General features: G+C 56.0%; 105 protein-coding genes, 8 tRNA genes and 10 pseudogenes (2 of these 123 running past the window's edge). 82 read left to right on the top strand and 41 right to left on the bottom strand.

What is annotated here, in order from left to right; genetic code table 11:
• Positions 1-2363 carry the 3' portion of a pyruvate:ferredoxin (flavodoxin) oxidoreductase gene (nifJ, locus tag NKJ21_RS13030; RefSeq protein ID WP_254732935.1) on the top strand. Its footprint begins 1153 nt before the window's first position, so only the last 2363 of its 3516 coding nucleotides appear in the window; its start codon lies beyond the left edge, outside the window; it ends in the stop codon at positions 2361-2363.
• A gap of 16 nt (positions 2364-2379) precedes the next feature.
• Here the strand turns inward: nifJ and NKJ21_RS13025 are convergent, their stop codons facing one another.
• The gene (locus tag NKJ21_RS13025; RefSeq protein WP_254732933.1) at positions 2380-2688 is read right to left on the bottom strand and encodes a helix-turn-helix transcriptional regulator; all 309 of its coding nucleotides are present in this window, start codon (positions 2686-2688) and stop codon (positions 2380-2382) included.
• A 240-nt stretch (positions 2689-2928) separates the two neighbouring features.
• Here NKJ21_RS13025 and fusA point away from each other — a divergent pair, with 240 nt between their 5' ends.
• Positions 2929-5031 (top strand): elongation factor G, encoded by a 2103-nt coding sequence (gene fusA, locus NKJ21_RS13020; protein ID WP_023297933.1) that lies wholly within the window; start codon positions 2929-2931, stop codon positions 5029-5031.
• A 105-nt stretch (positions 5032-5136) separates the two neighbouring features.
• Here the strand turns inward: fusA and sbcB are convergent, their stop codons facing one another.
• Entirely contained in the window at positions 5137-6561 is a 1425-nt protein-coding gene (sbcB, locus tag NKJ21_RS13015) for an exodeoxyribonuclease I (RefSeq protein WP_131033168.1), read from the bottom strand.
• Between the two features lie 180 nt (positions 6562-6741).
• On the opposite strand from sbcB, the gene dacD reads away from it, so the two are divergent.
• The 6 genes from dacD (at position 6742) to cobT (ending at position 12352) form a co-directional block, all read left to right on the top strand.
• Positions 6742-7905, top strand: a complete 1164-nt coding sequence (gene dacD, locus NKJ21_RS13010; RefSeq protein WP_016161444.1) for a serine-type D-Ala-D-Ala carboxypeptidase DacD — start codon at positions 6742-6744, stop codon at positions 7903-7905.
• A gap of 176 nt (positions 7906-8081) precedes the next feature.
• Positions 8082-8555: a DNA gyrase inhibitor SbmC gene (gene sbmC, locus NKJ21_RS13005; protein WP_016161443.1), complete on the top strand. Its 474-nt coding sequence runs from the start codon at positions 8082-8084 to the stop codon at positions 8553-8555.
• 98 nt (positions 8556-8653) lie between these two features.
• Complete coding sequence (locus NKJ21_RS13000; RefSeq protein ID WP_004203544.1) at positions 8654-9712, top strand: FUSC family protein; 1059 nt, start codon at positions 8654-8656, stop codon at positions 9710-9712.
• Between the two features lie 168 nt (positions 9713-9880).
• The gene (locus NKJ21_RS12995; protein ID WP_002911883.1) at positions 9881-10204 is read left to right on the top strand and encodes a DUF496 family protein; all 324 of its coding nucleotides are present in this window, start codon (positions 9881-9883) and stop codon (positions 10202-10204) included.
• A 312-nt stretch (positions 10205-10516) separates the two neighbouring features.
• Complete coding sequence (gene cobS / locus NKJ21_RS12990) at positions 10517-11257, top strand: adenosylcobinamide-GDP ribazoletransferase (RefSeq protein ID WP_008804142.1); 741 nt, start codon at positions 10517-10519, stop codon at positions 11255-11257.
• A 27-nt stretch (positions 11258-11284) separates the two neighbouring features.
• Positions 11285-12352 (top strand): nicotinate-nucleotide--dimethylbenzimidazole phosphoribosyltransferase, encoded by a 1068-nt coding sequence (cobT, locus tag NKJ21_RS12985; RefSeq protein WP_016161442.1) that lies wholly within the window; start codon positions 11285-11287, stop codon positions 12350-12352.
• Between the two features lie 45 nt (positions 12353-12397).
• Here the strand turns inward: cobT and NKJ21_RS12980 are convergent, their stop codons facing one another.
• Positions 12398-13507: an adenosylhomocysteinase gene (locus NKJ21_RS12980; protein ID WP_023340482.1), complete on the bottom strand. Its 1110-nt coding sequence runs from the start codon at positions 13505-13507 to the stop codon at positions 12398-12400.
• A 200-nt stretch (positions 13508-13707) separates the two neighbouring features.
• Here NKJ21_RS12980 and NKJ21_RS12975 point away from each other — a divergent pair, with 200 nt between their 5' ends.
• On the top strand, positions 13708-14439 hold the full coding sequence (locus tag NKJ21_RS12975; RefSeq protein ID WP_038421492.1) for an HPP family protein: 732 nt from the start codon (positions 13708-13710) through the stop codon (positions 14437-14439).
• Between the two features lie 21 nt (positions 14440-14460).
• Here the strand turns inward: NKJ21_RS12975 and NKJ21_RS12970 are convergent, their stop codons facing one another.
• The gene (locus NKJ21_RS12970; protein ID WP_032730768.1) at positions 14461-14850 is read right to left on the bottom strand and encodes a tautomerase family protein; all 390 of its coding nucleotides are present in this window, start codon (positions 14848-14850) and stop codon (positions 14461-14463) included.
• 115 nt (positions 14851-14965) lie between these two features.
• On the opposite strand from NKJ21_RS12970, the gene NKJ21_RS12965 reads away from it, so the two are divergent.
• On the top strand, positions 14966-15922 hold the full coding sequence (locus NKJ21_RS12965) for a LysR family transcriptional regulator (protein ID WP_239270531.1): 957 nt from the start codon (positions 14966-14968) through the stop codon (positions 15920-15922).
• Here NKJ21_RS12965 and NKJ21_RS12960 read toward each other — a convergent pair.
• The gene (locus tag NKJ21_RS12960; RefSeq protein WP_023340479.1) at positions 15882-16622 is read right to left on the bottom strand and encodes a lipoate--protein ligase A; all 741 of its coding nucleotides are present in this window, start codon (positions 16620-16622) and stop codon (positions 15882-15884) included. The two genes, NKJ21_RS12965 and NKJ21_RS12960, sit on opposite strands and share 41 nt — an antisense overlap.
• Before the next feature lie 46 nt (positions 16623-16668).
• A complete protein-coding gene (shiA, locus tag NKJ21_RS12955; RefSeq protein ID WP_012967624.1) occupies positions 16669-17988 on the bottom strand; it encodes a shikimate transporter in 1320 nt (439 codons plus the stop codon).
• Positions 17989-18294: 306 nt separating this feature from the next.
• On the opposite strand from shiA, the gene NKJ21_RS12950 reads away from it, so the two are divergent.
• Both NKJ21_RS12950 and NKJ21_RS12945 read left to right on the top strand, forming a co-directional pair.
• Positions 18295-18792, top strand: coding sequence for a molybdopterin-dependent oxidoreductase (locus NKJ21_RS12950; RefSeq protein WP_012541125.1), 498 nt, complete (start codon positions 18295-18297; stop codon positions 18790-18792).
• 10 nt (positions 18793-18802) lie between these two features.
• Entirely contained in the window at positions 18803-20713 is a 1911-nt protein-coding gene (locus NKJ21_RS12945) for a bifunctional diguanylate cyclase/phosphodiesterase (protein WP_012541126.1), read from the top strand.
• Here NKJ21_RS12945 and NKJ21_RS12940 read toward each other — a convergent pair.
• A pseudogene (locus NKJ21_RS12940) lies at positions 20710-20837 on the bottom strand (hypothetical protein). The gene NKJ21_RS12945 and the pseudogene NKJ21_RS12940 overlap by 4 nt on opposite strands.
• A 97-nt stretch (positions 20838-20934) precedes the next feature.
• Between NKJ21_RS12940 and NKJ21_RS12935 the strand changes: the two are divergent.
• Positions 20935-21267: a DUF1971 domain-containing protein gene (locus NKJ21_RS12935; RefSeq protein ID WP_008804152.1), complete on the top strand. Its 333-nt coding sequence runs from the start codon at positions 20935-20937 to the stop codon at positions 21265-21267.
• A 6-nt stretch (positions 21268-21273) separates the two neighbouring features.
• Positions 21274-21609 carry a DUF1869 domain-containing protein gene (locus NKJ21_RS12930; RefSeq protein ID WP_016161436.1) on the top strand — a complete coding sequence of 112 codons (336 nt, stop codon included), beginning with the start codon at positions 21274-21276 and terminating at the stop codon, positions 21607-21609.
• A 5-nt stretch (positions 21610-21614) separates the two neighbouring features.
• Here the strand turns inward: NKJ21_RS12930 and NKJ21_RS12925 are convergent, their stop codons facing one another.
• Positions 21615-22529: a LysR substrate-binding domain-containing protein gene (locus tag NKJ21_RS12925; protein ID WP_044614633.1), complete on the bottom strand. Its 915-nt coding sequence runs from the start codon at positions 22527-22529 to the stop codon at positions 21615-21617.
• 131 nt (positions 22530-22660) lie between these two features.
• Between NKJ21_RS12925 and NKJ21_RS12920 the strand changes: the two genes are divergently transcribed.
• The 3 genes from NKJ21_RS12920 (at position 22661) to NKJ21_RS12910 (ending at position 25426) form a co-directional block, all read left to right on the top strand.
• Positions 22661-23236, top strand: a complete 576-nt coding sequence (locus NKJ21_RS12920; RefSeq protein WP_239270530.1) for a hypothetical protein — start codon at positions 22661-22663, stop codon at positions 23234-23236.
• A 176-nt stretch (positions 23237-23412) separates the two neighbouring features.
• Entirely contained in the window at positions 23413-24249 is an 837-nt protein-coding gene (locus NKJ21_RS12915; RefSeq protein WP_008804155.1) for an alpha/beta fold hydrolase, read from the top strand.
• Between the two features lie 205 nt (positions 24250-24454).
• Entirely contained in the window at positions 24455-25426 is a 972-nt protein-coding gene (locus NKJ21_RS12910) for a sensor domain-containing diguanylate cyclase (protein ID WP_016161433.1), read from the top strand.
• On the opposite strand, the gene NKJ21_RS12905 is transcribed toward NKJ21_RS12910, so the two are convergent.
• Positions 25423-26523 carry an AarF/UbiB family protein gene (locus tag NKJ21_RS12905; protein WP_022065756.1) on the bottom strand — a complete coding sequence of 367 codons (1101 nt, stop codon included), beginning with the start codon at positions 26521-26523 and terminating at the stop codon, positions 25423-25425. The two genes, NKJ21_RS12910 and NKJ21_RS12905, sit on opposite strands and share 4 nt — an antisense overlap.
• 235 nt (positions 26524-26758) lie before the next feature.
• On the opposite strand from NKJ21_RS12905, the pseudogene NKJ21_RS12900 reads away from it, so the two are divergent.
• The 7 genes and pseudogenes from NKJ21_RS12900 to NKJ21_RS12870 form a co-directional block, all read left to right on the top strand.
• Positions 26759-26857, top strand: a pseudogene (locus NKJ21_RS12900) (transcriptional regulator); the annotation flags it as partial.
• A 494-nt stretch (positions 26858-27351) separates the two neighbouring features.
• A complete protein-coding gene (locus NKJ21_RS12895) occupies positions 27352-32928 on the top strand; it encodes a DUF3320 domain-containing protein (protein ID WP_232684471.1) in 5577 nt (1858 codons plus the stop codon).
• Between the two features lie 172 nt (positions 32929-33100).
• A pseudogene (locus NKJ21_RS12890) lies at positions 33101-33294 on the top strand (hypothetical protein); the annotation flags it as partial.
• Positions 33291-33497, top strand: a complete 207-nt coding sequence (locus NKJ21_RS12885) for a helix-turn-helix transcriptional regulator (RefSeq protein ID WP_049010775.1) — start codon at positions 33291-33293, stop codon at positions 33495-33497. The pseudogene NKJ21_RS12890 and the gene NKJ21_RS12885, both read left to right, overlap by 4 nt.
• A 332-nt stretch (positions 33498-33829) precedes the next feature.
• Positions 33830-34087, top strand: coding sequence for an AbrB/MazE/SpoVT family DNA-binding domain-containing protein (locus NKJ21_RS12880; RefSeq protein WP_012541132.1), 258 nt, complete (start codon positions 33830-33832; stop codon positions 34085-34087).
• The gene (locus NKJ21_RS12875) at positions 34088-34420 is read left to right on the top strand and encodes a type II toxin-antitoxin system PemK/MazF family toxin (RefSeq protein WP_008804165.1); all 333 of its coding nucleotides are present in this window, start codon (positions 34088-34090) and stop codon (positions 34418-34420) included. It begins immediately after the preceding gene.
• A 54-nt stretch (positions 34421-34474) separates the two neighbouring features.
• Positions 34475-34586: pseudogene (locus NKJ21_RS12870) on the top strand (DNA primase); the annotation flags it as partial.
• Between the two features lie 237 nt (positions 34587-34823).
• Here NKJ21_RS12870 and NKJ21_RS12865 read toward each other — a convergent pair.
• From NKJ21_RS12865 to NKJ21_RS12830, 8 genes are all read right to left on the bottom strand, one after another.
• Positions 34824-35396, bottom strand: a complete 573-nt coding sequence (locus tag NKJ21_RS12865; RefSeq protein WP_032738874.1) for a TetR/AcrR family transcriptional regulator — start codon at positions 35394-35396, stop codon at positions 34824-34826.
• Between the two features lie 194 nt (positions 35397-35590).
• Positions 35591-36301, bottom strand: coding sequence for an SDR family oxidoreductase (locus tag NKJ21_RS12860; protein WP_254732931.1), 711 nt, complete (start codon positions 36299-36301; stop codon positions 35591-35593).
• Complete coding sequence (locus NKJ21_RS12855) at positions 36288-36608, bottom strand: Dabb family protein (protein ID WP_023322931.1); 321 nt, start codon at positions 36606-36608, stop codon at positions 36288-36290. Before NKJ21_RS12855 ends, NKJ21_RS12860 begins: the two co-directional genes overlap by 14 nt.
• Positions 36601-37473, bottom strand: coding sequence for a hypothetical protein (locus NKJ21_RS12850; protein WP_023322930.1), 873 nt, complete (start codon positions 37471-37473; stop codon positions 36601-36603). Before NKJ21_RS12850 ends, NKJ21_RS12855 begins: the two co-directional genes overlap by 8 nt.
• 10 nt (positions 37474-37483) lie before the next feature.
• Positions 37484-39205 carry a thiamine pyrophosphate-binding protein gene (locus tag NKJ21_RS12845; protein WP_023322929.1) on the bottom strand — a complete coding sequence of 574 codons (1722 nt, stop codon included), beginning with the start codon at positions 39203-39205 and terminating at the stop codon, positions 37484-37486.
• A complete protein-coding gene (locus NKJ21_RS12840) occupies positions 39202-40401 on the bottom strand; it encodes a mandelate racemase/muconate lactonizing enzyme family protein (protein ID WP_254732929.1) in 1200 nt (399 codons plus the stop codon). Before NKJ21_RS12840 ends, NKJ21_RS12845 begins: the two co-directional genes overlap by 4 nt.
• Entirely contained in the window at positions 40382-41248 is an 867-nt protein-coding gene (locus NKJ21_RS12835; RefSeq protein ID WP_227538960.1) for an alpha/beta hydrolase, read from the bottom strand. Before NKJ21_RS12835 ends, NKJ21_RS12840 begins: the two co-directional genes overlap by 20 nt.
• A gap of 27 nt (positions 41249-41275) precedes the next feature.
• Complete coding sequence (locus NKJ21_RS12830; protein WP_254732927.1) at positions 41276-42931, bottom strand: GH3 auxin-responsive promoter family protein; 1656 nt, start codon at positions 42929-42931, stop codon at positions 41276-41278.
• A gap of 319 nt (positions 42932-43250) precedes the next feature.
• Between NKJ21_RS12830 and NKJ21_RS12825 the strand changes: the two genes are divergently transcribed.
• From NKJ21_RS12825 to NKJ21_RS12795, 7 genes and pseudogenes are all read left to right on the top strand, one after another.
• Positions 43251-44237, top strand: a complete 987-nt coding sequence (locus NKJ21_RS12825) for an aldo/keto reductase (protein WP_023322925.1) — start codon at positions 43251-43253, stop codon at positions 44235-44237.
• A 20-nt stretch (positions 44238-44257) separates the two neighbouring features.
• Positions 44258-45433, top strand: a complete 1176-nt coding sequence (locus NKJ21_RS12820; protein WP_023322924.1) for a hypothetical protein — start codon at positions 44258-44260, stop codon at positions 45431-45433.
• Between the two features lie 10 nt (positions 45434-45443).
• Positions 45444-46823 carry an MFS transporter gene (locus NKJ21_RS12815; protein WP_023322923.1) on the top strand — a complete coding sequence of 460 codons (1380 nt, stop codon included), beginning with the start codon at positions 45444-45446 and terminating at the stop codon, positions 46821-46823.
• A gap of 39 nt (positions 46824-46862) precedes the next feature.
• Positions 46863-47693: a phytanoyl-CoA dioxygenase family protein gene (locus NKJ21_RS12810; RefSeq protein ID WP_023322922.1), complete on the top strand. Its 831-nt coding sequence runs from the start codon at positions 46863-46865 to the stop codon at positions 47691-47693.
• Between the two features lie 61 nt (positions 47694-47754).
• Complete coding sequence (locus tag NKJ21_RS12805) at positions 47755-48138, top strand: 5-carboxymethyl-2-hydroxymuconate Delta-isomerase (protein ID WP_032738873.1); 384 nt, start codon at positions 47755-47757, stop codon at positions 48136-48138.
• A 143-nt stretch (positions 48139-48281) separates the two neighbouring features.
• A pseudogene (locus tag NKJ21_RS12800) lies at positions 48282-48532 on the top strand (ATP-dependent helicase); the annotation flags it as partial.
• Positions 48533-48574: 42 nt separating this feature from the next.
• A pseudogene (locus NKJ21_RS12795) lies at positions 48575-49037 on the top strand (phage baseplate assembly protein V); the annotation flags it as partial.
• A gap of 120 nt (positions 49038-49157) precedes the next feature.
• Here NKJ21_RS12795 and NKJ21_RS12790 read toward each other — a convergent pair.
• Positions 49158-49361, bottom strand: a pseudogene (locus tag NKJ21_RS12790) (Arm DNA-binding domain-containing protein); the annotation flags it as partial.
• A gap of 161 nt (positions 49362-49522) precedes the next feature.
• Positions 49523-49598, bottom strand: a tRNA-Asn gene (locus NKJ21_RS12785).
• A gap of 5 nt (positions 49599-49603) precedes the next feature.
• Here NKJ21_RS12785 and NKJ21_RS27840 point away from each other — a divergent pair.
• The 3 genes from NKJ21_RS27840 to NKJ21_RS12775 all read left to right on the top strand — a co-directional run bounded on the left by NKJ21_RS27840 (position 49604) and on the right by NKJ21_RS12775 (position 51432).
• Complete coding sequence (locus NKJ21_RS27840; RefSeq protein ID WP_219163281.1) at positions 49604-49783, top strand: DUF5951 family protein; 180 nt, start codon at positions 49604-49606, stop codon at positions 49781-49783.
• 8 nt (positions 49784-49791) lie between these two features.
• A complete protein-coding gene (locus NKJ21_RS12780) occupies positions 49792-51228 on the top strand; it encodes an EmmdR/YeeO family multidrug/toxin efflux MATE transporter (RefSeq protein ID WP_254732925.1) in 1437 nt (478 codons plus the stop codon).
• 128 nt (positions 51229-51356) lie between these two features.
• Positions 51357-51432 (top strand) — tRNA-Asn (locus tag NKJ21_RS12775).
• A 168-nt stretch (positions 51433-51600) separates the two neighbouring features.
• On the opposite strand, the gene NKJ21_RS12770 is transcribed toward NKJ21_RS12775, so the two are convergent.
• Together NKJ21_RS12770 and pmrD are read right to left on the bottom strand one after the other, a co-directional pair.
• A complete protein-coding gene (locus NKJ21_RS12770) occupies positions 51601-53055 on the bottom strand; it encodes an AMP nucleosidase (RefSeq protein ID WP_008804170.1) in 1455 nt (484 codons plus the stop codon).
• 130 nt (positions 53056-53185) lie between these two features.
• Positions 53186-53431 carry a signal transduction protein PmrD gene (gene pmrD, locus NKJ21_RS12765; protein WP_008804171.1) on the bottom strand — a complete coding sequence of 82 codons (246 nt, stop codon included), beginning with the start codon at positions 53429-53431 and terminating at the stop codon, positions 53186-53188.
• A gap of 270 nt (positions 53432-53701) precedes the next feature.
• Here pmrD and NKJ21_RS12760 point away from each other — a divergent pair, with 270 nt between their 5' ends.
• On the top strand, positions 53702-55324 hold the full coding sequence (locus NKJ21_RS12760) for a carboxylesterase (RefSeq protein ID WP_070612286.1): 1623 nt from the start codon (positions 53702-53704) through the stop codon (positions 55322-55324).
• On the opposite strand, the gene NKJ21_RS12755 is transcribed toward NKJ21_RS12760, so the two are convergent.
• From NKJ21_RS12755 to NKJ21_RS12745, 3 genes and pseudogenes are all read right to left on the bottom strand, one after another.
• The gene (locus NKJ21_RS12755) at positions 55235-56167 is read right to left on the bottom strand and encodes a nucleoside recognition domain-containing protein (RefSeq protein WP_060619950.1); all 933 of its coding nucleotides are present in this window, start codon (positions 56165-56167) and stop codon (positions 55235-55237) included. The two genes, NKJ21_RS12760 and NKJ21_RS12755, sit on opposite strands and share 90 nt — an antisense overlap.
• Positions 56168-56285: 118 nt before the next feature.
• On the bottom strand, positions 56286-57206 hold the full coding sequence (locus tag NKJ21_RS12750) for an MDR family oxidoreductase (protein WP_231669024.1): 921 nt from the start codon (positions 57204-57206) through the stop codon (positions 56286-56288).
• Positions 57139-57964, bottom strand: a pseudogene (locus NKJ21_RS12745) (TetR family transcriptional regulator C-terminal domain-containing protein). The gene NKJ21_RS12750 and the pseudogene NKJ21_RS12745 overlap by 68 nt, the downstream one beginning before the upstream one ends.
• A 558-nt stretch (positions 57965-58522) precedes the next feature.
• On the opposite strand from NKJ21_RS12745, the gene NKJ21_RS12740 reads away from it, so the two are divergent.
• The 8 genes from NKJ21_RS12740 (at position 58523) to NKJ21_RS12705 (ending at position 66913) form a co-directional block, all read left to right on the top strand.
• Positions 58523-60157 carry a Na+/H+ antiporter gene (locus tag NKJ21_RS12740; protein WP_032740043.1) on the top strand — a complete coding sequence of 545 codons (1635 nt, stop codon included), beginning with the start codon at positions 58523-58525 and terminating at the stop codon, positions 60155-60157.
• A 455-nt stretch (positions 60158-60612) separates the two neighbouring features.
• Positions 60613-61542: a serine O-acetyltransferase EpsC gene (epsC, locus tag NKJ21_RS12735; protein WP_008804177.1), complete on the top strand. Its 930-nt coding sequence runs from the start codon at positions 60613-60615 to the stop codon at positions 61540-61542.
• A 63-nt stretch (positions 61543-61605) separates the two neighbouring features.
• Positions 61606-62511, top strand: a complete 906-nt coding sequence (locus NKJ21_RS12730; RefSeq protein ID WP_012967642.1) for a PLP-dependent cysteine synthase family protein — start codon at positions 61606-61608, stop codon at positions 62509-62511.
• Positions 62504-62932 (top strand): Mov34/MPN/PAD-1 family protein, encoded by a 429-nt coding sequence (locus NKJ21_RS12725; RefSeq protein ID WP_060619949.1) that lies wholly within the window; start codon positions 62504-62506, stop codon positions 62930-62932. Before NKJ21_RS12730 ends, NKJ21_RS12725 begins: the two co-directional genes overlap by 8 nt.
• A 59-nt stretch (positions 62933-62991) precedes the next feature.
• Positions 62992-63282 carry a MoaD/ThiS family protein gene (locus NKJ21_RS12720; protein WP_008804180.1) on the top strand — a complete coding sequence of 97 codons (291 nt, stop codon included), beginning with the start codon at positions 62992-62994 and terminating at the stop codon, positions 63280-63282.
• Positions 63279-64454, top strand: a complete 1176-nt coding sequence (gene moeB, locus NKJ21_RS12715) for a molybdopterin-synthase adenylyltransferase MoeB (protein WP_012541141.1) — start codon at positions 63279-63281, stop codon at positions 64452-64454. Before NKJ21_RS12720 ends, moeB begins: the two co-directional genes overlap by 4 nt.
• 37 nt (positions 64455-64491) lie before the next feature.
• Positions 64492-65436: a family 2A encapsulin nanocompartment shell protein gene (locus NKJ21_RS12710; RefSeq protein WP_008804182.1), complete on the top strand. Its 945-nt coding sequence runs from the start codon at positions 64492-64494 to the stop codon at positions 65434-65436.
• Entirely contained in the window at positions 65423-66913 is a 1491-nt protein-coding gene (locus NKJ21_RS12705) for a cysteine desulfurase (RefSeq protein ID WP_080783256.1), read from the top strand. The genes NKJ21_RS12710 and NKJ21_RS12705 overlap by 14 nt, the downstream gene beginning before the upstream one ends.
• Positions 66914-66986: 73 nt before the next feature.
• Here NKJ21_RS12705 and NKJ21_RS12700 read toward each other — a convergent pair.
• A tRNA-Asn gene (locus NKJ21_RS12700) sits at positions 66987-67062 on the bottom strand.
• Between the two features lie 330 nt (positions 67063-67392).
• Between NKJ21_RS12700 and nac the strand changes: the two genes are divergently transcribed.
• The 3 genes from nac to ldtA all read left to right on the top strand — a co-directional run bounded on the left by nac (position 67393) and on the right by ldtA (position 70386).
• Positions 67393-68310, top strand: a complete 918-nt coding sequence (gene nac / locus NKJ21_RS12695) for a nitrogen assimilation transcriptional regulator NAC (RefSeq protein WP_002911729.1) — start codon at positions 67393-67395, stop codon at positions 68308-68310.
• Between the two features lie 106 nt (positions 68311-68416).
• Positions 68417-69367 carry an HTH-type transcriptional regulator Cbl gene (gene cbl, locus NKJ21_RS12690; protein WP_004180456.1) on the top strand — a complete coding sequence of 317 codons (951 nt, stop codon included), beginning with the start codon at positions 68417-68419 and terminating at the stop codon, positions 69365-69367.
• Positions 69368-69444: 77 nt separating this feature from the next.
• Positions 69445-70386 (top strand): L,D-transpeptidase, encoded by a 942-nt coding sequence (gene ldtA, locus NKJ21_RS12685; protein WP_012967646.1) that lies wholly within the window; start codon positions 69445-69447, stop codon positions 70384-70386.
• 44 nt (positions 70387-70430) lie between these two features.
• Here ldtA and NKJ21_RS12680 read toward each other — a convergent pair whose 3' ends face one another.
• Positions 70431-71441, bottom strand: a complete 1011-nt coding sequence (locus NKJ21_RS12680; protein ID WP_016161421.1) for a GntR family transcriptional regulator — start codon at positions 71439-71441, stop codon at positions 70431-70433.
• A 319-nt stretch (positions 71442-71760) separates the two neighbouring features.
• Between NKJ21_RS12680 and NKJ21_RS12675 the strand changes: the two genes are divergently transcribed.
• From NKJ21_RS12675 to NKJ21_RS12640, 8 genes are read left to right on the top strand one after another with little or no spacing between them, the layout of a single operon-like run.
• Entirely contained in the window at positions 71761-73167 is a 1407-nt protein-coding gene (locus NKJ21_RS12675) for an amidase family protein (protein WP_064144070.1), read from the top strand.
• Between the two features lie 2 nt (positions 73168-73169).
• Positions 73170-74051 carry a polysaccharide deacetylase gene (locus NKJ21_RS12670; RefSeq protein ID WP_016161418.1) on the top strand — a complete coding sequence of 294 codons (882 nt, stop codon included), beginning with the start codon at positions 73170-73172 and terminating at the stop codon, positions 74049-74051.
• A gap of 32 nt (positions 74052-74083) precedes the next feature.
• Positions 74084-75457: an MFS transporter gene (locus tag NKJ21_RS12665; RefSeq protein WP_022065160.1), complete on the top strand. Its 1374-nt coding sequence runs from the start codon at positions 74084-74086 to the stop codon at positions 75455-75457.
• 9 nt (positions 75458-75466) lie between these two features.
• On the top strand, positions 75467-76243 hold the full coding sequence (locus tag NKJ21_RS12660; protein ID WP_016161416.1) for an SDR family NAD(P)-dependent oxidoreductase: 777 nt from the start codon (positions 75467-75469) through the stop codon (positions 76241-76243).
• A gap of 9 nt (positions 76244-76252) precedes the next feature.
• Complete coding sequence (locus NKJ21_RS12655) at positions 76253-76999, top strand: SDR family NAD(P)-dependent oxidoreductase (protein WP_016161415.1); 747 nt, start codon at positions 76253-76255, stop codon at positions 76997-76999.
• 10 nt (positions 77000-77009) lie between these two features.
• Entirely contained in the window at positions 77010-77321 is a 312-nt protein-coding gene (locus tag NKJ21_RS12650) for a hypothetical protein (protein WP_016161414.1), read from the top strand.
• On the top strand, positions 77311-78333 hold the full coding sequence (locus NKJ21_RS12645) for a GTP-binding protein (protein ID WP_254732923.1): 1023 nt from the start codon (positions 77311-77313) through the stop codon (positions 78331-78333). Before NKJ21_RS12650 ends, NKJ21_RS12645 begins: the two co-directional genes overlap by 11 nt.
• Before the next feature lie 4 nt (positions 78334-78337).
• Entirely contained in the window at positions 78338-79528 is a 1191-nt protein-coding gene (locus tag NKJ21_RS12640; protein ID WP_016161412.1) for a PotD/PotF family extracellular solute-binding protein, read from the top strand.
• Positions 79529-79618: 90 nt separating this feature from the next.
• On the opposite strand, the gene NKJ21_RS12635 is transcribed toward NKJ21_RS12640, so the two are convergent.
• Positions 79619-79694 (bottom strand) — tRNA-Asn (locus NKJ21_RS12635).
• 100 nt (positions 79695-79794) lie between these two features.
• On the bottom strand, positions 79795-80595 hold the full coding sequence (gene mtfA / locus NKJ21_RS12630) for a DgsA anti-repressor MtfA (RefSeq protein WP_008804199.1): 801 nt from the start codon (positions 80593-80595) through the stop codon (positions 79795-79797).
• A gap of 90 nt (positions 80596-80685) precedes the next feature.
• On the opposite strand from mtfA, the gene NKJ21_RS12625 reads away from it, so the two are divergent.
• Positions 80686-80775: transfer RNA gene (locus tag NKJ21_RS12625), tRNA-Ser, on the top strand.
• A gap of 274 nt (positions 80776-81049) precedes the next feature.
• Here NKJ21_RS12625 and ompC read toward each other — a convergent pair.
• Positions 81050-82195: a porin OmpC gene (ompC, locus tag NKJ21_RS12620; RefSeq protein WP_008804200.1), complete on the bottom strand. Its 1146-nt coding sequence runs from the start codon at positions 82193-82195 to the stop codon at positions 81050-81052.
• 538 nt (positions 82196-82733) lie between these two features.
• Between ompC and drpB the strand changes: the two genes are divergently transcribed.
• The 4 genes from drpB to NKJ21_RS12600 all read left to right on the top strand — a co-directional run bounded on the left by drpB (position 82734) and on the right by NKJ21_RS12600 (position 85717).
• Positions 82734-83015 (top strand): cell division protein DrpB, encoded by a 282-nt coding sequence (gene drpB, locus NKJ21_RS12615; protein WP_008804201.1) that lies wholly within the window; start codon positions 82734-82736, stop codon positions 83013-83015.
• Positions 83016-83057: 42 nt separating this feature from the next.
• Positions 83058-83765, top strand: a complete 708-nt coding sequence (locus NKJ21_RS12610) for a phosphohydrolase (RefSeq protein WP_022065155.1) — start codon at positions 83058-83060, stop codon at positions 83763-83765.
• Positions 83766-83841: 76 nt separating this feature from the next.
• Entirely contained in the window at positions 83842-85242 is a 1401-nt protein-coding gene (locus NKJ21_RS12605) for a DNA cytosine methyltransferase (protein ID WP_012967658.1), read from the top strand.
• Positions 85223-85717, top strand: a complete 495-nt coding sequence (locus NKJ21_RS12600) for a very short patch repair endonuclease (protein WP_008804204.1) — start codon at positions 85223-85225, stop codon at positions 85715-85717. The genes NKJ21_RS12605 and NKJ21_RS12600 overlap by 20 nt, the downstream gene beginning before the upstream one ends.
• Here NKJ21_RS12600 and yedA read toward each other — a convergent pair.
• Positions 85692-86603: a drug/metabolite exporter YedA gene (gene yedA / locus NKJ21_RS12595; RefSeq protein WP_050887348.1), complete on the bottom strand. Its 912-nt coding sequence runs from the start codon at positions 86601-86603 to the stop codon at positions 85692-85694. The two genes, NKJ21_RS12600 and yedA, sit on opposite strands and share 26 nt — an antisense overlap.
• Positions 86604-86785: 182 nt before the next feature.
• On the opposite strand from yedA, the gene NKJ21_RS12590 reads away from it, so the two are divergent.
• Complete coding sequence (locus NKJ21_RS12590) at positions 86786-87697, top strand: DUF808 domain-containing protein (RefSeq protein ID WP_022065152.1); 912 nt, start codon at positions 86786-86788, stop codon at positions 87695-87697.
• A 115-nt stretch (positions 87698-87812) separates the two neighbouring features.
• On the top strand, positions 87813-89492 hold the full coding sequence (gene dgcQ / locus NKJ21_RS12585; protein ID WP_200617601.1) for a cellulose biosynthesis regulator diguanylate cyclase DgcQ: 1680 nt from the start codon (positions 87813-87815) through the stop codon (positions 89490-89492).
• Between the two features lie 299 nt (positions 89493-89791).
• Here dgcQ and NKJ21_RS12580 read toward each other — a convergent pair whose 3' ends face one another.
• Complete coding sequence (locus tag NKJ21_RS12580) at positions 89792-90013, bottom strand: YodD family protein (RefSeq protein WP_032691215.1); 222 nt, start codon at positions 90011-90013, stop codon at positions 89792-89794.
• A 133-nt stretch (positions 90014-90146) separates the two neighbouring features.
• On the opposite strand from NKJ21_RS12580, the gene dsrB reads away from it, so the two are divergent.
• The gene (gene dsrB, locus NKJ21_RS12575) at positions 90147-90338 is read left to right on the top strand and encodes a protein DsrB (protein ID WP_012541227.1); all 192 of its coding nucleotides are present in this window, start codon (positions 90147-90149) and stop codon (positions 90336-90338) included.
• Positions 90339-90370: 32 nt separating this feature from the next.
• Here the strand turns inward: dsrB and rcsA are convergent, their stop codons facing one another.
• The gene (gene rcsA, locus NKJ21_RS12570; RefSeq protein ID WP_008804210.1) at positions 90371-90994 is read right to left on the bottom strand and encodes a transcriptional regulator RcsA; all 624 of its coding nucleotides are present in this window, start codon (positions 90992-90994) and stop codon (positions 90371-90373) included.
• A 371-nt stretch (positions 90995-91365) separates the two neighbouring features.
• On the opposite strand from rcsA, the gene yedD reads away from it, so the two are divergent.
• Complete coding sequence (gene yedD / locus NKJ21_RS12565; protein ID WP_162493239.1) at positions 91366-91800, top strand: lipoprotein YedD; 435 nt, start codon at positions 91366-91368, stop codon at positions 91798-91800.
• Between the two features lie 46 nt (positions 91801-91846).
• On the opposite strand, the gene amyA is transcribed toward yedD, so the two are convergent.
• A complete protein-coding gene (amyA, locus tag NKJ21_RS12560; RefSeq protein WP_008804212.1) occupies positions 91847-93334 on the bottom strand; it encodes an alpha-amylase in 1488 nt (495 codons plus the stop codon).
• A gap of 200 nt (positions 93335-93534) precedes the next feature.
• Here amyA and tcyJ point away from each other — a divergent pair, with 200 nt between their 5' ends.
• From tcyJ to sdiA, 5 genes are all read left to right on the top strand, one after another.
• Entirely contained in the window at positions 93535-94335 is an 801-nt protein-coding gene (gene tcyJ, locus NKJ21_RS12555) for a cystine ABC transporter substrate-binding protein (protein WP_008804213.1), read from the top strand.
• 95 nt (positions 94336-94430) lie between these two features.
• Complete coding sequence (gene dcyD, locus NKJ21_RS12550; protein WP_155010859.1) at positions 94431-95417, top strand: D-cysteine desulfhydrase; 987 nt, start codon at positions 94431-94433, stop codon at positions 95415-95417.
• 15 nt (positions 95418-95432) lie between these two features.
• Positions 95433-96101, top strand: coding sequence for a cystine ABC transporter permease (tcyL, locus tag NKJ21_RS12545; RefSeq protein ID WP_008804215.1), 669 nt, complete (start codon positions 95433-95435; stop codon positions 96099-96101).
• The gene (gene tcyN, locus NKJ21_RS12540) at positions 96098-96850 is read left to right on the top strand and encodes an L-cystine ABC transporter ATP-binding protein TcyN (protein ID WP_008804216.1); all 753 of its coding nucleotides are present in this window, start codon (positions 96098-96100) and stop codon (positions 96848-96850) included. Before tcyL ends, tcyN begins: the two co-directional genes overlap by 4 nt.
• 318 nt (positions 96851-97168) lie before the next feature.
• Positions 97169-97891 (top strand): transcriptional regulator SdiA, encoded by a 723-nt coding sequence (gene sdiA, locus NKJ21_RS12535; RefSeq protein WP_008804217.1) that lies wholly within the window; start codon positions 97169-97171, stop codon positions 97889-97891.
• Between the two features lie 67 nt (positions 97892-97958).
• Here the strand turns inward: sdiA and NKJ21_RS12530 are convergent, their stop codons facing one another.
• Positions 97959-98183, bottom strand: coding sequence for a DUF2594 family protein (locus NKJ21_RS12530; RefSeq protein ID WP_064142116.1), 225 nt, complete (start codon positions 98181-98183; stop codon positions 97959-97961).
• Positions 98184-98644: 461 nt separating this feature from the next.
• Here NKJ21_RS12530 and uvrY point away from each other — a divergent pair, with 461 nt between their 5' ends.
• The 6 genes from uvrY to NKJ21_RS12500 all read left to right on the top strand — a co-directional run bounded on the left by uvrY (position 98645) and on the right by NKJ21_RS12500 (position 102176).
• Complete coding sequence (uvrY, locus tag NKJ21_RS12525) at positions 98645-99301, top strand: UvrY/SirA/GacA family response regulator transcription factor (protein ID WP_002911539.1); 657 nt, start codon at positions 98645-98647, stop codon at positions 99299-99301.
• Entirely contained in the window at positions 99298-101130 is a 1833-nt protein-coding gene (gene uvrC / locus NKJ21_RS12520; protein ID WP_008804218.1) for an excinuclease ABC subunit UvrC, read from the top strand. Before uvrY ends, uvrC begins: the two co-directional genes overlap by 4 nt.
• A 57-nt stretch (positions 101131-101187) precedes the next feature.
• The gene (gene pgsA / locus NKJ21_RS12515; protein WP_008804219.1) at positions 101188-101736 is read left to right on the top strand and encodes a CDP-diacylglycerol--glycerol-3-phosphate 3-phosphatidyltransferase; all 549 of its coding nucleotides are present in this window, start codon (positions 101188-101190) and stop codon (positions 101734-101736) included.
• 150 nt (positions 101737-101886) lie between these two features.
• Positions 101887-101962, top strand: a tRNA-Gly gene (locus NKJ21_RS12510).
• A gap of 40 nt (positions 101963-102002) precedes the next feature.
• Positions 102003-102076, top strand: a tRNA-Cys gene (locus NKJ21_RS12505).
• A 13-nt stretch (positions 102077-102089) separates the two neighbouring features.
• Positions 102090-102176: transfer RNA gene (locus tag NKJ21_RS12500), tRNA-Leu, on the top strand.
• 264 nt (positions 102177-102440) lie between these two features.
• Here NKJ21_RS12500 and NKJ21_RS12495 read toward each other — a convergent pair.
• Complete coding sequence (locus NKJ21_RS12495) at positions 102441-103331, bottom strand: DUF1796 family putative cysteine peptidase (RefSeq protein WP_254732921.1); 891 nt, start codon at positions 103329-103331, stop codon at positions 102441-102443.
• Positions 103332-103660: 329 nt separating this feature from the next.
• Here NKJ21_RS12495 and NKJ21_RS12490 point away from each other — a divergent pair, with 329 nt between their 5' ends.
• Together NKJ21_RS12490 and NKJ21_RS12485 are read left to right on the top strand one after the other, a co-directional pair.
• Positions 103661-104542, top strand: a complete 882-nt coding sequence (locus NKJ21_RS12490; RefSeq protein WP_032735969.1) for a dihydrodipicolinate synthase family protein — start codon at positions 103661-103663, stop codon at positions 104540-104542.
• Positions 104543-104632: 90 nt separating this feature from the next.
• Entirely contained in the window at positions 104633-105301 is a 669-nt protein-coding gene (locus NKJ21_RS12485; RefSeq protein ID WP_080783061.1) for a YecA family protein, read from the top strand.
• A gap of 25 nt (positions 105302-105326) precedes the next feature.
• Here the strand turns inward: NKJ21_RS12485 and tyrP are convergent, their stop codons facing one another.
• A complete protein-coding gene (tyrP, locus tag NKJ21_RS12480) occupies positions 105327-106538 on the bottom strand; it encodes a tyrosine transporter TyrP (protein ID WP_012541234.1) in 1212 nt (403 codons plus the stop codon).
• A 190-nt stretch (positions 106539-106728) separates the two neighbouring features.
• Between tyrP and NKJ21_RS12475 the strand changes: the two genes are divergently transcribed.
• A complete protein-coding gene (locus tag NKJ21_RS12475) occupies positions 106729-106968 on the top strand; it encodes a YecH family metal-binding protein (RefSeq protein ID WP_004200338.1) in 240 nt (79 codons plus the stop codon).
• Positions 106969-107004: 36 nt separating this feature from the next.
• Here the strand turns inward: NKJ21_RS12475 and ftnA are convergent, their stop codons facing one another.
• Together ftnA and NKJ21_RS12465 are read right to left on the bottom strand one after the other, a co-directional pair.
• Complete coding sequence (gene ftnA / locus NKJ21_RS12470) at positions 107005-107502, bottom strand: non-heme ferritin (protein ID WP_008804225.1); 498 nt, start codon at positions 107500-107502, stop codon at positions 107005-107007.
• 57 nt (positions 107503-107559) lie between these two features.
• Positions 107560-107670 (bottom strand): annotated as a pseudogene (locus tag NKJ21_RS12465) (hypothetical protein); the annotation flags it as partial.
• A 243-nt stretch (positions 107671-107913) separates the two neighbouring features.
• On the opposite strand from NKJ21_RS12465, the gene NKJ21_RS12460 reads away from it, so the two are divergent.
• Positions 107914-108552 carry an RpiB/LacA/LacB family sugar-phosphate isomerase gene (locus NKJ21_RS12460; protein ID WP_023340412.1) on the top strand — a complete coding sequence of 213 codons (639 nt, stop codon included), beginning with the start codon at positions 107914-107916 and terminating at the stop codon, positions 108550-108552.
• 36 nt (positions 108553-108588) lie between these two features.
• Here the strand turns inward: NKJ21_RS12460 and NKJ21_RS12455 are convergent, their stop codons facing one another.
• Positions 108589-110010: an MFS transporter gene (locus NKJ21_RS12455; RefSeq protein WP_254732919.1), complete on the bottom strand. Its 1422-nt coding sequence runs from the start codon at positions 110008-110010 to the stop codon at positions 108589-108591.
• 150 nt (positions 110011-110160) lie between these two features.
• On the opposite strand from NKJ21_RS12455, the gene NKJ21_RS12450 reads away from it, so the two are divergent.
• Complete coding sequence (locus tag NKJ21_RS12450; protein ID WP_080783060.1) at positions 110161-110412, top strand: DUF2766 family protein; 252 nt, start codon at positions 110161-110163, stop codon at positions 110410-110412.
• Positions 110413-110449: 37 nt separating this feature from the next.
• On the opposite strand, the gene NKJ21_RS12445 is transcribed toward NKJ21_RS12450, so the two are convergent.
• The gene (locus tag NKJ21_RS12445) at positions 110450-111961 is read right to left on the bottom strand and encodes an MFS transporter (protein ID WP_012541237.1); all 1512 of its coding nucleotides are present in this window, start codon (positions 111959-111961) and stop codon (positions 110450-110452) included.
• 66 nt (positions 111962-112027) lie between these two features.
• Here NKJ21_RS12445 and NKJ21_RS27835 point away from each other — a divergent pair.
• A pseudogene (locus NKJ21_RS27835) lies at positions 112028-112192 on the top strand (succinate dehydrogenase).
• A gap of 64 nt (positions 112193-112256) precedes the next feature.
• Here the strand turns inward: NKJ21_RS27835 and NKJ21_RS12440 are convergent.
• Positions 112257-112766, bottom strand: a complete 510-nt coding sequence (locus tag NKJ21_RS12440; protein WP_012541238.1) for a non-heme ferritin-like protein — start codon at positions 112764-112766, stop codon at positions 112257-112259.
• Between the two features lie 889 nt (positions 112767-113655).
• Here NKJ21_RS12440 and NKJ21_RS12430 point away from each other — a divergent pair.
• Entirely contained in the window at positions 113656-114636 is a 981-nt protein-coding gene (locus NKJ21_RS12430) for an arabinose ABC transporter substrate-binding protein (RefSeq protein WP_002911518.1), read from the top strand.
• Positions 114637-114696: 60 nt separating this feature from the next.
• On the top strand, positions 114697-115343 hold the 5' end (the start) of the coding sequence (araG, locus tag NKJ21_RS12425; RefSeq protein ID WP_049138232.1) for an L-arabinose ABC transporter ATP-binding protein AraG. It continues 868 nt past the right edge of the window; the window shows 647 of its 1515 coding nt (coding positions 1-647); the start codon lies at positions 114697-114699; its stop codon lies beyond the right edge, outside the window.

The raw sequence follows: 115343 nt of genomic DNA, 5'->3' as shown, positions 1-115343 counted from the left end.
AGCCGAAGGACGGCTTTACCCTGGGTATTGTCGATGATGTCACTTTTACCTCGCTGCCCGCCCGGCAGGAACCGCTGGCGGTCTCCCATGCCGGGATCACCGCCTGTAAATTCTGGGGGATGGGCTCGGACGGCACCGTCGGGGCGAACAAAAGCGCCATCAAGATCATCGGCGATAACACGCCACTCTACGCCCAGGCCTACTTTTCCTACGACTCGAAAAAGTCCGGGGGGATCACCGTTTCGCACCTGCGCTTTGGCGACCGGCCGATCACCTCGCCCTACCTGATCCACCGGGCCGATTTTATCGCCTGCTCTCAGCAATCCTATGTCGACCGCTACGACCTGCTGGAGGGGCTGAAGCCGGGAGGCACCTTTCTGCTCAACTGCAGCTGGTCCGAGGCAGAGCTGGAGCAGCACCTGCCGGTCAGCGTCCGGCGCTATCTGGCGCAGGAAAAGATCGACTTTTATACCCTTAATGCGGTGGACATTGCCCGCGAGCTGGGCCTCGGCGGGCGCTTTAACATGCTGATGCAGGCGGCGTTCTTTAAGCTGACGGCGATTATCGATCCGCAAACGGCGGCAGACTATCTCAAGCAGGCGGTGGAGAAAAGCTATGGCAGCAAAGGGGCGAGCGTCATAGAGATGAACCAGCGGGCTATCGAGCTGGGGATGGCGGCGCTGCACCGGGTGACGGTACCCGCCCACTGGGCGACCCTCGAGGCGCCGGCACCGCAGGCGAGCACCCTGATGCCGGACTTCATCCGCGATATCCTGCAGCCCATGAACCGCCAGCGTGGCGACCTGTTGCCGGTGAGCGCCTTCGCCGGGATGGAAGACGGCACCTTTCCCTCCGGCACCGCCGCCTGGGAGAAGCGCGGCATCGCGCTGGAGGTGCCGGTCTGGCAGCCTGACGGCTGTACCCAGTGTAACCAGTGCGCCTTTGTCTGCCCGCATGCGGCGATCCGCCCGGCGTTACTGAGCCCTGAAGAGCAGGACACGGCTCCCGCCGGGCTGCTGAGTAAACCCGCCCAGGGGGCCAAAGACTATCACTATCATCTGGCCATCTCGCCGCTGGACTGCTCCGGCTGCGGCAACTGCGTGGAGAGCTGCCCGTCGCGCGGCAAGGCGCTGCAGATGGTCTCCCTCGACAGCCAGCGTGCGATGGCTCCGGTCTGGGATTACGCCCTGGGACTGGCGCCAAAAGATAACCCGTTTCGCAAAACGACGGTCAAAGGCAGCCAGTTCGAAACGCCGCTGCTGGAGTTTTCCGGCGCCTGCGCGGGTTGCGGAGAAACGCCCTATGCCCGGCTTATCACCCAGCTGTTTGGCGACCGGATGCTGATCGCCAACGCCACCGGCTGCTCTTCGATCTGGGGCGCCAGCGCGCCTTCGATGCCCTATACCACCAACCATCGCGGCCACGGACCGGCGTGGGCAAACTCGCTGTTTGAGGATAACGCCGAGTTCGGTCTCGGCATGATGCTTGGCGGCCAGGCGATCCGCCAACAGATCGCCGAGGAGCTGACCGCCGCGCTGGCGCTGCCGGTCAGCGACGCGCTTCACGCCGCGATGCGGCAGTGGCTGGCGCAGCAGGATGAGGGGGAGGGGACCCGTGAGCGCGCGGACCGCCTCAGTGCGTTGCTGGCGGAGGAAAAAGAGGGCGTCCCGCTGCTGGAGCAGCTCTGGCAGAACCGCGACTATTTCGTCCGGCGTTCGCAGTGGATCTTCGGCGGCGACGGCTGGGCCTACGATATCGGCTTCGGCGGCCTCGATCATGTGCTGGCCAGTGGGGAAGACGTCAATATTCTGGTGTTTGATACCGAGGTCTACTCCAACACCGGCGGCCAGTCGTCCAAATCGACCCCGGTGGCGGCGATCGCCAAATTTGCCGCTCAGGGAAAACGCACGCGCAAAAAAGATCTCGGCATGATGGCGATGAGCTACGGCAATGTTTACGTCGCCCAGATCGCCATGGGCGCCGATAAAGATCAGACCCTGCGGGCCATCGCTGAGGCCGAGGCCTGGCCGGGACCGTCGCTGGTGATCGCCTATGCCGCCTGTATCAACCACGGCCTGAAAGCCGGGATGCGCTGCAGTCAGCGCGAGGCGAAGCGGGCGGTGGAGGCGGGATACTGGCACCTGTGGCGCTATCATCCGCAGCGGGAAGCCGAAGGCAAAACGCCGTTTATACTGGACTCCGAAGAGCCGGAAGAGAGTTTCCGCGACTTTTTGCTCGGCGAGGTGCGCTATGCCGCGCTGCATAAAACCACGCCGGATCTGGCGGACGCGCTGTTCCGGCAAACGGAGGACGATGCCCGGGCCCGTTTCAGGCAGTATCAGCGGCTGGCGGGAGAGGAGTAGGCTGTGGGTTAGCGATTCACGGCTGCTGCATGACGTTCAGCAGCGTATCCAGCAGGCCGGGAAAACGGGCGTCCAGATCTTCCCGGCGCAGCGAAATCATGTTCTCCCGTCCCTGAGGCCGTTGCCAGATCACACCGCTGTCGCGCAGGACGCGCCAGTGGTGGGTCATGGTGGACTTGGCCACCTCTTCCTGGCGCAGAGCGTTGCAGCTCATCTCGCTGCCGTCGGCCAGCGTGCGGATGATCTCCAGTCGCAGTGGGTTACCGAGCGCGGAAAGGACATTTTCCAGGCGAATTTGTTCTCGTTCGGGGTGATTGGCGATCATAATAATCCTGTGTCGGCGGTGGCGCGGCGCATGGCAGCCGCAGCCCATATCGGCGGCTGGCGGCTACTATACCCAAACTCCGGTTCTGATGCCACGCGCGCCGCCGCAACCTGACCAATCATAATAATAGCAAAAATAGTTCGAATATACTCGTACAGTTGTACTATGATAGGCGGCAGTTAAATGAACTGCGGATCATTCCGACCGCAGACTGACAGTCAAAACGACTAAGGACGCATCATGCCCCGACCCATCCCCCTCGAACGTTATCGCAACATCGGTATCTCCGCGCATATCGATGCCGGTAAAACCACCACCACCGAGCGCATCCTGTTTTACACCGGGATGAGCCATAAGCTGGGTGAAGTACACGATGGCGCGGCAACCACCGACTGGATGGCCCAGGAGCAGGAGCGCGGGATCACCATTACCTCGGCGGCGGTGAGCTGCTTCTGGCCGGGTATGGACCGCAGCTTCGAGCCGCACCGGATCAATATCATCGACACCCCGGGGCACGTGGATTTCACCATTGAGGTGGAACGTTCCATGCGCGTGCTCGACGGCGCGGTGATGGTGTATGACTCCGTCGGTGGGGTGCAGCCCCAGTCGGAAACCGTCTGGCGCCAGGCAAATAAATACCACGTTCCGCGGCTGGCCTTCGTCAACAAGATGGACCGCCCCGGCGCGGACTTCTTCCGCGTGGTGCAGATGATGATCGACCGCCTGAAGGCCAACCCGGTGCCGATTGTGATCCCCATTGGCGCCGAAGAGCATTTCACCGGCGTTGTCGATCTGGTGAAAATGCGCGCCATCCTGTGGGATGACGCCACCCAGGGCATGACCTTCAGCTATGGGCCTGTCCCTGACGATCTGCTGGCGACGGCACAGCAGTGGCGGGAGAAAATGGTCTCGGCGGCGGCGGAAGCCAGCGACGCGCTGATGGATAAATACCTGGAAACCGGCGAGCTGGACGAGGCGGAGATCGTTGCCGGTCTGCGCCAGCGCACGGTGAAGGGGGAAATCCAGGCGGTGCTCTGCGGGAGCGCCTTTAAAAACAAAGGCGTGCAGCGCATGCTCGATGCGGTGGTGGAGCTGATGCCGTCGCCGCTGGATATTCCGGCGATACAGGGCGTTGATGAGAAAGGCCAGCCGGCGGAACGCCATCCGAGCGACGATGAGCCGCTGTCGGCGCTGGCGTTCAAACTGATGACCGACCCCTACGTCGGCCAGCTGACCTTTATCCGCGTCTACTCCGGGACGCTGAAAAAAGGCGATGCGGTGTGGAACCCGGTGAAGGGCAAGAAAGAGCGCATCGGGCGTATCGTGCTGATGCAGGCCAACGACCGCCACGAAGTTGACGAACTGCACGCCGGGGATATCGCGGCCTGCGTCGGTCTGAAGGATGTGACCACCGGTGATACGCTGTGCGATCCGGATGCGATCATTACCCTCGAACGGATGGAGTTTCCGGAGCCGGTGATTTCGCTGGCCATCGAGCCGAAGACCAAAGCGGATCAGGAGAAAATGGGCATCGCGCTGCAGCGGCTGGCGGCGGAAGATCCGTCGTTCCGTCTACATACCGATGAAGAGTCCGGCCAGACGATTATCTCCGGTATGGGCGAGCTGCATCTGGAGATCATTGTCGACCGGATGAAGCGCGAGTTTGGCGTCGAGGCCAACATTGGTCGTCCGCAGGTCACCTACCGCGAAACCCTGCGCAAGAAAGTGACGGACGTGGAAGGCAAATTTGTGCGCCAGTCCGGCGGCAAAGGGCAGTACGGGCACGTCGTGCTGACCCTGGAGCCGCTGGAGCCGGGCAGCGGTTTCGTCTTCGAGGACGCCACCAAAGGCGGCGTGGTGCCACGCGAGTACATCCCTTCCGTGGAGAAAGGACTGCGCGAAGCGATGGGCACCGGCGTGCTGGCGGGCTATCCGGTGGTTGACGTGAAAGCGACCCTGACCTTCGGGTCGTACCACGACGTGGACTCCTCGGAGATGGCGTTCCGCATGGCGGCGATCTTTGGCTTCCGGGAAGGCGCGCGCAAAGCGGATCCGGTGATCCTTGAGCCGGTGATGCACGTCGAGGTGGAGACGCCGGAAGAGTACGCCGGGAATATTATGGGCGATCTCTCTTCCCGTCGCGGGATGGTGCAGGGGATGGAAGAGCGCTTCGGCAGCCAGATCATCCGCGCCGACGTGCCGCTGGCGGAGATGTTTGGTTATTCCACCACGCTGCGCTCGATGTCTCAGGGACGGGCAACCTACAGCATGGAGTTCCACCATTACGCGGAAGCGCCGCGTAATGTGGCGGATGAAATCATCGCCAGCCGCGCGAAAAGCTAAGCAACGTTCCCGGGTGCGACGCGAGGCGTCTTACCCGGGCTACGAGTCCAGCCATCGTTTGTAGCCCGGGTAAGGCGTTAGCCGCAACCCGGGAATTTCAGCCAATCAGACAATATCCTGTGCGTATTGCCACAGCGCCTTCAACTGCGCCAGCTTCTCTTTATCATCCGCATACTGTTGATACAGCATCTGCAGCTCATCGGCATAGGCCTGCAAAAACTCTGGCGTAAACACCTGACGACGGTGCTCTAACCAGCGCTGCTGCTCATGTTCATCGAGCGTGCCGGGGAAGTTGCGCGCCCGATAGTTAAACAGCAGGCGTTCGATACGCTTATCGGCGAAGGTAATATCCAGCGCCGGCAGATTGCGCGGTTCGGTTTCCAGCACGATTTTCATCGCCGCGCGGTCGGCATCGCTAAAGAACCCATTGTAAAGCTGGGCGTCGACGTTTTCGGACGGCACGAACGGCTCGGCTTCGGCATAGACCGCCACCACTTTCTCGCGCACCTGCGGATTCGCCCGCAGCAGCTGGGCATTCTCCAGACAGCGCTGAATGGAGATCCCCAGCCGGTCGGCATCCAGCGGGCGCAGGGTATTGGCCTGAGCCAGCACCGGACATTTATTGAGATGCACCAGCTTGATCGGCGCCGCCGGCAGATCGCCAAGCTCGGCGCGCGGGGTGTAAAGCCGCTCGCGCAAGGCATCGGCATCGAGCTCCAGCAGCGGCGCCATATCGCCCGCCAGATCGACCATAATCACCGCATTGCGGTTTTCCGGATGCCAGGCCAGGGGCGCCACCAGGCTGGTGTTGCCGCGCGCGGCGCCAAACATGCCGGAGACGTGCACCAGCGGTTTCATCTGCGGCACGTCGATGAGCGTCGCCAGCTTGCGCTTATTGCGGTGGCTGTGGAGATAATCAAATAGCCGCGGCTGCCGGGTTTTCACCAGCTTCGCCATGGCGATGGTGGCGTACACATCGGCCATCGCGTCATGGGCGTTCTGGTGTTCAATACCGTTGGCGACGGTCAGATGTTCAAGCCGGAAGCTGGGTAAACCCTCGTCATTCTCCGGCCAGGTGATCCCTTCCGGACGCAGGGCATAGCAGGCGCGCATCACGTCGAGCAGATCCCAGCGCGAGTTATCGTGCTGCCAGCTCCAGGCATAAGGGTCATAGAAGTTGCGATAGAAGATATTCCGCGTCACTTCGTCATCAAAGCGCACGTTGTTATAGCCGACGATGCAGGTTTGCGGCACCGTGAACAGATCGTGGATGCGGCGGGCAAACGCGGCCTCATTATCCCCTTTGGCCAGCGCTTCCTGCGGGGTGATCCCGGTGATCATCACCGCCTGCGGCTGCGGCAGATAATCGTCAGCGGGCTTGCAGTAAAACACCTCGGGCTCGCCGATCACGTTCAGCTCCGCGTCGGTGCGGATGGCGGCGAACTGCGCCGGCCGGTCGAGGGAAGGGCTGGTGCCGAAGGTTTCATAATCGTGGAATAAAAATCCGGGCTGGTTGACGCTATCTTGCATAGTCTGTTCATTATCCGTGGTGGCGTGCGACCGGTATGGTAAACGATTTGCCCGGTCATCAGAAGGGTAACGGCAAGCAACTTCCTCTGCTGTGTCATATTTTCTTGCAATTAAACCCTGATATGAAACGCGAAGTTCCGTAAAAAGGACGGCGGATCTGTAAATCTAGAGGATATGCCGTTGAAAGGCCGTTTGTTTATTGCTGTATCTTTGCTCGCTTCGAGCGTTTCCTGCGCATTTGCCGTCGACTTCCCTGCTACGGTCGCGCCACCGGCTATTCAGGCTGGCTCCTGGGTGCTGATGGATTACACCACCGGTCAGGTCCTGACCGCGGGTAACGAACATCAGCAGCGCAATCCTGCCAGTCTGACCAAACTGATGACCGGCTACGTGGTCGATCGCGCCATCGACAGCCATCGTATCACCTTTGACGACATCGTCACCGTGGGTAAAGACGCCTGGGCGAAGGGCAACCCGGTGTTCGACGGGTCATCCCTGATGTTCTTAAAACCAGGGGATCGGGTCAGCGTCCGCGACCTCAGCCGTGGGCTGATTGTCGACTCCGGTAACGACGCCTGCGTCGCGCTGGCCGACTATGTCGCCGGCGGCCAGCCGCAGTTTGTCGCCCTGATGAATCAGTATGTCGAAAAACTGCACCTGCGGGACACCCATTTCGAAACCGTCCACGGCCTCGACGCCCCGGGCCAGCACAGTTCGGCCTATGACCTCGCGGTGCTGTCGCGGGCGATTATTCATGGCGAACCTGACGTCTACCACATGTACAGCCAGAAAAGCCTGACGTGGAACGGGATCACCCAGCAAAACCGTAACGGTCTGCTGTGGGATAAAACCATGAACGTCGATGGCCTGAAAACGGGCCACACCTCGGGCGCCGGGTTCAACCTGATCGCCTCGGCGGTGGATGGCCAGCGCCGGCTGATCGCCGTGGTGATGGGGGCGGACAGTCCGAAAGGCCGCGAGCAGCAGGCCGCGAAACTACTGCACTGGGGGCAGCAGAACTTCGACACCGTGCAGGTGCTGCAGAAGGGCCAGAAGGTCGGCACCGAACGCATCTGGTACGGCGATAAAGAGCAGATTAAGCTCGGCACCGATCAGGATTTCTGGTTAGCGTTGCCGAAGGCGGAAGTGTCGCGGATTAAAGCGAAATATGTGCTGGATAAGAAGGATCTGGAGGCGCCGATCGCCGCCAACCAGCGGGTCGGCGAGATTTCGCTGTATGACGGCGACAAGGTGGTGGGGCACTATCCGCTGGTCACCCTCGAAAGCATCAATAAAGGCGGGGTGTTCTCGCGAATGAGCGATTACCTGCACCACGAGCTGTAACCATGATAACCGCCTCTTTGCAGGCGGTTTTTTTTCGTCTGTCGCTCCTGCTGGCGGGGCGCCTGTTTTTTCAGCAGTGTGATGGCGACTCTGTGAATTCGCGCACATACTGAGGGGGGATCTCCTGTTAAATTAACTGTATATTCATACAGTCATTTATCCCCAAAGGAGGCAAGATGAACTACAGTATCACCACCCTCGGCAAGAAAACCATTGCCGGTTTCCATCTGGTCGGGCCCTGGGATCAAACGGTCAAGCAGGGGTTTGAGCAACTGATGATGTGGGTTGAGAACCATCAGGTGCCCGCCCGTGAATGGCTTGCCGTCTACTACGATAACCCGGAGGAAGTGCCGGCGGAAAAACTGCGCTGCGCCACCGTGGTCGCCGTTGACGAGGATTACGTCATTCCCGCCAACAGCGAAGGGGTGATACTGGCGGCGATTGCCGGCGGGGATTACGCCTGCGCCCGCGCGCGGGTGGTGGATTACGATTTTGCCACCCCGTGGATGCAGTTTTTCGACAGCCTGCTGCAGAGCACAACGTATCGCGTGGCCCCCAGGCCCTGTTTTGAGATCTATCTCAACGACGGCAACCACGACGGCTACTGGGATATCGACATGTATGTCCCCGTTGAGCGCGTAGCGTCGTAGCGGTTTACCCCTGTTCCGGACAAGGATTTTTACATTCCCGGCACGCTCCGGGCGAAAAAGCAGTTACAATTGGCCTTTTCGTTTTGCCGGAGAGGGTTGTGCGCGCTGATAAATCACTCAAGCCATTTGAGATCCGCTTGTATCGCCATTATCGGGTGGTGCATGGCGTGCGGATTGCGCTGGCCTTTGTGCTCACTTTTTTGCTGGTGCGGCTGCTGAACGTGCCTGAGGGGACCTGGCCTCTCATCACCCTGGTGGTGGTGATGGGTCCGATCTCCTTCTGGGGCAACGTCGTGCCGCGGGCGTTTCAGCGCATCGGCGGCACGATCCTCGGCTCGGCGCTGGGGCTGGTGGCGCTGAAGCTTGAGCTCATCTCCCTGCCGCTGATGGTCCTCTGGTGCGCGGCGGCGATGTTCCTCTGCGGCTGGCTGGCGCTGGGCAAGAAACCCTATCAGGCACTGCTGATCGGCATTACCCTGTCGGTGGTGGTCGGGGCGCCGCCCGGCGATATGCATACCGCGCTGTGGCGAAGCGGCGACGTGATCTTCGGCTCGCTGCTGGCGATGCTGTTTACCGGTATCTGGCCGCAGCGGGCGTTCATCCACTGGCGCATCCAGATGGCCAGCTATGTCACCAACTTTAACCGCCTCTACCAGGCCGGCTTCTCGCCAAATCTGGTGGATCGGCCGCGGCTGGAAAAGCATCTCCAACAGGCGCTGAACGACGTCGTCAAAATGCGCGGGCTGATCACCCCCGCCAGCAAAGAGACGCACATCCAGAAGGCGATCTTCGAGGCTATCCAGACCGTCAGCCGCAACCTCGTCTGCATGCTGGAGCTGCAGATCAACGCCTGGTGGGCCACCCGTCCGGGTCATTTTGTGATGCTCAATGCGCACACCCTGCGGGAGACGCAGCAGATGACCCAGCAGACGCTGTTGGCCATCGCCCACGCCTTGTATGAAGGGAACCCTCAGCCTGTGCGCGCCAACAATGAAAAGCTGAATGAGATCGTTCTCGAACTGCGCCAGCTGATGAAAGAGCAGGGTGACGACAGCCTGGCGGAAACCCCAATTCATGGCTATGTTTGGCTCTCGATTGAACTGGCGCGCCAGCTGGAGCTGCTGTCGCATCTGATCTGCCGCGCGTTGCGCAAATAAGCACCAGATGCACCGGGTAACTGCATGGGTTGTTTCGATTCAGCAGCGTTTAGGGTTATGATAAACGCAAAGGAAAAAACATTGTCATCAGCGACTGCTAGCAGTTATGTTAGCCCTATAACGCAGTCGCTTTACGAATCCGAATCTCAATTATTAGGGGTGTAAAAAATGGAAACAACTAAGCCTTCTTTCCAGGACGTACTGGAGTTTGTTCGTCTGTACCGTCGTAAGAACAAACTGCAGCGTGAAATTCAGGACGTTGAGAAAAAGATCCGTGATAACCAGAAGCGCGTTCTGCTGCTGGACAACCTCAGCGACTACATCAAACCGGGCATGAGCGTGGAAGCTATCCAGGGCATCATCGCCAGCATGAAGAGCGATTACGAAGATCGCGTTGATGATTACATCATCAAAAATGCCGAGCTGTCCAAAGAGCGCCGCGACATCTCCAAAAAACTGAAAGTGATGGGCGAAGCCAAAGTCGAAGGCTAATCCCTGCCGGTCCGGCGGCGATCGACGTCGCCGGGCTGTTCTGCTCTACCTCCCCATTCGTCTCTTTTTCTGCAAAACTTTGTCCCGGCAACTGACTCTCCTCACCGACTCTTTGCTATACTGCCCCGCGAAAACGTATTGATATCGGAAAGGTTTCTCTCATCCTGGCCGGGCATCTGACGCAGCGGCGTCAGAGCGATATCTCAACACCTCTCACCTCTCCGACGATCGATTCGCCAGAAGACAAACTCAGGTGCTGACCGGGCGCGACCGAACTCTTCCGCTGCTTTCGCCGACAGGAGTCAACCTCACGTGATTAAGTCATTCTTTGCTGCACTCTCGTTTATCAGCCGCCTGCCGGTCCCGGCGCGGTTATCTCAGGGCCTGGAGATCGAACAGTACCAGCGCAGTATCGTCACCTTTCCGCTGGTCGGTTTACTGCTCGGCGCCATCGCCGGCGCGGTGGCGCTCCTCCTCCAGCCGTGGTGCGGCGTCCCGCTGGCGGCGCTGTTCGGCGTGCTGGCGCTGGCGCTGCTCACCGGCGGATTTCACCTTGACGGGCTGGCTGATACCTGCGACGGCATCTTCTCCGCCCGCACCCGCGATCGGATGCTGGAGATCATGCGCGACAGCCGGCTGGGCACCCACGGCGGGCTGGCGCTGATCTTCGTGCTGGTGGCGAAAGTGCTGGTGGTCGGCGAGCTGCTGCTGCGCGATACCCACCCCATCGCCGCGCTGGCGGCGGCCTGCGCCGTCGGTCGCGGAATGGCGGTGCTGCTGATGTATCGTCATCGCTACGCGCGGGAAAAGGGGCTGGGCAATCTGTTTATTGGCAAAGTTAGCCTGCAGCAGACGCTGGTGACGATGGCGATGGGGGTAGCGCTGGCCACCGTCCTGCTGGGGCTGCAGGGTCTGCGCGCCGCGCTGATCACCCTGGTGCTGATCTGGGGTCTGGGATGGGCGCTGAAGCGAACCCTCGGCGGGCAGACCGGGGATACTCTCGGGGCGGCGATTGAGCTGGGTGAATTACTCTTTTTACTGGCGCTGCTGTAAGGCCTGGCGCCAACGATGAGGAACAGAATGGAAACACTTTCTGCGTTACTGGCTGCCATTCCGCAGCCCGATGTGGCGGGCATGGCGCGCGCTCAGCAGCATATTGATGGCCTGTTAAAGCCGCCCGGTAGCCTTGGACGTCTGGAGACGCTGGCCGTGCAACTGGCTGGTCTGCCGGGGCTGCAGGGGCAGCTGGCGCTGGCGGAGAAGGCGATAGTGGTCATGTGCGCCGACCATGGCGTCTGGCATGAAGGCGTGACGCCTTCGCCGCAGGTGGTGACGGCCATTCATGCCGGCAATATGGTGCGGGGCAACACCGGCGTCTGCGTGCTGGCGGCGCAGGCCGGGGCCAGGGTGCAGGTGGTGGATGTCGGCATCGATGCCGACCCGCTGCCGGGCCTGATTAACCTCAAGGTGGCCCGCGGTAGCGGGAATATCGCCCGGACGGCGGCGATGAGTCGCCAGCAGGCGGAGACGGTGCTGCTGGCCAGCATGCATCTCACCCGCCAGCTCGCCGCCGACGGGGTGAAAGTTTTTGGCGTCGGCGAACTGGGAATGGCCAATACCACCCCGGCCGCAGCCGTGATCAGTGTCCTGACGGGCAGCGATCCTGACGCCGTGGTGGGCTGTGGGGCCAATCTGCCGCTGGCGCAGCGGGGCCATAAGGTGGCGGTGGTGCGCCAGGCGATAGCCCTTAACCAGCCGAACCCGGAAGAGGGGCTGGATGTCCTTGCGAAGGTGGGCGGTTACGATCTGGTGGGCATGACCGGGGTGATCCTCGGGGCGGCCTCCTGTGGCCTGCCGGTGGTGCTGGATGGCTTCCTCTCCTATGCCTCTGCCCTGGCGGCGTGTCGCATGGCCCCGGCGGCGCATCCTTATCTTGTCCCTTCGCACTTGTCGGCGGAGAAAGGGGCGCAGATCGCCCTGGACGCGCTGGGTCTGCGGCCGTATTTCGATATGGACATGCGCCTGGGAGAGGGCAGCGGCGCCGCGCTGGCCATGCACCTGCTGGATGCCGCCAGCGTGATGTACAACCAGATGGGAACGCTGGCGCAGAGCAACATTGTACTGCCCGATACCGCGCCGTCGTCCTGATGGTAGAGCGCATCGTCTCCACGATGGGGGGACGATGCGCTGCGTTTACAGCGCCTGCTGCCAGATCGCCTGGGGCAGGAGGTAAACCTGCGCCGGGGCGCGCATGCCGTCGGTGACAATATGGCGGATGCCGCTGGCCATCACCGCCAGGGTGACGTCAAAAGCGTTCAGGCTGTCGCCGAAGCCCGCGGTCAGGTTGAGCATCGAACCATTGGCCAGCAGATAGATGGTTTTGTCGGCCATGCGGTAGGCGTTGATATACGGCATCACCTCTTCCTGAGGATACTGGCGCAGGTACTCGCCGTCGATCTCTTCCGCCACGTGGCCGACGTTAAGGATAAAGACTCCCGCTTTCGCGCGCTCCAGCGCCTGGCGATTAACCACGTTTTTCCCGCCTGTCGCCGTGGCCACCACGTCCGCCGAGGCGATAGCCTCCTGCAGATCCACCACGTGCCAGCCGTCGTAGGCCGCCTGCAGACGACGGGCAGGATCGATCTCCGCCACCATCACCTGACCGCCAAAGGCTTTTGCCGCCGCCGCGACGCCCTGGCCGACCAGGCCGTAGCCGATCACCAGCACTTTTTTCTCATGCAGGGTGAGATGAGTGGTCTGGAAGAAGGTGTGCCAGGCGGTGAGACCGACCATATGGCGGTTGTGCAGCCCCTCTTTGACCGGCAGATCGTCCCAGTTAAAGATCGGATAGCCTGGCTGAATATCGCCCAGCCGATTGACGCCCGAGCCAGTGGCTTCCAGACCCGCCACGATGTTACCGAACTCGCCGCGCTGGTGGAGCAGGGTGGTGATATCGGCGCCCATCTCGCACAGGTGAGTGGGCTGCCAGGCAATCGCTTTTTCCCATGATTGTTGCCAGTCGGCGTCGCTCATATTGCGCCACGCGCAGGCCTCGGCGCCGCGCTCCACCAGCCAGGCCACCACGTCGTCCTGCACGGTGGTGGGGTTACAGGTGGTTAAAAAGACCTGAGCGCCCTTGTCGAGGATCCCCTGCACCAGCGGGATCATTTTCATGTCGAGGTGCATACAGCAGGCCAGGCGCACGCCGCTGAGGTCGGGCAGGGCGGCGACCTGACGCAGGGTACGCGGCATATTCTGACTGGCCCATGCCACTTCTTTCGCTAAAGAGATTTTATTATTCACTGGGTTATGACCTTCAGTTCGCAAAAGGGGTATCCCCCTGACAGAAAAGGGATTCTATCAGCCCACGCGAGAATTCACAGCCCTGTGCCCTCTGGACGATATTGCCTACGCTATCCCCCTGTGAAATACATGGTTGTTAATGTAAGGTTAAAAAAAGAAAATAAAATATAAGTAATTCCTATGACCTAAGCGATAAAGCGATGTTGAGTGTCATTTCTGCGGGGCTGTTTTCACGGCTGCGGATTTTCCTTGGGCGCCTGAAGCCGCACGCGCTACCGGTGGCCCGCCGGCATATCGTGCTGGGATCCATTGGCGCCGGCACCGGGCTGGCGGTGACCAGCATGTTCAGCCACTGGCTGCTCGGCGAAGTCAATTTGTGGTTTATTGCCCCCATGGGCGCGTCGGCGGTGCTGTTATTTGGCGTGCCGAGCAGCCCGCTGGCGCAGCCGTGGTCGATTGTCGGCGGTAATGTGCTGTCGGCGCTGATCGGCGTCACGGTGGGCATGCTGGTTCCCGACCCGGCGCTGGCCTGCGGGCTGGCGGCCGCGCTGGCGATCGCCGGGATGTATTTTCTGCGCTGTCTGCATCCCCCCGGCGGCGCGGTGGCCCTGACGGCGATCCTCGGCGGCGCCGGGGTGCACAGCGAAGGCTATCACTTTGTACTGACGCCGGTGCTGCTCAACTCGCTGATGCTGGCGCTGCTGGCCATCGTATTTAATAACCTGGTTGGCCGCCGCTATCCGCATCCGCTGGCGGCGGAGGAGGTCAAGCCCCGGGCGGTGCCAATGGGCATCTCGGTCACCCGGGAGGATATTCACGCCGCGCTGCTGGAAGGCCAGTTCCTCGACATTGATGAAGACGATGTCCAGGAACTGCTGGAGAATATCGAGCAGCAGGCGCGCCAGCGCATCGCGACGGCTGCCCGCCGCTAAGGGCGCGCTTCGGGCTGCGGGTTACAGATCGCCGGTAAGATACTGCGCGACCCCGCGGCCAAAGCTCCAGTCACCTTTCTGATTACTGATAATCGACACCATCACATCATCGCCGCTCAGGCCGCAGTGCTCCGCCAGCTCCTCCTGCAACAGGGCGAAGAAGCGTTGCTTCTGCGCCTCGCTGCGCGGGCTGGTATAGACCCGCACCACCACCAGATCCCGCGAGCGGGTCAGTCCGAGGCCGGTATCGTCAATCACCATATGGTGGGCTTTGTTTTCGTGAACAATCTGGTAGCGGTCGCGTTCCGGTACCTCGAAGGCACGCAGCACGGCGCGATGGGCGGCATCCAGCAGGGTTCTGATCTCCTGTTCCGTACGGCCTTCAATCAGGTCAAATGTCAGTAATGGCATGCAGGTGTTCCTTATCGTTAGGGAATAATGACGGGCTGAACAGGATGCTAGCCGATGCCGTCGCGGGCAAAAACCGCTATAGTTGAATACATTGTTTTTACTGGTGAACAATCACATGAGCGAGAGTCGTCCGGAGAGTTACTGGGCCCATCTGTACTGGCTGACGGTGCTGGAAGAGCAAAAAAGCTATACCCGGGCCGCGGAAAAGCTGGGGATCAGCAAGTCGGCTATCAGCCAGAAAATCAGCGAGCTGGAGCGGGTGACTGGCAAAACCCTGGTCCATCGCACTACCCGCAGCGTGAGCCTCAGCGAAGACGGACTGCGGCTGGTGGCGGAGCTCAACGAGCCGTTTGGTCAGTTGCGGGATATTTTCACCGGTGCCTGCGATGAGGGCGGGCCGCTGCGGGGAACGCTGCGCCTGACCGCGCCGGTGGCCTTTTCCCGCCAGCAGCTGGTCCCGGCGATCGCGCCGTTTTTGCATCAGCATCCCCAGCTGCATTTGCAGCTTGAGGTGACCGACCGGCTGGTCTCTCTGGCCAGCGAAGGGTTCGATCTTGCCATTCGCCACTGTCGGCGCGAGGCGCTCCCGGACACCCACGTCGCCTGGCCGCTGTGTCACACCGCGACGCTGATCGTCGCGTCCGCCGACTATATTCGCCGCTATGGCCGCCCGGAGACCCCCGACGATCTGCGCCACCACCAGTGCCTGACCTATCCCCGTGGGCCACAGCGCCCGCAGTGGACGTTCGCCTCCCGCCAGGCGCCCGATGAACGGGTGACCATCAATGTGCAGGGGCCCTTCGCCACGAATAACAGCGAGTCGCTACGCGATGCCGTGCTGGCGGGGCTTGGGGTGGCGCTGCTGCCGGATTTCAGCGCCCTGGAGGCCATCGGTCGCGGGCTGGTGCAGGAGCTGCTCCCGGCGTGGCAGCCGGTGGAGGTGTTTGCCGATAAGCTGTACGTCATCCGGCCCTATACCCCGCGCGTGTCGCGCGCGGTGGAAACCTTCAGCCGCTACCTGAAAGCGACCTTTAGCGAGCCGCGTCCAGCTCCCGCGCCAGCGCCTCGCTAAAGCGGGGAAGCAGATGGCGCTCGCCGGGAAGCCGCTGCGCGAGGGTGACGGTTTTGTCGGCGCAATAGACCCGCTCGCTGCCGAGCTGCGCTTCAAAGGCGTTCGCCGCCTGATGCGCCGCGCTCAGATCGGCGTCAATAAGGATCACCGCATGGGCCAGCACCACATGGCCGCGGCCTGCCGTCAGCGGCCGCCAGTACTGGGCGGTACCGACAATCTTGCGCGCCGCCTCGCCCTCCCCGCAGGCGAGGTTATACCGGCCATCGCAAAAGGAACCGTTTACCGCCCGGGCGTGGCTGGCAACGCCGAAGCGCGCGAGGGTACGCTGCAGCACCGCGCACAGCGAGTGATAGATGGGTTCGGCGGCCTCGCCGAGCGACTGCTGCACCGGCCAGGCGAGGCTAAGGTTGATAATGCCCGGCCCCTGAGGCACCAGACCGCCCCCGGAGCGGCGAAGCCATACCGGCCAGCCGCGCGCGGCAAAATGCGCACTGACTGCCGGCAGATCCGCAAACTGACGATAGCTCCCGGGCACCACAAATCCCTGCGGCGCCTGCCAGAGTTGGGCGACGGCCTCCCCGGCGCTGGCTTTGGCAAACAGCGGCTGTTCCGCCTGGGTGGGGTCCTCGCAAAACTGCAGCGCCAGCGAGGAGGGGGTAAAACGGCGAGGCCAGCAGTCGGCCAGCGATAACAGAGACATGCATTCTCCTTACCGGAGGGCGCGGGTCACGCCCTCCGCTGGTGGGTCAGTGGACGGTCTGTTTTTTCATCAGCATGGCGGTGAGCGCCGACAGCAGGCATCCCGCGGTCAGATAGAGGGCCACGCTGTGCCATGAACCGCCGGAGAAGGTGACCAGCGCCGCGGCGATAAACGGCGTAAAACCGCCGCCGACCACGCTCGCCACCTGGTAGCCGACGCCGGCGCCGCTGTAGCGATAGCTGGCGCCGAACAGCTCGGTAAACATCGGCTGCTGGACGCAGACCACCATATCATGGGCGATATTGGCCAGCATCAGGGCGAAGAACAGGATCCAGAAAACAGACTGACTCTCCAGCGCCATAAAGAACGGAAAACCGCTCAGCGTGCCGATCAGCGCGCCGGTGATATAGATCCGTCGGCGACCAAAGCGGTCTGCCAGCCAGGCGAAGCAGGGGATAGTCAGGCAACTGAGTCCGCCCACCAGCAGGCCGATGTTGAGAAACAGCTCGCGCGGCAGGCCGAGGTTTTGCGTGGAATAGTTGAGGGCGAAGGCGGTGACGATATACATCGTCAGCAGTTCGCACAGCCGCAGGGCGATAATCAGTAAAAACGCTCCCGGATGGCGAAGCAGGGCTTCCACCACCGGTAGTCGCTTTTTCTCCGGCTGAAGGTTGGCCTGGCTCTGCTGCGCTTCAAATTCCTGCGATTCCGCCATGCCGTTACGGATCCACAGCGCAATAAGGACCAGCACCACGCTGAACAGGAACGGTAAGCGCCAGCCCCAGCTGAGGAACTGCTCGTCGGTGGTCAGGCTGCTGATCAGCGATACCAGCCCGGTGGAGAGCAGCAGGCCGACGCCGTAGCCTACCTGCACCCCGCTGCTGTAAAAGGCTTTTTTCCCCTGCGGGGCGTTCTCCACCGAGAGCAGCGCCGCGCCGCCCCATTCCCCGCCGACGGCAAACCCCTGAACGGCCCGCAGGAACACCAGCAGCGCCGGCGCCCACCAGCCGATCTGGCTGAACGAGGGGAGCAGGCCGATGCAGGCGGTGGCGATACCCATCATCCAGACGGTCATCATCAGCATCCGTTTACGCCCGAGGCGGTCGCCGAAGTGGCCAAAGATAATCCCGCCGAGCGGGCGAAAGAGAAACCCGACGCCGAAGGTGGCAAAGGCGGCAAGCGTCCCCATCGCCGGGCCGATCTGCGGGAAAAACTCGCGGTTAAACACCAGCGCGGCGGTAATGCCATAGAGAAGAAAATCGTACCAGTCGACCACCGCGCCGGCAAAACTGCCCCATGCCGCCCGCCGGGCGCGAAGCAGTGAATCTGGCGCCTCGGCGGGCTGCACGCTTATTGTTGAATCCATACCCTGTCCTGTCTGTCACATAATTTGTCGTTATTGGAATGAGACGCTTTTACTGTTGCGTCAGCGTTGAGACTACCGCGCAGCGGCCGTGGAGGAAAGTAGTTTGCCTGCTAAGCGGGGAGATGGCGCAAAAAAGAAGCGACGGGAAAGGCGGGCTAAATCACACCCTGTACTAAACAATCTGGCAATTTGCCAGCCAGCTTATACTTTTAATTAAATCAACGGATAACAAAGAGGGACACCTTTTAAGAATTGACGTAAATGGTTTACACTTAACATGTCTCCTTCTCTGGAATGGTGAGTTAAATGCGTCTACTTCTTGCAGTGTTATTTTGTTCTGTCATGTTGCCTTCCGCTTACGCTGAAAAACTGCCTGCGCCGACAGGAAAACCTGTACTGACCATTTCCGGAAAAATCGGGAATACGAACGTCGGTGACAAAGCCGTTTTTGACCTCGCGGCGCTGGAAAAACTGGGGATGAAAACGGTGGAAACCACCACCCCCTGGTACACCGGTAAGGTTCGTTTCGATGGCATTCCCCTTAATAAACTCATGGATTTAGTCGGCGCTAAGGGCAAATCCGCGCGCGTGCTGGCGCTTAACGACTACACCACCATTATCCCGATTGATGATTTTTATAAATTCCCGGTCATTATGGCCTTAAAAATGAACGGCGAATATATGCGCGTTCGTGATAAAGGTCCATTATTTATCGTCTACCCTTACGACAGCAGCACTGAATTACAAAACCAGATCTATTATTCCCGATCGGCCTGGCAAGTTTCTAAGATTATTATAGAGTAAGGGTTGGATCTTGAATCGAATACTCACGGCTATTATTTTGTCGTTATTTATTGTTACCGGATATATTACCTATCTGGTGCATGAGCGACAAAGTGAGTTGCAAAAATTTACCCGCTATACAGACTCCTGGTCAATGTCGCAGATGGTGTCGGAATATATGCGACTGGAGTCTCGTCTGGCGGGAATGGCGATCGGGGCCGAAGGGGCGGACCACGATGAGGTGCGCCTGCGCCTGGAGATCATGATGAGCCAGATCGAACTCCTGCAGCAGGGCGATCTGGGTAAATTTATTAATAAAAGCGAACAGCGGAAGGCGGTGGTCGCGACGCTGATTCGTAATCTTCATCTGCTTGATAAACAAGTTGATACCATGACGCCGGAGCAGGTCAAACAGATCCTGCCGGTGTTGAGTGAACTGGATGGCCCCCTGACCTCAATGGCCGCCGCCACCCTGACGCAAGATATTAATATCGTTAATATCACGCATGATAAAATCCAGCATCTTTATTATATCTACTCGGTGATCTCCATTCTGCTGATCGCCATGTGTATTACCCTCGGCCTGTTGATGCTCCGGCAGAATAATAACCTGCGTCGCGCCCATGTGCGCATGAAGACGCTGGCCAACGATCTGCAGGCCTCGAAAGAGAAGTTGCAGGTACAGAACCGCCGACTGCAGTACGATGCCTACCATGATTCGCTGACCGGTATGCCGAATCGTCTCTCTTTCTGGCAGCGGTTGCAGGAGATTGTCAACCAGGTGCGCCCCTATCAGGGGTGCGCGGTGGTGATGCTGTTCGACCTCGACAGCTTTAAGGATGTGAACGATACCCTCGGCCATGATGCTGGCGATAAGCTGCTGCAGGATCTGGCCAGTCGTCTCTCTTTTTTCCGTAAAACCTCCGAGACGCTGTATCGCCTTGGCGGCGATGAGTTCGCGATGCTCTCTTACGATCTGACTGAAGAGATGGCCCTTGAGCGCGCCAATGTTATCCGGGAGAAGATCAGCCAGCCCTATCAGATCTACGATGCGCAGATTAATATCGACGCCTGCATCGGGATCGTTATCTCTGACGGCGAAAGCCGGACCGATTATCTGTACAAGTGTGCTGACCTTGCGCTGTACGAGGCGAAAAAAGAGGGCAGCGGTCATGTGCAAATTTTCCGGCCGGGCATGCTGCAGCGCCTGCAGGAGAATAAATCGTTCGAAGATGACCTGCTGCAGGCGCTGGCCCATGACGAATTTAAAGTCTACTACCAGCCGATCGCCGATACCGTCACGCGTGAAATCTACGGCTATGAAGCGCTGGTTCGCTGGTTCCATCCCGTGCGCGGCGCTGTGCCGCCGACGGTGTTTATTCCCGTCGCGGAGAAAATCGGCCTGATCAATACCCTCGGCGAGTGGGTGCTGAAAACCGCCTGCGCCGAAGCGGCCAGTTGGGCGACGCCGCTAAAAGTCTCGGTCAACGTTTCGCCGATTCAACTGATGAACACGTCGTTGACCGATACCATTATCGGCGTGCTGCAGCAGACCGGCCTCGATCCGCGACGCCTGGATCTGGAGATCACCGAGTCGGACGTGTTCAATGAGAATACCCGTTCGCTGGAAATTCTCAGCCAGCTGCGCGAGCAGGGCATTCAGATTTCCATTGATGACTTTGGTACCGGCTATTCTTCTCTGTCGCGTTTAAGCTACTTCCCGTTCGATAAAATCAAAATTGACCGCTCGTTTGTTATCAATATTCCGGAGCAAAAAGACGATTTGGATATCGTTCGCCTGATTATCAGTATGGGGAAGAGTCTGCATATGCGTATTGTGGCGGAAGGCGTGGAAACCGAAGAGCAGTTGACCTCGCTGCAGGCGCTGGGGTGCGACCTGGTCCAGGGGTATTTAATCGGCAAGCCGAGTCCGCTGCGCTAACAAATTTTTAACGCGTTTACTTTTATTCTCCGGGCGATTTCAGGATCCTGAAATCGCCTTTTTTATTTTACCGCGTCGCTAATCCCTGAGAGGTATAAAAAGGAGTAGACGGTAAAAGCAGCAACAAAATAATATCCTTAGCGTTTAAAAGTGGTATATGATATGCATCATATAGGCTATTTCTGAACGTCGCATTTGAGACGGTAAAGTGAGGCACCATCATGCAGCGAATCATTATTCCCACCCATTACGTTCACACCCGCAGCACGCCGCTGTGGACCAGGGAGACCGCCCCGGCCTCTATCTGGCGTCGCCATCTGGATGCCGGCACCCGGCAGGGCGTCTATCCTCGTCTCTCGGTGATGCAGGGGGCGATCCGCTATCTCGGCTATGCCGATGAAACCAGCCCCGAGCCTGTTGAAACGCTGACCATTGAAGCCGGGCAGTTTGGCGTTTTTCCGCCGGAGAAATGGCACTGTATTGAGGCGCTCAGCGAGGACACGGTTTTTAATGTCGACTTTTACGTCGATCCGAAAATTCTCATCGAGGGATAACAAGAGATGAACAGCGAAAATAAAGGCTATGCCTTGGCAGTTGAGAATGGCCAGCGTCAGGAAAAACGCGAAAAAATATATCTCAAACCGATGGCGCTTTATATTCCGCAGCACGCGGTGGAGGCGGTAAATAGTCTGCTGGATGACCTGCCAGCTGGCAATGAAGAAGAGGAGTGGGTGTTAACCGTCACCAATAATAATAACGGCGTCTCGGTTGATAAAACCTTTTCCTCGCTGGCGGCGCTGCGCGACCCGCTCACCGCCGCTGATACGGTGAAGGATCTGATCAATATCGTTCGCGGCTACGAGTCCGATGAAGAGACCAACGTTTGCGGCTGGTAAGCCCGCTACTCTTCCGCCGGATGGCGACCGTCACCTAACGCCATCTGGCCGACCAGCCACGCCCGCAGATCGATGATATCCGCGCGCTGCGCCGCAGCCTCGGTGGTGACCAGGTAGTAGCAGGCGCCCGGTAATGCACAGCTAAACGGCGCGGACAACACCCCGCGCTGCAGCAGATCCCGCGCCAGCAGTTCGCTGGCGATCACCACCCCCTGGCCGGCCACCGCCGCCTGCAGGGCATGGGTCTCATCGCTAAAGGTTAACCCCGCATCAATATTCAGCGTCGACGGCCCATAGCGGCGGCGCCAGTTCTCCCAGTTTGGCGAGTCGGCCGGCACGCGGCGGTTGGCGACGTGAAACAGCGTCACCCGCTGCAGATCTTCAGGCCGGGCGAGGCCCAGGGACGGGCTGGCGACCACGATAAAACGATCTTCATACAGCAGCGTGCAGCACAGGTCCGGCTCCGGCGTTTCACGATAGCGAATCGCGGCGTCCACGGTACCCAGTTGCAGATCCACCCGTTCGACGCTGGTGTGCAGACGCAGGTCGATAGCCGGAAAGCGGGCGGTAAAGTCCGCCAGCCGTGGCACCAGCCAGTGGGTGAGAAAATTGGAGGTGGTGGTGACAGTTAAGGATGGTGGCTGACGGGCATGAGCGATCTGGACGACGGCCTGTTCCAGGGCGCTAAAAGCGCGCTGCGTGGCGGCGTAGAGGATCTCGCCATCCGCAGTCAGACTAACGCCCTGTGCGCTGCGTTCGCACACCCGGCACTCCAGCACCGACTCCAGCAGTTTAATCTGATGGCTGACCGCCGTCGCGCTGACGCCGAGCGCCCCGGCGGCCTGTTTAAAACTGCGGTGGCGGGCGACGGCATGAAAGGCGCGCAGCGCCCCCAGCGGCGGTAGACGGGGTGTTTTCATGGCTGAGTTTTTCTCATCTATGGCTGAAAACTATGCGTTTGTGTAAGGCAATATAGTGGCGCTAGGCTACGGGCATGTAAAGACAGTGGCATGAATTAAATTCATGCTGCTTCGCCTGTCAGGAGTCAATTATGCACGTTGTAAGCCGCTACACCGCCGCGGACGCGGCGGGGATTATCGAGCCGCGTGGCCGCGCCATCGCCCTGAGCGTGGCTTTTGCCGCCGGAGTCTTGCTGTTAAACATGGTTCCCGTTATCGGCGTGACCGGCATGCTGAGTCTGCTGACGGCGCTAATCGCCGCCTGCGGCGCCGGGTGGGGATCCACACGTGGGCATTCCTGGCTTTATCGCTCGCCCCTGGCGGCGACGCGCTGGGCCTTTCTGCTGTCGGCGGCCGGCTGGCTGCTGGCGCTGGTGGCCTGGTATGGCGGGCAGGACTGGCCCGCCATGCTGCCGGGCGTGGCGTGCGGCGGGGCGGGGGCGGCTGTCGCCTGGCGGATTGCGGCGGGACGGTCGGCGCAGTGTGGGCCCAGAATCGATGGCGCAACGCTGCTGAGCGTGGTCGTTGTCATCGCGGCGACGCTGTTGGCCCAACACACCGCCGGGGCCGGGCGCAGCGGCGTGTGCTTCGCCTTCGCCGTGCTGCTGGACCTGTCGCTGCTCGGCGCGCTGATCGTGCGTATCAGGCAGCAGGAGAGCGCGGCGTAACGGAGTCCGGCGGCAAATGAAGCGAGCGGGGTAAGTCACCCGGCGTGGTGACAAATTTCTTCTACACTGTTACAGGCATCACATTCCTGTGCGGTCGGCACTCCTGCCGGCCGCCGTCGGCGTTCAGCCCAGGCACGGGCCTGCAGGCTGGTTATCCTGAAAGAGGAGTCTGTAACATGGCATTTGTCACCACCCAAGACGGCGTCAACATTTACTTCAAAGACTGGGGTCCAAAGGAAGCTCAGCCGATAGTCTTTCATCACGGCTGGCCCCTGAGCGCCGACGACTGGGATAACCAGATGTTGTTTTTCCTTGCCGAAGGTTTTCGGGTCATCGCTATCGACCGTCGGGGTCATGGCCGCTCCGATCAGGTTAGCGAGGGGCACGATATGGACCATTACGCGGCGGACGTTTCGGCGGTGGTGGAACATCTGGATCTGCACAATGCGGTCCACGTCGGGCACTCCACTGGCGGCGGCCAGGTTGCCCGCTACGTCGCCCGCTACGGCCAGCCGCAGGGGCGGGTGGCGAAAGCGGTGTTAATTAGCGCCGTCCCGCCGCTGATGGTGAAAACCGAGCAGAATCCGGGCGGTACGCCGATCGAGGTGTTTGATGGTTTCCGCAAAGCGCTGGCGGCGAACCGCGCCCAGTTCTATCTCGACGTCGCCTCTGGCCCGTTCTATGGCTTCAATCGTGACGGGGCAGAAGTGTCGCAGGGGACGATCCAGAACTGGTGGCGACAGGGAATGATCGGCAGCGCCAAGGCCCATTATGAAGGTATCAAGGCGTTTTCAGAGACTGACCAGACGGAAGACCTTAAGTCGATCACCTTGCCGGTGCTGGTGATGCAGGGGGATGACGACCAGGTGGTTCCCTATAAAAATGCAGCCATTCTGCAGGACAAACTGCTGCCGAACAGCCAGCTAATCATTTATCCTGGCTTCCCGCACGGGATGCACACCTCTCACGCCGATACCATCAACGCCGATCTGCTGGCGTTTATCCGCGCCTGATCTTCCCCTTTTGCCGGGCAGAGTGCCGTTAATGGCATTCCGCCAGCGCCCTGGTCGCCAGTCGCCGGGGCGCGCTGGTTGACGAGCAGGGGAAATCTGCTTAACTCATGGGATACCTGACGACAATTTCCCCCTGGCAGGATAAAACGCCGGGTTTCTCTGTGGAAACCCGGCAGAATTCTGCGCAAGAGACAAGAGAGAGACAATGAAATTAGCCGGACTTCATCCCGACGAGCAGCGTCGCCTGCAATCGCTACGCTCTTCCGGGCTGTTGAATAGCGGAAAAGAAGAACGCTTCGATCGCCTGACCAGGCTTGCCCGTTCGCTGTATAACCTGCCGGTGGCGTCCATCAGTCTGGTGGGGGAAGATCTCCTGCATATCAAGTCCTGTGCCGGCCTCGATGTGGACACGGTGCCGAGAGATATTTCATTTTGCGCCCATACCATCCTGCAAACCGACCCGCTTATCGTCAACGACATGCAGCAGGACGAGCGCTTTCACGATAACCCGCTGGTGATTGCGGCGCCGTTTATCCGTTTTTACGCCGGGTATCCGGTGCAACTGCCGGATGGCGCGACCGTCGGGTCTTTTTGTCTGATGGACCACCAGCCGCGTTCATTTTCCGCCCATGAAATGCAGATCTTAAGCGATCTGGCGGCGATCGTGGAGGATGAGTTCAAGGTGCTGGATGCAGCAACCTCTGATGAGCTGACGGGACTGTTTAATCGCCGGGGATTCCTTACCCTGGCGGAGTATGCCCTGCTGACGGCCCAGCGCCGCCAGGAGCCGGTAAGCCTCGCCTTTGTCGACCTCGACCGCTTCAAGCACATCAATGATACCTGGGGGCATGAAGAGGGTGACCGCGCGCTGATCGCCATCGCCGATTTGATGAAAGCGGCCTTCCGTGAGTCCGATATCCTCGCCAGGCAGGGTGGGGACGAATTTATCATTCTGTTCGCCAATACCAGCCGCCACGATGCCGCGACAGCGATGGAGACGCTCAGTCACAACGTGGCCCGTTTCAACCAGCAGGCGGCTCACCCCTGGCAGCTGGCGTTCTCCTGGGGCTGCGTCGAGTACGATCCCGCCAGCCATCCCAGTCTCAACGCGCTGGTGGCCACCGCTGACCGGCTGATGTACCAGGCGAAGCAGAAGCAGGGTCGCGAGCGTCGCTAACCTGGCGTGGAGGCGTTCTGCAGGTACCGCTGCGCCTGCTGCCGCTTCTGCGCATAGCTGCTGAGCAGCGCCTGCTGTGATTTGCCTTCGTTATCGTAAAACAGACCGCCTTCGTCGGCGATAAAGCGATAATGCTGTTCCAGCTGGCCTATCACCCAGTCGATACGTTGCAGAGTGAGTAAGGTACACGACTGACCATGCAGATCGTCTTCGATATCCAGCACGTGGGAGCGGAAAGCCTCCACAGCAAATAACCGGCTCAGCGCGGCTGGGTCCGCCAGCGCCGACGCCCAGCGCGCCGTTATCTGCTGAAAATGGGCCTGCACCTGCGGGGCGGCCTGTCGGGCGCGTAGCCAGGCGAGCTTGCGCCGGTAGCTTTCGAGCGCCAGCCGCTTCAGATCGCGATAGTGCGCCAGCTGCTGCTCCGCGCCGGGAACCTGGGTCATCAGCCAGCTAAAAAAGAAGCGGGTCTCAAAGCGCTCGACAAAGTGGAACAGCGGATCGGCCAGACCGTTGCTGTTGAATTCCCTGAGCGGATCGAAGGGATACATGTAGCCAAAATCGAACAGCCACAGCTGCTCCTGATGGTCCACCAGCAGATTTCCACGACAGAGATCCCACTCCATCAGCCCCTGTTCCTCACAGGCTTCCAGGGTCGTAAATAGCTGGGCGATCAGCGGCGGGGTCAACTGGTGAATCAGCTCGCCATCGATCCACGGCGAGAGCAGGATGCCGAGGCGATAATCGGCATACAGCGTTGGGACGATGTGGGTGAAGCGCGGGGCGGTGACCGGGTTATCCTTCAGCCGCTGCAACGCTTGCCGGCGCTGCACTTCATTTAAAAACGACAGCTGGCCGTTGAGGTTGGCGACGCCGGCGATGGCGCGTCGTTTTTTTAAATTGTACTCCTTGCCAGCGATGCGCAACCGGTAAACCTCCCCGGTCAGGCCTGAGCCGTATACCTGCACCACATAAGGGGAATCGGGGCCCAGTGCGGCGAGGGTTTCGGGTGGCAGCGGGCAGTGGCTGACGTCGCCGACGATAAGGGGTTCTCCGCTGCGATCGAACGCCTGCTGTTGCTGTTGTCTGAGGTTCATGGTGCCTCCGGATATAACGTTAGATAGCGTGGATAATCCACGCTATCTCACCCGCAAGCGGTAGTGAATTCATCCTACTGGCGGGGGCTTTTTCAGGCTGAGCTGGGGGGCGTTCACGGAGGATACTCGGGGCGTAGGGAGGCGGCAGGGAAAGGCGCAGTAAGTCTCGGCGGGTTCTGGCGGCTTGTTTATTCGCCTCATCGCGCTTCACGACTCTTGAACCGTTTCGCTATCCCGACTCTCCATGCTCACACGCGACGTTGAAGCAACAGGTGGCAAACTGCTCCAGAAGGTTGAACTGCCGGATGGTTCTCACTACGGATGCGCGCGGTAAAACGTCAACGGGCTTCTCTAATGTGGCTCCTCTGAGTGGGTTCGCCTTTGCCATTAACTGGCTGATAAAAAAGCTAAACGCGCACCATTCCTTTCAATAGCACAAAAATAATCGATAATAGATATAGATAGATAAAGTATCATATTTCATATGAATAGATCCTTTTTTGGAAAAATCTAAAGAATTTTATTCTTTTCTTTTGATTTTACGTGGAGTTAATTACCTATATATAAGGGATTAATGTTTTTTCTGTCTATGATAAAGGTATTTAAACAGTAAGGAGACCCGTCCAGAGGAACAGGTCAAAAGCCTGTAACTCATTCATCAGAATGAAGCTAGTACGGGTATCACTGTGGATACCTTTTTTTAAAGATTTCGATTAGAACTGTCTTAAAAAAATGGCTAAGATGGTAGCATTCTGACATTGAATACCTTCGTTACACTATAAAGTGGGTATGCAATGATGATGTTATAGAAACTACGGACTCCCAGCCATGAATGATAACGAAGATTCACTGTTTAAGAATAATAATCTTTCTCTTCAGCAAAAATTAGAGCGAGCTCGTACAGAGCTTCTGGATTTATCTGCACGCAATAAACTCCTCAATATCCCTCGTTCAAGAACAGCCAAGCTCTTAGAAATTATCGATGAGAGATCTACGGAGATTTATCGTTTACTGGTTAAAGAAGGAAAGGCATTTACTTTTCTCCCGGGAAGGGAAGGGAAGAAGGGAGAGTTAGTGGATGATGAGGGTATTGTATCGGATTCGGATGATGCTCTTGTTGATGATCGACTGTTTGTTTTTGATGAGGATGTTGATCCAAAAGCGATCAGTGCTGAGCATCTGGATACGAAACTACAAACAAGGCTAACTCCGCAAGGTTTGCAAAAGAGATTGTTGGATCTTTACCATGATTCTAAAACGTTAGAAGAAGAACAAGGTGTAAACATACTCTATCTGACGCTTGGAACCTTAAAATGGATTGACCCAAATAATAAAGAAAATGTTAGATATGCCCCTTTAATCTTGATTCCAGCATCTCTTGAGCGTGGAACTGCTGGTGAGAGATTTAAACTACGGGCAAGGCAGGATGAGATTATTGAAAACCTTTCTCTGGAAGCATACCTACAGCGGACACATGAGATTTTATTGCCTAAGATCAACACCGATGAGGAGTTAGATCTTTCAGGGTATATGGATGAGGTCTCTCAGGCTGTACAGACCAAACCTGACTGGAGTGTTCAAGAAAACGATATTACTTTAGGGTTCTTCTCCTTCGCTAAATTCCTCATGTACCGGGATTTAGATCCAGAAAACTGGCCAGAGAATGACAATATCACTGAACAACCTCTTATACAGTCACTTATGGTTGATGGGTTTGATGAGAAGGATGAAAGGATTTCAGATGATGCCCCTATAGATCATTTTATTTCACCGAGAGATATGCTCCATATTATGGATAGCGATACCTCTCAAACTCTTGCTATTCATGATGTACGGAAAGGGAAAAACCTTATTATTCAAGGCCCTCCTGGGACAGGGAAATCTCAGACGATTGCGAATGTCATTGCTTCTGCTGTGGCAGATGGCAAGACTGTCTTATTTGTCGCAGAAAAAATGGCAGCTCTTGAAGTGGTGAAACGTCGCCTTGACCAAGCGGGTGTGGGCGATGCCTGTTTAGAATTGCATAGTAATAAGACGAATAAAAGGGTCTTTCTGGAAGAATTGAAAAGGGTCTGGGAGCTCGGATCTCCAAGAGGTGAGTTTCCTGACACCCTGGTAGGGAACCTAACGGAGGCGAGGGATAAACTTAACGAGCATCCGGCAAGGCTGCACAAGATATATCATCCTTCAACTTTCTCTCCCTATCAGGTCATGGGGCACCTTGTTCGATTACGTCAGTTAGGCCAGGCTCCGACCGATTTTCATCTCGAAAAATTTGAGGATTGGAATGCCAACGATCTTGAGAAACGTCTTGAGCTTGTGAGGGAGATTGTTGAACGCATCAGAGATATTGGTTTACCCGCCCAGCATCCGTGGAGTGGCGTTGGTCTTGAGCAGATATTACCTGTAGATGTAGAAAAATTGCTTCCACGTCTTCAAGAACTTGAAAGAGATGTGGTAAATCTTACAAACGATGTTGCAAATCTGTCTGCCGAGCTTTCTGTTACACCCGTACCTGAAACATTCTCTTCAATTGATAAATTAGTTGAGGTCGCAGAGTGCATCAATAAAGCACCTGACCTATCAGTGAAGGCCTTTACTTCTACTGTTTGGCATGATGGTACACCTGCAGTTAAACGACTTATTGCGGTGGGTAAGCAATACCAGCAAGCGCGTTTAGATCTTGAGGAAGATATAGTAACTGAAGAAATTGAAACTCCAGTTACCGAACTGGAAGATTCGCTGGCAAAGCTCCCTCGTGATTTTCAGGTTAATGGTTTTTCCGCTGCTCGTACTCTAGTAATACCTTTATCTAAGTTACGTCTTGATGCTGCTCGTTTTCATGAAGAGCTCGGTTCTCAGGAAGGGTATTACACAGTTCAGGAAATAGAACGTCTCATCACGTTGGGTGAAAGAATTGCTGCGGCCCCTAATGCCAGTCCAGATGCCTTTATCGCATCAGTCTGGGATCATGGTATTGAGAAAGCTGCTGAGCTGGTTGAGTCGATTGCTTCCTTCAGAACTGTTAGCGATTCTCTTGATTCCCAAATCAACGAAGTAGCCTGGAATACGGATGTTCAGGAGGCCAGGAATCTCCTGGCTAGCCACACTGGAATTTTCCGATACCTCAATGGGAACTGGAGAAAAGCGAGGGGACTTGTTGGTTCTCTACTGCGAGATCGTTCGCTACCTGTTGAGCAGCAGATCTTATTGTTGGATAAGTTGATTAAGGCGCAGGCAGAGAAGAAAAAAATTCAGGAAGGTAATGATTTTGGTCATTCTGCCTTCGGTAGTGATTGGCGTGGTGAAAGAAGTGACAGCTCTTCTTTAATGGCATTAGTTGAATGGATGAGAACACTAAGGGGGGTAGGGGCTGAGGCTCGCTTATTGGCCAGCCGACTTATTGACCGCGAAAGTGTGAAACTCCGTGCGCAACAACTAAGCCAGTTACTGCAGCAGGTTCGGACCCCGTTGGATATCCTATGGGGCGCATTCGGTTTTTCACCTGAGGAATATTTTTCCAACCAGGTATCTATCACCCGCGTCTCATTAGGTTACATTGAAGAGAAAGTCCAAAATCTCATAGCGATCGATGAACAATGCTTTCGTGTAATGGTTAACCCTCCTGCGCGTATTGATGAGCGCTATCAGCTAATCACCCGAATGATTGAGTTGCAGAAACTAATTGCAGAAATACGTGCAGAAGACCTGCTTGTAAAAAATGCTTTTGACGAACAGTGGAAAGAACTGTCATCTGATTGGGATTATCTGAGTCAGGCTTGTTCTTGGTTAGAGGAGAACAGTGCATTACGTTTCGTCGCGGCAAAACTGGCTGACAAAGCTGAAACTGTCCATTTCGCGCGAGAAACTCACCTGTTCAGCCAAAAGATAGTCAATGAACTGGAACAAATCGCGACGGAATTAAAAGGAACTATCGAAACCCTTATGGGGTCATCCTCGGATAAATTAAAAATAGCGCTTGCGTGCGAAAAACTCCAAACATGGGTTGAGAACTCAGAACAACTCTCTAAATGGGTTGCGTATCAGCATCGTGTTACGCAGGCTAGAAAATATGGATTAGCTGAGGTAATAGAAAAACTCGCAAGTGGAGATCTTTCGCTAGATTCTTCTATTTCTGCCGTAGAGCGGACCTATTTCGAGTCGTTACTTAAAATTATGGCTCATGACGAACCTGATTTAGTGCGTTTTGATGGTGAGCTTCATTCTCGTCAGGTTGCAGGATTTGCAGAGCTTGACCTTAAACGTATCAAAGCTGCCAGTCTTGAGGTTGTGCGTGCCCATCATAGGCAAATCCCTTCCAGGAGCGGTGGTATCGGCCCTGTGGGGGTTCTGCGTTCGGAAATGGTGAAAAAGAGGGGGCATTTACCAATTCGTCAGCTAATGCTAAAGGCTGGAGTGGCTATACAAGCGCTCAAGCCGGTCATGATGATGAGCCCGTTATCTGTTGCTCAATTCCTCATTCCGGGAAAACAGAAGTTCGATCTTTTGGTCATGGACGAGGCAAGTCAGATACAACCGGTTGATGCGATTGGTGCAATTGCTCGCTGTAAGCAGGTGGTCGTCGTCGGGGATGAACGCCAACTTCCACCTACGCGATTCTTCGCTAAGATGACAGAATCTGCTGCTAATGATGATGATGATGAAGTATCTCAGGTTGCTGATATAGAGAGTGTATTGGGCCTGTTTGTTGCAAGGGGATTACCTCAACGTATGTTGCGGTGGCACTACCGCAGCCGTCATCAATCCTTGATTGCTGTATCCAATAGTCAGTTCTATGAGAATAAACTTTTTATCGTGCCGAGCCCATACACCCAGGAAGCAGGTATGGGTCTGCAGTTCCACCATATCCCGGATGGTGTATTTGAGTCTGGCGGTAAGGGAACCAATACGATAGAAGCTAAAGCTGTCGCAAAAGCAATCATGGAGCATGCCCATAAATATCCCGAACAGTCACTCGGCGTTGCAACATTTTCTGTTTCCCAACGTAAAGCTATTCAGGACGAGCTCGAGTTACTTCGCCGTCTAAATCCCATTTTAGAAGAGTTCTTCAATGCGCATCCGAGCGAGCCTTTCTTCGTTAAAAACCTTGAGAACGTGCAAGGTGATGAGCGTGATGTAATTATGATTTCTGTCGGCTATGCAAGAAATACACAAGGATACATGGCGATGCGTTTTGGTCCCTTGGGGTCAGAGGGGGGTGAAAGAAGGTTGAACGTATTAATCAGCCGCGCCAAACGTCGATGTGAGGTTTTTGCTTCGATTACAGACGAAGATATTGATTTGGAAAGGGCAAAGGGAAAAGGTGTAATTGCTTTTAAACTCTTCCTGCAATATGCCCGTACCGGTCGGATATCTTTGGCTCAGCGGTCGGAAAGGGAAATGGATAGCGTATTTGAAGTACAGGTTGCTGATGCGCTTCAGAAAGCTGGTTATCAAGTCCATCCTCAGGTAGGTATTGCTGGATTCTTTATAGATTTAGCTGTTGCTGATCCAGATATGCCAGGGCGATACTTGATTGGTATTGAGTGCGATGGTCGTGCTTATCATTCCTCACGTTCTGCTCGCGAACGTGATCGCTTGCGTCAGGCTGTACTAGAAGATCATGGGTGGATTATTCATCGTATCTGGAGTACGGATTGGTTCCACCGCCCTGATGAACAACTGAAACGTACACTTCAAGCTATAGAGTCTGCCAAAAAAGAACTTTCAGAACGGACAGAACAATTGAGGCAAAGGACCCGTGCGGTACCTGTTGAAATTGTTACTGTTGATAGAGGACCTGTCGTAGAGATTGGTCTTGTCGATTCGGATATTACTAAAGAATCTGAGATGGACTATGTGGAGGCTACTCCATCCGTTAATATGGGGTATGAATTGCATGAAACCCCATTAGGTATTCTCAGCGAAATAATTGAGCAGATAGTTGAGGTTGAATCTCCTGTTCATGTGGGTGAAGTTATCACCAGGTTACGAACTGCCTGGGGATTACAACGTGCAGGTGCAAGAATTGAGGCCGTTGTCAACAGGGCTGTTAGTCTGGTTTGCAACAAAGGTGATATTCTTCAGGATGGGCAAATTTTAATACATAAAAAATCAAAAATTATCTTACGGAATCGACAGCATGTTCAGTCGTCGGGACTGCGTAAGTCGGAAATGCTGCCACCTCAGGAAATTGCTGTGGGAATTACTCAGGTCGTAAAACATAACCTCGGTGCGACAGAAGAAGAGATAGTTATGTCTATTTCTAGATCCCTTGGATTTAAAGCAACAAGTGGCACCTTACGTAAAGTAATTTCAGGGGTGATTGAGGAGCTTCTCTTTAATGGCACTCTTGTAAAAGAAGATTCTCTTATTATTGAGGGTAAAGAAATAGTCGCCGAGTGATTTTAAATATTAAGATAAACTTAAGGTGTAATCTTTAAGTTTATCTTTTTTAAAATTGTGATTATTTTTGGTTTCAACTCAGAAGTGGTTTGATTGTATTTTATGACGGTTAGCTGTTCTTCTATAATTAGACCCTTTTTCAGAACAACAGTAAGTATCCCGTATAATCTTGCCTGAATACACAGAGCTTTGCCCCCATTGTCTCTTTCTTACCCTGAGGCAGGGCAAGGCTTTTACTCTGAAATGGAGAAACACCTTAGCTGCCTGCTGTATGAACTGATTAAGTATTTCGCCGCGGAAATGATAGCCTCGCGCTGGCTACGTACCGCTGATGGCGTGAAATTTATTGACGAGGTGACGGCATGATGCAACAGGACTGGCATCCCGCCGACATTATTGCGGCGCTGAAAAAGCGGGGAACGTCGCTGGCGGCGGTTTCCCGTAACGCCGGGCTGGCGTCCTCCACGCTGACCAATGCCCTTAACCGCCGCTGGCCCAAAGGCGAAAGATTGATAGCGGAAGCGTTAGGCATCGCGCCTGAGCAAATCTGGCCTTCGCGCTATCGCTGATGTTCCTCCAGCGCAACCCGGATACGGAAGCAGCGCCGCATTTTGTTTATCTGATTCGCCATAATCCTTTGAACCCCAGAATCAGTTTTCTATTATCGCCTTCTTACAACGAAATCAGTTCTCGCCTGCACACAATGCTTCCTGACCTGCAAGAAGTGCCCGATGTATCAGGATGGTCGCCGTTTTACAGGTCATCACACCGCTGAAAACTGGGATCTGTCCTTCGATGGATTGCGGTTTATTACGCTAAGGAAATCACCATGAATCTGATGAGTAATAGTGCACAATCCACCCTGGATGTTATATTAAAATATAATATTCGGAGGTCCTTTATGTACAAAACTCGCCTGAAAAAGGTTGGCGGATCCATCATGCTGGCGGTTCCTCCCGCCGTGCTGAAAGCGCTGGAGCTGTCGACAGACAGCGAAGTGGGTATGACTATAGATAATGGCTGCCTGATTATTGAACCGCAGAAACGGCCCCATTATTCGCTTGAGGAACTGTTGGCGCAGTGCGATCCGCACGCCGAAATGAGCGAAGAGGATCGGGAATGGATTGATGCGCCTGCGGTGGGCAAGGAGATTCTGTAAATGGACAGAGGGGAAATCTGGCTTGTTTCACTGGATCCGATTGCTGGCCACGAGCAAAGTGGAAAACGTCCGGTCCTCATTGTATCGAAGGCATCGTTTAACAAGCTGACCCGGCTACCGGTCGTGGTTCCCGTCACCAGCGGTGGAAACTTTGCACGTACAGCAGGCTTCACGGTTTCACTGGAAGAGGCGGGGACCAAAACAACAGGCGTTATTCGCTGCGACCAGCCCAGAACTATCGATATGGCGGCCCGGAACGGCAAGCGTCTGGAACGCATACCAGACGCCGTTGTCAATGAAGTGCTTGCCAGGCTGGATGCGATTCTCAGTTAACGTCAGCGACGCAAAAAAGCAAAAAGCCTGCTCGAAAGCAGGCTTTTTAAATGTGGCTCCTTTGCTTCCTGGCTGAAAGCGCTGAAAAACGACAAGCGCTATATTTTCAAAGCGGCCGGCCAGCGCCGCCTCTAAAGCGCATTCTTATCTGATAGGCAAACTCTGAGAGCGGAACCATATAACCGCAAGGGAATGGGGTTATATGGTTTTTAACCTGCAACGTAGCACAGTGAGTATCCATGGCATAGACGTAGCCTTCTGTAGCTCGGCAAATATCGTGTTCAATAATTTGCAGTGCAGCAGGTGCAATTTGATCCACAAGGTGATCGATAACTGAAATCCACTCGAATTGGTGTCTTTTCTGGCGATACGGAATGACAGGCTACGGGAGTAGAAACCTCTCTCAGCGAATCTGCTTGCCTGCATTGAATCGAAGCAGCATTAACGCCGCATCACACGCCTCACCGGCAAAGTAACTTTCGCCAAATGCCTGGGCATTCACAGTCGCCCCGTCAAGCAGCATCATGATGTAGTTCGCGAGGGTCGCAGCAGTCTCGGGGAGATGGTATTGGGCGATTTCGTCCTGTATCAGGCCGTGCAGCTTGCGCTTGTAATCGAGGGCAATCTCACGGATGTCTGAGTGGTCCGGAAACTCAGCCACTGCTCGACCAAACAGGCAACCAGCGAAGGTAGTCGAACAAAACCATTGGCCGCGCCAATCGAATATTGCAATGATTTTCTCGTCCAGGCTGGGCTTGTCCTTAAGTCGTGTCTTTAATTGCTCAGTCAGGTAGTCAGAGCGCTGCCTCAGTACGGCTTTTACTAAGTCTTCCTTACCACGGAAATTACGGTACATCGTCATCCTGGCAACACCAGACGCTTCGATGATCCAATCAACACCCACGGGGTGAAAACCATATTGGGAAAATAAGGCAGTCGCAGTGTCCAGAACATGTTGTTTCTTCGATACGGACAACTTAAGAACTCCAAAGTTAGAGGTTGGGATGGGCTAAAAACCGTAACCTTTTAATATAAATCTTACATATCAGTGTAAGGTAGGTGTTTCGCTTTATACAAAAACTATGCCAAAGGTACCTATCAATAATAGCACACTGATACAGATCAGTCTATATCAGTGTGAGGTCGGAGTTACATTCGAACTTTACAAGACTACGTGAAAGTAACCGAATCTCCGCCGTCTACGGCCAATACTGTCCCGCTGATCATTGGGTTGATGGCGAGCAAAAGCGCAGCCGAAGCAATGTCCTCAGGCTGGGCGATGCGCTTGACGGGGAGTAAAAGGCTTCGCTGGCTCATTTTTTGTACCAGTGGTTCGGGATGCATGCCCGTGTCAACAAAACCTGGGGACAGTACGTTGACCCGTACCGGCGACAGCTCGCTGGCCAGTCCGCGGGCTAAACCCTCTATACCTGAGTTGACCGCGCTGATTAAGGCGGTTTGAGGTCCAGCGCGCTGGGCAAACCGCCCAGAGACCAGTGTCAGAGAGCCGCGTTCGTCAAACTGTGCGAGACGGGCAATGTGATAAGCCGCCCAGAACTTGCTGTCGAAGATGCGCCGGGCGTCTTCCAGGGAGACGGTTTTCAGTGGTCCAAACGTCAGCGAGGCTGCCGTGACAATGATGTGGTGCCAGCGCGTCGGCCGGGCGAAAAAGCGCTCCAGCTCTGCCGGTTGCATGACATCGAGTGGCTCGATGGTAATGTCAGCGCCGATATCCTGTGCGGCTTGGCGCAAGCGTGCTGCACTGCGGCCTGCCAGGGTGACAGTGGCACCCTGTTGATGGAACAGTTTGGCGATGGCAAAACCGATGCCAGAGGAGCCGCCGATTACCAGCACCTGGATGGTGTGCTCAAACGTTAGCATGGCGACCTTCCTCCTGCAGCAACGTCGTGGTGTGCGGGTAATCGAAAATCAGCATTTGAGACAACGCACGTAACCTTGGGCGAAACGCGGCGTGTAAGGGGTGTTCTCGCCAGTCGGGGAGTACTGATTCATCGATAAAGGTCAGAATGAAACCCTGGTCAAAGCCAAGGGAACGGTGGCCACTGTCGGCAATGACTTCCACCGACACAAGGCCGGGAACATGCCCGGGGAAACCGTGCAGTTCCTGAAGCAATACCGACAAGGCTGCGGTGTCTGGGCTTTTCAGCAACACGATACGTTTATACATGGACGTTCTCCCATTCTATAAGGTTGCTCAGCCGGGGGCCGCTCTCGAAATCGCATACCACAGTGTCACCGTGGGACAGCTGGATGCCGGCGTCGGCGCTGTTGCGATCTGCCCCCAGGTAGAGGTAGATCAGCGTACCTGGTAGGCGCAGCGCCGGGTGTTGCCACAAGGTGTTGAACAAGTCGTCGACGTCATAGCAAAGACACGAAAGTCCTGTGCGAAACTCCTGTTCCCAGTGCAAGTTTCCCGCCCGATAAATGGACGTTCTGCCTTGCACCAGTTCGGGCAGGGGTTGCCGATAAAGCAAGTGGGAAATGGCACTGGGCTGTAGCTTGGCGTACGCCAGGTAGTTGCGTTTGGATTTGGCCAGGGCGATATCGGTCAGGTCGTTGCCGAAGGTGTAGCCGAGGTAATCCGGCTGGCCGTTCTCAGACACCAGAAAAAGAGCCACCACTTCAGCCTCTTCACATGCCGACAGCGCGCCGCGGCTCATGCATAGCACGTCACCGCTGCGTTTAAGGGTGTCGGCAAAGCCCTTGATAAAGAACGCGGGCCGCTCGTCGTGTTCCGGCGGTACCGCGACTTTGCTTTGATGGGTCAGGCCAAAGCCGCACACCACCCCGTGCCTTGGATCTGGGGGCTGCAGGCAAGGCAGCATGTCAAAGCCGGACAGGTCCGCCACCCTCTGCGGTGTCACGCCTTGTTCACGCAGGTATGCCAGTGGACCATCGGGGTATTGGCCCGCCGGTGTTTCCCGAAGCAGTTGGTACATGCTGTTGACTGGATAGAGGGCGTACTGCTCGTTAGTGCAAGGACAGGTGATATAGTGCTGGCCGTCCCGTTCGCATTCGAAAATGATCGACATGGGGAAGCTCCTAGAGCGTCTTAATTTCAAGCAAGGCAGGCTTGCCGTGGGTTTCCATGTAAGTCAGGCAGTCCATGATTTTTTCCTGAATGGCCGCTGGCGTGTCGGCACTGCCGGGGCTATAGAGGTCAAAGGTTTTCGCCAGCGCAACAAAGTCTACTTCGTTGTCATGGAAGCCGGTGGCCAGGTTGGACAGATCTGTTGACCGCTGGCGCAGGTCGGCAATGCGTTCGGCATGCTGCTTGGAGTTGAGATACAGCCGATTGTTGATGACCAGAACCAGTAGAGGGATGTCGTAGGCCGACAGCGTCCAGAGCGCGCTCGGGGTATAGAGTAAGTCACCATCCGATTGCAGGTTAATGCACAGCTTGCCGGTGCCCTTGTGTGCAAGGGCGCCTCCGATGGCTGCACCCAGACCATAACCAAGCCCGGCACCGCCACTCATGCCGATGTAGGCTTCACTGCGGTCAATCGGCCAGAGTTGGCGAACCAGGGTGTCGATTGTCACGCTACCGGTATTGGTTAGTACCCAGCGGAGGTGCCCGATGGCTTCGTGAATGGCGATCAGTGCCTGAGCAATGGTCAGGCCGTCGGCGGGTTGTGTAACGTGCGCCAGTAACGCCTGACGCTGCTTCTGTTTATGCGCTGCGATGCGTTCGATGCGTTCCCTTGCTTGTGCCTGTGCTGTAGCGGTACGCATCTCCGCGACTGCGTGCACGGCCTGTGCGATGCGGGGGATGGAGGCCACTACGTTGGCATGCAGCGACAAGTCAGCGCACACCAGTTTCTGGCTATCAGCCACCCAACTGCTGATCAGCAGGGAATGGGTATCCAGGGTCGCAATATATAGTCCGGCATGGGGCGTCTGCCCGGAATGGGCAAGCAGACCATAGAGGTCCTGGACTTCCAGTGCTAACAGAAAGTCGCACTCGCCCATGAGGTGCGCGTCATGGTCCTGGAACACCAGTGGATGGGTGTTGGGCACGTTGAAACGTCCGTTACGGGAGATAACTGCAGCACTTGCGGTTGTGGCCACTTCCAGTAACAGGTCTGCCTGTTTGTCATTCAGCGCAGCGTAGTCTACGGCGATGACCGGATGTCGCGCTGCCATCAGGTGCTCGACCAGCTCGGACAGTTGCTGGTCGTCCAGGGCCGGCAGGCGTTCTGGGCGCACCGGGCCGGCTGGTAGTAAAAGCCCGTCAGCCAGCGACTCCTCCTGAACCGCGCTGTCGATGGCGACGTAGCAGGGCGCGTGGGGCTCGGCGGCGCAAAGTTTAAGCGCGCGTTGTACCGACTCCAACGTGGCGGCCTGGGAAATGGGCATGTCCGTCCATTTAGTATAGCCGGAGAGCAATTTGTCAATGCCCTGTGATGTATGGATCCAGTCGATCCAGGGGCGGCGCAGCGCAGCGTCAATGGGGCCGTTGCCACCCAGTACCAGCAGCGGAACCCGATCGCACCAGGCGTTGAAGATGGCCATGCTTGCGTGCTGCAAGCCGATGTTGGCGTGCACCAGCACCGCCATATGCTTGCCGCTGGCCTTGTAATACCCGTGTGCTATGGCCACGGAGATTTCTTCGTGGCAGCACATCAGGATAGTCGGAACTTCGGGGGCCGGATGATGTACCAGCGAGTCATGAATGCCGCGGAATGAGGCGCCCGGGTTGAAGCAAACATACTCAATGCCTTGGTTGATCAGCAGGTCGACAAGCAAATCGGAAAAATACTTCATTGTGCACGCTCCGAGTTGAGTGGCTCTTTGAGGTGTTTGACTGCCTCGGTGGCCTGTTGGAAGGGCAATATGTGTGGCGTCAGCTGGCAGCCAAGGCCTGGTCGCGCGGGAACAGGCAGGGGAATAGCATTGTGCTGTCGATCAATAGCGGGCATTGGCTCCATCAGGTCGCTATCAAAAAAACGGTCGTGCTGGCCGGCTTCCACCGCCAGAAAACCGTCGTAGGCCGTCAGTAATGCGCGGTGCGCGGCAATCAGCGGGCCCACTTCGGCCACCTGCACGCCCAGATAAACCGGCAGCCCCCAGTGATGGCATTGCTCAATCATCTTTGTCGTAGCAAGTAACCCACCACATTTGGCGATGCGCAGGTTCACCGCATCCAGCGCCTGGTGTTTCCAGGCCAGCGCCAGGCTGGAAGGTGAGATGACAGATTCATCGAGCATGATCGCAATACCTAGTTTGCGGCGGGCCTGGCGGTAATCCTCCAGGCTTCCCTGAGGTAAAGGTTCCTCGAACAGCGCTACGTCTAAATCCCGTAACTGCCGGGCGCTGTTGTGAAGTTGATCGGCTGACCAGCTCATGTTCGGGTCGACATACAGCTCCAGGGTTGGCGCCAATGCCCTGAGGCTTTCCAGACGCTGGCGATTGGCATGGAGGTCGGCCTCCAGCTTGAGCTTCAGCGAACGTAAGGGTTTGCGTTGCTGAAAGAAGACCTGCACCGATTGAGACAGGTCGAGTACTTGGGTGATGTTAGCCTGGGCAGGCAGTACACGGCGTGTTGCCGTGGCTGGCGCTGTGATATGCAGCAGGTAAGAGGACAGAGGCAGTTCAGCTTGCTGGGCCAGAGTATCCAGCACTGCCATCTCAACCAGGCAACGTGTATTGTTACCCACGGCTTTGTCGGGAAAGAATGGCAGGCCTTGTTCATAGAGCGCACGACCACGATCGATCGGGTCAACGCTGGTCAGGGCTTGCGCCAGTCGCGCGAAATCAATACTGCGCAGTTCTGCCAGCACGGATTCACAATCTTCTGCGGTCACATAGCGACGCGGAGCGCACTCACCGATTCCGGTGAAAGCGCCACGTGTCCAGCGCAGCACAACACTTTCCGAGGTTTGTCGTCGGTGGGCGCCATGGGTGAACGGGGTGGTCATAGGTTGGCGGACGAGATAGATCTCAGGCAGCGTCATAAGCATAGTGTCCGTTGGCTTTGACAAAATCTGCGGTGAACTGCACGACCAGGCCCATCGCCGGAGTGAAGAACAGGTAATGCTTGTCCTGGTTGACCAGCAGGGTTGAGCCGTTGATGCACAGGCGCTGAAAATGACGCACTGTGGAACTCACGTCCACAAGCGGATCTTTGTCGGCGCAGATGAACAGGCTGGGGGCGTCTATCGGTTGGGCATCGGCCGCCAGATACACCTTCTCCAGTGCCAGCAGTTTTTTGCGTTCGCGATTCTGAAGGTGAGTGGTGGCCAGCGCATCATTGCGTATGAACTCAGCCAGGTGCGGATTGGCTGTGAAATCCTCGGCCTTCAGTCCGGCGTCCCACAGACTTTGCCTGTCGTCCAGGTCAATGCTCGCGCGCTCATGTTCGCTGAGCCGGTCATGCATTTTGCCCAGCCAGGTTGAGCAGATGACGAGATTGTCGTAGGGCAACTGACCGTGGGAGCAACTGGCAATGGCAGCAAGTACCGATCCACCGAGGCAATGCCCGAACAGGCAGAGCGGAACATCGTCAGGCACTTCGCGGCGAATATGGTCAATGGCAGCCCGTGCATCCTCGTGAAGCGTACGAACATCCGGGAACCCGTGTTTCTCGCCGCTGCTGATGCCGCAACCTTCACGATCCAGCGCATAGAAGGCGATCCCCAGGTTGGCGAATGCATTACCTACTGACCATAGCCAACCCGCGTGGCTTTGCAGCCCATGGAAATACAGAATGGCGCCTTGTACCCGCATGGGCCGCCAGGCATGCAAAGCCATACGGCGGTTTGCCTGAGCCAGATAGTGGACCTCGCGAGTAATGTTGTGCTGAAACATATGCATATTCATGAGTACCTCTCAAAGTCAGAAATGTTGGATGCCCAGCAGGGACAGGTCGGGTTGGAACGGCTTGTACTTGATCTGAAGTGTTTTCCTGGCGGCTTTCTCCTTCTCGATGGCAAGGGAGATAGCGTTACCAGGGATAGTGATGACTCTTATTTGCCCCAGCCGCTTGCTGGTGCGTTTGGATTCATACTCGATATTGAGTGCCTGGAGATGACTATCCAGCAGCTGGCTGAGCATCTCCGATTCACCGCAGGGCAGTCCTCCGGCCTCGATGGCGACAGCATAGTAAGGTGTCTCTTTCCAGATCGGGGCGCATAGATACAGCCCGGCATTAGGGATGCCGCACATCTGTATTGCTTCGTGCAATTGGGTCTCGGTAATTTTTTCGCCGGTGAATGAGTGCATCACGCCGTTACGCCGACTGAAGCTGAGACGCGGTACGCCACGGTAGTAACCATGCACGCGATAGATGTCACCGGTGTACATCCGGACCATGCCATTGCCCTGCCACATAACCAGATGGTATTCGTCCCCTTCCTTCAGTTGGTCCAGTGCAAGGGTTTCCGGCTGCAGCTGGTCGCGGACCACAGCATCTATGTCGACGGACACGGGAATGAACTCGAAGAAAGCCTGGTTCACTGCCAATGGTTGGCTGTCTTGATCATCATCCACCGGCAGGGTCACTACCCCTTCGGTACCGCAGGACATGAACGGCAGCACTTTCGCCTGCCCCATAATTCGCTGCAACTGGGGTTTGTAGAGCTTAGCCGATGCAGTTGTCCAGCAACTGTAGCGCTCCAGTCCGGGCCACACATTCGTCAGCACAACGTTGTCCGCAGCCAGTATGGGCTCAAGTCGGCGAGCGGCAGCAGGGTTAGCTGCGCGTATGCTACCGCTGGCAAGCGTACCGTTATGCAAGTCGCGTAGCAGTTGTTCACGGTTTTCCAGCAGGCAATGGTGTAGTGAGAGCAGAGTGCTGGGGTTGATGGCAGTGATCAACCTTACATCCTCGCCCAGTGTCCATAACAGTCGTGCATACATCTTCTGTTCATGGCTGGCATCCAGGAATGGTGTGAACCAGGGAGCCTCATACCAGGGCGGATTCCAGTCGCCACTGCCTACCAAGGGGTTCCGGTTGCTGATCGCCTGATACGGCAGTCCTTCAACGTACTCGGTGCTCGGGTCACGTACCGTCTGGGTATCCAGCGTGGCCCATGGGTTGGCGAGGAGGGCAGGGTAGTCATGGGCAAAGAATCCCCACATCGCCTGGATGGCGGGGACCCGATACTGACGGATCCAGTGCAGCGTATAGGGGATCCGCTTTGACTGCCCGGTAGTACCGCTGGTCTTGAGCCAGCGCACTACCGGGCTGCAACTGAGTATTCCCCCTTTTTGCTGGCCTTCCCGTATCAGGGTTTCCCTGAAGCTGTCATAGGTCATGACCGGAATGTTAGTGCGGGTGATTCTGCCGTTGCAGTGGTGGACATAATAGCCATTTTCTTTCCATAACAGTGACTTATTGCATACATGAATGATGTCCTCCAGCACGTTCTCCTGTGTCCTGAGGGGGTTGTCCAGCCTCTCCAGATAACTCGCCAGCGCCTGGGCGCATTCCGCTTTGAAGGTCGGCGCCCGGTGCTGCCAATGACCGACCCAAGAGTCCAACTTTCCCATACTTTTCGTCCTCGATCTCGTGGAAGGGAATGGTGAGGGAGACTGATATGTCTCTTTTATGGCTTATATAGGATCGAAATTTAAGCGTCAATAGTTATTTGAAGTGACTGAATCCAAGGGTGAGGTTTTATCCAACGTCAGAAAATGATTTTTAATTTGCGTTTAAAACATTGATTTATTTGGTTAAATCAAATTTTTTTTACGATTGAGTTATGTGAAGAATCGAAAAATAACGTAAATTTTTTTATGAAAGATATTGACGTGGCGTCGATAGTTTGGAAAACATGTAGAACGATCTGTATCACAAGAGGGCGATTCGATGGTTTCCAAGATCACGCTGGGCACGCAGGGGTTGCAAGTTGGCCGTATAGGCCTGGGCTGTATGGGGATGAGTCAGTGGTATGGCGCTACGGATGACACCGAATCAGTGCGTACCCTGCATCGGGCAATAGAACTGGGAGTGGACTTCTTCGATTCGGCCGAGGCGTATGGACCGTTCACCAATGAACGGCTTTTACAGCGCGCTTTTGCCGGGCGGCGTGAGGAGGTAGTGATCGCTACCAAGTTCGGTTTCCGCATCGTTGACGACCAGATCGTTGGCGTGGATAGCTCCGTCAGCAATCTTCAGAAAGTCGTCGATGAATCGTTGAAGCGGCTGGGGACGGACTACATTGATGTGCTTTACCAGCATCGGCTTGACCCCTCTATACCCATTGAGGAGGTGGTGGGCGCGATGGCGCGTTTTGTCGAGCAAGGCAAGGTGAAATACCTGGGACTTTGCGAAGTGGGAGCACGCACCATTGAGCGAGCCCATACCACTCATCCAATTTCAGTGATCCAGGGTGAATACTCGTTGTGGGAGCGCAATGTTGAGCAAGAGATCTTGCCGCTTCTGGAAAGGCTGGGCATTGGCTATGTGGCGTTCTGTCCCTTGGGGCGGGGCTTTCTGACTGGCAAAGCCGCCAGCGCAAGCCACTACGATGCCAACGATTTCCGTCAGCAGGATCCACGTTTTCGCGAAGAAAATTTTGCCGCCAATACGTTTCTGACCGAGTCGATCATAGCGCTCGCGGCCTCCTGGGGGATGACGCCCGCGCAACTCGCGCTGGCCTGGCTGCTGACGCGCAGCCCGCATTTAGCGGTGATCCCCGGCACCAAGCGGGTAGCGTACCTGGAAGAAAACGTTGCCTCCGATGGCTGCGAGCTCACCGGCGAGCAATTGCATGCGATCGAGGCGCTGCTTGGTCAGTGGACCGTTGCCGGCGCGCGGTATGAGCAGCGAATGATGCAGTTCATTGACCGATAGACACTGCCAGGAGGCTGGACATGCAATCGTATCGTTTGCTGGATGAAACTGAACAACGTTTTCATCAGAACTTTTTGCACCGCAACGGTAACACCCAGGTGACTTCGTTGCTGACTGTGCCAGGCTGTGTCAGTGCCCTTCGGGCGAGGAAGGCGTTTAGCCAGTTGGTCGCTGACTATCCTTTTCTTCGACAGAAGATCGTTCCTGTGGGGGGTGAACAATACGGGTTTGTACAGATTGAAGAGCAAGTCCATTCTTCGCCCTGCGCGGCTCAACCGCCGCTGCAACCCGACATATTGCTCAGGCTTGAATTGAATCGGGTGTTGGGCGATCAAGAGTGCTGGCGCGCACTGGTCGTTCCTGATCCTGAGCTGAACCAGACGCACATTGTCCTGACGCGTAACCACGCGATCTCAGACGGCTACAGCACTGCCCGGCTGGTTAACAGCCTGGCCGGTTATCTCGGCGTGAGCCCGTCGAACTCAGATAAGCAGAAGCCGGGCGCCTTTCACCTGCGTCTGCGGTATTGGCGTGAGTATCCGATAGAGACGGGAAAAGCCAGCCATGCCGACTTTGTGAGGTTGCAGGTCAGTGCACATGTCGCGTACCGCATCGATCACTTACGCGCGACATCGGGTTTCACCGCCAACACTATCTGGGGGGGGGTTCTGGTTTACAGCTATCTGCGGCATGCCAGTGTACCGGCAGTGGATTTGTTCACTGCTTATTCGCTGCGTGATCCAGGCAGCCACGGTCAGCCACTGAGCAAGGCCTGCATGATTGATGTGCGTGAAGCTACATTTGGCGACGAGCCGCTAGACCTGCCCGGATGTATTAAGCGCTACGCGCGAGTGGTATCCCAGGACAAGGCACTGCTTGGCACAAAACCCGGCAAGCCCGCGAACCAAAGGCCGGTAGCAGAAGATACGGTGCGACCGACACTGGCCTTCACTAACACGGGGTTGCTGGATCGCTTTTTGACTCATCCCAGGGGGCGCGTTCTTGAGTTCTCCACGCTGGTCAACCGCTCCGGCGGCAACTACGAATTCGTCCTGCACTTGGGCAAGTTCAACGGCACGTGGCATGCCGCGCTGGCCTTCAGCTCACTGAAAGTCGATCGAGCGACGGCGCTTGCCTTCAAGTCACAAGTTGAGTCGGCACTTGACGCATTGCCCACTGCGCTCAACATCCAATAAGGAATTGAAAATGAATACTTCCGACAACAAGACATTGACGCTTCTTGCCACCTGTCTGGGCTTCGTGGTGGTGTTGCTCGATGTGAGCGTAGTCAATGTGGCTCTGGAGAGATTCAAAGCCGAGTTCGCCACGGACGTGCTGCAATTGCAATGGATAGTTAACGCTTATACCTTGTTTTTCGCCTCGCTCCTGCTCACCGGTGGGGCATTAGGCGATCGTTTTGGGCACAAAACGGTGTTTTTGTGGGGATATGCAGTGTTCACCCTGGCCTCGCTAGGCTGTGGCCTGGCTCATACATTACCCATTCTGATCGGCTTTCGGTCACTGCAAGGCATTGGCGCTGCGCTGTTGGTACCGACGTCTCTGGCCCTGGTGCGTATTGCCTATGAAGTACCCGCCGAACGCAGCAAGGCTATTGCTCTCTGGGCTGGGGTTGCCGGGATCGCGCTAGCTGCCGGGCCGGTTGTTGGTGGGCTGCTGATCGGCGTGTTCGGCTGGCGCAGCATTTTTTTCATCAACCTGCCCATCGGCCTGATTGGGATCGTGCTATGCATGGTCAATACACCCCGTATTGCACCCAATCATAAAGGAGGGTTCGATCTCTGGGGGCAGATCCTGGCGTTGTTCACCCTGGCCAACCTGACCTACACGGTCATTGAATTGGGCCGGGAGGGGGGCGTTGACCTGCGAGTGATTATCCACTCACTGTGTTTTGTGCTCGGACTGATTGGTTTTATCTGGGTCGAGTCGCGCACCGCGCGTCCTATGGTTCCTCTCTCGGTCTTCAACAATGCGGCGTTCAGCCTGGCCTCGATCTTGGGGGTCATCGTGAATTTTGTGTTTTACGGACTGATATTCGTCTTCAGTATCTTTTTACAGCAGGTCAATCATTACTCGGTGATCAGCACCGGTCTGGCATTCCTACCGATGACGGGTGTCCTGTTCTTCGGTAATCAGTTGGCGGCCAGGTGGTTACCCAAGCTGCGCGAGCGACGGCTGCTGGCGTTGGGACTGGCCATTGCATTGCTGGGCGTGGTTTCGTTGTGGCCATTTGTAGACGGTGCACCCTACGCAGACATTGCCGTACAGATGTTTGTTATCGGCTTCGGTATATCTCTGACCGTTCCCACGCTGACTGCGACAGCGGTCAACCACGTCAGCAGTGACAAGTCCGGGGTTGCTTCGGCAATAGTTAACGCCTCGCGCCAGGTCGGCGGCCTGATCGGGGTGGCAATTTTCAGCTTGTTGATCAGCGTGGCCGATGCCTCCCAGTTTGGCCGCGGATTCGCCCAGGTTATCGTCCTGTCCTCGTTGCTGTTGGCGGTGGGCTGGGCTTTGACGCTCGTGTTGCTGCGCAAGCAACCATTGGCCGTGAAATCGGCTACGTGAAGCAATGCTCAAAAAAACCGAAAACGATGGAGGTTGTACATGCAAACCGTCATGAAAAATGAGTCAAATCCAGGCTATACACCTTTCCAACTGAACTCCCAGCAAATTCTGGATTTTAGGGCTAACGGATGGATGAAGCTGGAAAACGTTATTTCGGCTGAAACAGTGCAGATGTTGCTGAATGAGGCCAGAACAAGGATGGGTGAAGTCGCACGCACAGTAGACCGTAACGACCCGGGCAAACAGATTGAGAATGCCTACCGCTGGTATGCGCGCTGGGATGAAGTCTCCAGCACTTGTCCGCAGATAAAGGCGCTCAGCCACTCTCCCCGGCTGGCCAGTATTGCCTCACAACTGGTGGGGGAAGATGTGCGTTTTTATTCCGACCATGTGTTCGCCAAGAACCCGGAATCCGAGGCGGGTGGAGATACGCCCTGGCACCAGGACTTTCCCCATCACCCTCTGGATCGGCAAGGTGCCTTGAACATCTGGATTGCGTTGGTGGATCTCACGCCTGAGATGGGCACCATGCAGTTTCTCAGTCGTAGTCATCGGGCGGGCATGCTGGGAAGATATTTCAACCGTCGTGATGACGTGACCTTGATCGACGAGCACCCGTGGGTACTGGATGAGTTCGAAATGTCGCCACCTATTTCACTCAAGGCCGGTGATGCAACTGTGCACGACATGAACGTCATCCACGCAGCACCGGCCAACAGTTCCAACACGCCGCGCTGGGTGTATTCGACGCTCTGGCTGCCGGTTTCTGCACGCTATACGGGAGCGTCCAACCACCGTACTGACCCGCTCGGATTGACACTCGACATGCCCATGGAACATCCCAAGTTCCCCATTATTCCAACCCGCTGACAGGCACATTCTCCGGCTGGCGATTGCCGGCCGGTGTTCGATTGAGCCAGAGGATCTGCACATGCCACATGTTTATCTTGAATATTCCGCAGGAGTAGATGACAACGTTAATGCCAGGGAAGCGATCCAGCGGCTTCATCAGGCGCTCGTCGAGGTATCCGGATTGCGACTGGACTTGGTCAAGACACGACTTATTCGGTACGACGACTACTTCATTGGTGACTGCAATGAACCTCAGGAATTCATCCACCTGAATGTTTCGACCGTGTCCGGAAAGGCCGGAGATGATGAGCAGCGGCGGGCGATCAGCGGTACGCTGCTGGATGTGCTTGCTGATATTTTCGAGCCTGTTTTGCAGCAACAAAAGGTGGATATTTCTGTACAGATCACTGAGGTACCGGCAAGTGGGTACGTACGCAGGCGGTCGACGACCTTGGTTCCATGATGCTTTGGTATGGTTGAGGGCTTGAAGGGATGTAGGTGAGGGCTCTACACCGGGACCACCGGAATTTCCGTTACCGAGGCTATTGATGCATATCAGCGGGGCTGGAGATCTTGCCAGAGAATTGGCTTTGCGTTGCTTTGTGGTATCTGGCATTTCATCGGACAAGGCCGGATGATGTATGCGCCGGACGTGAGGGACAGAAGTTAACTCGGCTGCTTTGGGCACTTCGCGCCGACCAGCAGCCTGCGTGCGATTTTGTCGTGTCGTTGCGCAACGGTCTCGTTGTTTCCCTACTGGCAACTGAACCGGCGCTTTCTGATCAGGGTGAGTAACTGGATCGCAAACTGCTGTACTTGCCGAAGGCGGCGCGTTAGCGACGTTGGATATTACGAGCTAATAATAAACACGTGACCGAATCTGTGGGCCGCCAGTATATGAAACTAACTGGATTAACTGGCTGACGCTGCGCGGCAATGGTGCCCGCACATAGTGTTCCGTCGCCGGATGAGCAGGTGGTGGTTCTGAGTATGGACGGCAGTCTCGAAACTGCGTTTGTACTGCCCTCCATTTACTCCAGACAGTTTGCACCGCCTTCGGATTCCGTGGACGGCTGCGTGACGCAGAACCCGGGCGGCGGCTGGTTAGAACACGAGCCTGCCACTGGGTGCTGGCATGTCCGGAGCATCAAATCCATAGTGATTCAGGTGGCAGACAATATTAGCCTCAAAATCACTCAGTTTGTCGTGGAGGTCGACACCATTCACATCAACAGCGAGGTGGTGATAAACGGCGCAGTCACCCAGGGGGGCGGTCCAATGAATTCCAACGGGATCGTAGTGGATGACCATACTTATATCAAAATCATGAAAGGTGGTGGCACGTCGGGAGGTCCGGTATGACGCTATATCTCGGCATGAGTCAGAACAACGGCAAGGGCATAACGGACTGTCATTTTCGGAGCAGTGGCTGATTTGACGTACCATCTCCGCAAAAAAGCTATCAGTCCTTATCCACTCAACGCGCCTCTGACGAGCGTAAGCCAGAGAAACATCGGGATAGGCACCTAAGCCGAGGCGAGATTCTTTACCATTAATATGATATTTGAGATACCAAAGACGTGAACCGCCTGGATTGACTAAAAGGTACAGTCCATGAGAATCGGAAACTTTGAAGGGTTTAGCGGATGGTTTTAAGCTACGGATTTTAGCGTGGTTCAGAGACATATGGTGGTCACTCCATAATCGAACTGAAATGACCCCAAATCAGACCACCAATCTTGCCCGATGCGGAGGGGGAAATGAAAATGCATCGGGAAGATTTTTCACGCTAACTCATTGAATATAAATCACATAAGGATTCGCAAAGAGGCATGAAAACAAGAATTTGGCTCCTCTGACTGGACTCGAACCAGTGACATACGGATTAACAGTCCGCCGTTCTACCGACTGAACTACAGAGGAATCGTGTGGAGTCGTATCTTAGCGGCGAAAAATCTTTTGTCAAACATCAATTCGCCTGTTCAGGTGCAACTGCCGCTTCCATCAACAATTTGTTGTCATTTCCGACAATTATTCAGGAAAAATACTTTGCAGGATATCCATTTCTCAATCATCATTTGAAATGTTGTTTCAACATCTCTCACTAAGGTCTCTCTTGAACGTCACCTCCGCCGTACTCCAGGCCGTCGAACGGACATCCTGGTTTAAAAAACGTCAGCGTTATCGTGTGCTGTACTGGCGCGAAATCAGCCCTCTCGCTGTCCCCATTCTGCTGGAAAATGCCTGTGTGCTGTTGATGGGGGTGTTGAGCACCTTCCTTGTCAGCTGGCTGGGAAAAGAGGCCATGGCCGGGGTGGGGCTGGCCGATAGCTTTAACATGGTGATCATGTCGTTCTTTGCTGCCATCGATCTTGGCACCACGGTGGTGGTGGCTTTTAGCCTTGGCAAGCGCGATCGGCGGCGGGCGAGAGCGGCCGCGCGTCAGTCGCTAGCTATTATGACGCTGTTTTCCATTTTGCTGGCGGGGGTGATCCATGCCTTTGGTCAGCAGATTATTGATTTTGTCGCCGGTGACGCCACTGCGCAGGTTAAGGCCCTGGCCCTGACCTACCTGGAGCTGACGGCGCTGAGCTATCCAGCGGCGGCGATTGCGCTGATCGGTAGCGGTGCACTGCGCGGCGCCGGAACCACCAAAATCCCGCTGCTGATCAACGGCGGGATGAACATCCTCAACATTTTAATCAGCAGCGTGCTCATCTACGGCATCTTCTCCTGGCCGGGGCTGGGGTTTGTCGGCGCCGGTCTTGGGCTGACCATTGCTCGCTATATTGGCGCGATAGCCACGATCTGGGTGCTGATGGTGGGTCTCAATCCGGCGCTGAGGCTGTCGCTGAAGGGCTACTTCAAACCCTTTAACTTCGCCATTATCTGGGAGGTGATGGGGATCGGCATCCCGGCCAGTATCGAATCGGTCCTGTTCAATGGCGGCAAGCTGCTGACCCAAATGTTTGTCGCCGGGATGGGTACCAACGTTATCGCCGGCAACTTTATCGCTTTTTCAGTGGCCTCGCTGATTAACCTGCCGGGCAACGCCCTCGGCTCCGCCTCGACGATCATCACCGGTAAGCGACTGGGAAAAGGGCAGATTGGTCAGGCTGAATTCCAGGCCTGGCACGTATTTTGGCTGTCGACGATCATTCTGACGCTGATCGCCTGGGGCAGCGCCCCGTTCGCCGGCTTCATTGCCTCGTTCTATACCCATGAAGACGACGTGAAAGAGGTGGTGAAGCAGCTCCTGTGGCTCAACGCCCTGTTTATGCCAATCTGGTCGCTGTCGTGGACCTTACCCTGCGCGTTTAAGGGGGCCCGCGACGTTCGCTATACCATGTGGGTGTCGATGCTGGGCATGTGGGGCTGCCGGGTGGTGGCGGGCTATACGCTGGGTATCGTGCTGGGGATGGGCGTGATAGGCGTGTGGTTGGGGATGGTGCTCGACTGGGCGGTGCGCGGCGTGCTGTTTTACTTCCGCATGGTGAGCGGTCGCTGGCTGTGGAAGTACCCGCGCGTGAAGGCCACGTCGGAGGAAACCTGAGCCGTTTGCGGGGATGAACGCCATTTTTTGCGCAAAGTGAAGAATAATTCGGCAAACGATTCATTTTATTGAAAACAGGCTTTGACAGCGCCGGGCGTCATCGATAATATGCGCCCCGTTCACACGATTCCTCTGTAGTTCAGTCGGTAGAACGGCGGACTGTTAATCCGTATGTCACTGGTTCGAGTCCAGTCAGAGGAGCCAAATTTAAGAAGCCTGCTTTCGAGCAGGCTTTTTGCTTTTCTGCGCGCCACGCTTCCCTGTGGACGCACATCCAAAGTTCTCGCCGGGCCGTTCGTTTCGCTCATCCCGGCACTGACGATCCCCTGCGGGGAACGCCAGCGTGTTTCCTTTCTAGCTCTGCGTCACCGGTTAGCGGAACGGCGGTTCGTTGAAGGTACGCAGCTTACGTGAGTGCATGTGATCTCCCTCGGCGCGCAGCAGGTCGATCGCCCGGATGCCTATCTGCAGATGCTCGGAGATAGCCCCCTCGTAGAAGCGGTTGGCCTGGCCCGGTAGCTTGATTTCACCGTGCAGCGGCTTGTCCGAGACGCAGAGCAGCGTGCCGTAAGGCACGCGGAAGCGATAGCCCTGGGCGGCGATGGTCGCGCTCTCCATATCGATAGCCACCGCGCGGCTGAGATTAAAGCGCAGCGCCGAAGCAGAATAGCGCAGCTCCCAGTTACGGTCGTCGGTGGTGACCACCGTTCCGGTACGCAGCCGCTGCTTCACCTCCTCGCCGGGCATCCCGCTCACCTGCTTGGTGGCGTCGTACAGCGCACGCTGCACTTCGGCAATGCTGGGGATCGGAATATCTGGCGGCAGTACCGCATCCAGCACATGGTCGTCGCGCAGATAGGCGTGGGCCAGCACATAGTCGCCGATAGCCTGGCTTTCACGCAGGCCGCCGCAGTGGCCAATCATCAGCCAGACATCGGGGCGCAGTACCGCCAGATGGTCACAAATGGTTTTGGCGTTAGCCGGGCCGACGCCAATGTTAATCAGGGTGATCCCTTTGCCGTCGTGGGTGATCAGATGCCAGGCTGGCATCTGGTGCTTCTTCCACGCCAGATCGGAAATGGCCTGTTCCGGCGCTTCCGTTTCCGCGGTGATCCAGATCCCGCCGGCGCAGGAGAGGGCGATATAGGGGCTGTCGGGATCGAGGATCTGGCTGCAGCCCCAGCTGACGAACTCATCCACATAGCGGGTATAGTTGGTGAACAGCACGTAGGGCTGGAAGTGTTCCGCCGGCGTGCCGGTGTAGTGACGCAGACGCGCCAGCGAAAAATCGACGCGGCGGGCGTCAAAGTGCGACAGCGGATAGAACTCGGTAGGGTGGAACAGGCCATCCGCGGTCTCATCGCCAATCTGTGACAGCTCGGTGGTGGGAAAATAGCGCGTCAGACCAGCGCTCATCGAGCGGTCGAGGGTCAGGGTGGAGCCATCTATCACATAAGGATAGGGGATCTCATGCTGCGACAGCTCGACGCTGATATGCGCGCCATAGTCCTGATACAGCAGGGTCAGCTGTTCCAGCAAATAGTGGCGGAACAGTTTCGGATTCGTAATGGTGGTGGTATAGCAACCGGCATGGGTGAAACGTCCCCAGGCGCGCGTTTTGAGGGCTTTATGATCGGCGCCGTCCCAGGAGACCGACAGCTGCGGGTAGACAAAAAGGCCTTCCGCACGGGCTTCGGTATCAGGGAGCGTATTATGGTCGATATAGTCGCCGATGGCCTTGCGTAACGCCGTGACCGAGGCTTCATAGCGCGCTTCCAGCTCGGCAAGCGCTTGTTCCGGGGTCAGACTGGCGGCCTTGTGATTCATTATTCGCTCCTTGTTTCAGGTCTGCTGACATTCCCGATAGTATGTCACAGCGTGAAAAGGACGAAGGGGAATTTATATATTGGATGCGAAGATACTGAGACTATAACTGGCTAAGGGCCGGACGTGCTCTTTATCCGCCGAGTTTGGCCCAGCGCTCACTGCTATAATGAGTGGCTTTGAGGATCTTCAACGTCTGCGCCGGGTTATTATTCAGACAATAACGAGCATTGGCCAGCGGAGTGAGTTTATCGCCTTCCTGCAGGTGGAGGCGACAGGCTTCAATTTCCGCAATCATCTCCAGCGCACCGCTCTGCAGCACGACGCAGCAGGAGCTGGTCATTGAATTTTTTCGTACTTTTTTTACCCACCACTCCATCTATATCTTCCTGTCCTGATCGCGTCCCTGCCGATAATTCATGTTTCCTCAAGGTCTGACAATAAGATTATCCCCTTGGTTTATACAGTGTTTAAAAATACGCGACCGAACGTTGATCTCATCGGTAGGCTTTTTTTCACCGAACATGAATGATCTGCCGGGTTTAATTTGCCGGAACCGATGACTATGCTGAGAAGCAGACAGTGAAAATAGCCTGTCAGGAATAGGGCAGATGAGTTCGGCTACGCGAAAAATATAAGAGGGAGCGTCATGAAGCATGTTTTACGCCACTGGCGAACGTCGGGCGCCGTGATTGGCTCACTGCTAAAAAAAGGGATCATTGCGGTACTGGTGCTGCTGGTGGTCTTTCTCGCCGGGCGGATCTATGAGTCCCAGCGTGGCCCGGCCCTGCATCGCTGGCATACCTGGAGCGCCAACGAGATGTCGGCCGAAGAGATCGACCAGGCGACCTTTGCCCAGTATCTGGCGCGGGAGAAGACGATTTTCGCCGATCTCCAGCGCGAGGTGACAGAGGCTTTGCCGGAGGAAGATAAAACCCCGGTCAACCGCTTTTATCGTCACAGCCGGGTCTGGCCGGGGCAGTTTAAGCAGGACTGGAATCGTTCTTTTGTGCTGTTGCCGCAGGGCAAGCCGCGCGGCAGCGTGGTGCTGCTCCATGGCCTGACTGATTCGCCCTACAGCGTGCGCTATCTGGCGCAACTCTGGCAGCAGCGGGGTTATGTGGCGGTGGTGCCGCGTTTGCCGGGACACGGCACCGCGCCGGGGGCGTTAACGGCGGTGGACTGGGAGACCTGGCTGGCGGCGACGCGTCTGGCAGTGCGCGAAGCGACGCGCCTGGCCGGGGCGGACGTGCCGCTGCATCTGGTCGGTTACTCTAACGGCGGCGCACTGGCGCTCAAGTATGCTCTTGATAGCCTGGAAGACAATCACTTGCGCCAGCCGCAGCAGATTATCCTGCTGTCGCCGATGATCGGTGTGACCGCGTTTGCCCGTTTCGCTGGCCTCGCCGGGCTGCCGTCCATCTTCCCGGCGTTCGCCCGCGCGGCCTGGCTGAACGTGGCGCCTGAGTTTAATCCCTTCAAGTACAACTCCTTTCCGGTCAAGGCGGCAAGACAGTCCTGGTTATTGAGCCAGGCGTTGCAGCAGCAGATTATCCGCGCGTCCCGTCAGGGCGAGCTGAAAGCGCTGCCGCCGGTCCTGACCTTTCAGTCGGTGATGGATTCCACGGTCAGCACCCGCGCGGTGGTGGAGTCCCTGTATCGTTACCTGCCGGATAACGGCAGCGAGCTGGTGGTGTTCGACATTAACCAGGCGGCGGATCTCCGGGTCCTGTTCCGTCCCGCGCTCTATGCGGCAGTCAATACGCTGCTGCCCCCGGCGCCGCGGGCCTATACCACTACGGTGGTGACCAACGCGACGGCGCACACGCTGCAGACCATCGCCCGTACCACGCTGGCGCAGGAGCGGGATGAGCATCGTTATCCGTTGCATCTCGCCTGGCCGGCGGATATGTACTCTCTGTCGCATGTGGCGGTGCCGTTTCCCCTGAGCGACTCGCTGTACGGTCGCGAGCCGGACGAGAAGAACCGCTACGGCATCAGCCTGGGCACCATTTCACTGCGAGGGGAAACCGGAACGCTGAGCGTGGGGCTGGAGACGTTAATGCGCGTCACCTCCAATCCTTTCTTTCCGTGGATGCTGGCGCGCGTCGATGAGCATATCACCTGCGGCGAACAGGCGGCGGTGGCGGCCTGCCTGAAAGCGCAGGCCAGAGCAGAGGCGTTAAAACAGGAGCAGGTGCAGAACGGTACGCAGCAGGATGCCGACGATCGCCGCGGGAACGACAAAGCGAAACAGGCGGACAAACCGTGAGCTGATGCCGAGAAAAATACCGATACCGGGGAGGTCAAAGGTCTGGATCAGCAGGCCGGCCGAGGCGTTGACCTGGCTGACGGTCACTTTGCCCTGCTGGATCAGCTCAGAAATGACGCCAAAGTAGGCGGTGCCCCCGGCGACGCACTTCACCAGCGCCGGCAGCACAAAGTTCTGCGGGATATGCAGCCAGCCAAGTACCGGCTTCAGCGCCTGCTGTAGCAGGTCAATGGCCCCGGCGCCCTGCAGCAGTCCGACGATGGTTAACGACAGGATCAGCATCGGGACTGCGCCGAGCGCCAGGCGGATGGCGTCGGAGCCGGCGCTGTTGATCACCGCCAGTATGCCCTGGCTGTTTTGCTCGGCGTTGGGCAGCGCTTCCGCGCGGGGATTCTCGGCGACCGATAAGCGCCGTCCGGTGACGTGCCAGGCGACGGCGGCCGCGCACAGCCCGCCGACCACCGAGATAACGATCGAGGCCAGCCAGTGCAGACCAAAAGGGGTGAGGGGATAAAAGACGTTGCCTTGCCCCATGGCGAACACCATGGCCAGCGTGGCGGCCATTTGCCGGTCCGAGACGCCGCGTTTGTCCATAATCGACAGCGTCGCAAGCGGGGCGGCAAAGCTGACAAAGTTAATCTGGATCAGGGCGAAGGCGCTCATCCCGGTTAAGCCGAAGGGCTTCAGCAGCGGGGCAACCCAGCGAACAATCACATCGAGGATGCCGCGGACCTCCAGATATTTCATGATGATCAGCATGATCACCATAATCGGCAACAGCGTATACAGCGCAACGTCAACGGATGATTTACCCGCCGCCATAATGATGCTTATGACATCCATTTACTTTTTTACCACTCGCAAAGGCATCGGTTCGCGTCATCATAATCCCGTGGGGAAGGAAATGATATGCCTTGATCCTCTCGAAGTCCGGCGCCCCACGGGCGCCGGGAGAAGAGGATTACTGGCCGATATTGACCAGCGTCCGGCCGTGAATCGTGTTGCTGAGAAAATCTGCGGCATACGCTGGCGCCTGCTCCAGCGTGATTTCGGTGGCCGCCTGCTGGTAGTAGCTTTCCGGCAGGAGCTGGGCCAGACGCTGCCAGACGGCGTCGCGTTCAGCGGTCGGCACCATCACCGAGTCCACCCCCTGCAGGCGCACGTTGCGCAGAATAAACGGCATCACGGTGGTCGGCAGATCGAAGCCCCCGGCCAGACCGCAGGCGGCGACGCAGCCGCGGTATTGCGTCTGCGCCAGCACTTTGGCCAGCATCGTGCCGCCAACGGTATCCACCGCGCCCGCCCACAGCTGTTTCTCCAGCGGACGGGTCTCCGCGAAGTCGCTGCGCGGCAGGATCGCATCGGCGCCCAGCTGACGCAGGTAATCGTGCGTCGATTCCCGGCCCGATACCGCCGTCACCCGGTAGCCCAGCGCTTTCAGCAACACCACGGCGGTGCTGCCGACCCCGCCGCTGGCGCCGGTAACCAGGATATCCCCGCTTTCCGGAGTGACGCCCGCATTGACGAGGGCATCAACGCACAGCATTGCGGTAAAGCCGGCGGTGCCGATGATCATCGCCTGGCGCGCGCTGAGCGCCGCCGGCTGGGCAACCAGCCAGTCGCCTTTGACGCAGGCTTCGGTGGCCAGGCCACCCCAGTGGTTTTCGCCTACGCCCCAGCCGGTGAGGATCACGTCCTGACCGGGAACAAAGCGCGGATCGCGGCTTTCACTCACCCGTCCCGCAAAATCGATGCCAGGCACCATCGGGAACTGACGGATGATTTTGCCTTTGCCGGTGATCGCCAGGGCATCTTTATAGTTGAGACTCGACCAGTCGATAGCGACCCGAACGTCGCCTTCGGCAAGGGCGGGCAGGTCGATCGCTTTGACGGCGGCGACGGTGCGGTTGTCGATCTGGTCCAGAACTAATGCTTTCATGACAGAGTATTCCTCGTCGGAAGGGGGTTATCGGCGCTAACGCCGTCCTGTGCAGGTGTTTTTGTTGTCATACTGTGCGCAAAAAATTCCCAGTACTGGTGAAGCGGTGCGGCGGACTGGCACAGCCTGGCGCGCATCACCGCGCCTTCCCAGCCGATCCAGAAGACCTGGGCCAGCGCGTCCGGTGAGGCGTCGCGGGCGATCGCTCCGGCAGCCTGCGCCTCGTGCAGGCAGCGGGCCACGCGCGACTCCCATGCCGCCAGAATCGCTTTTAATCGCCCGGGAAAGGTGTCGGGTAACAGCGGGGCTTCCTGCAGGAGGTTGCCCACCAGGCAGCCGCGGCGAAACTGGTATTTCTCCATCCCCTGGCCGGCATGACGCACAAAAGCCGCCATCCGTTCCAGCGGCGGCACGGCGTCGTCCAGCAGGAATTTATCTAATTTATGCGCAAAAAAGTCGCCATAGGCGCTAAGCACGGCCAGGCCAAAAGCCTCTTTGCTTTTAAAGCAGTGATAAAACGATCCCTTGGGCACATCGATATTCCTGATAACGGCCTCGATACCCGCCGCGAGATAGCCCGTTTCGGTCAGCACTTCAAGGCCTGAGCGAATCAGCGCCTGGCGCGTATCGTCAAACTGGCGATCGACCTTGGGTGGACGACCGCGGCGGGGCTTCAGGACGGCGGAGGTATCGGGATTCATCATTTAGACCGTGTGGTTTAATTGTTGGTCAGGGTACGCCCAAACCCGGGATGGGGCAAGCGCAGCGTGGCGGAGGAGAGGGATGTCGAAACCAGGGTCAGGAAGGCGGCCTGGCATGAGCATGTTCTGGCACTGTACGGCGATAACCGTTGTTTTCGGCAGTGAAATATTACTCTGCGAATTCTATTAGGTTGCCTGGTAATATCCGTATTCGAAATACGATAAGAAGAACTAATAATATAAAAATATATTGATCCGTGATTACCATCAGGTGGGATAGACGAGCGCCAGAGATACCTGCATTGCGCTGTCGCAGACGCGGATTGTCAATTATTTGCAGACGATGGCGGATTGACAAAGGCGGTACGATAAAACACATTGTCACCCCTGGTTCGGCATGAGGCGCACCGTAGTTTAAATAACATCGCCATCATACAGAGATTGCTGACCTCTATTATCGGCGTCTGAAGCAATAAACCGGCGATGAAACAACACCTGCAAGGAAAGGAATAAAAGCGTGATGTACAGAATGAGTATTGCCGTCAGAGGAGGGGGCGAATGTCGCTAATTACTATTGTGTTGGTCTTTATGATGGCCATCGTCGTGACCGTGTTCGTGTCTCATCTTCTGCCCGTTAAGGTGCCGCTGCCGCTGATCCAGATCGCCGCAGGCGCTGCGCTGGCCGCCGGCGGATTTCAGGTCGATTTCGATCCGCATATCTTTTTGCTGCTGTTTATTCCGCCGCTGCTTTTCCTCGATGGCTGGCGGATCCCCAAAGACGCCTTTTTCAGGGATATGAAGCCGATTCTGTCGCTGGCGATAGGCCTGGTGATGGTGACGATCCTCGGCATTGGTCTGTTTATACACTGGCTGATCCCGGCTATCACCGTGGCCGCGGGGTTCGCCCTCGCGGCTATTCTGTCACCCACCGATCCGGTGGCGGTATCGGCAATGACCGCCAGCTCGCCGCTTCCCTCAAGGATGGCGCATATTCTCGAAGGGGAGTCGCTGTTAAACGATGCTTCAGGCCTTGTCGCCTTTAACTTCGCCATCGCCGCGGTGCTGACCGGCAGCTTCTCCCCGGGAGACGCGGTAGTGAAGTTTTTCCTGATGGCGTTTGGGGGCATCCTCAGTGGCCTCGTGGTGGTGTGGGTCACCGGCAAATGCAATAACTTTCTCGTGCGGCGCACCCGCGAGGAGCCGGCAATCCAGATCCTGATAAGCCTGCTTATCCCCTTCGCTGCCTATCTGCTGGCCGAGGCGTTCCATGTCTCAGGCATTCTTGCCGCGGTGGCCGCCGGCATTGCGATGCACTATGAGCAGCTGTCGGGTCCCCGACTGCCGGCGACGCGCATGAAAAGCAGCGCGGTGTGGACCATGCTGCAGACCACCCTCAACGGCATGATTTTTCTCATGCTGGGCGAGCAGCTGCCGCGCATGCTGAATACGCTTCCTGCGGTGGCCAGTCAGGCCGGCGTCTCGTCTCCCTGGTATCTGCTGCTGTACGCGGTGGCCATCACCCTGGCGCTTGGCCTGATGCGCTTTGCCTGGGTATGGCTGTCGATGACCCTGACGATTTTCCGCCGTAAGCGCCGGGGCAAGGCTATCACTATCCGTCCGCGATTCAGCATTATGGCCGTCATGGCGCTGGCGGGGGTAAAAGGTTCCGTGACCCTTGCCGGTATCCTGACACTACCGGTATTGCTGGCGGATGGCTCGCCGTTTCCGGGGCGGGAACTGCTGATCTTTCTCTCAATGGCGGTGATCCTGATGTCGCTCATCGTGGCGGCTGTTGGCCTGCCGTACATGACCCAGTATCTTGCCGATGATTTACCCCATGACACCGGAAAGGACAATATCGGTGCGGTGATGACCGAAGTGGCGATTAACCGCCTGAATGCGCTGCTGGACGAGTCGGTGGACGATCCGAATGAGCAGGCTTTGCGGGTCGATGCGGGCAATATGCTGCTGGAAACGTACCAGCGGCGGCTGCACTATAACGACAGTGACGAGGGGCAGGACGTCGGGCTGGAGCTGGCGAAGCGCGCCAGGCTGGAGAAGTATATGCAAAGGGAGGTCATTATCGCTCAGCGCCAGGAGCTGTTCCGGCTGCGGCGCGCCCATAACATCAGTGATACGACCTTTTATGAAGTGCTGCGGGAGATAGACCTCAAGGAAGAAAGCTTGCGCTAACAAACATGGCCGGTGGGCCGGGGCGTAAGCGCTGAAAGGGGCTGGTTCGCCTTCCGGAAGAGGTGTTCTGCCGCGGTATAAAACAAAGCCTGCTGGAAAAGCAGGCTTTTTTTATGTTGGCGGCCTGGACTGGCGAACAGTGGCAGATGGGGCGAGTTGCTCTGAAAGCAAACCTCTGGCTCTACTTATTGCAAGGAACCTGCTTTTCCCCATCTCACTGGGGTTTGACGCCTGCAATGCTTGACCAGGCGGGATGCAATGTCGCGACTGAGCGAGGTGAGGGGGGAAGAATACCTTGATTTTTAACTATTTATTCTTTTCAGCTATTTAAAGTCAATAAGGTTATTTGTTTTTAATGTGGGTAATGCATAAAAGTGAGGTAACGCCAAAAAGAATTTTATCGATGTGCTTTTATGAAGGATATTATTATGCCGGAAGCGGGTGAATTGTATCTCTTGCCGAAAAGAGAAAATAACTGGCATTTAAATAATGTCGTCAATGAATTGCGTCGCGTTCGCCAGGCGTGGCGCGATGAGCACGCGAAGAATAATTATCGTAATAAACGGAGTTTACCTTCCCGGGAAAGCGTTAATTCCGTCGCGGATACATTGATAAAAGTGCTTTATCCGATGCGCTTAGGCGACGTGGACTTACGCAAAGAGGGGGAAGATTATTACGTCGGCCATTTGCTGGGCACAGCGCTGGACAGGCTCACCGAAGAAGCACTTCTGGAACTCTATTATCAGTCGGATGAGCAGGCGGAAAATGAGGTCCTGTTGCAGGAGGCGGTCAGACGCGTTCAGCAGTTTGCCAACCGTTTACCGGTGATTCGTCAGCGTCTTGACGGTGATATCCTCGCCGCTTATCAGGGTGACCCCTCCGCGCGCAGCATGGATGATGTGCTGCTCTGCTACCCGGGAATTCATGCGGTGATGCACTATCGGCTGGCCCATGAGCTGCATCAGCTCGACCTTCCGCTGCTGGCGCGCATCATCACGGAAAAGGCGCATAGCCAGACCGGAATCGATATTCATCCCGGTGCGCAGATTGATGACGGATTCTTTATCGATCACGGAACCGGCGTGGTCATTGGTGAAACCGCCATCGTCGGTAAACGAGTACGTATTTATCAAGCCGTCACCCTGGGGGCCAAACGTTTCCTCGTCGGTGAGGACGGACAATTGCAAAAAAATTATCCTCGCCACCCTATTATTGAAGATGACGTTGTGATTTATGCCGGCGCGACAATCCTCGGGAGAATTACCATTGGGGCGCGCTCCAGCATCGGAGGAAATATCTGGCTAACCCGTGATGTGCCACCGGACAGTAATGTTCAACAGGCGCGAATACAGCAGAGACATTTCAGCGACGGCGACGGCATTTAATCATTACAAGAATAAATAAACCTATCGTTCCCGTACCATTAAAATAGCAGCGTGATCATTATTATGAATTTACTTGAAACGATTGGCGAGACGCCTTTAATAGCCTTGCCCTCTTTTTCTGCAGAATTATCGGGTGTCACGCTGCTGGCAAAAGCTGAATTTATGAATCCCAGCGGCTCGGTGAAAGACCGCGCGGCAAAAGCGATGGTACTGGACGGAATTGCGCGGGGGTTATTGACGCCGGATAAAACTATTATTGATGCGACCAGCGGTAATACCGGAATTGCTTACGCGATGATCGGCGCCGCGCTGGGGTATCACGTTCGGCTGTATCTCCCGCAGAATACCAGCCCGGAGCGTAAAAAAATAATTCGTCAGTATGGCGCCACGATTGTGGAGACTGATCCGCTTGAAGGTTCCGATGGCGCTTATCTTGAAGTCCAGGCCCAGGTCGCCGCACACCCGGAGCGCTATTTTTATCCCGACCAGTATAACAACCCCGTTAATCCGCAAACGCATTTCGCGACCACCGGGAAAGAGATCTGGGAGCAAAGCGGAAAGCAAGTCACCCATTTTGTCGCCGGGATGGGCACGTCAGGCAGTTTTGTCGGCACCGCCCGGCGGCTGAAGTTTGAGGATCCGCGGGTGAAAACCCTCGCCGTTCAGCCCGCTTCGCCATTCCATGGCATTGAAGGGACTAAGCATATGGGCAGCAGTATTAAACCCGGCATTCTCGACGAAACCCTGTTTGATGATGTGATTTCCGTCACCACCGAGGAGGCCTATGCGAGTGCGCGACGCCTCGCCCGGCGGGACGGCATTTTTGTCGGTATTTCATCTGGCGCCAATGTTGCCGCCGCCGCACGGCTGGCCCGCACGCTGCCGGCTGGTTCGGTGGTGGTCACGCTGCTGTGCGATGTGGGCTCCCGCTATTTGACCGACCCTTTCTGGAATGAAACCCATGATTGAATTGACTCGTGAAATCGCCAGACAGATTGGCGCTGAAGGGGAAAAGACCTATCCCAATGAATGCTGTGGTGCGCTTTTTGGTCATTTATCTGCGCAGGGCGATGGCCGCGTGACGGCGATTTTCCCCATCGTCAACGCGCGGGAATCGGAAGAGCAGTACCACCGCTTTGTTATCACCGCCGACGACGCCTTGCGGGCGGAGCGTGCTGCGCTGGCGGAAGGTGTGGATGTCATCGGCTATTACCATTCGCACCCCGATCATCCGGCCATTCCATCGGAATTTGACCGTGAACATGCCCTGCCGTTTTACGCCTACATCATCGTGGCGGTCGCGCAGCGGCAGGCGGGGGCGCTGACCAGCTGGCGGCTCGCGCAGGACCGCCTGCGCTTTTTGCAGGAGGAAGTGCACATCGTTTCATGACGTGAATAACAGGCACAACGTTGCCGGAAACCAGAGCAAAACACGGAGAGATTATCACTATGGCATCGACATTACTGATCCCCACTGCGCTACGCGCGTTCACCGACGGTCAGGGGAAGGTGACCCTCGAAGGTCACACCGTTGGGCAACTGGTCGCGGCGCTGGCGGCGCGATATCCGGACATTCAGCCGCATCTGTATGACGACGCAGGCGCGTTGCGCAGCTTTATCAATCTGTATGTGGGTGAGCACAATATTAAAACTACCGGTGGGCTGGAGACGCCGGTTAGCGATGGGGCGGAAGTGTTGCTGGTTCCCGCCATTGCCGGTGGCGTCGGGAAGGCGATATGAGCAGACCGAGCATTATCCCGGACGACCGTCTGTCGGCGCTGACGCATGCTGAGATTGCCCGCTACAGCCGCCACTTGCTGCTGCCGGAAGTCGGGCTTGAGGGGCAAAAGCGTCTGAAGGCCGCCCGCGTGTTACTTATTGGCACCGGCGGGTTGGGGGCGCCAGTGGCGCTTTATCTGGCCGCGGCGGGGGTTGGTAAGCTGGGGATTGTCGACTTTGATTTTGTCGATATCTCCAACCTGCAAAGGCAGATTATTCACAGCACCAAAGATATTAACCGCCCCAAAGTCGCTTCGGCGAAAGACAAGATTAAAGCAATTAACCCCGAGATTCAGGTGGAAACCTATAACACCACCCTGAGTAGTAAAAACGCGCTCGAGATCATCCGCGAATACGACCTGGTGGTCGACGGCACGGACAATTATCCCACCCGGTATCTGATCAACGATGCCTGCGTGTTACTGGGTAAGCCGCTGGTCTACGGCTCCATCTTCCAGTTTGAAGGGCAGGCCAGCGTTTTTTATGCCGGGCAAGGGCCCTGCTACCGCTGCCTTTATCCCGAGCCACCGCCGCCGGGGCTGGTGCCCTCCTGCGCGGAAGGCGGCGTGGTCGGTGTGTTGCCGGGCATTATTGGCACTATTCAGGCCGCGGAAGCCATCAAGCTTATCGTCGGCGGCAGCGAGAGCCTGATCGGCCGTCTGCTGCTCTTTGATGTGTGGCAGATGAAGCAACGTGAACTGCGGCTGGAGAGGGACCCCGGCTGTCCGGTCTGCGGTGAGCATCCGTCGATCCATGCGCTCATCGACTATGAGGAGTTTTGCGGGCTGAAACCTGATGAGTCAGAAGCACCCATTGAAAGCGTCACGGCGCTTGAGCTTCATGCGTGGATAGAGGAGGGAAAACCCCTGCAACTGATCGACATTCGTGAGCCCCACGAAAGAGCGATCGCAAAATTTCCGCAGGCCAAAGTGATGCCGCTGGGCCAGATAGTCAGACGTATCGATGAATTCGATCCGACGGTCGATGCGGTGTTTCTGTGCAAGATAGGGCAGCGCAGTATTTTCGCCATTCGGGCACTCCAGCGCGCAGGTTATCAGGGGCGCGTGATGAATTTAAAAGATGGCCTAAACGCCTGGGCGCGGGATGTCGATACCCGTTTACCGCAGTACTAACTTTCAGCTCCACTCTTTCAAACACTAAGGACTTATCATGGCAGAACAAAAAAGCATTAATGCACTGGGGCGTGAAGCCGCGTATCAGTTAGCGAATGTGACCAAAACGGCGCCGCAATTTGCGGCAATTACTCCGCGCTGGGTCAGTCGTTTTCTCGATTATAAAGGTCTGGAGTCGGGCATTTATCGCGTCAACAAGGTCGTGGAGGGGGAGACGCCGCTGGACGTATTATGCAGCCAGGACCCTTCACGCGTAGAGATACCACAGGGCTATATTGAGTATCAGACCACACCGCGTGAATATCAGCTGGATTCGATCTCGACCATTATTAACGTTGATACCAAAATTGCCGATCTCTACAGTTCGCCCTATGACCAGGCGTCAGAGCAAATTGCGCTGGCGATCGAAAGCCTGCGTGAACGCCAGGAAAGCCAGCTTATTAATAATGATGAATATGGACTGCTGAAAAATATTGATGACTCGCAGCGCATTCAGACCCGCAACGGCCGCCCGACGCCGGATGATCTGGATGAGTTGTTGTCAAAAGTGTGGAAAGAGCCTTCCTTCTTCCTCGCCCATCCGCGGGCCATTGCCGCCTTTCAGCGTGAAGCCACGCGACGCGGTGTGCCGCCGGTCACGGTGAACCTGCATGGCGGGACTTTTATTCTGTGGCGCGGTATTCCGCTGATCCCTTCCGATAAACTGTTTGTCGACGGACTGAAGAACCCAAAAAGCCAGGGCGGGAAAACCAATATTCTGCTGATTCGCTCCGGGGAAAGTAAACGCGGCGTGCTGGGGCTTTATCAGGAAGGGCTGCCAAACGAGCAGTCTCGCGGGCTGTCGGTGCGCTTCCGCGGGATCGATGATAACGGTGTGGCCTCTTATTTACTCTCACTTTATTGCTCCGCCGCGATCCTGGCCGATGATGCCATTGCTGTGCTGGAAGATGTTGAAGTGGGTGAATATTATGACTACGAGTAATTTATTCACGCTTCCCTATGCGCCGGGCGGATGGCCCGGCGAGGCGGGTGACGCCCCCTCTGCACGCGATTATGGTCTGCCCGACGCGTGGGATCTGCAAGGGTTGCTGAGCGATACGCCCGCCCGTCCGCGCGGAGTGGAGGCGGCCTACGCGCCGCGGGTGGTGCCACTGGGCCAGGAGAGCAGGGCGGATATCGCCCCTCGCGGGTTTGCAACATTGCCTGCTTTCGGCTCCCGGCCTGCGCCAGCGGCGCGGGTTGGGCAGATCCCCGTTGAGCGGATCCGTGCAGATTTTCCGATCCTTGCCGAACAGGTGGAGGGGCATCCGCTGGTGTGGCTGGATAATGCCGCGACGACCCAGCGCCCGAAGCAGGTTATCGAGCGCATCAGCCATTATTATTTGCACGAAAACTCGAACGTTCATCGGGCGGCGCATACGCTTGCCGCTCGTTCCACCGATGCTTATGAAGCCGCGCGGGAGAAAGTATCGCGTTTTATTGGCGCCCGCGGCCCGGAGAATATTATCTTCGTGCGCGGCACCACGGAGGGACTCAATCTTATCGCTCACAGCTACGTGAAGCCGCTGCTACGCCCTGGGGATGAAATTATCCTCACGCAGCTTGAGCATCACGCCAACATTGTGCCGTGGCAACTTATTGCGCAGGAGACGGGCGCGACGATCCGCGTTGCGCCGGTTGATGAGCACGGACAGCTGATTGTCGAGGAGTATATTCGGTTATTCAACGATAAAACCCGTTTTGTGTCCGCTACTCACGTTTCCAACGCCCTGGGGACCGTGACGCCGGTTCAGGAACTGGTGCAGATCGCCCATCGTTTTGGCGTGCGTATCGCCATCGACGGCGCGCAGTCTATCTCACATATCCCGACCAACGTCACGGCGCTGGATGCCGATTTCTTTGTCTTCTCCGGGCATAAAATTTTTGGACCTACCGGGATCGGCGTCGTCTATGGCAAGCAGGAGGTACTGGAAGCGGCGCGCCCGTATCAGGGCGGCGGGAACATGATTGCCGACGTGACCTTTGAGCTGACGCGCTATCAGCCTTCGCCGAATAAGTTTGAGGCGGGAACGGGCAATATTGCCGATGCCGTCGGGCTGGGGGCGGCCATCGACTATGTGACCTCACTGGGGATCGAAAATATTGCGCAGTATGAGCATGCCTTACTGGAGTATGGGATAGCGAAGCTGTCGGCTATTCCGGGCCTGACGTTGGTCGGCACCGCGGCGAACAAAACCAGCGTCTTGTCTTTTGTGCTGGCGGGGCATGAAAATGAAGCCGTGGGGCGCTATCTCAGTCAGGTTGGCATCGCTGTGCGGTCCGGGCATCACTGTGCGCAACCGATCCTGCGTCGTTTGGGCTATGAGAGTACCGTCCGGCCTTCGCTGGCTTTTTATAACACGCCGCAGGAAATTGATTTTCTCGCCGAACAGGTTGCCCGATTTGCCGCGCGGCAATGACGCCGTAAACCGCGTAAGGCCGCATGAAAACCGAAAAGCAAAAAGCCTGCTCGAAAGCAGGCTTTTTTAAATTTGGCTCCTCTGACTGGACTCGAACCAGTGACATACGGATTAACAGTCCGCCGTTCTACCGACTGAACTACAGAGGAATCGTGTGAACGGGGCGCATATTAACGATGCCATCCGGCCTTGTCAAAGCCTGATTCAAAGAATTGCGTTCAACTGCTGACAATTTCAACAACCCCTGGCTGGGCGCCGCTTTTTTCACCATTACGCACCGTTGCGGTGCAAAAATACCCCTAATGGGGCATACCACAATCTGCTTACCGGGCAAATAAAAGCTGGATTGTTATCACTATCCCTTATAACACGGCCTCTGGCGGGCAGCGGCAGCGCAATTGAAAAGCTGGCAAGCAAATTGCAGAACCAGTTACATCATACTTCCAGCGTTGACGCTGGCGTTCCTTACAGGAGGCAAAATGAACTTAAGACGACTGAAATATTTTGTGAAAATCGTCGATATCGGCAGTCTGACCCAGGCCGCTGAAGTCTTGCACATCGCACAACCGGCCCTGAGCCAGCAGGTCGCGACCCTGGAAGGTGAAATGGACCAGCAGTTGCTGATACGCACCAAGCGAGGGGTCACGCCAACGGAAGCCGGTAAAATACTCTACACCCATGCGCGAACCATCCTGCGCCAGTGTGAGCAGGCGCAGCTGGCGGTCAATAACGTCGGCCAGACGTTGCGTGGTCAGGTCTCGATTGGCCTGGCGCCGGGCACGGCAGCTTCTGCCATTACCATGCCGTTGCTGCAGACGGTGCGTAATGAGTTGCCCGAGGTGATGGTCTATCTGCAGGAGAGCAGCGGCACTGCGCTGAATGACAAGCTGCTGGCGGGTCAGCTGGATATGGCGGTGCTGTATGAGCGTTCGCCAGTGGCCGGTATCGTCAGCCAGCCGCTGCTGAAAGAGGATCTCTACCTGGTGGGTACCCGCGACTGCCCGGGACAGAGCGTGGATCTCACGGCGGTGGCGGAGATGAACCTGTTCCTGCCGCGGGATTACAGCGCGGTACGGGCGCGGGTCACCGAGGCGTTCACCCTGCGTCGTCTGTCGGCGAAAATTATCGGCGAGATCGAATCCATTACCACCCTGACTGCGGCTATCGCCAGCGGCATGGGGGCGACGGTCCTGCCGGAATCCGCTGCCCGCTCCCTGTGCGGCGCGGCAAACGGCTGGATGGCGCGGATTAGCACGCCGTCGATGAGCCTGTCGCTGTCGCTAAATATGTCGGCACGCGGCAGTCTGTCGCCGCAGGCGCAGGCGGTGAAAGAGATCCTGCTGTCTCTGGTGAGCCGCCCGTCGCTGGAGAACCGTGAACTGCAGCTGGTTAGTTAGGCTATATTCTCTTAAGGAATAAGTTGCTGGTTTTTATTATTTGTTACCTGGGACAACAGACTTTAACAATAGCAGATACGTTAAGTCCATTGGCCCGGAGGAAAGGGTGAACTTCCAGCAACTGAAAATTATCCGTGAGGCGGCCCGTCAGGATTACAACCTGACGGAAGTCGCGAATATGCTCTATACCTCGCAGTCAGGCGTCAGCCGCCATATCCGGGAACTGGAAGAGGAGCTGGGGATTGAGATCTTTATCCGTCGCGGTAAGCGCCTGTTAGGCATGACCGAGCCGGGTAAAGCGCTGTTATCCATTGCCGAGCGCATCCTCAATGAAGCCAGCAACGTCCGGCGGCTGGCGGATCTCTTTACCAATGATGCCTCCGGCGTCTTAACCATCGCCACCACCCACACCCAGGCGCGCTACAGCCTGCCGCCGGTGATTAAAGCCTTCCGCGAGCTGTTCTCAGATGTTCGCGTCGAGCTGGTGCAGGGCACCCCGCAGGAAATCGAAGCGCTGCTGCATAACGGCGGGGCGGATATCGGTATCGCCAGCGAGCGCCTGAGCAACGACCCGACGCTGGCGGCTTTCCCCTGGTTCCGCTGGCATCACAGCCTGCTGGTGCCGAAGGATCATCCTTTGACGCAGGTTTCTCCTCTGACGCTTGAGGCAATAGCCCGCTGGCCGTTAATCACCTACCGCCAGGGGATCACTGGCCGTTCGCGAATCGATGAGGCCTTCAACCGCAAGGGGTTGATGCCGGATATCGTGCTGAGCGCCCAGGATTCCGATGTCATCAAGACCTATGTCGAGCTGGGGCTGGGCGTAGGGCTGGTTGCCGAGCAGTCCGGAGATGCCCGGGAAGCGGACACCTTTACGCGTCTCGATACTCGTCATCTGTTCGATGCCAATACCGTGTGGCTGGGGTTGAAGCGGGGCCAGCTGCAGCGTAACTACGTCTGGCGCTTTATCGAACTGTGCAATGCCGGACTGTCGCTGGATGAAATTAAGCGTCAGGCGATGGAGCCGGAAGAGGCCGCTATCGACTATCAGATTTAAGCCATCGCGGTCAGCGGATCGAGGCGAGGAAATAACGCTATAATTCACACACGAGAGTCGCGACTGAGGAAGGGAAAATGACGATGCGGCGTGTGAAATTACTTTGTTCTGCGCTGATGCTGCTCGCCAGCCACGGCGCGCTGGCCGTCAGTTATCCGCTGCCGCCGGAGGGAAGTCGTCTGGTGGGCAGCGCATTTACCATCGCCGTGCCGGAGAACAACACCCAACCGCTGGAAAGTTTTGCTGCCCAGTACGGCCAGGGGTTGAGCAATATGCTGGAGGCCAACCCCGGCGTCGATGTCTATTTGCCGCACTCCGGTTCGACGCTGATTATTCCGCAACAGTTGATCCTGCCTGACACCGTGCGCGAAGGGATCGTCATCAACGTCGCCGAAATGCGTCTCTATTATTACCCGCCGCTGGGCAATAGTGTGGAAGTGCTGCCAATCGGCATTGGCCAGGCCGGACGCGAAACCCCGCGTAACTGGGTGACGGCGGTAGAGCGCAAGCAGGAGGGACCGACCTGGGTTCCGACCGCCAATACCCGGCGCGAGTATGCGAAAGAGGGCAAAACCCTGCCGGCGCTGGTGCCGCCCGGGCCAGATAATCCGATGGGGCTGTATGCGATCTACATCGGCAGGCTGTACGCCATCCACGGCACCAACGCTAACTTTGGCATTGGGCTGCGCGTCAGCCAGGGATGCATTCGCCTGCGCAATGACGATATTAAATTCCTGTTTGATAACGTACCGGTGGGGACGCGCGTCCAGCTGATCGATCAGCCGGTGAAGTACACCGTGGAGCCGGACGGCAGCCATTGGCTGGAGGTGCACGAGCCGCTGTCGCGCAATCGGGCGGAATTTGAATCCGACAGAAAAGTCCCCTTGCCGATGACCTCGGCGCTACGCGAGTTTACTCAGGGGCCGGGAGTGAGTCCTTCGCAGGCCGAGCAAACCCTGCAGCGCCGCTCCGGCATGCCGGTGAATATCAGCGCTGCAGCGGTGCAGGGGAGTTTGTAAGTGTCGAACGACTGGCTGTCCCTGGCGGGCTGACCGCCCTCTGCTTAGTTCGCTTCCATAAAGTTGGGTAAGTCGGGGACAGGCAGCACGGAAAGCACTTTTAAACGCTGAAGGGTCCGGGATTGCGCGCGTTCGAGGTGATCTTTCAGGCAGGCGGCCGCCAGCGCCCAGTTTCCTTTCAGCAACATGTCATACACCAGAGCGTGTTCTTCCAGGGTGGCGGTTTCTACCGGAATGGCCAGTAAATCATAGAAGATACGCGTGATGATGAAAGGAGACTGATGCTGGCGCAGGATCTGCATCATCAGCTTATTACCTGCGGGCTCGAGGCAGCGGATGTGAAGATCTTCTTCCAGTAACTCCAGTTCCGCGGCAGTCAATTGTCGACCTTTATAACCTTGCGTCTTTTGCAGCATGGACGCCAGCCACGCCGACGAAAGGTGAGGTCCAGCCTTGCACAACGCTGCGGGTTCGAGGCTGGCGCGGATCTCGAAGTGATCGGCGATTTCGCGCGCGGTAAGCGGGCCGGTCAACCACTGTGAGTAAGGCTCTTTTTCTACCAGTCCCTTGTCGCGCAAACGCATCAGACTTTCACGGATTACCGAGCGGCTAACATTATAATATTGTGCCGCTTTTTGCTCATTTACCGAATAACAGCCAAATACCATGGCTGTTGAGAGTACAACCTGCAGGTTCTCCAGCACCTTTTCACCACTGGTGCGGGTATCCACCAATGGCTGCTGTTCATCAAGGCCGAAGAGCTCCCTGGTCAAGGCGAGGCGCAATGGCTCGACCTCTTCGTCAGGCTGTGCCACGATAAAACCACGCCCCTCGAAGCGGGTAATTAACCCTTCTTCATGTAACAGACTGAGCGCCCGACGCACCGGCACCCGGCTGGTACCGAATAGTTGTGCTAACGGACCCTCCAGAAGTACCAGCCCCTTTGGCACTCGCTGGGCAACCAGAATATGACGTAAAAACTGACGAATAACTTCATAGCGCGCAGCGGCGGTATCTTCCGTTGCCGCATGCGAAGGGTTTGTCTGCATGACCATATTTTCGATCCTTACCTCATCAAACTTACCTTATCACATCCTGAGCGGTGTCATACCAACCCCCATCATTAGCACCGCGGTAGTGCAGGCTGCCCATTAATGGATCATTACATAAAATATACATTTATAACTCCTGTTCATGATGCTCTTCTACACTTGTTATCTCATTACCCTACCCGCTTATATCTTCTTGAAATTACTGCAATAAAACAAAATTAATACGATATGATCACATTTTAGACACTTTGTTGTCATTCTTCTGGCACTTGTTTTGCTATGTTTAAATGGATTTTTATTTAAATATACATTTAAGGGTGATATGAACGCGAATACGATTCGCCTGCAATTTCAGCGGGGCCAGATTGATGCCTGTGCCATTGCGGCGTTGTTTGCCAGAGGTCAGCTTTCGCCACTTGCGTTTACGGAAGCCTGCCTGACGGCGGCCAAAGAGACCCAGGGGATTTTTATTACACTGACTCCCGAACGCGCCCGTCAGGAGGCTGCCGCCTCGACGCAGCGCTGGCGCGAGGGCGCGCCGCTGAGCCCATTGGATGGTATTCCGGTCTGCTGGAAAGATTTATTCGATATCGCCGGGACCCGAACCACTGCAGGATCCGCAACCCGCCTGGATGCGCCTCTCGCGACACACGATGCCGGAATGGTGGCGCGCCTGACGCAGGCGGGAATGGTGACTATCGGCAAAACCAATCTGAGTGAGTTTGCCTTTTCCGGTCTGGGTATTAACCCAACGTTTACCACGCCGGCATTACTGGCAACCGATGGCGAGGAACATGTTCCTGGCGGCTCTTCCAGCGGCGCGGCGCGAGCGGTTGCTCAAGGGGTGGCCTGCATTGCAATAGGAACGGACACCGCGGGTTCCGTGCGCATCCCTGCTGCGTTTAGCGGAGTGATCGGTTTTCGCGCCAGCCGTCATCGCTATGACGCGAGCGGAGTGTTTCCCCTGGCGGCGTCTCTCGATACGCTCGGGCCTCTTTGTCGCAGCGTCCGTGATGCTTACGCCCTTGATGTCATTCTCTGTGGCGAGGAGACGTCGTCGTCGACGGTGTCACGGTTAATTGTCGATCCGGAAATTCTCAATGCCGCTGATATTAGCGTCCGTGACAACAGTGCTTCGTTGCTGTCCCGATTAGCGGCGTCAGGCGTCGTTGTTGAATATCGGCGCCTGCCAGCCTTACATGAAGCACTTAACTGGATTGCTCACCATGGCTGGCCAGGGGCGATTGAAGCCTTTCAGTTACATGCCTCTCTGCTGGCGTCACCGGCAGCAACAGCGATGGATCCCCTCATTCGCCGCCGACTGCTGGCCTCCGGCACGATTGATCCGGCGGTGCTCACCACCTTTTTGCGTCTACGTCCGATCTGGCAGCAGGCACTGGCTGAAGAACTCAATGGCGCGATTTTAGTGACACCAACGGTCGCGCATACCGCGCCGCGGCTGGCGCCCTTGCAGGCGGATGCCGAGGCATTTGCCTTCGCCAATAGCGCCACGCTGCGCTTAACCATGCCAGGCAGTTTACTGGATATGCCCGGTCTCGCTGTGCCAAGCGGTACGACCGCGAACGGCCTGTATACCAGTCTGCTTTTCTCTTCACCGAACGGTGAAGATCGCTCGCTTTTAAGCGCTGCCTGTGCGGTAGCGCATCTGCTGGCGCCTTCCAAAGGTGATGGCGCTAATTCGTTATCCCTCAACTCAAAAGGAAAATAAACATGGCCAAAGAAATCCTTTGCGCATTTGGTGTGGACGTTGATGCCGTTGCCGGCTGGCTGGGGTCATACGGTGGCGAAGATTCTCCGGATGATATTTCACGCGGCTTGTTTGCCGGGGAAGTGGGCGCGCCGCGGCTGCTGAAACTGTTCGCGGAGCAGCAATTACGTACGACGTGGTTTATTCCCGGGCATTCGATAGAAACCTTTCCGGAGCAGATGAAAGCGGTTGTGGAGGCAGGACATGAGGTGGGGATCCATGGTTATAGCCATGAGAACCCGATTGCCATGACACCTGCCCAGGAGGAAGCGGTGCTGGATCGTAGCATCGAACTGGTGACGCAGTTAGCCGGTAAACGCCCAACCGGGTATGTGGCGCCGTGGTGGGAGTTTAGCAATGTGACTAACGAGCTGCTGTTAAAAAAGGGCATTAAATACGACCACAGTCTGATGCACAACGACTTCCATCCGTACTATGTCAGGGTTGGCGACAGCTGGACAAAAATCGACTACAGCAAGCATCCCGATGCGTGGATGAAACCATTGCAGCGCGGACAGGAGACGGATCTGGTTGAAATTCCAGCCAACTGGTACCTCGACGATCTACCACCGATGATGTTTATCAAAAAATCCCCTAATAGCCATGGCTTCGTTAACCCTCGTCATCTGGAGGAGATGTGGCGCGACCAGTTCGACTGGGTCTATCGCGAAAATGAGTACGCCGTCTTCACCATGACTATCCATCCCGATGTTTCCGGCCGTCCTCAGGTGTTGTTAATGCTTGAACGCCTGATTCAGTACATCCGTAGCCACGATGGCGTTCGCTTCGTGACCTTTGACGAAATTGCAGATGATTTTAAAGCGCGCAAACCGCGCTCGGCATAATGTCATTTACCCCCTGACAGAGGGATTACGCTATGAGCATTTTTAACAAGACTTCCGTAAACGGCTGGCAGCCGCAGCAGTTAACCATCAAGGATGTGAAATTTGCCACCTGGATTGCCTTTTTTGCCTGGGTTTTCGCTGTCTACGATTTCATCCTTTTTGGCACATTATTGCCGGAAATCGGTCTCCATTTTGGCTGGGATGAGGTAGAGCAAGCGGAAATCGCCACCTGGGTGGCGGTTGGCGGCGCAGTGATTGCGCTGGCGATTGGTCCGCTGGTCGATCGTCTGGGACGCCGGATGGGGATTGTCATTACCGTTGGCGGTGCCGCGTTGTGCTCATTATTGACCGCTGTGGGCGGTGCATGGGGGAAAGGGGCGCTGACGGCCATTCGCTCTGTCGCGGGGTTGGGCTACGCGGAACAAACGGTGAACGCTACCTATTTATCAGAACTGTATACCGCGCTCGACGATCCAAAACTCAATAAACGTAAAGGGTTTGTCTACAGTCTTGTGCAAGGTGGTTGGCCGGTCGGTGCACTAGTCGCTTCAGCGCTGACCGCCATTTTAATGCCCATCATCGGCTGGCAGGGCAGCTTCATTTTTGCAGCATTACCCTCACTGGTTATCGCTGTGCTGGCGCTAAAACTTAAAGAAACACCTCAATTCCAGGTACAAAAGAAAATCCAACATTTGCGTGAACAAGGGCAGGTCGCCGAAGCCCGTCAGGTAGCCCAGGATTATCAGATTTCATGGGAGGAACATCACCGCGGTGGGATTGCCGCAGCGTTTCGAGGCACATCGCTGCGCGCCACCCTGGTACTGGGGGCGGCGGTACTGATCAACTGGTTTGCCATTCAGATTTTTAGCGTGCTCGGTACGACGGTCATCACCAAAACCCATGATGTTTCTTTTAACAACTCGTTGCTTATCTTAATCCTGTCCAATCTGGTGGGCTATTGCGGTTACCTGGCCCATGGCTGGCTGGGTGACCGGATTGGGCGTCGTAATACTATCGCGGTCGGCTGGATGCTGGGGGGGGTGGCGTTTGCTGGCATGCTCTACTGCCCGGACAACTTTGCCACTATCGTCACGCTCTACAGTATTGGTTTGTTCTTCCTGATTGGTCCCTACGCTGCAGCGCTGTTTTTCATTAGTGAAAGCTTTCCTACCGCCATCCGTGCTACGGCAGGGGCGTTGATTGGCGCGATGGGACCGGTCGGGGCGATCATCGCCAGCGTTGGTACCACCGCAGTGTTAAGCCATGGAGGGCACTGGCAGGATGCTGCGCTGTGGTTTGGCGCCATACCCTGCTTTATCTCAGGTGTGGTGATGTGGCTGGCGCGTGGCGATGTCCAGCGCGCGTCAGGGATGAACAAGACCGTTAACACACAACCTCAGGCGTAAGGAGCGATGATGGAAACCACAAACATCAGTCAGCGAGTAGCGGCAATCAGTGGTGCGGCAAGCGGCATTGGTCTGGCGCTGGCCACCCTGTATGCCCGCCGCGGAATACGGGTGATCGCCGGTTACTACCCGGACGATCCGCATGACCCTACTGTCGCTGCTGCACAGGTTGAGGAGGCTGGTGGCGATGCACTCTGGCTGCCGCTGAATGTCGCCGATACGGCGTCGGTTGATACGTTTATAGCGCAAGGCGTCGCTCATTATGGCCGTCTTGATTATGTCATCGCCAATGCGGGGATCTTACGCTGCGCGTCTATTGAAGAGATGAACGACGACCGCTGGAACGAAATGCTTAATGTGGACCTCACCGGCGTGATGCGGTGTTTCCGGGCGGCTACGCCACGACTGATCAGCGGTGGGAGTTTGGTCGCAATCTCATCGATTGCCGGGGGCGTCTATGGCTGGCAGGAGCACGCCCACTACGCGGCGGCGAAAGCCGCAGTCCCAGGGATTTGTCGCTCACTGGCCGTTGAGCTTGCACCGCGAGGTATTCGCTGCAACGCCGTGATCCCCGGATTGATTGAAACCCCACAGTCGCTGGATAAGCAGAACTCTCTGGGGCCGGAGGGGCTGGCAAAAGCAGCCAGATCGATTCCACTGGGACGGGTTGGCTGTCCGGATGATATCGCTCGCGTAGTGGCTTTTCTCACCAGCGACGAAAGCCGCTATCTGACCGGGCAAAGCCTTATTGTCGACGGTGGTTTGACCGTCCGCTGGCCGGATTAAGGAGCCACTATGCAGTTGCAAAACAGACGTTGTGTTGTGACGGGCGCGGCAAGTGGTATCGGCGAGGCTATCGCACTGCTTTTTGCCGGCGAAGGGGCACGACTGATACTCACCGACCGGGACCGTAATAAACTGGAAGAGGTGGTACAGCGTTGTCGGTTAATTGGGGCGCATTGCTATGGCGTGGTGGCTGATGTCGGCGAGGTCGACGGGGCAACGGCTGGCGTGGATGCCAGCCTGGGGCACTATGAAGGGATTGATGTGCTGGTCAACAACGCAGGCATGCTTACCCAGGCTCCCTGCACCGATATCACTCTGGATATGTGGGAAACCATGATGGCCGTCGATCTGCGCAGCGTGTTTCTGGCCTGCCAGCGAGCTCTGCCAGTGATGTTAAGCCAACGCTGGGGACGCATTATCAATATCGCTTCCCAACTGGGCATCAAAGGTGGGGCAGAGCTGTGTCACTATGCGGCCGCTAAGGCTGGCGTGATCGGCCTGACGAAATCTCTGGCGCTGGAAGTCTCCAGCCGAAATGTGCTGGTTAACGCTATCGCCCCAGGACCGATTGAAACCCCGCTTATTGAGGGTATTCACCAGGCGTGGAAAACGGCCAAAACGGCGGAGCTGCCGCTGGGGCGCTTTGGGCGAGCAGAAGAAGTGGCGCCGGTGGCGCTGCTGCTGGCCAGCGAGCCTGGGGGTAACCTGTTCGTTGGCCAGACGCTGGGGCCAAATTCGGGTGATGTGATGCCTTGAGGAGTGGATGATGTGCGGAGTGTGCGGCCTGCTTGATAACGGGCCGCAGTGGAGCGATCCGCTGCGGCAGGATATTCCCCTACGCCAGCTGCGTCTGCGGCAGCTGGCATTACTAAACCGTACGCTGAAGCCCTGGCGCCTCTCGCTGACGGAGTTTCATGGTCAATGGCTACTGGCCAGCCCGACGGGACAACAGGTGCTGGTCCACTCCCTGGATCGGTTGTGGAAAGAAGCCGAGAACATGCTGCATCAGGCGATTGATCCGCTCGATGATGCCTGGTTAGCCTCGCTTGAGGCCAAAGGGGAAAACGATGCCTGCTGAAGAGAAATTACCCCTCCATGTGCTGAGCGGGTTCCTGGGTAGCGGTAAAACAACGCTGCTGAAAAACTGGCTCGCCCGGCAGAACGTGAACTATATTGCTCTGCTGGTGAATGAGTTTGGCGAGGTGGGGATCGACCATCACCTGCTTCACGCAGTCGCGCCGGATACTGTGTTATTGCCGAGCGGTTGCGTATGCTGTCAGATTCGTGGGGAATTGCAGGCCGCTCTGCTGGCGCTTTATGAACGGCGGGCGCGCGGCCTGATCCCGGCGTTTCGCTACGTTGTTCTGGAAACCAGCGGGCTGGCCGATCCGGCTCCCATCTTATCGACACTTCTCCACGATCGTCAGTTGCAGAGCCATTTCACGCCAGGGACGCTGGTCACACTCGTCGATGCGGAACATGCCCACCGTCAAGCCGATCTTCAGCCCGAGTGGCTTGCGCAGGTGACGGCGGCGGACAAACTGCTGGTGAGTAAAAGCGATCGCATTGCCCCCGAGGAGACGGTGACGCTCGAGCAATGGCTGCGTCAGCTTAATCCGCTGGCGGAAGTGAGCACTACGCGGCTGGCGCAGGATACCCCGGACTGGCTGTTCCGAAGTGAAGTATTTCGCGGCTCTTATGAACAGCGTTTCCGCTGGTTAGGGTCATGTGCTGACAACACGTTTTCGTTGGTGCCAAAGCGCGATGGCGGGGCGCATCCCACGACAGAAACATGCGTGATTTCGCTTGAGCAGTCGTTAAACTGGCCCGCTTTTGCTATCTGGTTATCCATGCTATTACATTGCCATGGTAACGCGGTGCTGAGAATGAAAGGCATTTTGCGTGTAAGCGACAGTGAGACTCCGGTGGTTATTCATGGTGTACAGCACACGTTGCATCCTCCGGTGCATTTGGATGACTGGCCTGGAGCCTTAAGCCATTCAACGTTGGTATTTATCTTACGTGGACTGGAGGCGCATCGCTTGCAGCAAGCCTTTAGCCGCTTTATGCAAGTATCACAGGAGTCCTGAAGGGATGAGTTCTGCGGCGATTATTTCTCCTCCATTAACGCTTCGGGTGTTGGGCACGTCGGTGACATTACTGGAGATATTGCGTGTTCGCGCTGAGCAGGAGCTGGGGATTAAGATCGAATACCTGCTGCATAGCGTGGAAGATGCCCAGCGCATCGCGGTTATGCAACCTGACAGTTACGATCTCTATGACCAGTGGTTTCATAATATCGATTTTGTCTGGCCGGCCCGTGCTATTCAGCCGCTGGAGGTGAAGCGGCTGAAATATTGGGACGAGGTGAACGAACTGGCGAAGCAGGGCACCCTGAACGGCGTTGTGGCCGATGGCAGCGTACCGTCCCAGCGCTTGTACGTTCAACGGGATCGCCATTTAAGCAGCCAGCCGAGCGATCTCATCAGCATGCTGCCATTGACGCATAATGCCGATAGCTTTGCTTATCATGTCGACCGTCTTCCCGAGGCGCTTCAGCAGGAAGAAGAGAGTTGGGGATGGTTGCTGCATAGCGCGCTTACTGGCGCGGTCGCCCTGCAAGAGGATGCAGCTATGGGAGGGATCGATGCCGCTCTGGCCATGCAGGGCGCGGGGATGGCGCAGTTTGCCGATATTGGCAATTTGACGTTGGAAGAGATCGATGTTTTGACACAAGGATTAGCCCATCTTAATCGCCAGGGACACTTTGCCGCATTCTGGTCGTCCCAGGAGCAGGCATGCGATTTAATCGATAATCGATGCGTTGAGGTCCAGAGCTTATGGGCTCCCATCTATTTCCGGCACCATTTCCATCAGCGAGGCTATAAAATGGCGCGCCCACGTGAAGGCTATCGGGCGTGGTATGGCGGCATGTCGCTGTCTCGCTGCGTGACTGGGAAGGTAAAAGAAGCGGCCTATGATTACCTTAACTGGTGGCAGTCTGGTTGGCCCGGCGCAGTAATGGCCCGGCAGGGGTATTATATTTCCAACCCTCAGCGAAGCCGCGCTTTTCTGTCTCAGGCCGAATGGGACTATTGGTATGCAGGAAAACCGGCAGCTGAATTACTCCTCGATGCCTCTGGCGCGCCGCTTATTCCTGCGGGTGAGCGTCGGGATGGTGGAAGCTACGAGCAGCGGATGGGACATATTGCGGTATGGAATTCGGTGATGGATGAACATAACTATCTGACGCGACGCTGGCAGGAGGCGCTGATGCGCCGCTAGCTCTTATGCGGCTGGGCCGGACAGAACTGAGGCAGACCTGACGGAAGCTAAAAAGCAAAAAGCCTGCTCGAAAGCAGGCTTTTTTAAATTTGGCTCCTCTGACTGGACTCGAACCAGTGACATACGGATTAACAGTCCGCCGTTCTACCGACTGAACTACAGAGGAATCGTGTGAACGAGGCGCATACTACTGGCCTCGCATTTTTGTGTCAACACTAAAATTAACTTGCTGATTCAACTGGCTAAATTTAGCTCAAGGCGTTGTTTTAGTGAACAATGCGCCGATTGTCTTCATCCTGCAGGCCATTCTCACGTATCCGCTGCAGCGGATCCTGCTGGTAGAAGTGGCAAAAACGCTGCCACAGGGCGGGGAAGCGGGGCGCGAACAACTCGGGCGCGCTGAAAAAATATTCCGAGAGGACGGCAAAGCACTCCGCGGGGTCGGTGGCGGCATAGGCGTCAATGCTGGCGGCGCTTTCCCCCACCAGGTCTATCTCATCCTGAATATTGTTCATTGCCGCGTGGAGATCGTGCTCCCAGCCGGCAACCTCGCGTAATGGGATAAGCGGCACGCCGCTGGCCCGATCGCCATTCCTCGCATCCAGCTTATGCGCCACCTCGTGCACCACGAGGTTAAAGCCTGACGCATCAAAGGAGTCCTGAATATCCAGCCAGTTCAGCACTACAGGCCCCTGCTGCCAGCTTTGTCCCGATTGCACCACCCGCTGGTTATGGACCAGACCAATATCATCTTCCCATTCATCATCCACGACGAACGGGGCTGGGTAGATCAGCACTTCATGGAAACCGTCCAGCCACTCTATTCCCAGCTCAAGCACTGGCAGACAAAAGAGCAGGGCAATGCGTGCCTGATGCAGCGGGGTGAGCTCCAGCCCCTGCAGCGCCACCAGACGTTTTTGCTGTAAGAAACGGGCAGCCAACTGAGTAAGCTTGCGCTGCTCAGTGGGAGAAAGATGGGCTAAAACCGGAATGGCAAGCGCTTGCTCCCAGGGCATCTCTGCGTTGCCGGACTCATCATCTGCTTTCCAGGGCCATTTAAACATCATATTGCTCGCAAAGTCGTCACTTGAACACGATTACCGAAACGGGAGCTATTAAAATGCCAAAGATCCTGGCATTATAGCAACCACAACAGCGGAGAGATGCCGGAGCGGCTGAACGGACCGGTCTCGAAAACCGGAGTAGGGGCAACTCTACCGGGGGTTCAAATCCCCCTCTCTCCGCCACTTTTCTCTTAATGACCATTCCCCTTCAATCACACCGTTAGCTTCAGGTATAACGCCTGCGCTGGGGTATCGCCATCATCATCGTCCTGGTTTCAGCGTAGAGACGCGGTAGCGCGCTTTATCCTTTTAGGACCTTATCGCCGCTTTTTGCCCGAACGAGCTTAAACGCATCATAAAGAGGGAAGGTACGCCTGGAAAGCGGCAATGTCGAAAAGAGTGATCTCAACGGAGCGGGAACATAAAAAAGCCCGCTGAACGCGGGCTTTGACGGGGATCAGAACTGATAGACCAGGCCGAGGGCGACGATGTCATCGGTCGCTATACCGCTGTTTTTGTAGAAGCGGTCGTCTTCATCCAGCAGGTTGATTTTGTAATCCACATAGGTGGACATATTTTTGTTGAAGTAGTAGGTCATGCCCACGTCGACATACTTGACCAGATCCTTGTCGCCGTAGCGAGAATAGGTGTAGAGATCTTTACCCTTCGACTGCAGATAGGCGACAGACGGACGCAGCGGTAAATTAAAGTCGTCAAACTGATACTGCGCGACCACTTCGAAGTTCTGCGTTTTGTTGGCAATCCCACCAAAACTATCGTTGCCGTAGAAGGTCATGTTGCGGGTTTCAGCATACATGGCGGCCAGATAGATGTTGTTGGCGTCATATTTCGCGCCGACGGTCCAGGCGTCAGCTTTATCGCCATTGGCGTAGCGCTGGCTGCTACGAGCCTCTGCCAGCTGGTTATGGGTACGGTCAGAAGACGAATACGCTGCCCCTACGCTGATCCCCATATCAAGATCGTAGTAGCTGGAGATACCGAAACCGTCGCCATTTTCCCGCGCCAGTTTACGTTTGCCGCCGTTATTAGTGCCTTCGCCAGAACCGGCGTTTTCATTATTACCCTGATACTGCAGAGCGAAATGCAGACCGTCGACGAGGCCGAAGAAGTCGCTGTTACGGTAGGTTGCCACGCCGTTGGTACGGCCGGTCATGTAAACGTCGGTCTGGGTGTAGGTATCGCCGCCGAATTCCGGCAGCATATCGGTCCAGGATTCAATGTCGTACACCACGCCGTAGTTACGACCGTAGTCCAGTGAGCCGTAGTCGGCAAACTTCAGACCAGCGAAGGCCAGACGGGTCCAGGAGTTTGCGCCTTCTTTTTCAGTGGTATTTGCCTGAATGTTGTATTCCCACTGACCGTAGCCGGTTAACTCGGAAGCGATCTGCGTTTCGCCTTTTATACCAAAGCGAGCATAGGTCTGATCGCCATCCTCTGAAGTGTCGTCAGAGAAGTAGTGCAGGCCGTCGACTTTTCCGTAAAGGTCCAGTTTGTTGCCGTTGTTGTTATAGATTTCCGCGGCATTAACGGCATTGGCCATTAATAATGCCGGTACCATGAGTGCCAGTACTTTTCTTTTCATTATATATTCCCTTTTAATAATAATTTCTATGAATTATGACAATCCCTCCGGAATGACTATCAGATACTAACGACTAAGTTCATTTTTATTTAAAATAAAAGATGTAAATAAACAATATAAAACATTTCAATTTATTTCAATTTGGTTCTTTATATTGTTTATGAATAATTTTTGGTGGAGTATTATTTTGTTATATAGCAATGGGATATGACTTGGTTTGATTGATTTTGTTAACTTAATGAAATGAGTTGTATGAATTAACATCAAGACATCATTCATCACGAAAATTGCTTTTTGGCCGGCAAAAATAGTCAATAGATTATCAATACAACACGCGATCTCCCGCGCCGGAATAAACTTTTCGCATGGGGAGAAGAATAAATAAAACACTCCAGCGCCCGCTCACCGGCAGCATAAGTCGCAGGTTGACGCAGAAGATGGGGATGAAACTGCTGCCTGCTGCGCAGGTTGGCGGTATAATGTGATGCTTGTCACGTTTTGAGTGGCGGTAGTGTGTTGTGTCACGGAGAGGAATGAGATGGAAGAGCAGGCAAAACGCAGCCCCGGAGGGAAGCTCGCGTTATGGGCGTTGTATGCTTTTTGCGGATATTGTGTCTGGGTCATCGTGCGTTACTGGTGGGTGGTCGGAAAAATTCACAGCGTTCCCGGCGCCAGCGTGGAGGGCGATTTGGGAACCACGGCGGGAAAATGGCTTGGCGCGCTGTTGGGGATGTTAGTCCTTGCGGGCATTGGCGCGATCCTCGGGGCGGTTGTCTGGTATACCCGGCCGTCTCGCGGCGAGCGGGATCATCAGCGGTAAAGTTGCTATGCTCGAGGCTGACCTTCACATAAAGGAAAGCCTATGAACCTGGTTGACTGGCAGCAACGATATGAGCACTGGATACTGACGCACCACGCGCAGGATGATGCCGCACACGATCTGTCCCATTTTCGTCGCGTCTGGGCCACGGCTACCCAGCTGGCCGCCGGGGAGGAGGTCGACCGACTGGTACTCCTCACGGCCTGCTATTTTCATGACATCGTCAGCTTGCCGAAGAATCATCCGGAGCGAAGCCGTTCCTCGATGATGGCCGCTGAGAAAACCCTCGCTATTCTACAGTCGTCATTTGCCGATTTTCCCGCGGAGCGTTACGCGGCGGTCAGTCATGCCATCGAGGCACACAGCTTCAGCGCGGCGATCCCGCCGCGCACGCTGGAGGCGAAAATCGTCCAGGATGCCGACCGTCTTGAGTCGCTGGGGGCGATTGGCCTGGCGCGGGTCTTCGCCGTCGCCGGCGCCCTGAATACCATCTTGTTTGATGCTGAAGATCCATTTGCTGACCGGCGGGCGCTGGATGACCGCCAATATGCCCTCGATCATTTCCAGTGCAAACTCCTGCGCCTGCCGGAGACCATGCAGACGGCCAGAGGAAAAGAGATGGCGCAGCACAATGCCCGCTTCCTCGTCGAATTTATGGCCAAGCTTAGCGCGGAGCTGCAGGGGGAGCCGCTGGCGCTGGATGAAGCGGTTTTACGCCGCTTTGCACCGCAGGCGTCAACCGACCGGTGATTTATGGTACTCTCTGCAAAAATCGTCCGCGCTGGTTGAGGATATGCCGCAAAAGTTAATTAAGGAAAACAGGTCGTTGCCGCTGGCTGAGCAGGCCGGGGAAGAGGCTCAGGCGCTGCTGCGTCAGCTGATGACGATCTATGATGTGAAAACGCTGGTCGCCGAACTGGTAAGCGTCGGCGAACAGCACTGGAGCGCGGCGATCCTCAAGCGCGTGGCGGCGCTCTCCCGCGCGGCGGGGCGTTTGCGTCCGCAGGAGATCGCCCATCTGGCGACGCTGCTGCCGGCGCCGCCAGCTCATCACCCGCATTATGCGTTCCGCTTTGTCGATTTGTTTGCCGGTATCGGCGGGATCCGCAACGGTTTTGAAGCCATCGGCGGGCAGTGCGTCTTTACCAGCGAGTGGAACAAGCACGCGGTGCGTACCTACAAGGCCAACTGGTACTGTGATCCGCAACAGCATCGTTTTAATGAAGATATCCGCGATGTCACGCTCAGCCACCGCCCCGATGTCAGCGATGAAGAAGCGGCGCAGCATATCCGCGAGACGATTCCTCAGCATGATGTCTTACTGGCCGGCTTTCCCTGCCAGCCTTTCTCACTCGCCGGCGTCTCCAAAAAAAATGCCATGGGGCGCGCGCACGGCTTTGCCTGCGAAACCCAGGGGACGCTATTTTTTGATGTCGTGAGAATTATCGCCGCGCGTCAGCCGGCGATTTTTGTGCTGGAGAATGTCAAAAACCTCAAAAGCCACGATCAGGGGCGCACCTTCCGCATCATCATGCAGACGCTGGATGAGCTGGGGTATGAGGTGGCCGATGCCGGGCATACCGGGCCGGATGACCCTAAGGTCATCGACGGGCGCCATTTCTTACCACAGCACCGGGAGCGCATCGTGCTGGTGGGTTTCCGCCGCGACCTGCAGCTGCATGAAGGATTTACGCTGCGCGATATCGCTGCGCTCTATCCGGCGGTGCGGCCGACGTTTGGCGAGCTGCTGGAGCCGACGGTGGATGCCAAATTTATCCTTACGCCGGTGTTGTGGAAATATCTCTATCGTTATGCCCGCAAGCATCAGGCGCGGGGTAATGGCTTTGGTTATGGCCTGGTAGACCCCGGTAATCCCCACAGCGTGGCTCGAACACTCTCTGCCCGCTACTATAAAGACGGTGCCGAAATTCTCGTCGACCGCGGCTGGGACCGGCCGTTGGGCGAGCAGCATTTTGACGATCCACAGAACCAACAGCGGCGGCCTCGCCGGTTGACGCCGCGCGAATGCGCCCGGCTGATGGGCTTTGAATCGCCCCAGGGTTCACGGTTCCGCATTCCAGTGTCGGATACCCAGGCCTATCGTCAGTTCGGCAACTCGGTGGTGGTTCCGGTCTTCGCCGCGGTGGCGAAGCTCCTGGCGCCGCGTATCGCCCAGGCGGTGGCGCGTCGCGAAGCGGATGATAACGATGGCGGATGTTCACGATAAAGCCACGCGCAGTAAAAATATGCGGGCTATCGCCACGCGCGATACGGCGATTGAAAAGCGGATAGCGGCGCTGCTGACCGGGGCGGGATTCACCTTTGTCGCCCAGGATCGCGCGCTGCCAGGACGCCCCGATTTCGCCTTACCCGACTACCGCTGCGTTATCTTTACTCACGGCTGTTTCTGGCATCACCATGACTGTTATCTGTTTAAGGTGCCGGCCACCCGGACGGCTTTCTGGCTGGATAAAATCGCTGGCAACGTGGCGCGTGACGCCCGCGACCGGCAACAGCTGGCTGAGCAGGGCTGGCGGGTGCTTATCATCTGGGAATGCGCCCTGCGCGGCCGGTTGAAACTAAATGATGAGGCGCTCACCGAGCGTCTGGAAGAGTGGATCTGCGGCGCCGGGCACGACGCGCAGATCGATACGCAGGGGATCCGCGAGCTGGCGTTTACTTCGCCGCCTTGCAAGGAGTAGCTTCGCTGCGGGCGGGGAAGAGATATTTTCCCAGCGTCACCAGCACTACGGCGAAAATAATCACTGCCAGCGCCAGCCATTCAATGAGCGACAGGCTTTCACCGCCAAACCCGGTGCCGAGCAAGACGGCCACCACCGGGTTAACATAGGCATAGCTGGTGGCTACCGCCGGGGTGACGTTGCGGATCAAAAACATGTAGGCGTTGATGGCGATTAGCGAGCCAAAGATAGCCAGGTAGGCCAGGGCGGCGATCCCGGACCACGAGGGGGCATGGGTTAACGTCTCACCGGTCAGCCATGACGAGACCAACAGGACGATCCCGGCGGCGAGCATCTCGATAGCCCCCGCCATCATGCCGGTCGGCAGCTCAATCCGCGACCCGTAAACCGAGCCGAACGCCCAGCTTAGCGAACCAATCAGGATCAGCAGCGCGCCCCAGGGGTTGCCGTTCAGGTTGCCACCGCTGTTGAGCATGACGATACCTGCCAGGCCAATGGCAATGCCCAGCCACTCCAGTTTACGGGTGGCGATGCCGAAAAAGCGGCTGAAACATAGCGTGAACAGCGGCACGGTGGCGACCATCACCGCCGCGATCCCTGACGGAACGTGCTGATGTTCGGCGAGAGTGACGAAGCCGTTGCCGACGGCAAGCAGCAAGACCCCGATCAGCGCGGCGTTAAGCAGCGGCCGGCGGGCTGGCAGCTTATGGCCGGTGGCCAGCAGCCAGCCCAGCAGTAGCACGCCGGCAGAGAGAAAGCGAATACCGGCCATCATCAGCGGCGGCCAGCTGGCGACGCCGACGGCGATGGCAAAATAGGTAGAGCCCCAAATGATATACAGCGCAAACAGCGCCCCGATAAGCGGTAACAGCTGACGGGTAGACATACTTCCTCACGACGGTGCAGAGATAGAAAGGGGACATATAGTAAACGTGAAAACTATCGCGCTGGCGAGCGCTTAATTTGCGCGAGTTTGTTAAATTTATATTGACTAATTGTACCTTGGGCACCGGCCGTTTTTTAACGCATACTCGAAGGAGACATTGATGAAAAGAGAAGGAAATTATTTTGGCAGGAAGTAGTCTTTTAACGTTACTCGATGATATCGCCACGCTGCTGGACGATATTTCCGTGATGGGCAAGCTGGCGGCGAAAAAAACAGCCGGGGTATTGGGCGACGATCTGTCGCTCAATGCTCAGCAGGTGACCGGCGTGCGAGCGAATCGTGAACTGCCGGTCGTCTGGGGCGTGGCGAAAGGTTCGTTCATTAATAAAGTGATCCTCGTGCCGCTGGCGCTATTGATCAGTGCTTTTATCCCCTGGGCGATTACGCCGTTGCTGATGCTGGGAGGCGCATTCCTCTGTTTTGAAGGGGTGGAGAAGGTCCTTCACAGCCTGGAGGCGCGTAAGCACAAGGAAGACCCTGCGCAACGGCAGCAGCGTCTTCAGGCGCTGGCGGAACGTGACCCGCTGGCCTTTGAGCGTGACAAAGTGAAAGGGGCGATTCGCACCGATTTTATTTTGTCCGCGGAAATTGTCGCCATCACCCTCGGCATTGTGGCGGAAGCGCCGCTGCTCAATCAGATCCTGATCCTCTCAGGGATCGCGATTCTGGTCACCATCGGGGTCTATGGTCTGGTGGGCGTGATCGTTAAGCTGGACGACATGGGCTACTGGCTGGCAGAGAAACGCGCTGCGCTGGCGCAATGGCTGGGCAAAGGATTGTTAGCGGTAGCCCCCTGGCTGATGAAAGTGCTCTCCATCGTTGGGACGCTGGCGATGTTCCTTGTCGGCGGCGGGATTGTGGTTCACGGCATTGCGCCACTGCATCATGCCATTGAGCACTGGAGCGCGGGGCTGGGCGGGATATTGGCTTCCCTGCTGCCGGTCATTGCCAACCTGGTGCTGGGTTTTATCATTGGCGCAGTGGTGCTGGCGGGCGTGAAAGTGGTGAGCAGTTTGCGCCGGTCGGTGAAGTAGAGTGGCTGCACGCAGCGTGACGGCGCTGCGTCGTCTACGCTAAAAGCGCGCCCGGCGTCGACACCAGCCGGGGCGCTGATGTCGTCAGGTTTGCGCAACGTACTGCGAGATAATGATGGATAAGCCACTTCGGTTGAAGAGAAACAAGCTCCGCCACCTGACTCGCCCGGCGCATGTGGTTAACGTTTGTTTTATTGTGGTGCTTTTTTTCTCCACGTTACTGATCTGGCGTGAAATCAACGTTCTGGAAGAGGCCTATGTGGCCAACCAACGCAATAATCTGGCTAATGTCGCCCATGAAATGGATGGGTTGCTGCAGTTCAATATTGACCGGATGATGTTTTTTCGCCACGGCATGCAGTCTGCCCTTGAGCAGCCGCTCGATATCGACGTATTGCGTAGTGCCAGTCAGCGCTATCTGAGCCAGCGTCACCAGGAGGCCTGGCGAGTAGCGCTGCCGAATCGTCGTACGCTGCCGGTGTTTGGCGTCTCGGGGAGCGTCGTCGGTAACAACCCTATACTGCTGAAGGACGATCCGCTCGCGGCTGATGAGTTGATGGCGACGCTGGAGCTGGGGTATCTGTTGAATCTGACGCAACATGACCGCGATTTCGCCGAGCGGATGCAGTATATCTCTCGCAGCGGCTTTTTCACCTCGACCCTGCCGCTGCGGGACGAGTCGCAGGTGATGACCCACTATTCGCAAGCCATCAGCGCCCTCTGGTTTACCCGACAGAGCCAGCGGAATAATCCGGGGCGGGGCGTTATCTGGCAAACCTTTCCTGACGATGACCCGCAGTTGGAAGAGCAGGTGGTCACCGCTTCGATACCGCTGGATTTCGCCGGTTACTGGCGCGGGGTGCTGGCGATGGATTTCTCGGTCAGTGAAATAAAAGCGTTTTTGGTCAGCGCCATGCAGGGCGGGCAGGAGGGGGAGTACCAGCTTTATGATAGCCATTTGAACCTGCTGGCCTCTTCCGCGCCGGGGAATGTCCTGACGCTATTGTCCCCCAGGGAACAGGAACTGCTCAGCCGCGCGTTTGTCCATGATAACCAGGGGGGGCTGCGCTTGCTGACGCGCTATATCAGCTGGGCCAAACTGCGCAATTTTGACGGCGTGTTGCTGCGGATCCACACCCTGCGGGAAGGCGTGCGGGGCAATTTTGGCACCATCACCATCGCCCTGACCCTGATGTGGGTCCTCTTCACCTTGATGCTGTTGCTCTCCTGGCTGGTGATCCGCCGCATGGTCCGCAATATGAGCGTCCTGCAAACCTCCCTTGAATGGCAGGCATGGCATGATGCCTTAACCCGTCTGCTCAATCGCGGGGCGCTGTTTGAACAGGCGATGGCGGTAGCCAGCGCCTGCCAGCGCAGTGGACGGCCGCTGTCGGTGATCCAGCTCGATCTGGATCACTTCAAGCGCATCAACGATCGCTATGGCCATCAGGCGGGTGACAGAGTGCTGTCGACGGTGGCCAGTACCCTTGCCAGCACCGTTCGTGAGGGTGACTTGCTGGGCCGCGTGGGCGGGGAGGAGTTTTGTGTCGTGCTGCCGAATACCACACTACAGGACGCGGTGGCGGTGGCAGAGCGGCTACGCCTGCGAATTCAGGGCCGGGAGGTCTTTTTACATAACAATGTGACGCTGCGGGTCAGTGCCTCACTGGGGGTCAGTACCAGCGAAGAGCAGGGGGAGTATCAGTTTGAAGCCTTACAGTCGGTGGCCGATCGTCGTCTCTATCTGGCAAAGCAGAACGGCCGCAATCAGGTCTGTTTTCGCAGCGAAGCGTGAGCAAAACGTTTCGCCCGAATCAGGCAAAATGAGATTTTTCTTAAAGTGTTCGACAGGGATCGCGCTATCGAATGAAACCGGTTTGCGGCGAAGCCTTCTCGCATCAGCCCTGCAGCCCTGCTCAAAGCAAAGCGCTAACATTCTCAATAATTTGCGTCATGAATATCGCTTGTCATGCAAAATAATTGAGGATAATGTTTTAACGCATCGGATTTCCCGGTGTAACGAATTTTCAAGTGCTTCTTGCATTAGCAAGTTTGATCCCGACTCCTGCGAGTCGGGATTTTTTTCGCCTGCCGTTAGCGGTTAACTTCACTGGCGCTGAAATCGTGAATATCGAGCTCAAATGCCTCCGCCAGTTCGCGCCAGGTATGTGACCCGCGGCCATCAATGCTGGCGCGCTGTGGGTCGTCCAGAGTGCGATGGATTTCACTTTCGCTAATCTCATTAATCGCTGCCAGTAGCGCATCCACGTTGACATCAACGTCATTTCCGGCCTGGCCAGTCAATCGATTCTTCATCATTACCCCCTCGCTGAGCGTCGCTCAAGCCTCTTTAAGTATAGTCGGTCTAAAAAAACACCAGTCATGGGCCGCGACGCTGCGAGTTGCGTGGTTTTGTTCTACACTGGCTGAAAAATAGAGGAGAGTGAATATGCAGGTGAACGATCGTGTCACGGTGAAGACCGACGGTGGCCCACGTCGATCGGGGGTAGTGCTGGCAATTGAGTCGTTTAGTGAAGGGACGATGTATCTGGTTTCGCTGGAAGACTATCCTTTAGGGATCTGGTTTTTCAACGAAATAGGGCATCCGGATGGGATCTTCGTCGAAAAAGAAGCCTCATAAAACGGGACTGGCGGTACCACCGCCAGTCTGTTTTAACGCAGATTCACCTGAATACCTGACGTTACGTTTTCGGTCAGCCGAACGATATGGTAAATCACCTGCTTATTGTGCGTTTGTATTTTCTTTTTAATATTGCCTTTATGCGATGATACCGTCTTCGCTTTGATGTTCATTTGCGTTGAAATTTGTGACGTGCCGTGCCCGGCCATCCACATTTGCAGCATATTTGATTCTGTTTTACTCAGCGACAACGTCGGTAAATTTAATTGCCCCAGACTGCTATTTTTGTATTTTAGATAATTAACCAGAATAACATCAAGGTCTTTTGGCGTTATCGATTTCGAACTGATCAGCAGGTTTTTCCGTACCCGCAAATAGCGGTCAAAATGAATGTTTGCCAGCGACATAAAGATAACAAACAGCGTCGCCGGGTTTTGCGTAATGATCTGGCGAATAATGCCATTACTTTCATCATCATGCACGAAGCAGTCTTCATTAAGAAACACCACTGCCGGACAACACGACGCGCAATGTTTTTGCAAATCTGTCGCGCAATGGACCTCAACGATTTCCTGTTTTTTTATTCCCCGACTGGTCAGATAACCCGTTAAGCCTAACCGGGTATAACTGCACAAATCCATAATCATCGTTGACATGACCCATCCTCAATCAACACGTAACGATATTCTCTTCACACGCATTGTGCGAAGCAGTCCTTGCGAGCAGTAATAGTAGGTTTACGAAAGAACCTATTAGTTCCGTTAAACTATTCCGCATCTATGCATATAATTTGCCAGGAAAACTCTTAAAGTAAAGTCGAGAACCGGTAGTGTGAGCGGATTAAAAACAAAAAGTGCCCATAGATGCTATGGTTACGCCCCAAACATTATTTTATTTTCGGAATTTCCTTATTTCAAATGAAGGCGGTGCTGCCCGTTCCTGTTTTGCCCGGTTTTTCCGCCGGGAGCGGGGGTGGAAGGCTTAACGCTTTAATGCCACAATACTTTTTTATCGGCTTGTGGGATGAATGATGAAACAGTTAGTTTTTGCGGGCATGGTGGTGGCGCTGGCCGGATGTGTGCAGGTTGATCATTACGATGACGTCGTTAAAGCACCGGCGCCGGCTGGCCTTGAGGGCTACTGGCAATCGAAAGGGCCGCAGAGTGAAATGATGAGCCCTGACGCGATCGCCAGCCTGATCGTCACTAAAGAAGGGGATACCTTCGACTGCCGCCAGTGGCAGCGCGTGATCGCGCAGCCGGGTAAACTGATGAACCGCGATAACCAGATCTACAACGTTACCGCTTCCCTGGATATCTATCCAATCGAGCGTGAGGGCAATACCCTCTCCTACGATCGTATGACGTTGACTCGCGTTGAACGCCTCACCCCTGAGTGCGAAAAGGCGTGGGCCAAAGCGCGTACGACAGGGGCCGTCAGCGCGCGGGCTTCCGTGCGCTGAGGTTCCGGCGGGCCCGTTCCGGCCCGCCAGGTACATCGCCAGCTAACTACAGCACGGCTTCCATCACCCACACGCTCACGCTACCCCCGTTGCAGGTAAAGATCGCGCTACCCTCAGCGTCGGTTTCGACAATCTCTTCCCGGTTGCCGAGAAAATCCCGCCAGCGTTTATTGCCATAGTTCTCGCCCAGCGTCAGGGTTTTTTCTCCCTCATCGCCATTGGACATCACCACCACGCAGCCGGGATCCTCGTCGGTGCCGCTACGGCTGAAGGCAATACAGTTGGGGTGATCGAACCACAGCGTTTGCACGCCATGGGCAAAGCGCTGACGGGCGTCGATCAGTTCATGCAGTTGTTCGATAACGGGCATCTCAATGGCGTAGGTTTGTCCATCGCCGCCGGTATCTTCATAGGATGCGCCGAAAAGATCGGCATAAAAGACCGACGGCACACCATTTTCACGCAGCAGGATCAGCGCATAGGCCAGCGGCTTGAACCAGGGTTCAACCGGCGCCTCGAGGGCCTGCAGCGGCTGCGTATCGTGGTTTGTCACCAGCGTCACGGCGTGAAAAGGGTCTGCTTCCACCAGCGTGCCGCTGAATATCTGGCTCATGTCATAATCGCGCCCCTGGCGTGAGGCTTCATGAAATTTCATCTGCAGCGGGGCATCGAACAGCATCGTCTTGCCCTCGACCAGGTCGATATACTGCTGGAGCTTTTCCACCTCATGGGACCAATACTCCGCGACAATAAACAGCGGCTGCGGTGCCACCTCCTGGACGTGCTCGATCCACGCTTTGTAAAACCAGGCGGGGATATGCTTCACGGCGTCAAGACGAAAACCATCGCAGCCGGTCTGCTCCATGACCCAGCGCGCCCAGTATTTGATCTCCTCGGTAACGGCGTGATTACGAAAATCAATGTTGGCGCCCATCAGGTAGTCGAAGTTACCAAGCTCATCGTCGACCTGCTCGTTCCAGCCTTCACCGGTGTAATCGTTGACGATTTTAAACACACCGTCTTCCGTCGGATTCTCAATGTGGTCGATACCGCTAAAGCATTTGTAGTCCCAGACAAATTGCGAATACTGCCCGGCCCGCACCGGAAAGGTATAGCGAGTCCATGCCTCACACTCAATGATCTCCTCGGCAATCTGGGTGCGATCGTGCTCATCGACGCGCTGCACCTGCAGAGTTTCTTTTTCATCGGCGCCCATTTTGTGGTTCACCACCACATCCAGCAGCACGGCGATATCATGCTCTTTCAGAGCCTTCATCGCCGCCAGCAGCTGCGCTTTATCGCCATATTTGGTGGCGACTGAGCCCTTTTGATCAAACTCACCAAGGTCGAAGAGATCATAGGTGTCATAGCCGACGGAATAACCGCCCGAGGCGCCTTTATAGGCGGGCGGCAACCAGACCATATTGATGCCGATTTCATTCAGGCTGGGGGCCAGCGCTTCGACTTCACGCCATAGCTCGCCGCCGGCGGGGTAGTACCAGTGAAAACATTGCAACAAAGTGGGGTTTTTCATCTTCCATGCTCCAGACGTCAACAGGCTGACCTTTGCAGTATGGGAGATATCCCGCAAAACGGGAGAGGAAAGCCCTGATTTTCGCTATACCCTAATCGGGATCATATATAATAAATTGGCATAAGATGTAGCGTAACGATGTTGGTGCCGGGCCGTTAAGCGCCTTACACTACAGGAAAATCCTAACCTTCGGGGTATCTATGAAATTAGCACTTCTGGGTCGTCAGGCGCTGATGGGCGCGATGGCCGTTGTTTTGATGGCTGGCGTTAGCGTGAAAACTTTTGCAGCGGAAAACCTGCTCAATCAGGTTAAAGAGCGCGGTACCCTGCGCGTGGGCCTCGAAGGCACCTATCCTCCTTTCAGCTTCCAGGGCGATGACGGCAAGCTGACCGGATTTGAAGTGGAGTTTGCCAACGAGCTGGCGAAACATCTTGGCGTGAAAGCCGATCTCAAACCGACCAAATGGGACGGTATGCTGGCCTCGCTGGACTCCAAACGCATTGACGTGGTGATTAACCAGGTCACTATCTCCGATGAGCGTAAGAAGAAATACGATTTCTCAACCCCGTACACTATCTCCGGTGTGCAGGCGCTGGTGAAGAAAGGTAACGAAGGCGCGATTAAAACCGCGGCGGATCTGAAAGGCAAAAAAGTGGGCGTCGGGCTGGGCACTAACTATGAAGAGTGGCTGCGTCAGAACGTCCAGGGCGTTGATGTTCGCACCTATGATGATGACCCGACTAAATACCAGGATCTGCGTGTAGGCCGTATTGACGCCATTCTGGTTGACCGTCTGGCCGCGCTGGATCTGGTGAAGAAAACTAACAATACGCTGGCGGTAACCGGTGAAGCATTCTCCCGTCAGGAGGCCGGCGTGGCGCTGCGTAAAGGCAACGACGATCTGCTGAAAGCGATTGACGCCGCGATCGCGGATATGCAGAAAGATGGCACCCTGAAGGCGCTGTCAGAGAAATGGTTTGGCGCTGACGTGACGAAATAACGGTCAGTGGTGAAAAAAGGCGCTCCTGGAAGCGCCTTTTTTTATTTAGCGCGTAACTGTGTGCATAATGAAGCATAACTGAGTCAGGAGGGGCCATGTCACTGCAAAATTTAACCCGCTTTCCGCGTCTGGAATTGATTGGCGCGCCGACGCCGCTGGAGTATCTGCCGCGTTTGTCCGATCACCTTGGGCGCGAGATTTTTATCAAACGCGATGATACAACGCCGCTGGCGATGGGAGGCAATAAACTGCGCAAGCTGGAGTTTCTCGCCGCCGATGCGCTGCGGGAAGGGGCAGATACCTTAATCACCGCCGGCGCGATCCAGTCCAACCATGTGCGTCAGACGGCGGCGGTCGCCGCGAAGCTGGGGCTGCACTGCGTGGCGCTACTGGAAAACCCCATTGGCACCGGGGCGGAGAACTATCTGAGCAATGGCAACCGCCTGCTGCTGGATCTGTTTAATACCCAGGTTGAGATGTGCGATGCCCTGACCAATCCTGCAGAACAGCTCGACGAGCTGGCGACCCGCATCGAGGCGCAGGGCTATCGCCCCTACGTCATCCCGGTCGGCGGATCCAATGCGCTCGGGGCGTTAGGCTATGTGGAAAGCGCGCTGGAAATCGCCCAGCAGTGTGAAGGCGCGGTGGAGATCTCATCGGTGGTGGTGGCTTCCGGTAGCGCCGGTACGCATGCCGGGCTGGCTGTGGGACTCGAACAGCTGATGCCGCAGGCGGAACTGATTGGCGTGACGGTATCGCGCTCCGTCGCTGACCAGCTGCCAAAAATGGTGGCGCTGCAGCAGGCCGTGGCCAACAGCCTCGAGCTGCAGGCGAAAGCCGATATCATGCTGTGGGATGATTACTTTGCCCCGGGCTACGGTACGCCGAACGAGGAAGGCATGGCCGCCGTGAAGCTACTGGCGCAACTGGAAGGTATTTTGCTCGATCCGGTCTATACCGGCAAAGCGATGGCCGGGCTTATCGACGGCATTACGCAGAAGCGTTTTAAGGATGAAGGACCGATTTTGTTCGTCCATACCGGCGGGGCGCCGGCGCTGTTTGCCTATCATCCTCACCTTTAATACAGAAACGACAGCATGCAAGAAAGTATCCAACTGGTCATCGATTCCGCTCCTTTTCTGCTCAAAGGGGCCGTCTTTACGCTGCAGCTGAGCATTGGCGGGATGTTTTTCGGCCTGGTGCTGGGCTTTATCCTGGCGCTGATGCGCATGTCGCCCCTCTGGCCGGTAAAATGGCTGGCGCGCATGTATATTTCCATTTTTCGCGGCACGCCGCTTATCGCCCAGCTGTTTATGATCTACTACGGCTTGCCGCAGTTTGGCATCGAGCTTGACCCGATTCCGGCGGCGATGATCGGCCTGTCGCTCAATACGGCGGCCTACGCGGCGGAAACCCTGCGCGCGGCCATCGCCTCGATCGACAAAGGGCAATGGGAAGCGGCGGCCAGTATCGGCATGACGCCGTGGCAGACGATGCGCCGGGCCATCTTACCCCAGGCGGCACGGGTCGCTTTGCCGCCGCTGTCCAACAGTTTTATCAGCCTGGTTAAAGATACCTCGCTGGCGGCGACGATCCAGGTGCCAGAGCTGTTCCGTCAGGCGCAGCTTATCACCTCGCGAACCCTTGAGGTCTTCACCATGTATCTCGCGGCCTCGTTGATCTACTGGGTGATGGCGACCGTCCTCTCCTCGCTGCAGAACTATTTTGAAAACCAGCTGAACCGCCAGGAGCGTGATCCGAAATGAGTGCGATAGAAGTGAAAAGCCTGGTGAAGAAATTCCATGGCCAGACGGTGCTCCACGGTATCGACCTGGAGGTACAGAAAGGGGAAGTCGTGGCGATCATCGGCCCCAGCGGCTCGGGTAAAACCACTCTGCTGCGCAGCATCAACTTGCTGGAGCAACCGGAGAGCGGCACCATCCGCGTTGGCGATGTGACCATCGACGCCGGTCGCAGCCTGGGGCCGCAGAAAGGACTCATTCGCCAGCTGCGCCAGCATGTCGGCTTTGTCTTCCAGAACTTTAATCTGTTTCCCCACCGTACGGTGCTGGAGAACATTATTGAGGGGCCGGTCATCGTAAAAGGTGAAGATAAGCAGGAGTCGATTGTGCGGGCGCGCGATCTGCTGGCGAAAGTGGGTCTCAGCGGTAAAGAGAATAGCTATCCTCGTCGCCTCTCCGGCGGTCAGCAGCAGCGGGTGGCTATTGCTCGCGCGCTGGCCATGCGTCCGGACGTGATCCTGTTTGATGAGCCAACCTCGGCCCTCGATCCTGAGCTGGTGGGGGAGGTGCTCAACACCATCCGCCAGCTGGCGCAGGAGAAACGCACGATGGTTATCGTGACCCATGAAATGAGTTTCGCCCGCGACGTTGCCGATCGGGCCATCTTTATGGATCAAGGACGCATTGTCGAGCAGGGAGAAGCGAAAGCATTGTTCGCCTCCCCGCAGCAGCCGCGTACTCGCCAGTTCCTCGAAAAATTTCTGATGCAGTAAACCATGCGCTGACGTGGCGGCTTTCCCGGGGGAGGGCCGCCGCGTACAGCCTGTCTTCCCTGCGGCGCGCCACGCTCCTCGTCACCTCTTTGTGCTATTTCTCCCTGTGGCCGTATACACCGCTTCCCATCCCCCCTTGTAGGGTGTAGAAAATGACGGGAAAGTGAGCACGAGGTTCTGCGCTGAGAACGGGAAAAAGGCAAGCCTTCAGACTAATAAATGCGACACCGACAATATTTTATACATATAAATAAGATTTATGTGTTAGTTTTCTGTATTTATAATAATGATTATCAATCAGGAGTTATTTGCACAGCTATGAGGGACAATGATTTTTTCAGCTGGCGGCGGGATATGCTGCATCAATTTCAGTCCGTGGCCGCTGGTGAGGAGGTTTATAATCTCCTGCAACGAGAAACCGAAGCGCTGGAATATGATTACTACACGCTTTGTGTACGCCACCCGGTGCCTTTCACTCGCCCCCGCGTCACCTTCCAGTCGACCTATCCCCGCGCATGGATGTCGCACTACCAGGCCGAGAATTATTTCGCGATAGATCCGGTATTACGCCCGGAGAATTTTATGCGTGGCCATCTGCCATGGGAGGATGGGCTGTTTCGCGATGCGGCGGCATTATGGGACGGCGCCCGCGATCATGGTCTGAAAAAAGGGGTGACCCAGTGCCTGACGTTGCCCAACCATGCGCAGGGTTTTCTCTCCGTCTCCGCGAATAACCGTTTACCGGGCTCTTATCCTGATGATGAACTGGAGATGCGCCTGCGCATGCTGACGGAGCTAAGCTTGTTGGCGCTCCTGCGTCTGGAAGATGAGATGGTCATGCCGCCGGAGATGAAGTTCAGCCGCCGTGAACTGGAAATTCTGAAATGGACCGCGGAAGGGAAGACCTCGGCGGAGGTGGCGATGATTCTTTCTATTTCGGAAAATACGGTGAATTTCCACCAGAAGAATATGCAACGGAAATTCAATGCGCCGAACAAAACGCAGATAGCCTGTTACGCGGTGGCGACAGGGTTAATCTGAGAGCGCCTGTCGTTCTGCGTGCCAGACGTGACACCGGCTGTCAGGGATACTTTCAGCCGGTACAGGATTACTGACGGTAAGCTTGTTTAATTTGCTTAACGGTGCTGGAGAATACGGCAGCCTGAGCCTCATCTTCCATCTGCGTGATCTGCTTTTCCATTTTAATAATCACGCGACCCGCATCCGCCTGGCCCATCGCCTGCAGCATCAGCGTTATCATCGCTTTCAGGCAGGAGACTTCCTGCGCCAGTTCTTGATTATTTTCTGCAGTGGAAAAATCTGGTGTGCTCATCGATATCCTCGTTTACTCGCTGCGCTAATGCGCCTTACCCAATGTGAAGGCCGCGCAGTATACCACAAGCGACGGGAAAAAAAGGAGTGCTTAATTTCTGTTCTCTCATCTGAGCTGTGAATGATTCAGTGCTTCGGATAATACGTAATAGCCGCCAGGCCGCCATTAATTTATTCCATCTATTTAGCACGTTAATATTTGTTACATATTTTGCTGCGTATTTATGCGCTACGTAATCTGTTGTGTTTTTTGTGCTTTCTGTATGAGGATTGTTAAAAAATAAGACGACGGCAACTGACTGTTCTCAATGACTTTCCACTATGTGTGCACAGACATTGCCATAAATGAGCGGCAAATCGAGGTGAGGGCATTTTTTTGCCTTTTAAATTAGCAATAAAACCCGGTAATATGTGGGAGATAAAGTATCAGTAGCGTTATCCCTCATTCTGGAGATTATTCCTTTGATCAACGTTCTTCTTGTTGATGACCACGAACTGGTGCGCGCAGGGATACGACGCATTCTGGAAGATATAAAAGGGATTAAAGTCGCTGGCGAAGCCTGTTGCGGCGAGGACGCCGTGAAGTGGTGCCGGGCTAATTCCGCAGATGTCGTCCTGATGGACATGAACATGCCCGGGATCGGTGGTCTTGAAGCCACGCGCAAAATCGCGCGCTCCGTGGCGGGCACGAAAGTGATCATGCTCACCGTGCATACCGAGAATCCTCTACCTGCCAAGGTCATGCAGGCGGGGGCGGCGGGCTATCTTAGCAAGGGTGCTGCACCGCAGGAAGTGGTGAATGCGATCCGCTGCGTGGCGTCCGGACAACGTTACATTGCTTCCGATATTGCTCAGCAAATGGCGCTAAGTCAGATTGAACCGGAAAAAACGGAATCGCCGTTTGCCAGTTTGTCTGAACGCGAATTGCAGATTATGCTGATGATCACCAAAGGTCAGAAGGTGAATGAGATCTCAGAGCAGCTCAATCTGAGTCCCAAAACGGTTAACAGCTATCGCTACCGAATGTTCAGCAAATTAAACATTCATGGCGATGTGGAGCTGACCCACCTGGCAATTCGCCATGGCCTTTGTAATGCGGAGTCGTTAGCAAGCCAGTGAGTGATGTTTTTGACGCAAAAGCTTTCCTGAAAACGGTGACCAGCCAGCCCGGTGTGTATCGGATGTATGATGCTGGCGGGACCGTCATCTATGTTGGCAAAGCCAAAGATCTGAAAAAGCGGCTCAGCAGCTATTTCCGCAGCAATCTCGCGTCGCGTAAAACCGAAGCGCTGGTGGCGCTGATTGCGCAGATTGACGTGACCGTCACTCACACCGAGACGGAAGCGCTGCTGCTGGAGCACAACTATATCAAGCTGTACCAGCCGCGTTACAACGTGCTGTTGCGCGATGATAAGTCTTATCCTTTTATTTTCCTCAGCGGTGATACTCATCCACGTCTGGCGATGCATCGCGGCGCCAAACATGCGAAAGGCGAGTACTTTGGTCCTTTCCCCAACGGCTATGCCGTGCGGGAGACCCTGGCGCTGCTGCAGAAAATTTTTCCTGTTCGCCAGTGCGAAAATAGCGTCTATCGCAACCGCTCGCGTCCCTGCCTGCAGTATCAGATTGGCCGCTGTCTGGGGCCGTGCGTGGCGGGGCTGGTCAGCGAAGAAGAGTATGCTCAGCAGGTTGAGTATGTACGGCTGTTCCTTGCCGGCAAGGACGATCAGGTCCTGACCCAGCTCATCGCCAGAATGGAGAAAGCGAGCCAAAGTCTGGAGTTTGAAGAGGCCGCGCGCATTCGCGACCAGATTCAGGCGGTCCGCCGGGTGACGGAGAAACAGTTTGTTTCTAATACCGGCGACGATCTTGACGTTATCGGCGTCGCCTTTGAGGCCGGAATGGCCTGCGTCCATGTGCTGTTTATCCGCCAGGGCAAAGTGCTGGGCAGCCGGAGCTACTTCCCGAAAGTGCCGGGCGGCACTGAGCTGGGAGAGGTCGTGGAGACCTTTGTCGGTCAGTTCTACCTGCAGGGTAGCCAGATGCGTACCCTGCCGGGGGAGATTTTGCTCGACTTCAGCCTTGGTGATAAGACGCTGCTGGCCGAGTCGCTGTCGGAGCTGGCGGGACGCCGAATCAATGTGCAGACTAAACCGCGCGGCGACAGAGCGCGTTACCTTAAGCTGGCGCGCACCAACGCTGCGACGGCGTTAACCACGAAATTGGCTCAGCAGTCGACCATTCATCAGCGCCTGCAGGCGCTGGCCACCGTGCTGGAACTGCCGGCCGTGAAGCGGATGGAGTGCTTTGATATCAGTCACACCATGGGCGAGCAGACCGTGGCGTCCTGCGTGGTGTTTGACAGCAATGGTCCGCTGCGTGCGGAGTACCGGCGCTATAATATCACCGGCATCACCCCTGGCGATGACTACGCGGCGATGAATCAGGTCCTGCGCCGTCGCTATGGTAAAGCGATTGATGAAAATAAAATTCCGGATGTGATCCTGATAGATGGCGGAAAGGGGCAGCTGGCGCAGGCGAAAGCGGTGTTTGCCGAACTGGATGTTCCCTGGGATAAACATCATCCGCTGCTGCTGGGCGTGGCGAAAGGCAGCGATCGTAAAGCCGGCCTGGAAACGTTATTCTTTGAACCGGAAGGCGAGGGGTTTAGCCTGCCGCCGGATTCGCCCGCTCTGCACGTAATCCAGCACATCCGCGATGAATCGCACGATCATGCGATTTCCGGACATCGTAAAAAACGGGCGAAAGTGAAGAGCACCAGCTCGCTTGAGACTATCGAGGGAGTAGGGCCGAAGCGTCGCCAGATGCTGCTGAAGTATATGGGTGGGCTGCAGGGGCTGCAGCAGGCCAGCGTCGAGGAAATTGCTAAAGTACCGGGCATCTCTCACGGTCTGGCAGAAAAGATCTTCTACTCGTTGAAACATTAGGGGCTCTGTAGCAACATAGGGCTAATTTTTACTTACAACAGATAGTTACCCGTCACTATGCAATTTAATATCCCTACGTTGCTTACTCTGTTTCGCGTCATCCTGATCCCGTTCTTTGTGCTGGCGTTTTATCTCCCCTTTAGCTGGGCGCCGTTTGCCTGCGCGTTAATTTTCTTTGTCGCCGCCGTGACCGACTGGTTTGATGGTTTTCTGGCTCGTCGCTGGAATCAGAGCACCCGGTTTGGCGCCTTCCTGGACCCGGTGGCGGATAAAGTCATGGTGGCTATCGCCATGGTGCTGGTTGCCGAGCACTATCACACCTGGTGGGTCACGCTGCCGGCGGCGACCATGATCGCGCGTGAAATAATTATTTCGGCACTGCGCGAATGGATGGCTGAGCTCGGGAAACGCAGCAGCGTGGCGGTCTCGTGGATTGGCAAAGTTAAAACGACCGCACAGATGGCCGCCCTGGTATGGATGCTGTGGCGTCCTTATCCGTGGGTAGAGTGGGCCGGGATCGCGCTTTTCCTCGTGGCGGCGGTGCTGACGCTGTGGTCGATGCTGCAGTATCTGAACGCGGCGCGCGGCGATTTGCTTGATCAGTGATCGTTTCGCCGTTATTTTCAGCAAACGATGCAAAGTTGCGAAAAATACCGTTGACTCACCGCGAGAGATAAGTAGAATGCAACGCATCGAACGGCGGCACAGTCTTCCAGACGATAACAAAATCAAGTGATTAGCAAATAACTTGATAATGCGGGAATAGCTCAGTTGGTAGAGCACGACCTTGCCAAGGTCGGGGTCGCGAGTTCGAGTCTCGTTTCCCGCTCCAGATTAACAGCATCGGCAGTAGCGGGTGCTTCAGTATTAAAGGCGCGTTAGCAAAGCGGTTATGTAGCGGATTGCAAATCCGTCTAGTCCGGTTCGACTCCGGAACGCGCCTCCACTTTCTATCCCGAGCCCGGATGGTGGAATCGGTAGACACAAGGGATTTAAAATCCCTCGGCGTTCGCGCTGTGTGGGTTCAAGTCCCACTCCGGGTACCATTGGGATAAAAGCAGAATAATCAAAGCAATAAGCAGTGTCGTGAAACCACCTACGGGTGGTTTTTTTGTTTCAAAACCACCCATTTCATAATATCACTTCATACTAGTTTTCTTGTCCACCTTGCTCTTCCCCCAGGATAACCGCACCCGGCTAAACCGTCGCGCCTCGTGGAATAATGTCGTTAGGATGATTTCGCTCCCCCAAACCGGCAGGGGGAGGCAAATCGATACTCTGCGTGCCAGAGGCCGGAGGTGAAACCGTCTCTAGAGTTCGAGGTTGAACGAAAGGACTTTCGATATAATTACCATCTCATCCGTAAGCGAGGAGAATTTTCCGGTAAATCTTTCTTCAGACTCAGGTGTCAAACTATATAGTGAATAATTTTCACCCGAAGATATACGCTCCAGTTGAAGATAGGTGGGTTTCTGCAAGGCAAAAGCCAACAGATAGAAATTAGTCGTGTGGTGAGAAAGTTCAGTGACTAATTCAGGGAGTTGCTTTGCTATATCTATTTCCTCTCTACAGCAAATCACAAAAAGCTTCCCTTCTTTGCTTTTTAATATGTTTCTGAATCTTTTAACCGCGCGGACGTAATACTCATAATCAGCAGGAGTATTTGGGTCGCGATGCGTGAATATATCATTCAGACGATATTTTTCTTTGTATTTATTGTGGTGTGCTCCGGGTTCTCGCGACTGGCGACGTAATGAGCTGTACTCATTTTTATCTAAAAATGAGGTAAAATCATCCCTCAGGCAGTCGATAATCATCGCTGGACAGGAAAATAGCCAGTCAAAAGGCAGTGATATCTTTTTCAGGTTGAATTTTTTCAATGTCCATGAAGTTAAACAATGGCTGCCCAGGGAGACAATATGTTTGACGTGCATTGAATCATCAGGAGCACTCTCTGTTAACGCTTGTGGTGTGTAACTGAATTTATCAGATGACATTCTGGATTTCGTGAAAGCAATAAACTCGTCACTATGCATCAGCGATGAGTTAAGAAGTTCTGCTGATTCTGCAAGTGACTTATTAGCAATGGCGTTGAGGTAGTTTTTCAGACCATCGCTATCTGCCGGTCGACCGAGTAGCGTTTTATAAGTTGTTTTTATTAGATGTATTTTCAGGTATTTTTCTTTAATGTCATATCTCATTTTTTATCCAATTGAAGCTGTAGTCTTTCTTTATTTTATTGCTGCTAAAACAGGTAGGCATACAAATTGTGTGGGATTATGTCAAATAGACAGGATATTGGCAATCGAGGAAATACGGGCGGCTACAGAGGACGCGGTTATTGAAGACGCTCGCCAGAATCTACGGATCCTGATGCTTGGACTGACAGGGAAAATATCCCGGAGGAGAGCATCGCACGCAGGCGAATGAATCCATCACGCTCAGCGGCGATCGTTCATTTGTCCCAGGACAAAACGATCTCTCCTTGCTACTATCAACCGGACTTTTATCCCAGCCTGCCGGAGGCATCATGTTCACAGGGCTTTGCGCATTTCCGCTGACGCCGCTGCATCAGCAGCATCTTGATGAAAAGGCGTTTATCCGTATTCTCTCTCGTCTTACCGATACCGGAGTCGACTCTCTGGGCATCTTAGGCTCGACCGGCAGCTACGCGTATCTGAATCGTGAGCAGCGCAAGCGGGTGGTGCAGGTGGCGAAAGCGCATGTTGGGTCGATCCCGATGATGGTTGGCGTCGGCGCCATCGCTACCAGCGAGGTGCTGCGCCTGGTGGAGGATGCCCAGCAGGCCGGGGCGGATGCGTTATTACTGCCGATGATGTCCTATCAGCCGCTTTCTGCGGAGGAGATCTTTGCCTTCTACGAAGAGGTCTGTCGGCACGTCTCGGTTCCGGTTTGCCTGTATGACAATCCCCGCACCACTCACGTCACGCTGGCGGATGAGCTGCAGGGGCGCATCGCCGCCTTGCCGGCCATCGCCTCGATTAAAATTCCCGGCTTGCCTGAGCCGCAGGCGAGTGAGCGGGTGGCAACGCTACGCCGTCATCTTCCTGCCCGCGTTACGCTTGGCGCCAGCGGCGATGCCCTGGCGACGGCGGGATTGCAGGCCGGTTGCCAAGTCTGGTACTCGGTTTGCGGCGGGCTCTTTCCCCAGCTTTCAGGGGCGCTGGTAAGGGCGATTCGTTCTGGCGACGCGGCACGGGTTACGGCGCTGAATGCGCAGCTGGCCCCGCTCTGGCGATGCTTTGACCGCTATGGCGGCAGCCTGCGGGTAATCGCCAGCGCGGCGGCCATTCTGGGGCTGTGCGACCCTGACTGCCTTCCCCGCCCCTTGCTGCCGTTAGGGGAGGAGGCCATTCGCGACGTGGCGGCGGCGCTGCACGGCCTGGCCTGATGGGCATGGGAAGGCGGATTGCCGCGCCTGGTGGCTTTCTGTCGGCAATTCGGCTACTGTAGGCCCGATTTTTACCATGCGAGCCTGTGAATGAATACCGGACCTTTAAACGAAAACGAACTGGAATGGCTGGACGAGACGCTGGCGAAATACGCCACCGAAGGCGCTATTCTGGATGTGTCTGAACTGGATGGCCTGCTGACGGCTATTCTCTCTGCGCCGACCGATATCGAACCAGCTCAGTGGCTGCTCGCTATCTGGGGCGGGGCGGATAATGTGCCGCGCTGGGCCAACGACCGCGAGCGCGATCGCTTTGTCGATCTGACGCTGCAGCATATGAGCGACATCGCTGAACGCCTGGAGTCCTATCCCGATCAGTTCGAACCGCTGTTTGGCACCCGCGAAGCGGAAGGTCAGGAGCTGACGATCGTCGAAGAGTGGTGCTTTGGCTACCTGCGCGGCGTAGCGCTGAGCGACTGGTCGACGCTGCCCGCTGAACTTCAGCCGGCGCTGGACGCTATCGCGCTCCACGGCAGCGAAGCGCAGTTTACCGCGCTGGATAATCTGACGGCGGATGAGTTTATCGACAGCATCGAGCGTATCACGCCGGCGGCGCTGGCGCTTTACCAGTACTGGATGGCGAATCCCCTGCCGGTGGTGGTTCCGCAGCCGGTCAGAAATGAGGCGAAGGTCGGACGCAACGATCCCTGCCCGTGCGGGAGCGGAAAAAAGTATAAGCAGTGCTGCTTAGCAAAATAAAACCAGGGGCCAGCCGGCCCCTTTTTTATCCCACCGCAGGCAGCAGTCCGGCGACGATACTGAACTGAATCGCCACAATACCGATCCCGCACAGCAGAACCAGCCACAGCGCCGGCGCGCCGCCGACCACCCGCCAGGCAGCCTGCGGATGTTGTCGGCGGCTCTTCATTGCCAGCAGGGCAGGCAACATCAGGGCCAGCACGGCGAGTGCCACCCCGGCGTAGCCCAGGGCCATAACAAAACCGCGGGGATAGAACAGGGCGAACGCCACCGGCGGCAGGAAGGTGATCGCGCCGCTCTGCAGACGTCCGCTGACGCTGTTTTTGCGTTGAAACACATCGGCCAGGTAATCAAACAAGCCGAGCGAGACGCCGAGGAATGAGGTCGCCAGCGCGAGGTCGGCAAACAGGTGCACGGCCAGCTCCACGTGCGGCGACGCCACCACTTCGCGGATCGCCTCCAGCAGACCGTTCAGACCGGCGTTTTTGGCCAGCAGTGCGGTAAAAGCGGGAGGGTTGATACTCCCCAGCGTCGCCAATTGCCAGAAAATATAAGCCACCAGCGGAATAAAGCTGCCGATAATAAATACCCGGCGCAGTTTACGGATATCGCCGCCAAGATAGCTGACGATGCTCGGCACACTGCCGTGAAAACCAAAGGAGGTAAAGATCACCGGAATGGCCGACAGGGCCAGGCCTTGCTCAACCGGCAGCGTCAACAGATTGACCTGATGAATATGCGGCATCAGTAGCGCCAGCATAATCACCAGAAAGATGATTTTGGCGCTGAACAGGAAGCGATTGAATAAGTCGACCAGCGAGGTACCGATGCACACCACCGCCCCGCCCAGCGCCGTAAACAAAAGTACGCCGGCCGCCGGCGGCAGCTGCCAGTCCAGCCACTGGTTGAGGCTGGAGGCGAGCAATTCACCGGCGCCACTGATATAGGCCGCCGTGAGGGCATACAGCAGAAACAGCATGCAGAACCCGGTAACCCACTGCCCGTAACGGCCCAGATAGCGTGCGGCCAGGGAACCGAGCCCCATGTCGGCAGGCACGTGCTGGTAGACTTCCAGCAGCAACAGGGCGGTATAGCACATCAACGCCCACAAGGTGAAAAGTAAACCCAGCGTGACGGCAAACCCGACGCCGGCGGCGGCCAAGGGCATCGCCAACATTCCTGCACCGATAGTGGTGCCAGCTACGATTAAAATACTGCCCAGAGTGCGGTTTTTCACGCTTTTCGCTATCCCTACAGCTAATAACAATAAATTATGCCGCGCAGAGTAGGGGATATTACAGCGTTCGTCAAATGAGGGTTACAAGTTCTGTAATTTTATCTTTACGCATTTAAGGGGGCGAAAGCCTGCGCTGGCGCAAGGCGCCGATGGCATGGCTGGCCTAAGCTGGTGGTTTTCAGGAGGGGTTATGTCTTCTATTCATGGTCATGAAGTTTTACAGATGATGCTCGCCTCGGGTGAGTCCTGGACGGTCGCCTCGCTGGAGGCCGCCATTCGCCGCCGCTTTGGCGAAGAGGCGCGGTTTCACACCTGTTCAGCAGAGAATCTAAGCGCCGCAGAGCTGGTGGCGTTTTTAGAGAAAAAAGGCAAATTTATTGCCAGAGAGGAAGGTTTTACTACCGCAGAAAATAAGATTTGCCGGCATTAAAATGGCCGCGACACGGGGGTGTCGCGGCGCGGAAGATTAATTCTGTGTGTCGAGGGTCGCCAGTTCTTTATCGATAAAGTACAGGCCTTCGCCACTTTTTCCAACGAGGGTCAGTTTATCAATCACCGATTTAAATAATTTCTCTTCTTCGTGCTGTTCAGCGACATACCACTGCAGGAAATTAAAGGTCGGGTAATCCTGACTGGTCATGGCGGCGTGCGCCAGTTCATTAATTTTTTGCGTGATCAGCTGCTCGTGCTCATAGGTCTGGCGGAACAGCTCGTCCAGTGAGGCATATTCGGCAAACGGGGAGGCGATCGCGTTGATGCGCGGCAGGCTACCGGTGTCGGTCAGGTAGTCGAACAGGCGCTGCATATGGGTCATCTCTTCCTGGGCATGGCGACGCAGGAAGGCCGCAGCCCCTTCAAAACTGTGGTAACTGCACCAGGCGCTCATCTGCTGATAAAGAAGAGAAGAATAAAGTTCAAGATTCATCTGTTCATTCAGTTTGTCGATCATTTCCGTTTTCAGCATTGTCGCGCTCCTGGAATTAAAAAATAGATGTTATCGGCTGCCACTATAATTTGTTATTTAATTATTTGCAAAAAGTAAATTTAAAAATGTTTTATTTAAAATGCTAATGGGAATAACACGCATTGGCAATTTAATAATAAATGAGAATGGTTTTAATTTATTATTAATTGTGGTGGAAAATGGTATGACCGGCCAACGGGCTGCGAGGTAGAGCGCGCGAGGTGAGGGGGGCATGCCTGGGGGCGGGGACCTGGCGACTGGACTGGCGGAGAGGGCGAAAGTGTGAAGCGCTGCGTAATTTTTAAAACAACTTTTCATAAAATTTGAAAGTTTGTTTTCCAGGTAGTAGAGTGCAGTCAACGCCAATGACATTCTGCGGGCAGGCCCGCACAGCATTCAGGAGAGTAAACCATGAAGATTGCACTGATGATGGAGAACAGCCAGGCGAACAAAAACGCCATCATCCTTAAGGAGCTTAGCGCCGTTGCTGACGAAAAAGGATTCCCGGTGTTCAACGTCGGCATGAGCGATGAGCACGATCATCATCTGACCTACATTCACCTCGGGATCATGGCCAGCATCCTGCTGAATTCGAAAGCGGTCGACTTCGTGGTCACCGGCTGCGGTACCGGTCAGGGGGCGCTGATGTCGCTGAATATTCACCCGGGCGTGGTCTGCGGCTACTGTATCGATCCGGCGGACGCGTTCCTGTTTGCTCAGATCAACAATGGTAATGCGCTGTCGCTGCCGTTTGCCAAAGGTTTCGGCTGGGGCGCGGAGCTGAATGTACGCTTTATCTTTGAAAAAGCGTTTACCGGCCGCAACGGCGAAGGCTATCCGCCGGAGCGCAAAGAGCCGCAGGTACGAAATGCCGGGATCCTCAACCAGGTTAAAGCGGCAGTGGTAAAAGACAACTATCTCGACACCCTGCGCGCCATCGATCCGGAGCTGGTGAAAACCGCGGTATCCGGCCCACGCTTCCAGCAGTGCTTCTTCGAAAACTGTCAGGATAAAGCCATCGAAGCCTTCGTTCGCCAGATCGTCGGTTAACCGTCATCAGGGCCAGCGCCGCTGGCCCTTCCATCATTATTTCTTCTTCTCCGACACGCTGCTGCCGGCCGTTTTGGCCAGATGCAGGCTGTCGATCATCCCTACCAGACAGATCACCGCGATAAAGACAAACGACAGACGAAAGCTGATCCCCGGTAGCGTGGAAAGGTGCAGCCAGTCGCCGACCTGCTCGCCCAGGCGAATGCCAATCGCCCCGAGCGTGATCCCCAGCCCCACCGCCAGCTGCGACGCGGTACTGAACAGCCTATTGGCATCACTCATCTGCGCGGCGGGGACATCGGCAAAGGCCAGCGTGCTTACGCCCGTAAACTGGATCGAGCGAAATACCCCGCCGAGATAAAGGATTAACATGATGGCCCAGACCGGCGTCTGCGGCGTGAGCAGCGCACAGGCCAGCAGTGAACAGACGTTCAGTGCACCGTTGATCAACAGCAGTCGGCGAAAGCCCAGCCAGCGGATCAGCGGCGTGGTGGCGGGTTTGATGGTCAAATTGCCGACAAACACCGCCAGCACCAGCAGGCCGGAGTGGAAGGGATCCATGCCGAACCCTACCTGAAACAGCAGCGGCAGCAGAAAGGGGACCGCGCTGATGGAGGAGCGGAACAGCGAGCCGCCGTACATTGTCACCCGGAACGTTGGCACCTGCAGGGCATCGAGACGAACCATGGGCGCCGTCGCCCGGCGGAAGTGGCGTATAGCATATGTCAGACAGCCGAATCCAAGCACGGCGAGAGCCAGCGTCGGCCAGATCTGCGGCTGGCGATCGCCGAGCCGTTCCATCGCGGTGACCAGACTGACCATCGCGACTGCGGTGGTGATAAAGCCGGTGAGATCGAAGGAGCGCCGTTCCGTTTCGCGAATATCAGGGATAATGCGCAGCGCAAGGATGATGGCTGCGAGGCCCAGCGGGACATTGATAAAGAAGATCCAGTGCCAGCTGGCGTAGCGGGTGATAAAGCCGCCCAAAGGCGGGCCGATAATGGGGGCCACCAGCGCCGGCCAGGTGAGGGTAGCGATGGCTTTGATCAGCAGATGTTTCGGCGTGGTTCGCAGTACCGCCAGGCGACCGACAGGGACCATCAGCGCGCCTCCGATCCCCTGCAGGATACGCATGGCGACAAAAGTATGCACCTCGGTGGAGAGGCCGCAGAAGACCGAGGCAAGGGTAAAGATCGCCAGGGCGAGGGTAAAAATAGCGCGGGCGCCGAAGCGATCGGCGATCCAACCGCTGGCCGGGATCAGTACCGCGAGGGTGATCAGATAGGCGCTGATGCCGATATTCAGCTCGACCGCGGTGACGCCAAAATCTTTCGCCATATCGGGCAGCGCGGTGGCGATCACCGTCCCGTCGAGAAACTCCATAAAAAAAGCACCGGCCACCAGCAGCGCAGGCGCTGAAAAAGCACGTTCGTCTCTGGAAGAGATCGCGGTATTCATGTTGTCACTGCCATCAAGAATGTGAGCCTGAGCAAAGCGGCAGGAGAAGTTCCGCCAGCCAGTAGGGTAGATAAAAAAACCTGCGACGGCAGGTTTTTTTATCTGTGAAAATTTAGGGTACTATTACACTCCTGAAAAAAGGAGTAATTAATGTCTCAACATCTTACCGAACACGATGAGCTGGTTTCCGATGTGGTTGCTTGCCAGCTGGTTATCAAACAGATCCTCGATGTCATTGACATCATTGCGCCCGTGGAAGTGCGTGAAAAAATGACTACTCAGCTGAAAGCTATCGACTTCGCCAGCCATCCGGCCTCTGCCGATCCGGTGACCCTTCGCGCGGTGCAAAAAGCGATCGCATTGATTGAGCTGAAGTTTACCCCGCAGGAAGAGACGCATTAATAACAGGCCTCGCCGTTTACCGGCGGGGCCTTCTTCTTTAATGGGAAACGACGGTCTGCGCAGGCGCAGGGGCAGCATCTTTGAACAATTTGCTGTTGCCCCAACACTCTTCGTAGCGATGACCGACCAGATCCTCCACGATAACTCGTACATCCGGCGCGATATCGCTGATTTTTCCGCCCGCTTTGATCCGCGCGACTTCCTGCAGCACCACCAGATGAGCTTTACGATCCAGCTTCATCTGCTTGCTGAAGACGATGGCGGCCAACGCTAACGCGATCACCCCGACGCAGAATACCACCGCGATAGCGGTCACCGCGCTTTCCGGTTGGCTGTGCGCTTTTGACTGGAAACCGTAGAAGCTCAGGATCGCCCCCATCGAGAACACCACAATCGAGCGCAGAATTTTCCCTGAGAAGGTCATGGCGCCGGCATAGATCCCTTCCCGACGGCGTCCGGTGTAGATCTCATCGACATCGGCCAGGAAGGTGTAAACGGTCCAGGGAATGTAGTAAACCCCGCCGGTACCCAGGCCGAACAGTACGGTAATGCCGAACATCAGCACCGTCGCCAGGCCTGACGGCAGATGGAAGAACCACAGCGAGGTATACAGCAGGACCGCGAAAATCACGATCCCCAGCGCCAGAATATAGGGTTTACTGAAGCCTTTTTTTACGCACAGGCCGATAAACAGCGCTGTAGAGATCAGTTGCAGAATCGAGTTCAGGCTATTCAGTCCGGCGACCATCGCCGGGTCGTGCTGAAGAACGAATATCACGAAATAGGTAAAGATGGAGGCAAACAGCCATTCAGCGCCAAACCCGCACAGGTACATACCAAGATGTTTGCGGAATACGCGCAGATAAAAGGTGGAACGCATGTCTTTTGCCAGCGACAGCAGGGTGCTCAGCAGCCCTTTCCTGGCGCTGGTTTCTATTTCTTCCTCGCGCTTTCGTTCCCAGCTGCACAGCCACAGGCAGGAAATCGCGACGATGAGGATAACGCCGTAGGTCAGACCGGTGAGGAAGAAAGGGGTGGCAGAATCTTTGCCATACAGCAGAATGAACTGTCCGGGAATAAACGCCGCAAGGAAGTTGGCTAGCTTGCCGAAAATGGCTTTATAGCCGGTCAGTTTTGAGCGCAGCGAGAAATCATCGGTCATCTCTGTCGCCAGCGTTTCATAAGGCACCATGATAGAGGTGTAGATGATCTCAAACACCACATAGGTGCAGAGGTAGTACCAGAAACTCAGGCCTTCCACCCACAGCAGCGGGTAGAACATCATCAAGGGGATGCCGATCAGCAGAAAGAAACGCCGGCGGCCAAAGCGCTTGCCTAAGCGCGTTTTGCCAAAGTTATCGGTGAGATAGCCCATCAGCGGGTTGCTGATAGCATCGATGATGCTGGCGACGGAGAAGATAAATGAGGCCTCGATCAGCGTCAGGCCGCAAAAAGTCGTATAAAAATAGAGCAGCCAGGCGCCGCTTATCGCCAGCGCGCCACTCCCCAACAGATTACCACCGCCGTAAGCTAACTGATGGCGTAACAAGATCGGTCTTCCCTGCAGCCCTTCAGGGGCTGAAGCCGTGTATCTAGCCATAAAAAAATAAACCTCGTGTTTTATATTTTTGAAACACTGTTTTTATATTTCTTTGTGGCTTGATAAAAAGTGACCGCGCTCACTAATCCCTGAGAAGGGGTAACGGTGACGAGGGAATGCGATCGCGTTAAAACTTTTTTATTCTATTGGGGAATAAATGAGGTGGAAAAATTGACATAACTGATTTAAAGCGAGAGACGGGGCAGCGTGGGCACGCTCCCCCTGACAGAGCGAAAATGGCTGACTAATGCGGCTTCCGTGGTTCTCCGACCAATGCCATCAGACGCCGATCGGTCTGCTCCATTCCGAGACCAGCTTTATCGGCATTGCGGATTTCCTCAAGCACGCTTTGCAACAGCAGACCATCCTGTTGCTGCTCTTCCGCCAGCAGCGTCAGAAATCGCCAGGTGTTGTCGTCGCTTTGCGCCCTGGCTTCTTCGGCAAGACCGCTCAGCATACTGCTGCGCTGTTGGTAATCGTTCAGGGTTTGGGTAAACAGATCTTCCAGCGAGGTGCATTCGGGATTACAGGCGCGGTCGGGATTCACTATCGGCCAGCTGCCGGCTTTTTTCAGATAGTCAAATACGCGCATGGTGAGGGTAATGCTGCTTTGCGCGCGGGTGCGCAAAAATGTCGCGGCGCCGTCGAAGCGATGCCGGGCACACCACTCGCTTAAGTTCAGGTAAACGTTAGAGGCGTGAAACTCAAGATTCATCTGGGTGTTTAGCTTTTGTGCCATTCCTGGAACTGCCATAAAAAAATATCCTTATTAACCGGGAAGGGGTTACTGATGCGTGTCGACAGATCCTGCGGATAACCACAAGATAAAATAGTGACACGCGGCACTGTTGCAGAATAATAAAACTCTACACATTCCGTATGAGTCGGGTATTTTTTCCATTTGCCGACGATTTAAGAATACTCGCTCAACGGAATTAAGAAAACTCTCAATCGCGGTAATTTACGTTTTGTTACACCATTATTTTTAGAGGGTATCTGGACTGAAATCATGCGCCGTTGGCCGGGGCTTGCTGGCATCGCGTTAGTGATAAGTTATAGGTATTTGACTACGAAATTTGTCGTAGAACAGAGCGGAATAAGTTATTTCAAGCGTAATGTTTCTGGCTAATGATCATTATTTTTATTTTTTGTTGCAGGCTTTTATTTGAAGCGGAATATTTTTTCAATTCGGTATTAATTACGGAAAAGATCCGTTTTTTCGCGATATTAAGCGGTCCCGGTCGCCCGGCGATACGGGGCTGTTGTCACTTAAGAGGCACAGAGGCGAACGCCCTTTACGAGGCCGGCAATCGCCGGGGATAACAGCGCTGTAACCCTCTGTTAAACATCCTCTGACATCACAAGGATAAGTCTGCTGGTGGTATAGATGATCCTGCTATAGCCCGGTAAAATTGTATGACAATTGTGTCATTTTTTATGTCATTTTTTGCTAAATGTATGCACGCAATTACTGTAATTCCGCGATGTGATAATGCTCTCGTATGGAGAAATAATTTCCGGGTATTACTACTCTAACAACGGCAGTGGGGAATGCGATTTTTCTAATGCCTTGTTTTGATGCCGATAAAATTGTTAATTCCGATTTTTCCCTACATGAAAGCGAATTAAAGCTGGAGTTTACCATGCACAAATTTACTAAAGCGCTGGCGGCCATTGGTCTCGCTGCGGTTATGTCACAATCAGCTATGGCGGAAAATTTGAAACTGGGTTTTCTGGTGAAGCAGCCGGAAGAGCCATGGTTCCAGACTGAGTGGAAATTTGCTGATAAAGCAGGAAAAGATTTAGGGTTTGACGTCATTAAAATTGCGGTTCCGGATGGTGAGAAAACCCTCAACGCAATCGACAGCCTGGCAGCCAGCGGCGCGAAGGGCTTTGTCATCTGTACCCCCGATCCCAAGCTCGGGTCGGCGATTGTCGCCAAAGCGCGCGGCTATGACATGAAGGTCATTACCGTCGATGACCAGTTCGTCAATGCGAAAGGCAAACCGATGGAGAGCGTACCGCTGGTGATGATGGCGGCCAGCGAAATCGGCGCCCGCCAGGGGCAGGAACTCTATAAAGAGATGCAAAAACGCGGCTGGGATGTTAAAGACACCGCGGTGATGGCTATCACCGCCGATGAGCTGGACACCGCCCGTCGTCGCACCACCGGCTCCATCGATGCCCTGAAGGCAGCCGGCTTCCCGGACGCGCAAATCTACCGCGTGCCGACAAAATCTAACGATATCCCGGGGGCGTTTGACGCCGGTAACTCCATGCTGGTCCAGCACCCGCAGGTGAAACACTGGCTGATCGTGGGGATGAACGACAACACCGTGCTCGGCGGCGTGCGTGCCACTGAAGGCCAGGGCTTTAAAGCACCGGATGTGATTGGCATCGGCATCAACGGTGTGGATGCGGTCAACGAACTGTCGAAGGCGCAACCGACCGGCTTCTATGGTTCCCTGCTGCCAAGCCCGGATATTCATGGCTATAAAACCAGCGAAATGCTCTACAACTGGGTCACTAAGGGCGTTGAGCCGCCGAAGTTCACGGCGGTGACCGATGTGGTGCTGATTACCCGCGATAACTTCAAAGAAGAGCTGGCGAAAAAAGGGCTGTAACAGCCCGGTTGAACTGGCCCCCGCCGCGGCGGGGGCTGAGTGCTGAAGAGCGGAGTCGTTATGCAACAGTCTACCCCTTATCTCTCATTTCGCGGCATCACCATGACGTTCCCTGGCGTAAAGGCTTTGTCCGATATCAGTTTTGACTGCTACCCCGGACAGATCCACGCGCTGATGGGTGAAAATGGCGCAGGCAAATCGACGCTGCTGAAAATTCTCAGCGGCAACTATATTCCGACCGCTGGCCACCTGCAGATCGGCGGCCAGCAGATGGCGTTCAGCAATACCATGGAGGCGCTGAACGCCGGCGTGGCGATTATCTACCAGGAGCTGCATCTGATCCCGGAGATGACCGTCGCCGAAAATATCTATCTTGGCCAGCTACCGCACAGAGGCGGTATCGTCAACCGATCGTTGCTCAACTATGAGGCCCGCCTGCAGCTGGAACATCTGGGGCTGGATATCGATCCGGAGACGCCGCTGAAGTATCTCTCTATAGGCCAGTGGCAGATGGTGGAGATTGCCAAAGCGCTGGCGCGCAATGCCAAGATCATCGCTTTCGATGAACCGACCAGTTCGCTCTCCGCCCGGGAGATCGACAATCTGTTTCGCGTTATCCGCGAACTGCGGGAGGAGGGGCGAGTCATCATCTATGTTTCGCACCGGATGGAAGAAATTTTTGCCCTCAGCGATGCCATCACCGTCTT

The organism is Klebsiella sp. SWET4 (assembly GCF_024296565.1).
Lineage (GTDB): Bacteria > Pseudomonadota > Gammaproteobacteria > Enterobacterales > Enterobacteriaceae > Klebsiella > Klebsiella variicola.
Note: the sequence above shows the minus strand (reverse complement) of the source record. Positions and strands in the feature narration are given on the sequence as shown.

Coding starts and splice junctions, on each gene's coding strand:
- NKJ21_RS12760 (WP_070612286.1), top strand. CDS start 53,702: ATGAAGCATGTTTTACGCCACTGGCGAACGTCGGGCGCCGTGATTGGC.
- sbcB (WP_131033168.1), bottom strand. CDS start 6,561: ATGCAAGATAGCGTCAACCAGCCCGGATTTTTATTCCACGATTATGAA.
- dgcQ (WP_200617601.1), top strand. CDS start 87,813: ATGGATAAGCCACTTCGGTTGAAGAGAAACAAGCTCCGCCACCTGACT.
- sdiA (WP_008804217.1), top strand. CDS start 97,169: ATGAGGGACAATGATTTTTTCAGCTGGCGGCGGGATATGCTGCATCAA.
- yedA (WP_050887348.1), bottom strand. CDS start 86,603: ATGTCTACCCGTCAGCTGTTACCGCTTATCGGGGCGCTGTTTGCGCTG.
- NKJ21_RS12705 (WP_080783256.1), top strand. CDS start 65,423: ATGACTACGAGTAATTTATTCACGCTTCCCTATGCGCCGGGCGGATGG.
- NKJ21_RS12895 (WP_232684471.1), top strand. CDS start 27,352: ATGAATGATAACGAAGATTCACTGTTTAAGAATAATAATCTTTCTCTT.
- NKJ21_RS12755 (WP_060619950.1), bottom strand. CDS start 56,167: ATGGATGTCATAAGCATCATTATGGCGGCGGGTAAATCATCCGTTGAC.
- NKJ21_RS12815 (WP_023322923.1), top strand. CDS start 45,444: ATGAATACTTCCGACAACAAGACATTGACGCTTCTTGCCACCTGTCTG.
- NKJ21_RS12610 (WP_022065155.1), top strand. CDS start 83,058: ATGAACCTGGTTGACTGGCAGCAACGATATGAGCACTGGATACTGACG.
- NKJ21_RS12710 (WP_008804182.1), top strand. CDS start 64,492: ATGGCAGAACAAAAAAGCATTAATGCACTGGGGCGTGAAGCCGCGTAT.
- NKJ21_RS12975 (WP_038421492.1), top strand. CDS start 13,708: ATGTTGAGTGTCATTTCTGCGGGGCTGTTTTCACGGCTGCGGATTTTC.
- drpB (WP_008804201.1), top strand. CDS start 82,734: ATGGAAGAGCAGGCAAAACGCAGCCCCGGAGGGAAGCTCGCGTTATGG.
- NKJ21_RS12835 (WP_227538960.1), bottom strand. CDS start 41,248: ATGTTTCAGCACAACATTACTCGCGAGGTCCACTATCTGGCTCAGGCA.
- NKJ21_RS12840 (WP_254732929.1), bottom strand. CDS start 40,401: ATGCTTATGACGCTGCCTGAGATCTATCTCGTCCGCCAACCTATGACC.
- NKJ21_RS13025 (WP_254732933.1), bottom strand. CDS start 2,688: ATGATCGCCAATCACCCCGAACGAGAACAAATTCGCCTGGAAAATGTC.
- NKJ21_RS12680 (WP_016161421.1), bottom strand. CDS start 71,441: ATGGTCATGCAGACAAACCCTTCGCATGCGGCAACGGAAGATACCGCC.
- pmrD (WP_008804171.1), bottom strand. CDS start 53,431: ATGGAGTGGTGGGTAAAAAAAGTACGAAAAAATTCAATGACCAGCTCC.
- NKJ21_RS12475 (WP_004200338.1), top strand. CDS start 106,729: ATGTCTTCTATTCATGGTCATGAAGTTTTACAGATGATGCTCGCCTCG.
- pgsA (WP_008804219.1), top strand. CDS start 101,188: ATGCAATTTAATATCCCTACGTTGCTTACTCTGTTTCGCGTCATCCTG.
- NKJ21_RS12860 (WP_254732931.1), bottom strand. CDS start 36,301: ATGCTAACGTTTGAGCACACCATCCAGGTGCTGGTAATCGGCGGCTCC.
- tcyJ (WP_008804213.1), top strand. CDS start 93,535: ATGAAATTAGCACTTCTGGGTCGTCAGGCGCTGATGGGCGCGATGGCC.
- NKJ21_RS12600 (WP_008804204.1), top strand. CDS start 85,223: ATGGCGGATGTTCACGATAAAGCCACGCGCAGTAAAAATATGCGGGCT.
- dcyD (WP_155010859.1), top strand. CDS start 94,431: ATGTCACTGCAAAATTTAACCCGCTTTCCGCGTCTGGAATTGATTGGC.
- NKJ21_RS12995 (WP_002911883.1), top strand. CDS start 9,881: ATGGAAACAACTAAGCCTTCTTTCCAGGACGTACTGGAGTTTGTTCGT.
- dsrB (WP_012541227.1), top strand. CDS start 90,147: ATGCAGGTGAACGATCGTGTCACGGTGAAGACCGACGGTGGCCCACGT.
- NKJ21_RS12740 (WP_032740043.1), top strand. CDS start 58,523: ATGTCGCTAATTACTATTGTGTTGGTCTTTATGATGGCCATCGTCGTG.
- NKJ21_RS12950 (WP_012541125.1), top strand. CDS start 18,295: ATGCGTCTACTTCTTGCAGTGTTATTTTGTTCTGTCATGTTGCCTTCC.
- NKJ21_RS12910 (WP_016161433.1), top strand. CDS start 24,455: ATGAAATTAGCCGGACTTCATCCCGACGAGCAGCGTCGCCTGCAATCG.
- NKJ21_RS12495 (WP_254732921.1), bottom strand. CDS start 103,331: ATGAGATATGACATTAAAGAAAAATACCTGAAAATACATCTAATAAAA.
- NKJ21_RS12810 (WP_023322922.1), top strand. CDS start 46,863: ATGCAAACCGTCATGAAAAATGAGTCAAATCCAGGCTATACACCTTTC.
- rcsA (WP_008804210.1), bottom strand. CDS start 90,994: ATGTCAACGATGATTATGGATTTGTGCAGTTATACCCGGTTAGGCTTA.
- NKJ21_RS12875 (WP_008804165.1), top strand. CDS start 34,088: ATGGACAGAGGGGAAATCTGGCTTGTTTCACTGGATCCGATTGCTGGC.
- NKJ21_RS12530 (WP_064142116.1), bottom strand. CDS start 98,183: ATGAGCACACCAGATTTTTCCACTGCAGAAAATAATCAAGAACTGGCG.
- NKJ21_RS12820 (WP_023322924.1), top strand. CDS start 44,258: ATGCAATCGTATCGTTTGCTGGATGAAACTGAACAACGTTTTCATCAG.
- NKJ21_RS12720 (WP_008804180.1), top strand. CDS start 62,992: ATGGCATCGACATTACTGATCCCCACTGCGCTACGCGCGTTCACCGAC.
- NKJ21_RS12935 (WP_008804152.1), top strand. CDS start 20,935: ATGCAGCGAATCATTATTCCCACCCATTACGTTCACACCCGCAGCACG.
- NKJ21_RS12855 (WP_023322931.1), bottom strand. CDS start 36,608: ATGTATAAACGTATCGTGTTGCTGAAAAGCCCAGACACCGCAGCCTTG.
- NKJ21_RS12460 (WP_023340412.1), top strand. CDS start 107,914: ATGAAGATTGCACTGATGATGGAGAACAGCCAGGCGAACAAAAACGCC.
- amyA (WP_008804212.1), bottom strand. CDS start 93,334: ATGAAAAACCCCACTTTGTTGCAATGTTTTCACTGGTACTACCCCGCC.
- NKJ21_RS12650 (WP_016161414.1), top strand. CDS start 77,010: ATGTGCGGAGTGTGCGGCCTGCTTGATAACGGGCCGCAGTGGAGCGAT.
- ftnA (WP_008804225.1), bottom strand. CDS start 107,502: ATGCTGAAAACGGAAATGATCGACAAACTGAATGAACAGATGAATCTT.
- yedD (WP_162493239.1), top strand. CDS start 91,366: ATGATGAAACAGTTAGTTTTTGCGGGCATGGTGGTGGCGCTGGCCGGA.
- NKJ21_RS12455 (WP_254732919.1), bottom strand. CDS start 110,010: ATGAATACCGCGATCTCTTCCAGAGACGAACGTGCTTTTTCAGCGCCT.
- shiA (WP_012967624.1), bottom strand. CDS start 17,988: ATGGATTCAACAATAAGCGTGCAGCCCGCCGAGGCGCCAGATTCACTG.
- ldtA (WP_012967646.1), top strand. CDS start 69,445: ATGACGATGCGGCGTGTGAAATTACTTTGTTCTGCGCTGATGCTGCTC.
- NKJ21_RS12645 (WP_254732923.1), top strand. CDS start 77,311: ATGCCTGCTGAAGAGAAATTACCCCTCCATGTGCTGAGCGGGTTCCTG.
- NKJ21_RS12825 (WP_023322925.1), top strand. CDS start 43,251: ATGGTTTCCAAGATCACGCTGGGCACGCAGGGGTTGCAAGTTGGCCGT.
- NKJ21_RS12880 (WP_012541132.1), top strand. CDS start 33,830: ATGTACAAAACTCGCCTGAAAAAGGTTGGCGGATCCATCATGCTGGCG.
- NKJ21_RS12660 (WP_016161416.1), top strand. CDS start 75,467: ATGGAAACCACAAACATCAGTCAGCGAGTAGCGGCAATCAGTGGTGCG.
- NKJ21_RS12675 (WP_064144070.1), top strand. CDS start 71,761: ATGAACGCGAATACGATTCGCCTGCAATTTCAGCGGGGCCAGATTGAT.
- NKJ21_RS12640 (WP_016161412.1), top strand. CDS start 78,338: ATGAGTTCTGCGGCGATTATTTCTCCTCCATTAACGCTTCGGGTGTTG.
- tcyL (WP_008804215.1), top strand. CDS start 95,433: ATGCAAGAAAGTATCCAACTGGTCATCGATTCCGCTCCTTTTCTGCTC.
- NKJ21_RS12665 (WP_022065160.1), top strand. CDS start 74,084: ATGAGCATTTTTAACAAGACTTCCGTAAACGGCTGGCAGCCGCAGCAG.
- NKJ21_RS12960 (WP_023340479.1), bottom strand. CDS start 16,622: ATGTCTCTGTTATCGCTGGCCGACTGCTGGCCTCGCCGTTTTACCCCC.
- tcyN (WP_008804216.1), top strand. CDS start 96,098: ATGAGTGCGATAGAAGTGAAAAGCCTGGTGAAGAAATTCCATGGCCAG.
- sbmC (WP_016161443.1), top strand. CDS start 8,082: ATGAACTACAGTATCACCACCCTCGGCAAGAAAACCATTGCCGGTTTC.
- NKJ21_RS12965 (WP_239270531.1), top strand. CDS start 14,966: ATGAGCGAGAGTCGTCCGGAGAGTTACTGGGCCCATCTGTACTGGCTG.
- NKJ21_RS12580 (WP_032691215.1), bottom strand. CDS start 90,013: ATGAAGAATCGATTGACTGGCCAGGCCGGAAATGACGTTGATGTCAAC.
- NKJ21_RS12725 (WP_060619949.1), top strand. CDS start 62,504: ATGATTGAATTGACTCGTGAAATCGCCAGACAGATTGGCGCTGAAGGG.
- nac (WP_002911729.1), top strand. CDS start 67,393: ATGAACTTAAGACGACTGAAATATTTTGTGAAAATCGTCGATATCGGC.
- NKJ21_RS12670 (WP_016161418.1), top strand. CDS start 73,170: ATGGCCAAAGAAATCCTTTGCGCATTTGGTGTGGACGTTGATGCCGTT.
- NKJ21_RS12730 (WP_012967642.1), top strand. CDS start 61,606: ATGAATTTACTTGAAACGATTGGCGAGACGCCTTTAATAGCCTTGCCC.
- fusA (WP_023297933.1), top strand. CDS start 2,929: ATGCCCCGACCCATCCCCCTCGAACGTTATCGCAACATCGGTATCTCC.
- NKJ21_RS12450 (WP_080783060.1), top strand. CDS start 110,161: ATGTCTCAACATCTTACCGAACACGATGAGCTGGTTTCCGATGTGGTT.
- NKJ21_RS12850 (WP_023322930.1), bottom strand. CDS start 37,473: ATGTCGATCATTTTCGAATGCGAACGGGACGGCCAGCACTATATCACC.
- NKJ21_RS12925 (WP_044614633.1), bottom strand. CDS start 22,529: ATGAAAACACCCCGTCTACCGCCGCTGGGGGCGCTGCGCGCCTTTCAT.
- NKJ21_RS12830 (WP_254732927.1), bottom strand. CDS start 42,931: ATGGGAAAGTTGGACTCTTGGGTCGGTCATTGGCAGCACCGGGCGCCG.
- NKJ21_RS12805 (WP_032738873.1), top strand. CDS start 47,755: ATGCCACATGTTTATCTTGAATATTCCGCAGGAGTAGATGACAACGTT.
- NKJ21_RS12440 (WP_012541238.1), bottom strand. CDS start 112,766: ATGGCAGTTCCAGGAATGGCACAAAAGCTAAACACCCAGATGAATCTT.
- NKJ21_RS12930 (WP_016161436.1), top strand. CDS start 21,274: ATGAACAGCGAAAATAAAGGCTATGCCTTGGCAGTTGAGAATGGCCAG.
- NKJ21_RS12655 (WP_016161415.1), top strand. CDS start 76,253: ATGCAGTTGCAAAACAGACGTTGTGTTGTGACGGGCGCGGCAAGTGGT.
- NKJ21_RS12770 (WP_008804170.1), bottom strand. CDS start 53,055: ATGAATCACAAGGCCGCCAGTCTGACCCCGGAACAAGCGCTTGCCGAG.
- NKJ21_RS12885 (WP_049010775.1), top strand. CDS start 33,291: ATGATGCAACAGGACTGGCATCCCGCCGACATTATTGCGGCGCTGAAA.
- NKJ21_RS12915 (WP_008804155.1), top strand. CDS start 23,413: ATGGCATTTGTCACCACCCAAGACGGCGTCAACATTTACTTCAAAGAC.
- ompC (WP_008804200.1), bottom strand. CDS start 82,195: ATGAAAAGAAAAGTACTGGCACTCATGGTACCGGCATTATTAATGGCC.
- cobT (WP_016161442.1), top strand. CDS start 11,285: ATGGAAACACTTTCTGCGTTACTGGCTGCCATTCCGCAGCCCGATGTG.
- mtfA (WP_008804199.1), bottom strand. CDS start 80,595: ATGATGTTTAAATGGCCCTGGAAAGCAGATGATGAGTCCGGCAACGCA.
- NKJ21_RS12485 (WP_080783061.1), top strand. CDS start 104,633: ATGAATACCGGACCTTTAAACGAAAACGAACTGGAATGGCTGGACGAG.
- NKJ21_RS12920 (WP_239270530.1), top strand. CDS start 22,661: ATGCACGTTGTAAGCCGCTACACCGCCGCGGACGCGGCGGGGATTATC.
- NKJ21_RS12845 (WP_023322929.1), bottom strand. CDS start 39,205: ATGAAGTATTTTTCCGATTTGCTTGTCGACCTGCTGATCAACCAAGGC.
- moeB (WP_012541141.1), top strand. CDS start 63,279: ATGAGCAGACCGAGCATTATCCCGGACGACCGTCTGTCGGCGCTGACG.
- NKJ21_RS12905 (WP_022065756.1), bottom strand. CDS start 26,523: ATGAACCTCAGACAACAGCAACAGCAGGCGTTCGATCGCAGCGGAGAA.
- NKJ21_RS12970 (WP_032730768.1), bottom strand. CDS start 14,850: ATGCCATTACTGACATTTGACCTGATTGAAGGCCGTACGGAACAGGAG.
- NKJ21_RS12430 (WP_002911518.1), top strand. CDS start 113,656: ATGCACAAATTTACTAAAGCGCTGGCGGCCATTGGTCTCGCTGCGGTT.
- NKJ21_RS12490 (WP_032735969.1), top strand. CDS start 103,661: ATGTTCACAGGGCTTTGCGCATTTCCGCTGACGCCGCTGCATCAGCAG.